At 40.6% G+C, this 115,343-nt stretch carries 99 protein-coding genes and 3 pseudogenes; 23 read left to right on the plus strand and 79 right to left on the minus strand.

Going from position 1 to position 115,343, the window contains the following annotated elements; translation table 11 throughout:
- Positions 1–482: 482 nt before the first annotated feature.
- From G7Y32_RS04705 to argF, 8 genes are all read right to left on the minus strand, one after another.
- Positions 483–641: a FeoB-associated Cys-rich membrane protein gene (locus G7Y32_RS04705; protein ID WP_165211339.1), complete on the minus strand. Its 159-nt coding sequence runs from the start codon at positions 639–641 to the stop codon at positions 483–485.
- A gap of 17 nt (positions 642–658) precedes the next feature.
- On the minus strand, positions 659–2,812 hold the full coding sequence (feoB, locus tag G7Y32_RS04710) for a ferrous iron transport protein B (RefSeq protein WP_165211342.1): 2,154 nt from the start codon (positions 2,810–2,812) through the stop codon (positions 659–661).
- Positions 2,809–3,291: a ferrous iron transport protein A gene (locus tag G7Y32_RS04715; protein ID WP_165211345.1), complete on the minus strand. Its 483-nt coding sequence runs from the start codon at positions 3,289–3,291 to the stop codon at positions 2,809–2,811. The genes feoB and G7Y32_RS04715 overlap by 4 nt, the downstream gene beginning before the upstream one ends.
- Positions 3,292–3,480: 189 nt before the next feature.
- The gene (locus G7Y32_RS04720) at positions 3,481–4,215 is read right to left on the minus strand and encodes an amino acid ABC transporter ATP-binding protein (protein WP_165211348.1); all 735 of its coding nucleotides are present in this window, start codon (positions 4,213–4,215) and stop codon (positions 3,481–3,483) included.
- A complete protein-coding gene (locus G7Y32_RS04725; protein WP_165211351.1) occupies positions 4,212–4,904 on the minus strand; it encodes an amino acid ABC transporter permease in 693 nt (230 codons plus the stop codon). Before G7Y32_RS04725 ends, G7Y32_RS04720 begins: the two co-directional genes overlap by 4 nt.
- Positions 4,905–5,511: 607 nt before the next feature.
- On the minus strand, positions 5,512–6,534 hold the full coding sequence (gene adhP / locus G7Y32_RS04730; RefSeq protein ID WP_165211354.1) for an alcohol dehydrogenase AdhP: 1,023 nt from the start codon (positions 6,532–6,534) through the stop codon (positions 5,512–5,514).
- Positions 6,535–7,430: 896 nt separating this feature from the next.
- Positions 7,431–7,661, minus strand: a complete 231-nt coding sequence (locus G7Y32_RS04735) for a DUF1797 family protein (RefSeq protein WP_004228013.1) — start codon at positions 7,659–7,661, stop codon at positions 7,431–7,433.
- 253 nt (positions 7,662–7,914) lie between these two features.
- On the minus strand, positions 7,915–8,880 hold the full coding sequence (gene argF, locus G7Y32_RS04740) for an ornithine carbamoyltransferase (RefSeq protein WP_165211357.1): 966 nt from the start codon (positions 8,878–8,880) through the stop codon (positions 7,915–7,917).
- A gap of 219 nt (positions 8,881–9,099) precedes the next feature.
- Here argF and G7Y32_RS04745 point away from each other — a divergent pair, with 219 nt between their 5' ends.
- From G7Y32_RS04745 to G7Y32_RS04755, 3 genes are all read left to right on the plus strand, one after another.
- A complete protein-coding gene (locus G7Y32_RS04745; protein WP_165211360.1) occupies positions 9,100–11,388 on the plus strand; it encodes an ATP-dependent Clp protease ATP-binding subunit in 2,289 nt (762 codons plus the stop codon).
- Positions 11,389–11,869: 481 nt separating this feature from the next.
- Positions 11,870–12,322: an NUDIX hydrolase gene (locus tag G7Y32_RS04750; RefSeq protein WP_165211363.1), complete on the plus strand. Its 453-nt coding sequence runs from the start codon at positions 11,870–11,872 to the stop codon at positions 12,320–12,322.
- A gap of 66 nt (positions 12,323–12,388) precedes the next feature.
- Positions 12,389–12,691, plus strand: coding sequence for a DUF1827 family protein (locus tag G7Y32_RS04755; RefSeq protein ID WP_165211366.1), 303 nt, complete (start codon positions 12,389–12,391; stop codon positions 12,689–12,691).
- A 104-nt stretch (positions 12,692–12,795) separates the two neighbouring features.
- Here G7Y32_RS04755 and ileS read toward each other — a convergent pair whose 3' ends face one another.
- The 29 genes from ileS to G7Y32_RS04900 form a co-directional block, all read right to left on the minus strand.
- Positions 12,796–15,591, minus strand: coding sequence for an isoleucine--tRNA ligase (gene ileS, locus G7Y32_RS04760; RefSeq protein ID WP_165211369.1), 2,796 nt, complete (start codon positions 15,589–15,591; stop codon positions 12,796–12,798).
- 292 nt (positions 15,592–15,883) lie between these two features.
- Positions 15,884–16,747 (minus strand): DivIVA domain-containing protein, encoded by an 864-nt coding sequence (locus tag G7Y32_RS04765; protein ID WP_165211372.1) that lies wholly within the window; start codon positions 16,745–16,747, stop codon positions 15,884–15,886.
- Positions 16,748–17,011: 264 nt separating this feature from the next.
- Complete coding sequence (locus G7Y32_RS04770) at positions 17,012–17,797, minus strand: YlmH family RNA-binding protein (RefSeq protein WP_165211375.1); 786 nt, start codon at positions 17,795–17,797, stop codon at positions 17,012–17,014.
- Positions 17,797–18,051, minus strand: a complete 255-nt coding sequence (locus tag G7Y32_RS04775) for a YggT family protein (RefSeq protein WP_165211378.1) — start codon at positions 18,049–18,051, stop codon at positions 17,797–17,799. Before G7Y32_RS04775 ends, G7Y32_RS04770 begins: the two co-directional genes overlap by 1 nt.
- Before the next feature lie 2 nt (positions 18,052–18,053).
- Entirely contained in the window at positions 18,054–18,656 is a 603-nt protein-coding gene (locus G7Y32_RS04780) for a cell division protein SepF (RefSeq protein ID WP_165211381.1), read from the minus strand.
- Positions 18,657–18,665: 9 nt separating this feature from the next.
- Positions 18,666–19,340: a YggS family pyridoxal phosphate-dependent enzyme gene (locus G7Y32_RS04785; protein WP_165211384.1), complete on the minus strand. Its 675-nt coding sequence runs from the start codon at positions 19,338–19,340 to the stop codon at positions 18,666–18,668.
- Positions 19,341–19,342: 2 nt separating this feature from the next.
- Positions 19,343–20,644, minus strand: coding sequence for a cell division protein FtsZ (ftsZ, locus tag G7Y32_RS04790; protein WP_165211387.1), 1,302 nt, complete (start codon positions 20,642–20,644; stop codon positions 19,343–19,345).
- A gap of 19 nt (positions 20,645–20,663) precedes the next feature.
- Positions 20,664–22,049 (minus strand): cell division protein FtsA, encoded by a 1,386-nt coding sequence (ftsA, locus tag G7Y32_RS04795; protein ID WP_165211390.1) that lies wholly within the window; start codon positions 22,047–22,049, stop codon positions 20,664–20,666.
- 231 nt (positions 22,050–22,280) lie between these two features.
- The gene (locus G7Y32_RS04800) at positions 22,281–22,970 is read right to left on the minus strand and encodes a 5'-methylthioadenosine/adenosylhomocysteine nucleosidase (protein WP_165211393.1); all 690 of its coding nucleotides are present in this window, start codon (positions 22,968–22,970) and stop codon (positions 22,281–22,283) included.
- A 13-nt stretch (positions 22,971–22,983) separates the two neighbouring features.
- Complete coding sequence (gene macP / locus G7Y32_RS04805; protein WP_165211396.1) at positions 22,984–23,280, minus strand: cell wall synthase accessory phosphoprotein MacP; 297 nt, start codon at positions 23,278–23,280, stop codon at positions 22,984–22,986.
- Between the two features lie 16 nt (positions 23,281–23,296).
- Complete coding sequence (locus G7Y32_RS04810; RefSeq protein ID WP_165211399.1) at positions 23,297–23,845, minus strand: NUDIX domain-containing protein; 549 nt, start codon at positions 23,843–23,845, stop codon at positions 23,297–23,299.
- Positions 23,846–23,871: 26 nt separating this feature from the next.
- A complete protein-coding gene (gene glmU, locus G7Y32_RS04815) occupies positions 23,872–25,251 on the minus strand; it encodes a bifunctional UDP-N-acetylglucosamine diphosphorylase/glucosamine-1-phosphate N-acetyltransferase GlmU (RefSeq protein ID WP_165211402.1) in 1,380 nt (459 codons plus the stop codon).
- A gap of 242 nt (positions 25,252–25,493) precedes the next feature.
- Positions 25,494–26,459, minus strand: coding sequence for a Gfo/Idh/MocA family protein (locus G7Y32_RS04820; RefSeq protein ID WP_165211405.1), 966 nt, complete (start codon positions 26,457–26,459; stop codon positions 25,494–25,496).
- 11 nt (positions 26,460–26,470) lie between these two features.
- Complete coding sequence (locus tag G7Y32_RS04825) at positions 26,471–27,106, minus strand: SAP domain-containing protein (protein ID WP_165211408.1); 636 nt, start codon at positions 27,104–27,106, stop codon at positions 26,471–26,473.
- A gap of 553 nt (positions 27,107–27,659) precedes the next feature.
- On the minus strand, positions 27,660–28,076 hold the full coding sequence (locus G7Y32_RS04830) for a hypothetical protein (RefSeq protein WP_241154206.1): 417 nt from the start codon (positions 28,074–28,076) through the stop codon (positions 27,660–27,662).
- 654 nt (positions 28,077–28,730) lie between these two features.
- A complete protein-coding gene (locus G7Y32_RS04835) occupies positions 28,731–29,486 on the minus strand; it encodes an amino acid ABC transporter ATP-binding protein (protein ID WP_165211420.1) in 756 nt (251 codons plus the stop codon).
- Positions 29,487–29,495: 9 nt separating this feature from the next.
- Positions 29,496–30,170 (minus strand): amino acid ABC transporter permease, encoded by a 675-nt coding sequence (locus G7Y32_RS04840; RefSeq protein ID WP_165211423.1) that lies wholly within the window; start codon positions 30,168–30,170, stop codon positions 29,496–29,498.
- A 10-nt stretch (positions 30,171–30,180) separates the two neighbouring features.
- Entirely contained in the window at positions 30,181–30,873 is a 693-nt protein-coding gene (locus G7Y32_RS04845; RefSeq protein WP_165211426.1) for an amino acid ABC transporter permease, read from the minus strand.
- A gap of 10 nt (positions 30,874–30,883) precedes the next feature.
- The gene (locus tag G7Y32_RS04850; RefSeq protein ID WP_165211429.1) at positions 30,884–31,741 is read right to left on the minus strand and encodes a transporter substrate-binding domain-containing protein; all 858 of its coding nucleotides are present in this window, start codon (positions 31,739–31,741) and stop codon (positions 30,884–30,886) included.
- Between the two features lie 21 nt (positions 31,742–31,762).
- Positions 31,763–32,770: a uroporphyrinogen decarboxylase family protein gene (locus G7Y32_RS04855; protein ID WP_165211432.1), complete on the minus strand. Its 1,008-nt coding sequence runs from the start codon at positions 32,768–32,770 to the stop codon at positions 31,763–31,765.
- Between the two features lie 967 nt (positions 32,771–33,737).
- Positions 33,738–34,709: an ROK family glucokinase gene (locus G7Y32_RS04860; protein WP_165211435.1), complete on the minus strand. Its 972-nt coding sequence runs from the start codon at positions 34,707–34,709 to the stop codon at positions 33,738–33,740.
- A 24-nt stretch (positions 34,710–34,733) separates the two neighbouring features.
- Positions 34,734–35,540 carry a Cof-type HAD-IIB family hydrolase gene (locus G7Y32_RS04865; RefSeq protein ID WP_165211437.1) on the minus strand — a complete coding sequence of 269 codons (807 nt, stop codon included), beginning with the start codon at positions 35,538–35,540 and terminating at the stop codon, positions 34,734–34,736.
- A 55-nt stretch (positions 35,541–35,595) separates the two neighbouring features.
- Positions 35,596–35,988, minus strand: a complete 393-nt coding sequence (locus G7Y32_RS04870) for a C-glycoside deglycosidase beta subunit domain-containing protein (protein ID WP_165211440.1) — start codon at positions 35,986–35,988, stop codon at positions 35,596–35,598.
- Between the two features lie 10 nt (positions 35,989–35,998).
- Complete coding sequence (locus G7Y32_RS04875; protein ID WP_206221354.1) at positions 35,999–37,003, minus strand: sugar phosphate isomerase/epimerase family protein; 1,005 nt, start codon at positions 37,001–37,003, stop codon at positions 35,999–36,001.
- Positions 37,004–37,016: 13 nt separating this feature from the next.
- Positions 37,017–37,931, minus strand: a complete 915-nt coding sequence (locus G7Y32_RS04880; RefSeq protein ID WP_165211443.1) for a sugar phosphate isomerase/epimerase family protein — start codon at positions 37,929–37,931, stop codon at positions 37,017–37,019.
- A gap of 59 nt (positions 37,932–37,990) precedes the next feature.
- Positions 37,991–39,061 carry a Gfo/Idh/MocA family protein gene (locus G7Y32_RS04885; RefSeq protein ID WP_165211446.1) on the minus strand — a complete coding sequence of 357 codons (1,071 nt, stop codon included), beginning with the start codon at positions 39,059–39,061 and terminating at the stop codon, positions 37,991–37,993.
- Between the two features lie 29 nt (positions 39,062–39,090).
- The gene (locus tag G7Y32_RS04890; RefSeq protein WP_165211449.1) at positions 39,091–40,191 is read right to left on the minus strand and encodes a Gfo/Idh/MocA family protein; all 1,101 of its coding nucleotides are present in this window, start codon (positions 40,189–40,191) and stop codon (positions 39,091–39,093) included.
- A gap of 376 nt (positions 40,192–40,567) precedes the next feature.
- Complete coding sequence (locus G7Y32_RS04895; RefSeq protein ID WP_165211452.1) at positions 40,568–42,418, minus strand: glycoside-pentoside-hexuronide (GPH):cation symporter; 1,851 nt, start codon at positions 42,416–42,418, stop codon at positions 40,568–40,570.
- A gap of 169 nt (positions 42,419–42,587) precedes the next feature.
- Positions 42,588–45,017 (minus strand): GH39 family glycosyl hydrolase, encoded by a 2,430-nt coding sequence (locus G7Y32_RS04900; RefSeq protein WP_165211455.1) that lies wholly within the window; start codon positions 45,015–45,017, stop codon positions 42,588–42,590.
- A gap of 1,080 nt (positions 45,018–46,097) precedes the next feature.
- Here G7Y32_RS04900 and G7Y32_RS04905 point away from each other — a divergent pair.
- The 4 genes from G7Y32_RS04905 (at position 46,098) to lrgB (ending at position 49,913) form a co-directional block, all read left to right on the plus strand.
- Complete coding sequence (locus G7Y32_RS04905) at positions 46,098–47,849, plus strand: LytS/YhcK type 5TM receptor domain-containing protein (RefSeq protein ID WP_165211458.1); 1,752 nt, start codon at positions 46,098–46,100, stop codon at positions 47,847–47,849.
- The gene (locus G7Y32_RS04910) at positions 47,830–48,564 is read left to right on the plus strand and encodes a LytR/AlgR family response regulator transcription factor (RefSeq protein ID WP_004225806.1); all 735 of its coding nucleotides are present in this window, start codon (positions 47,830–47,832) and stop codon (positions 48,562–48,564) included. The genes G7Y32_RS04905 and G7Y32_RS04910 overlap by 20 nt, the downstream gene beginning before the upstream one ends.
- A gap of 157 nt (positions 48,565–48,721) precedes the next feature.
- Positions 48,722–49,186 (plus strand): CidA/LrgA family protein, encoded by a 465-nt coding sequence (locus tag G7Y32_RS04915; protein WP_004229776.1) that lies wholly within the window; start codon positions 48,722–48,724, stop codon positions 49,184–49,186.
- A gap of 1 nt (position 49,187) precedes the next feature.
- Entirely contained in the window at positions 49,188–49,913 is a 726-nt protein-coding gene (gene lrgB / locus G7Y32_RS04920; RefSeq protein ID WP_004227909.1) for an antiholin-like protein LrgB, read from the plus strand.
- Positions 49,914–50,577: 664 nt separating this feature from the next.
- On the opposite strand, the gene metG is transcribed toward lrgB, so the two are convergent.
- The 3 genes from metG to G7Y32_RS04935 form a co-directional block, all read right to left on the minus strand.
- Positions 50,578–52,584 carry a methionine--tRNA ligase gene (metG, locus tag G7Y32_RS04925; protein ID WP_165211461.1) on the minus strand — a complete coding sequence of 669 codons (2,007 nt, stop codon included), beginning with the start codon at positions 52,582–52,584 and terminating at the stop codon, positions 50,578–50,580.
- A gap of 208 nt (positions 52,585–52,792) precedes the next feature.
- Complete coding sequence (locus tag G7Y32_RS04930) at positions 52,793–53,803, minus strand: hypothetical protein (RefSeq protein ID WP_165211464.1); 1,011 nt, start codon at positions 53,801–53,803, stop codon at positions 52,793–52,795.
- Between the two features lie 251 nt (positions 53,804–54,054).
- Positions 54,055–55,236, minus strand: a complete 1,182-nt coding sequence (locus G7Y32_RS04935) for a hypothetical protein (protein ID WP_165211467.1) — start codon at positions 55,234–55,236, stop codon at positions 54,055–54,057.
- Positions 55,237–55,832: 596 nt separating this feature from the next.
- Here G7Y32_RS04935 and G7Y32_RS10455 point away from each other — a divergent pair.
- Genes G7Y32_RS10455 through G7Y32_RS04945 form a run of 3 tightly spaced genes read left to right on the plus strand, consistent with a single transcriptional unit; the run spans position 55,833 to position 57,683 of the window.
- Positions 55,833–55,961, plus strand: coding sequence for an SPJ_0845 family protein (locus G7Y32_RS10455; RefSeq protein ID WP_004226523.1), 129 nt, complete (start codon positions 55,833–55,835; stop codon positions 55,959–55,961).
- Between the two features lie 5 nt (positions 55,962–55,966).
- Positions 55,967–56,869 (plus strand): permease, encoded by a 903-nt coding sequence (locus G7Y32_RS04940; RefSeq protein WP_003048814.1) that lies wholly within the window; start codon positions 55,967–55,969, stop codon positions 56,867–56,869.
- 1 nt (position 56,870) lies between these two features.
- Positions 56,871–57,683 carry a TIGR03943 family putative permease subunit gene (locus G7Y32_RS04945; RefSeq protein ID WP_165211470.1) on the plus strand — a complete coding sequence of 271 codons (813 nt, stop codon included), beginning with the start codon at positions 56,871–56,873 and terminating at the stop codon, positions 57,681–57,683.
- A 546-nt stretch (positions 57,684–58,229) separates the two neighbouring features.
- Here the strand turns inward: G7Y32_RS04945 and ftsY are convergent.
- The 8 genes from ftsY to G7Y32_RS04985 form a co-directional block, all read right to left on the minus strand.
- Positions 58,230–59,912, minus strand: a complete 1,683-nt coding sequence (gene ftsY / locus G7Y32_RS04950) for a signal recognition particle-docking protein FtsY (protein ID WP_165211473.1) — start codon at positions 59,910–59,912, stop codon at positions 58,230–58,232.
- 62 nt (positions 59,913–59,974) lie between these two features.
- Complete coding sequence (locus G7Y32_RS04955; RefSeq protein WP_165211476.1) at positions 59,975–60,796, minus strand: Cof-type HAD-IIB family hydrolase; 822 nt, start codon at positions 60,794–60,796, stop codon at positions 59,975–59,977.
- Positions 60,797–61,594, minus strand: coding sequence for a Cof-type HAD-IIB family hydrolase (locus G7Y32_RS04960; protein ID WP_165211479.1), 798 nt, complete (start codon positions 61,592–61,594; stop codon positions 60,797–60,799).
- Positions 61,595–62,494: 900 nt separating this feature from the next.
- On the minus strand, positions 62,495–63,562 hold the full coding sequence (locus G7Y32_RS04965; RefSeq protein ID WP_165211482.1) for a zinc-binding dehydrogenase: 1,068 nt from the start codon (positions 63,560–63,562) through the stop codon (positions 62,495–62,497).
- Positions 63,563–63,630: 68 nt separating this feature from the next.
- On the minus strand, positions 63,631–64,902 hold the full coding sequence (locus G7Y32_RS04970; protein WP_165211485.1) for a PTS galactitol transporter subunit IIC: 1,272 nt from the start codon (positions 64,900–64,902) through the stop codon (positions 63,631–63,633).
- 39 nt (positions 64,903–64,941) lie between these two features.
- Complete coding sequence (locus G7Y32_RS04975; RefSeq protein ID WP_165211488.1) at positions 64,942–65,241, minus strand: PTS sugar transporter subunit IIB; 300 nt, start codon at positions 65,239–65,241, stop codon at positions 64,942–64,944.
- 15 nt (positions 65,242–65,256) lie between these two features.
- The gene (locus G7Y32_RS04980) at positions 65,257–65,733 is read right to left on the minus strand and encodes a PTS sugar transporter subunit IIA (RefSeq protein WP_165211491.1); all 477 of its coding nucleotides are present in this window, start codon (positions 65,731–65,733) and stop codon (positions 65,257–65,259) included.
- Positions 65,734–65,761: 28 nt separating this feature from the next.
- Positions 65,762–67,711, minus strand: coding sequence for a BglG family transcription antiterminator (locus G7Y32_RS04985; protein WP_165211494.1), 1,950 nt, complete (start codon positions 67,709–67,711; stop codon positions 65,762–65,764).
- Between the two features lie 249 nt (positions 67,712–67,960).
- On the opposite strand from G7Y32_RS04985, the gene G7Y32_RS04990 reads away from it, so the two are divergent.
- Entirely contained in the window at positions 67,961–70,345 is a 2,385-nt protein-coding gene (locus G7Y32_RS04990) for a phosphoketolase family protein (protein WP_165211497.1), read from the plus strand.
- 897 nt (positions 70,346–71,242) lie between these two features.
- On the opposite strand, the gene G7Y32_RS04995 is transcribed toward G7Y32_RS04990, so the two are convergent.
- The 11 genes from G7Y32_RS04995 to ulaA form a co-directional block, all read right to left on the minus strand.
- Positions 71,243–72,616 carry an MATE family efflux transporter gene (locus tag G7Y32_RS04995; RefSeq protein ID WP_241154207.1) on the minus strand — a complete coding sequence of 458 codons (1,374 nt, stop codon included), beginning with the start codon at positions 72,614–72,616 and terminating at the stop codon, positions 71,243–71,245.
- Positions 72,617–72,633: 17 nt separating this feature from the next.
- Positions 72,634–73,047 carry a MarR family winged helix-turn-helix transcriptional regulator gene (locus tag G7Y32_RS05000; RefSeq protein WP_165211503.1) on the minus strand — a complete coding sequence of 138 codons (414 nt, stop codon included), beginning with the start codon at positions 73,045–73,047 and terminating at the stop codon, positions 72,634–72,636.
- Between the two features lie 539 nt (positions 73,048–73,586).
- Entirely contained in the window at positions 73,587–75,950 is a 2,364-nt protein-coding gene (locus G7Y32_RS05005) for a phosphoketolase family protein (RefSeq protein WP_165211506.1), read from the minus strand.
- Between the two features lie 159 nt (positions 75,951–76,109).
- Positions 76,110–77,201 (minus strand): L-ascorbate 6-phosphate lactonase, encoded by a 1,092-nt coding sequence (gene ulaG / locus G7Y32_RS05010; protein WP_165211509.1) that lies wholly within the window; start codon positions 77,199–77,201, stop codon positions 76,110–76,112.
- A 194-nt stretch (positions 77,202–77,395) separates the two neighbouring features.
- Entirely contained in the window at positions 77,396–79,075 is a 1,680-nt protein-coding gene (locus G7Y32_RS05015; protein ID WP_165211512.1) for a BglG family transcription antiterminator, read from the minus strand.
- A gap of 146 nt (positions 79,076–79,221) precedes the next feature.
- Complete coding sequence (locus G7Y32_RS05020; RefSeq protein ID WP_165211515.1) at positions 79,222–79,932, minus strand: L-ribulose-5-phosphate 4-epimerase; 711 nt, start codon at positions 79,930–79,932, stop codon at positions 79,222–79,224.
- Positions 79,933–80,796, minus strand: coding sequence for an L-ribulose-5-phosphate 3-epimerase (locus G7Y32_RS05025; RefSeq protein ID WP_165211518.1), 864 nt, complete (start codon positions 80,794–80,796; stop codon positions 79,933–79,935). It lies immediately after the preceding gene.
- Positions 80,797–80,799: 3 nt separating this feature from the next.
- Positions 80,800–81,465, minus strand: coding sequence for a 3-keto-L-gulonate-6-phosphate decarboxylase UlaD (locus G7Y32_RS05030; protein ID WP_165211521.1), 666 nt, complete (start codon positions 81,463–81,465; stop codon positions 80,800–80,802).
- 413 nt (positions 81,466–81,878) lie between these two features.
- Entirely contained in the window at positions 81,879–82,364 is a 486-nt protein-coding gene (locus G7Y32_RS05035) for a PTS sugar transporter subunit IIA (RefSeq protein WP_165211524.1), read from the minus strand.
- Between the two features lie 64 nt (positions 82,365–82,428).
- Entirely contained in the window at positions 82,429–82,707 is a 279-nt protein-coding gene (locus G7Y32_RS05040; RefSeq protein WP_004230108.1) for a PTS sugar transporter subunit IIB, read from the minus strand.
- Between the two features lie 51 nt (positions 82,708–82,758).
- A complete protein-coding gene (gene ulaA, locus G7Y32_RS05045; RefSeq protein ID WP_165211527.1) occupies positions 82,759–84,219 on the minus strand; it encodes a PTS ascorbate transporter subunit IIC in 1,461 nt (486 codons plus the stop codon).
- Between the two features lie 388 nt (positions 84,220–84,607).
- Between ulaA and G7Y32_RS10370 the strand changes: the two are divergent.
- Positions 84,608–84,823, plus strand: a pseudogene (locus G7Y32_RS10370) (IS3 family transposase); the annotation flags it as partial.
- A 111-nt stretch (positions 84,824–84,934) separates the two neighbouring features.
- Here G7Y32_RS10370 and G7Y32_RS05050 read toward each other — a convergent pair.
- The 5 genes and pseudogenes from G7Y32_RS05050 to G7Y32_RS05070 all read right to left on the minus strand — a co-directional run bounded on the left by G7Y32_RS05050 (position 84,935) and on the right by G7Y32_RS05070 (position 90,109).
- Positions 84,935–86,332, minus strand: a complete 1,398-nt coding sequence (locus G7Y32_RS05050; protein ID WP_165211530.1) for a fructose-specific PTS transporter subunit EIIC — start codon at positions 86,330–86,332, stop codon at positions 84,935–84,937.
- Positions 86,332–86,778: a PTS sugar transporter subunit IIA gene (locus G7Y32_RS05055; RefSeq protein ID WP_165211533.1), complete on the minus strand. Its 447-nt coding sequence runs from the start codon at positions 86,776–86,778 to the stop codon at positions 86,332–86,334. Before G7Y32_RS05055 ends, G7Y32_RS05050 begins: the two co-directional genes overlap by 1 nt.
- Positions 86,779–86,866: 88 nt before the next feature.
- The gene (locus G7Y32_RS05060) at positions 86,867–88,750 is read right to left on the minus strand and encodes a BglG family transcription antiterminator (RefSeq protein WP_165211536.1); all 1,884 of its coding nucleotides are present in this window, start codon (positions 88,748–88,750) and stop codon (positions 86,867–86,869) included.
- A 391-nt stretch (positions 88,751–89,141) separates the two neighbouring features.
- Positions 89,142–89,462, minus strand: a pseudogene (locus G7Y32_RS10550) (transposase); the annotation flags it as partial.
- Between the two features lie 188 nt (positions 89,463–89,650).
- Entirely contained in the window at positions 89,651–90,109 is a 459-nt protein-coding gene (locus tag G7Y32_RS05070; protein ID WP_165211539.1) for a MarR family winged helix-turn-helix transcriptional regulator, read from the minus strand.
- 157 nt (positions 90,110–90,266) lie between these two features.
- Between G7Y32_RS05070 and G7Y32_RS05075 the strand changes: the two genes are divergently transcribed.
- The gene (locus tag G7Y32_RS05075; RefSeq protein ID WP_165211542.1) at positions 90,267–91,235 is read left to right on the plus strand and encodes an aldo/keto reductase; all 969 of its coding nucleotides are present in this window, start codon (positions 90,267–90,269) and stop codon (positions 91,233–91,235) included.
- 224 nt (positions 91,236–91,459) lie between these two features.
- Here the strand turns inward: G7Y32_RS05075 and G7Y32_RS05080 are convergent, their stop codons facing one another.
- Positions 91,460–91,846 (minus strand): DUF4430 domain-containing protein, encoded by a 387-nt coding sequence (locus G7Y32_RS05080; protein WP_165211545.1) that lies wholly within the window; start codon positions 91,844–91,846, stop codon positions 91,460–91,462.
- Positions 91,827–92,339, minus strand: coding sequence for an ECF transporter S component (locus tag G7Y32_RS05085; RefSeq protein ID WP_165211548.1), 513 nt, complete (start codon positions 92,337–92,339; stop codon positions 91,827–91,829). Before G7Y32_RS05085 ends, G7Y32_RS05080 begins: the two co-directional genes overlap by 20 nt.
- A 157-nt stretch (positions 92,340–92,496) precedes the next feature.
- Here G7Y32_RS05085 and G7Y32_RS05090 point away from each other — a divergent pair, with 157 nt between their 5' ends.
- Both G7Y32_RS05090 and G7Y32_RS05095 read left to right on the plus strand, forming a co-directional pair.
- A complete protein-coding gene (locus G7Y32_RS05090) occupies positions 92,497–93,354 on the plus strand; it encodes an alpha/beta hydrolase (RefSeq protein WP_165211551.1) in 858 nt (285 codons plus the stop codon).
- Positions 93,355–93,489: 135 nt separating this feature from the next.
- Positions 93,490–94,353 carry an alpha/beta hydrolase gene (locus G7Y32_RS05095; RefSeq protein ID WP_165211554.1) on the plus strand — a complete coding sequence of 288 codons (864 nt, stop codon included), beginning with the start codon at positions 93,490–93,492 and terminating at the stop codon, positions 94,351–94,353.
- A gap of 478 nt (positions 94,354–94,831) precedes the next feature.
- On the opposite strand, the gene G7Y32_RS05100 is transcribed toward G7Y32_RS05095, so the two are convergent.
- Positions 94,832–95,944 carry a vitamin B12 independent methionine synthase gene (locus G7Y32_RS05100; protein ID WP_165211557.1) on the minus strand — a complete coding sequence of 371 codons (1,113 nt, stop codon included), beginning with the start codon at positions 95,942–95,944 and terminating at the stop codon, positions 94,832–94,834.
- Positions 95,945–96,417: 473 nt separating this feature from the next.
- Here G7Y32_RS05100 and G7Y32_RS05105 point away from each other — a divergent pair, with 473 nt between their 5' ends.
- The 3 genes from G7Y32_RS05105 to G7Y32_RS05115 all read left to right on the plus strand — a co-directional run bounded on the left by G7Y32_RS05105 (position 96,418) and on the right by G7Y32_RS05115 (position 98,657).
- A complete protein-coding gene (locus G7Y32_RS05105; RefSeq protein WP_165211560.1) occupies positions 96,418–97,278 on the plus strand; it encodes a glycoside hydrolase family 25 protein in 861 nt (286 codons plus the stop codon).
- Between the two features lie 155 nt (positions 97,279–97,433).
- Positions 97,434–97,907 carry an aminoacyl-tRNA deacylase gene (locus G7Y32_RS05110; protein ID WP_165211563.1) on the plus strand — a complete coding sequence of 158 codons (474 nt, stop codon included), beginning with the start codon at positions 97,434–97,436 and terminating at the stop codon, positions 97,905–97,907.
- Positions 97,908–98,018: 111 nt separating this feature from the next.
- Positions 98,019–98,657, plus strand: coding sequence for a histidine phosphatase family protein (locus tag G7Y32_RS05115; protein WP_165211566.1), 639 nt, complete (start codon positions 98,019–98,021; stop codon positions 98,655–98,657).
- 513 nt (positions 98,658–99,170) lie between these two features.
- Here the strand turns inward: G7Y32_RS05115 and G7Y32_RS05120 are convergent.
- Together G7Y32_RS05120 and G7Y32_RS05125 are read right to left on the minus strand one after the other, a co-directional pair.
- Positions 99,171–100,076, minus strand: a complete 906-nt coding sequence (locus G7Y32_RS05120; RefSeq protein WP_165211570.1) for a cation diffusion facilitator family transporter — start codon at positions 100,074–100,076, stop codon at positions 99,171–99,173.
- Positions 100,077–100,474: 398 nt separating this feature from the next.
- On the minus strand, positions 100,475–100,948 hold the full coding sequence (locus G7Y32_RS05125) for an RrF2 family transcriptional regulator (protein ID WP_165211573.1): 474 nt from the start codon (positions 100,946–100,948) through the stop codon (positions 100,475–100,477).
- 129 nt (positions 100,949–101,077) lie between these two features.
- Here G7Y32_RS05125 and G7Y32_RS05130 point away from each other — a divergent pair, with 129 nt between their 5' ends.
- The 5 genes from G7Y32_RS05130 to G7Y32_RS05150 are packed head-to-tail and all read left to right on the plus strand — an operon-like array spanning position 101,078 to position 104,919.
- Positions 101,078–101,989 carry a DMT family transporter gene (locus G7Y32_RS05130; protein WP_165211576.1) on the plus strand — a complete coding sequence of 304 codons (912 nt, stop codon included), beginning with the start codon at positions 101,078–101,080 and terminating at the stop codon, positions 101,987–101,989.
- Between the two features lie 5 nt (positions 101,990–101,994).
- Entirely contained in the window at positions 101,995–102,471 is a 477-nt protein-coding gene (locus G7Y32_RS05135) for an S-ribosylhomocysteine lyase (RefSeq protein ID WP_165211579.1), read from the plus strand.
- A 26-nt stretch (positions 102,472–102,497) separates the two neighbouring features.
- Positions 102,498–103,511: a type I glyceraldehyde-3-phosphate dehydrogenase gene (gene gap / locus G7Y32_RS05140; protein WP_165211582.1), complete on the plus strand. Its 1,014-nt coding sequence runs from the start codon at positions 102,498–102,500 to the stop codon at positions 103,509–103,511.
- Between the two features lie 15 nt (positions 103,512–103,526).
- Positions 103,527–104,234, plus strand: a complete 708-nt coding sequence (locus tag G7Y32_RS05145; protein ID WP_165211585.1) for a methyltransferase domain-containing protein — start codon at positions 103,527–103,529, stop codon at positions 104,232–104,234.
- Positions 104,209–104,919, plus strand: coding sequence for a class I SAM-dependent methyltransferase (locus G7Y32_RS05150; RefSeq protein ID WP_165211588.1), 711 nt, complete (start codon positions 104,209–104,211; stop codon positions 104,917–104,919). Before G7Y32_RS05145 ends, G7Y32_RS05150 begins: the two co-directional genes overlap by 26 nt.
- Before the next feature lie 79 nt (positions 104,920–104,998).
- On the opposite strand, the gene G7Y32_RS05155 is transcribed toward G7Y32_RS05150, so the two are convergent.
- From G7Y32_RS05155 to G7Y32_RS05200, 10 genes and pseudogenes are all read right to left on the minus strand, one after another.
- A complete protein-coding gene (locus tag G7Y32_RS05155) occupies positions 104,999–105,751 on the minus strand; it encodes a class I SAM-dependent methyltransferase (protein ID WP_165211591.1) in 753 nt (250 codons plus the stop codon).
- Positions 105,752–105,825: 74 nt separating this feature from the next.
- Positions 105,826–106,419 (minus strand): PepSY domain-containing protein, encoded by a 594-nt coding sequence (locus G7Y32_RS05160; RefSeq protein ID WP_165211594.1) that lies wholly within the window; start codon positions 106,417–106,419, stop codon positions 105,826–105,828.
- Between the two features lie 327 nt (positions 106,420–106,746).
- Complete coding sequence (locus G7Y32_RS05165; RefSeq protein ID WP_165211597.1) at positions 106,747–107,730, minus strand: aldo/keto reductase; 984 nt, start codon at positions 107,728–107,730, stop codon at positions 106,747–106,749.
- A gap of 286 nt (positions 107,731–108,016) precedes the next feature.
- A complete protein-coding gene (locus G7Y32_RS05170) occupies positions 108,017–108,466 on the minus strand; it encodes a hypothetical protein (RefSeq protein WP_165211600.1) in 450 nt (149 codons plus the stop codon).
- Entirely contained in the window at positions 108,463–108,876 is a 414-nt protein-coding gene (locus tag G7Y32_RS05175) for a helix-turn-helix domain-containing protein (RefSeq protein ID WP_165211603.1), read from the minus strand. Before G7Y32_RS05175 ends, G7Y32_RS05170 begins: the two co-directional genes overlap by 4 nt.
- Positions 108,877–109,410: 534 nt before the next feature.
- Positions 109,411–111,366, minus strand: a complete 1,956-nt coding sequence (gene thrS, locus G7Y32_RS05180; protein ID WP_165211606.1) for a threonine--tRNA ligase — start codon at positions 111,364–111,366, stop codon at positions 109,411–109,413.
- 52 nt (positions 111,367–111,418) lie between these two features.
- On the minus strand, positions 111,419–111,805 hold the full coding sequence (locus G7Y32_RS05185) for a hypothetical protein (protein ID WP_165211609.1): 387 nt from the start codon (positions 111,803–111,805) through the stop codon (positions 111,419–111,421).
- Positions 111,806–111,866: 61 nt separating this feature from the next.
- Positions 111,867–112,187: pseudogene (locus G7Y32_RS05190) on the minus strand (nucleoside triphosphate pyrophosphohydrolase family protein).
- Positions 112,188–112,533: 346 nt separating this feature from the next.
- Positions 112,534–113,868 (minus strand): glycosyltransferase family 4 protein, encoded by a 1,335-nt coding sequence (locus G7Y32_RS05195; RefSeq protein WP_165211612.1) that lies wholly within the window; start codon positions 113,866–113,868, stop codon positions 112,534–112,536.
- 1 nt (position 113,869) lies between these two features.
- On the minus strand, positions 113,870–114,871 hold the full coding sequence (locus G7Y32_RS05200; protein ID WP_165211615.1) for an LTA glycolipid anchor biosynthesis glycosyltransferase, IagA/BgsA family: 1,002 nt from the start codon (positions 114,869–114,871) through the stop codon (positions 113,870–113,872).
- Positions 114,872–115,343 lie beyond the last annotated feature (472 nt).

Genomic DNA, 115,343 nt, shown 5'->3' on the forward strand with positions numbered 1-115,343 from the left:
AGAGAGCTTATCTACCGAATTTTAGTCGTATTTTTATACTCATGCTTATCGCATATTTTGGGGTGCTCGTCAGTAGAGTGGATCAGTTTTGCCCTCGATTACTAGAATCATTAACTCGTCAACCACAAAGCCCTCACTAAGATTATACACCTAGTGAGGGCTGTGTGTCCGTTTTCATTATTCTGTGGGTGAGGGCGGAGCCATCATGGATGTCTTGCCCAACCTCATGGACTTATTGGCTTAAGGAGCGTTTGGCAGTCTGGAGATAAGCTGTCAAAACTTGCTGCCGTAAAACAAGAGAACAGTAGAAGTTAGAACCTTAAAATGGGAGAGCTAGGAAAATCGCAATCGCCATTTTATGAAGATTTACCAATCTTTTGTAACTCTTCAGAGGTTACAATACTTCATAGGTGAGAGCTAAATCATCATGGCTGTCTATCCTCGTTCGTGTTGATAGGCTAACCCTGCTAGGACCCTTCTGATTAAGAAATCTTCTGGTTGATTTTTTTAACCTTATGCATTTCATCTTTAATAGGACAGGCACAATCGCAGTCGCCACAGGATCCTTTTTGTTTAATATAATGACGCAGACCAGCTAGAACAGCTAGGGCAATCAAGCTTGCAATAATAAAGGTTGACATAAATTAAACCTCCACATTTATAGTTTATCTGCTAAAGGAAGATTTTCCAAGGTAATGACTTTTTCCTTGACCTGACTCGGTTTCCTCAAGATAAAATAAACCATGCCCCCAACAATCAATAGAGCTAGACCTGTCCAAACAGTGAAAGTCCTACCATAAAGCAAGACCAAACCTAATTGATAGATAACTAGACTGACTAAATAGGCTAGACCAGTTTGGAAACCAATGGCCAGCAAGGTCCATCTGAGGTTGCCCATTTCCCGGCGAATAGCTCCGATGGCCGCAAAGCATGGAGCACAGAGGAGATTAAAGGTCAGGAAGGAATAGGCAGCTAGAGCTGTATAATCTCCTTGAAGGCTGGACCAAAGAGCATGACTGGTCTCGGTCGCATCTGGATTGTGGTAGAGAATCCCAAAGGTCGCTACCACTGTTTCCTTGGCTGCTAGACCAGTAATGGCTGCAACTGTCGCTTTCCAGTTTCCAAATCCCAGCGGTGTGAAAATCCAAGCTAAGAGACGACCGAGACTGGCCAAGATACTTTGGTCAGTTTCAACCGCTTGGAAAGCAAAATTATAGGAAGACATAAACCAAATCAGGACAGTCAAGCTAAAGATGATAGTCCCAGCTCGTTTGACAAAGCTCATAGCCTTCCCCAAGGCATAACGCAACACGGCTCTAGTCTTAGGCAGGTGATAGCTAGGCAATTCCATAATAAAGGGACTGGTATAACCACCCAAGAAGGAGGTTTTCTTAAGGGCGATCCCTGAAAAAATGATAGCCAGCATCCCCATAAAATAGGTACTTGGAGCAACCCAAGGGCTGTTGGGAAAGAAAGCTCCTGCAATCAGGGCAATTATGGACAGTTTAGCTGAGCAAGGCATAAAGGTTGCTGTCATAATAGTAATACGACGATCCCGCTCATTTTCAATAGTTCGGCTGGCCATAATTCCCGGTACACCACAACCTGTTGAAATCAGCATCGGAATGAAGGACTTTCCTGACAAACCAAAACGTCGGAAAATTCGATCCATGACGAAAGCAATCCGACTCATATACCCAATGTCTTCCAGAATGCCTAGACAGACAAAAAGAACAAAAATTTGGGGCAAAAACCCCAGTACAGTCCCAATCCCAGCAACAATCCCATCCACAATTAAGGACTGGAGCCAGTCGGCCACCCGTAAATCCTGTAAAATGTTGGTGACTAAATCAGGAATATAGCTACCGAAGAGGACATCATTGACCCAATCTGTTCCAAAGGTGCCCACCGTCTGAATAGAGAGGTAATAAACCATGAACATAGCCATAGCAAAAATCGGCAAGGCTAAAATCCGATTGGTCACAATCTTATCAATACGGTCAGAAAGAGTCATCTTAAAGTCGTCATCCTGACTCTGAGCCATCTGACAGACACGTTCAATAAAAGCGTAACGCTGGTTAACAACAATCGTTTCTGAATCTTCGGTAAAGACTTCTTCAGTAATCTTGATAATGTCATCAATCTCTTTCTTTTGGAAAGGGGAGAGGTTGACTTCTGCCTGAACCAGTTGATCCCTCTCAAAGAGTTTGATGGCATAAAAGCGGCTGGACCTCTGAGGTACTGTTTGACCAAGCACTTGAATAATTTGGGCCAAAGCTGCCTCAAATTTATCATCATAGGCTGGATACTGGATGGTCTCCACACTAGCCTTGGTAGTCTGACTGGCTTTTTTAATGGCCTTGTCAACACCAGTATTCTTCAGGGCACTGGTTGCGATGACTGGTAAGCCTAATTGATAGGATAGTTTTTCAGCATTAATAGCCTTCCCTTGACTCTTGAGCACATCACTCATATTGAGAGCAAGGGTAACTGGAATGCCTGTCTCAATCAATTGGGTCGTCAGATAGAGATTTCGTTCCAAATTAGTTGTATCAACCACATTTAAAATAGCATCCGAATGGTTGCTAAGGAGATAATCGCGGGCAATCTTTTCTTCTGGGCTATAAGGAGAAAGCGAATAGATGCCTGGCAAATCCTGAACAGTTACACTTGATAATTTTTTAACCTGACCGCTTTTTCTCTCAACGGTAACACCAGGCCAATTCCCCACTTGCTGGTTGGTTCCCGTCAGCAGATTAAACAGGCTGGTTTTACCACTATTGGGATTCCCAATAAGAGCAATTTCTGTCATTCCCTGTCTCCTTCCTCATCCTTGATTCTAATAACACTAACCATTTGAGCTTCTGATTTCCGCAAGGTCAATTCGTAACCTCGCAGACTGATTTCGATAGGATCCCCAAGCGGTGCTACTTTACGCAAATAAATCTTAGTATGTTTGGTCAAGCCCATATCCATTAAGCGGCGCTTGGCCTCATTGAGAGCATATATATTTTCAACATACGCAGACTGACCGACTTTCAATTCCGATAAGGGGAGAATTTCTTCCTCCTCAGCTAAATCAGCTACATCAATATTAGCTAATATTGATGTGTCAAAAGCCAAACGATTAGCTTTTAAGAGGATAATGGCACTGGACTTGGTCTTAGACAGGACTTTTAAGGTCGTATCTACCCTGAGGCCCAGATTAGAGAGGTGACGCAGGCTATCTTCTGGCAGATTAATACTGACAACTTGATAGGACTTATTTAAGTCTGCCTCTTGTAAAATCATCAGGACCTCCTTTGCTGACAAGAAAAAATTTTACTGTTACTATTATACCATAGAAAAGCCCATTAGATAGGCGTTTAAAGAAGATTGGAATCATTTCAAAAAGGAGCGAAAAATTATAATCTTTCGCTCCTTTTTCCGATTATTATCCAAACTAGACCAAAAACTAGATCACTCTAATCTCTAGGCTGCTTATAAGACCTTCCCGAGGAAGTCCTTAGTCCGCTCTTCCTTAGTATTTTCAAATACTTCTTGAGGACTGCCCTCTTCGACAATGATACCGCCGTCCATGAAAATAACACGATCAGCGACCTCACGGGCAAACCCCATTTCATGAGTGACGATGACCATGGTCATACCAGACATGGCCAAATCTTGAATAACCGCCAAAACTTCTCCGACCATTTCAGGGTCTAAGGCAGAAGTGGGTTCGTCAAAGAGAAGAACATCTGGATCCATAGCTAAACCACGGGCAATAGCAATCCGCTGCTGCTGACCACCCGAAAGTGAAGTCGGATTAGCCTTAGCCTTGTCCTTGAGTCCGACTTTCTCCAATAGCTCATAGGCTTTCTTTTCAGCCTGATTTTTGGATTGACCCTTGATTTTAGTTGGCGCCAAGATGATATTTTCCAGTACATTCATATTTGGGAAGAGGTTAAACTGCTGGAAAACCATCCCCATTTTTTCGCGCATTTTGAAAACATCGTTTTTCTTGTCAGTGATATCAACACCTTCAAAACTGACAGTCCCTTTGGTAGGAACTTCTAACAGATTCATGGTCCTAAGAAAGGTTGATTTACCAGATCCTGACGGACCAATAATAGCGACAACTTCGCCTCTTTTAATATCTAAATCAATCCCATTAAGAACTTCATTTTGTCCAAAATACTTATGCAGATTTTTAATGCTAATCAAGGTATCTGTCATGCTTTTTGTCCTTTCCCGAGACGATTTTCAAGCCACTTCTGACCAGCCGTTAAGATGGTTGTCAGCATGAGGTAGTAGAAGGCTGCAAACAAGAGGGGCTCCAAAGGAACGTAAGTCGTTGCCAAAACAGTTTGGGCACCATTCCACAATTCCATAATTCCAATGGTTTGCAAGAGCGAACTATCCTTAATGATGGTGATAAATTCATTACCCAAGGCCGGCAGGATATTTTTAAAGGCCTGTGGTAAGACCACATAGCGCATAGCCTTTCCAGGCTTAATTCCCAAAGAATAGGCAGCTTCAGTTTGTCCCTTAGGCACGGCTTCAATCCCTGCCCGAACAATTTCAGAGATATAAGCCCCGCTGTTAAGCGAGAGGATAATGATACCTGGAATTAGGCGTGAAAAGTCTAGTTCGACTGTTCCAAATCCAATAGAAGGTGCGTTTTTAAAGTCCATCCACAAGAAGGCAATCATGATTTGCACCACCATAGGAGTCCCGCGAAAGACCCAGACATAAAAGCTCACCAACCAGTTCAAAACTTTGATAGACGAACGCTTAGCAAGAGCTACCAGTACACCAAGAATGGTCCCAAAGAAAACCACACAGATAGAAATCATAATGGTGACAAGAACACCATAGTTAAAATAACCCCAATACTTGGGTAAAAAAGAAAAATCGAAATGCACAGATTTACTCCTATTTTTAAATAGCCAATCGGCTGTTTCCTAATGACGGGCAACTGACTTAAAAGAAGACGCCTCATCAATAAATTTGTAAATCATTCTACCATAAAATGTATAATAATACAATGTTATTTTATAATTTTCGAAATTCCTCAAAATTCCTGCATATTTTTCTGGAAAAAATAACTAGAAGGTAAATAAAAAGCCATTGGGAATTTTTCTGAGCTGGCGCAAAGAAAATCATCAATTGCCTTTGTAGTATTTTATTGTTAACTTAGATGGATTTAGAAGACAAAGTGTCCCTCTGCCTTTATTGGATCTGCGATTCTTTCTTCATTTTCTCCCTCTTTGTCAGCAGCCGTGTTTTCCTATGCATGGCTATATTTCCATTTCTTGTCGTTGCATCTACAACAAGAAACCTTTTAATATTCTTTGACAATCGTAAAAAAAAACGCTCCACTATGGACTGTATCCTCACTGTTAGATTATAGTTTAGTCCAACTTTAAGGATAAATACCTAGAGCGTTTTTCAGTGATACGGAATGGGTAAGTGCTGCTCACCAGTATTAATCGTGGATTACCACAAATTACTAGGCAGTCTGGTTAATGCTTAAGCTAATTTAGTGAAATCAAGAACCTTGCGACCCTGAATTTTGCCTGCTTCCATTTCATCAAAGACATCAGGTGCTGTATCCACATCAACTGTTTCAACAATCGGTACAACCAATCCTTGCGCACCAAAATCAAAGGCTTCTTCCAAATCTTTTCGTGTTCCTACGAGCGAACCAACAACACGAATGCCATCAAGAACAGTTTTTACAATAGAAAGTTCCATATATTCTGATGGAAGGCCAACAGCCACTACTGTACCGCCCGCACGGACACTATCAATAGCTTGGTTAAAGGCAACTTTTGAAACTGCGGTTACCACTACCCCGTGACAACCACCTGTTTTCTCTTGAATATAGGCAGCAACATCGTCAACTTCTTTGCCATTGACAATAATATCTGCGCCAGATTCTTTAGCCAGATTGAGCTTATCTTGGTTGATATCTACAGCGACAACTTGCGCATTGAAAACTTTTTTAGCATATTGAACCGCTAAGTTGCCAAGACCACCAGCCCCAAAGATACAAATCCATTTACCAGGAGCTGCTCCTGCTTCTTTAATAGCTTTGTAAGTAGTTACACCTGCACAGGTAATCGATGAGGCTTGAGCAGGATCTAAAGCTTCAGGCACTTTGACAGCGTAGTCAGCAGTAACAACTGCATATTCACTCATACCGCCATCCACGTTATAGCCAGCATTTTTAACAGAACGACAGAGGGTTTCGCGACCTGTTGTACAGTATTCACAATGGCCGCATCCTTCGAAGAACCATGCAATAGAGACACGATCACCGACTCTTAACGATTCAACACCTTCGCCAATTTCTTGGACGATACCAATACCTTCGTGACCAAGAATACGTCCAGGCACTTGACCAAAATCTCCATGAGCAACATGCAAGTCGGTATGACAAACACCACAGTACTCAACTTTCACAAGTGCCTCTCCATATTCAACCGTCGGTAAAGCATGATCCACTACCTCAACACCATTTGATGCTTGGTTTACAACAACTGCTTTCATATCACTTCCTCCTATATATAATTATTTTTTGTAATCGATTACAGGAATATTGTACATTATTTCACAATACTGTCAAGTATTTTCTGTAAATCAGCAGAGGAACAGAATCATACTGCTCCAAATTTCATCTAAAACAAGAGATCTAGGTACTAAAATTTCTCGTAAAGATTGGTTTTTCTTGTATCATTAATCATACAAAACAGCCATTGCTAAAACTTCAAATCTACCATTAGCTAAGATACCTCCAAGTCCACAATAGTTTTAGATAAGGATAACCACTTAAATTTGCCTGTTATTATTTCTTGATGAACATCTAATTATGATTCTCCTTTAAATAGGCGGTTTATTTGCGTCTGGGGCAAAAGTCCAGACTCGTTAACATTGTTCTAGATTTACCAGATCGATGCAGTTGTTGGGAGTAGGACTTGTTGGATACGCCAAGAAGTCTCATCTCTGCACAGTTCAAGTTCATGAGGTGCTTTAGCACCAATGAACCACTGCTGATTGGCTTTCTGTAACTGGTTTAAGTACTGTGCAAGTGATAGGTCAAACAGTCTGGGAGACTGTTTGAGAAAACCAAGATCAACTGTACCTAGGTGGGATTGAAATACTCCAGTGGACTTTGGTAGTCTGGGGATAGACTGCCAAAGCCTGCCACCTAAAAACAAGAATGTGGCAGAGATCTGAGCCCTAAAATAGAGAACGGGGAAAATCAAAATCGCGATATTATCACAATTTACTGATTGAGCCCCACTCTCGGACTAAAAATAAATGGAAACTAAAAGCCTTATCTGCCACCAGCCTAGCTGGTGGTTTTCTTGTTTTTCTCTCTGAGAAAAACTGGCTGGAAGCCATAAAAAAATCGGACTAAAAAGCCCGATTTTTCTATGATTATCTTAATAAAGCAGGTCATAGATTTCCATAGCGATTAGGTCAATGCTATCGAAGGTGTAAGTCTCACGTGCCTTGACATCACGCAACGTGAAAACAGGACCATTTTCAGGATCGTTCGCAAAAGAAACTTCCGCAACAACAACACCGTCACGTTCAAAATTTCGTTTCAGATTACTCCCATCTGTCGTCATCAAATTGAGACGATCAATGATTCTCACCAAATGTGATTCCATGTAAATTCTCCTTAGCTAAGATACAAGGAGCTTGGAAATCTAAATATCTCCAGCTACTACTTTTGCTCCTTGCTCCATTAATCTTTTAATCAATTTCATTTTACCATAAACTAGGAGAATGGGATAGGTGGAAACCCTAAAATAGCCAAATTTGCCCTGTTTTGCCAGTATTATCCTTTATATTAAACTGAAATTCACTTATTCTCTGTAAAGCAGAACCATACACAAGGTTTTAAGGATCAATTCTTTCCTATTAATAAGATTGGTAGATAATGGCCTTGATGGCATGCAGGCGGTTCTCAGCCTCTTGGAAAATGATTGGGCTAAATTTTTGAAAAATCTGGTCGGTGATTTCTAACTCGCTGTAACCATATTTATCGTAGACTTCCTGACCAATGCTTGTATTGAGATCATGAAAGGCAGGTAGGCAGTGCATGACGATGGTTTCTGGATTTTGCGTCATATCTAGGAGTTTCTGATTAACTTGGTAGGGCAGAAGCAAATCGATTCTATCCTTAAAATCTATATCTTCTCCCATAGAAACCCAAACATCAGTGTAAATCATATCTACACCCTTAACAGCTGCTGGATCGTCAGTTATCAGCAGTTTGGCTCCAGTATTGTGCTGTTTGGCCAGATCGACAATCGCTTGATCCGGCTGCAGACTCTCAGGAGCAATAATGGTGCAGTTAACACCAAGGATGGCAGAGGTGACTAGGAGAGAATTAGCCATATTGTTGCGGCCATCTCCGATATAAGCGATACTCAGACCTTCCAAGCTTCCAAAATGCTCCTTAAGGGTTAGAAAGTCTGCAATCATCTGGGTTGGATGCCAGGTATCAGTCAAGCCATTCCAAACAGGTACGCCAGAATATTTAGCCAAGGTTTCGACATCATCCTGTTTAAAGCCCCGATATTCGATACCGTCAAACATGGAGCCCAAGACCTTGGCCGTATCAGTCACCGACTCTTTCTTGCCTAACTGGGTTTCACCTGCTCCTAAATAGGTTACATTCATTCCTAAATCTTGACCGGCTACTGTGAAGGCGGAACGTGTCCGGGTTGACGTTTTCTCAAAGATTAGGGCGATGTTGAGTCCTTCCAAGTATCTGTGAACCTGCTTTTGTTTCTTAAGCTTCTTAAATTTAGCAGCTGATTCAATCAGTTCCAGCAGCTCTTCTTTAGTAAAATCTATCTCTTTTAAAAATGATTTAGCCATATATTTTCTCTTTCTTGTATTTTTATACAATAATTTTACAATAATTCAGCTATTTGTCAAGGAATATCTGTATTTTATTCATTTAGCTTTTGTTTTTAGCACTCTTGAGATTTGTCTGCTAAAATTCAATCTTTTTGCTTGCTTTCTATAGTTTGAATGTTATAATAACAGCATAGACTTTGACCAATATTGACTATAGGTCAAGATCGGAGGTTTACTATGTTATGTCAAAATTGTAAGCTCAACGATGCGAGCATACATCTCTATGCAAACGTTAATGGTCAGCAAAAGCAGATTGATCTCTGTCAAAACTGCTACCGAATTATGAAAGCTGATCCAGAAAATATTCTCAACAGTAATTTAACTAGCCAAAATCCACAGAATCAATCCATGGATTCTTTCTTTGATGATTTCTTTGGCGATTTAAACAACTTCAGGGCTTTTAACCCAGACTTGCCTAATTCCCCACAAACACAGGCAGGACGCGATGGTGGTAACCGTGGAGGCAATAATGGTGGAGCTAATAGGGGACGTCGTTCTCAGGCTCAGCCTCAGCAACCCGAAGGTATCTTGGAGGAGTTTGGTATCAATATTACTGATATGGCCCGTCGTGGCGATATCGATCCTGTCATCGGCCGCGATCAGGAAATTGTCCGCGTCATTGAAATCCTCAACCGGCGGACCAAGAATAATCCTGTCCTAATTGGTGAACCTGGTGTTGGTAAAACCGCTGTTGTTGAAGGCCTAGCGCAAAAGATCGTTGATGGTAATGTGCCACAAAAATTGCAGAGCAAGCAGGTTATCCGCTTGGATGTGGTCAGCTTGGTTCAAGGAACTGGTATCCGAGGTCAATTTGAAGAGCGCATGCAAAAGCTAATGGAAGAAATTCGCCAGCGGCAAGATGTTATTCTTTTCATTGACGAAATCCATGAAATCGTAGGTGCTGGTGGTACAACAGATGGCAGCATGGATGCTGGTAATATCTTAAAGCCAGCCCTAGCTCGCGGTGATCTGCAACTGGTTGGAGCAACTACCCTCAATGAATATCGTATCATCGAAAAAGATGCCGCTCTGGAACGACGAATGCAGCCTGTCAAGGTAGATGAGCCTTCTGTGGAAGAAACTATCACTATTTTGCGTGGTATTCAGCCAAAATATCAAGACTATCACCATGTTAAATACACCGATGACGCTATTGAAGCTGCTGCCGTCCTCTCTAACCGTTATATCCAAGACCGTTTCTTGCCGGATAAAGCTATCGATCTTTTGGATGAAGCTGGCTCAAAGATGAACTTGACTCTTAATTTTGTTGATCCTAAAGAAATTGACAAAAGGTTGGTGGAAGCTGAGAATCTCAAGGCCCAAGCCACTCGTGAAGAAGATTTTGAAAAAGCAGCTTACTTCCGCGATCAAATCGCTAAATATAAGGAAATGCAGTCCCAACAGCTGGATGAGCAAGATATTCCTGTCATCACCGAAAAACATATTGAAGCCATTGTTGAAGAAAAAACCAATATTCCAGTAGGTAATCTCAAAGAAAAAGAGCAGTCTCAACTGGTTAATCTAGCTAGTGACCTCAAGGCTCACGTTATCGGTCAAGACGATGCTGTTGATAAGATTGCTAAGGCCATCCGTCGAAATCGTGTTGGTTTGGGTGCTCCCAATCGGCCAATCGGTAGCTTCCTCTTTGTCGGACCTACCGGTGTTGGTAAGACAGAACTGTCTAAACAATTGGCTATTGAGCTCTTCGGTTCAGCCGACAGCATGATTCGCTTTGATATGTCGGAATACATGGAAAAACACGCTGTGTCCAAATTGGTCGGTGCCCCTCCAGGATATGTTGGCTATGAAGAAGCTGGGCAATTAACCGAAAAGGTTCGTCGCAATCCTTACTCCCTCATCCTCCTAGATGAAGTTGAAAAGGCTCATCCTGATGTTATGCACATGTTCCTGCAAGTCTTGGATGATGGTCGTCTGACAGATGGTCAAGGCCGGACTGTTAGCTTCAAGGATACCATTATTATCATGACCTCTAATGCTGGTACTGGTAAAGCAGAAGCTTCTGTTGGTTTTGGAGCGGCCCGTGAAGGTCGGACCAACTCTGTCCTTGGCGAACTCAGTAACTTCTTCAGTCCAGAATTCATGAACCGTTTTGATGGTATTATTGAATTCAAGGCCTTGAGTAAGGAAAATCTGCTTCATATCGTTGACCTGATGCTAGACGATGTCAATCAGCGTCTGTCCAGCAATGATCTCCACCTTGATGTAACGGATAAAGTTAAAGAAAAATTAGTTGATCTGGGTTATGATCCTAAGATGGGAGCAAGGCCTTTGCGTCGAACGATTCAAGAGTATATTGAAGATGCGATCACTGACTTTTATTTGGAAAATCCAAGTGAAAAGAACTTTAAAGCTGTCATGGCCTCAAATGGTAAGATTAGCATTAAGGCTGCTAAAAAAGCTGAGGCAAACATCGCCAGTAAGGAAGAAAGTTCTTCTACAGACTAAGTAAAATACCTTAGAGGGCTGGGCAAAAAACAGCCAACTGTATAGGGTGAGGCTGAGACAAAAGTTCTCAGCCTTATTTTTATTGTCTAGGTGCAGTGGTGAGAGTAAGACTTGTTGGCCATGCCAACCTAGTCTTACCCAGTTTCTGAGGTACTTTAGCAGCAATGAACCACTGTAACTGATTTTTCCGTTTTGGCCTTGTGCCAAAACGGAAAACCTAGTCAACTTGCGGGGTGGGAATACAATCCAAAATTTTCAATTTTTGGATTGATCCCATTCCTTTTTATTTATTATTCATTCTATTTATGTAGTATTAAATGGTTGCCACAGCAGTTATTGAACATCCTTATCTTGAGAATAAGAGAGCAGTTCTGCATCTCTTATAAGGACTCCTTTTAACAAGTTTTTCGGCAAATATGAGCAAGCATCTGACTCTCTTATGTTATAATAAACTCAGAAAATCTAAAGATGAGGAATTCCCATGTCCACTCCTACTTTTGGCCAAAAAGAGGCTGGAAAAAACTATGTTGCCCGCTATGGGGTCTATGCTGTCATCCCCAATCAGAATCAGACAGAAATCATCCTGGTCCAAGCCCCCAATGGAGCCTGGTTCCTGCCGGGCGGTGAGATTGAGTCTGATGAAGACAAGCTAACTGCCTTGGGACGAGAATTGATTGAAGAGCTGGGCTTTACGGCACAGGTTGGGCAGTACTATGGCCAGGCTGATGAATATTTCTATTCCAGTCACCGCGATACCTACTTTTACAATCCTGCTTATATCTATGAAGTTACTGGCTATACAACTGTTGGCAAGCCCTTAGAAGACTTCAACCATCTGGCTTGGTTCCCAGTCGAAGAAGCTATTAGCAAGCTCAAACGAGGCAGTCATAAATGGGGCATTGAAGAGTGGAAAAAATCTCATAGAACCTTATAAGCGAGCCGCTATTTTCAAAAAATCGTGCTATAATGTTACTATGCAAAGTCGATAAGGAGGTCTTCGATGAGACTAATCAATACCACGAGCAGCCACCCGTCACTTGTTCGTAATCAGCTGCGTAATACTGATGCTGAATTAGTTGAAGTTTATTCTGCTGGCAACAGCGATGTTGTTTTTTCCAAAGCACCCGGTCACTATGAACTCCTGATTTCTAACCGCCATCGGGCTATCAAAGATGAAGAAATTGAGAAAATTCGTGAGTTTTTCTTCAAGCGCAAAATTAATCCGGATATCATTATTCCCGATCAAATCAAATCGAGTCATACAGAAAAGTTGATTGAAATTTCAATTCCAACCACAAACTAAAAGTCACTTAAATGAGTGGCTTTTTTACTCTAAATATTAGATATAAAAAGGCTTTACAACCTAGTAAGATTGTAAAACCTTTTTTAATAGTCTATAGTGGCCTTTTATTTTGCTTTCACTTCAAAACCTTGGGCGACAGCTTCTGGGAAATTGCTTTCGACAATTTCTGCACAGTGGTCACAGATGGTTACGCCATAAGAACGTTCCTTAGTGGTTTCATCTGTGCGGCGGCAACGATCACAAACTGCTCCAGCTGCATGTTCAACACTAAAGGCTATACCGTCAAAGCTGACAGCATCAGCTGGTGCTGCTTGGTCAGTCACTGTTAATTGTGAGACAATTAGAAGTTGAGCGATATCACTTTGAAGGCTATCCAAGAACTCTCTGGTTTCTTGATCTGCATAAATTATGAGATGAGCTTCTAAGGACTTACCAATTAACTTGTCATTGCGCGCTTCTTCCAGAGCTTTTTGTGCTTGGGTACGAAGGGCCATAAAGGCTTCCCATCTTTCAAGAACTTGCTCTTGATCTACGAAGGTTTGAGCTTCTGGCATCTCAGCTAATTGAACAAAGTCCTCAGCTTCTTGATCAAGATAAGACCAAATTTCTTCAGATGTATGAGGAAGAATAGGAGTCAGAAGCTTAGTAATCTTAACGAGAATATCATAGAAGACAGTTTGCATCTGGTGGCGAACATGACTGTCCGCTGCCTCAATATAGACAACATCTTTAGCAAAATCTAAGTAGAAAGCTGATAAGTCAACTGTCAAGAAATTATTGACAGCCTTATAGACACTCATAAAGTCATAATTATTATAAGCTTCGAGGATAGTTGCTACCAATCGGTTGAACTTAATCATCATATATTGGTCAACCGGGCGAAGTTCCTCATAAGCGACTGCATCAGCTTTATTAAAGTCAGATGTGTTAGCTACCAAGAAGCGAAGCGTATTGCGGATCTTACGATAGCTTTCTGAGGTTTGTTTCAAGATATCCATTGAAATACGGACATCATTGCTTGTATCAACAGAGGCAACCCAAAGGCGCAGGATTTCAGCACCAAATTGCTTTTCAACATCACTTGGAAGGATAGTATTGCCAAGTGACTTAGACATTTTTTCACCTTTACCGTCAAGGACGAAACCTTGTGATAAGATAGCTTTGTATGGTGCGTGCCCGTTAACAGCAACAGAGGTAATCAAAGACGAGTTAAACCAACCACGATACTGGTCAGATCCTTCCAAATAAAGATCAGCCGGATAACCTAGGCCTTCTCGTTGATTCATGACACCGTTCCATGATGAGCCTGAATCGAACCAGACATCCATAATATCCGTTTCTTTGGTAAATTCACCATTTGGTGAACCTGGATGAGTGTAACCCTCTGGAAGAAGATCTTTAGTATCCCATTCCCACCAAATGACTGATCCGTGTTCAGTAAAAAGGTCAGCTACATGGTCTGTCACATCCTTGGTCATAATCGCTGTACCGTCTTCCGCATAGAAGATTGGAAGCGGTACACCCCAAGCTCGTTGACGAGAGATGACCCAATCACCACGGTCGCGAATCATATTATAGAGACGTGTCTTCCCCCATGATGGGTAGAAAGCTGTTTTATCAATTTCATCCAATATGTCTTGGCGGAAATTGGAAACAGAGGCAAACCATTGGGGAACAGCCCGCCAGATGATTGGCTTCTTAGTCCGCCAGTCAAATGGGTAGGAGTGGGTGATCTCTTCTTGAGCTAGGAGTAAATCCCCTAATTTCTCAAGAACGGTTGGCAGGACTTTGTCATAAAATTGACCTTGGAAATCTGGTCCAGCTTCTTGCGTCATGATACCGCGACTGTCAACTGTTACAGAAACTTCTAGTCCATATTTGATACCAACATTATAGTCATCTTCACCAAAGCCAGGAGCTGTATGGACAATTCCTGTACCAGAGTCAAGGGTAACATGGTCACCGACCATGACCAATTCTTCAACCTCACTGTCCCACGGGTGTTCGGTGGTAATCATTTCCAACTCAGCACCAGTATGACGCTCCAATACATGGAAATCGGACCAACCAAAACGCTCAGCCAAATCATCCAAAAGTTCCTCGGCTACGACATATTTACGGTCTTGACCAGCCACTTGAACAGTCACATAGCTAAAGTCTGCCCCCACAGTCAGCCCACGTGAAGCCGTAATGGTGAATGGGGTAGTCGTCCAGACAACAATATAAGTATCATTGTCCAGCACTCCTTTACCATCCTTAACCTTATTAGCATAGTAAAGAGAAGTCGAAACCAAGTCATGGTATTCAATTTCAGCTTCAGCTAAGGCAGATTCTGATGACCAAGACCAATAGACTGGCTTGGCTCCGCGATAAATATAACCCTTATCAGCCATGGCACCAAAGACACGAATCTGAGCAGCTTCATAGTCAGGCGTCAAGGTCACATAAGGATTTTCCCAATCGGCTGAAACCCCTAGACGTTTAAAATCTTCACGCTGTTTATCCACTTGGGAAAGGGCATAATCACGACACATTTTAAGATATTCTGCACGGTCTAACTCCTTGCGTTTTACGCCCTTCTTAGCTAAAACTTGCTCGATAGGGAGGCCATGCGTATCCCAACCAGGATTATAAGGAGCGCGATAGCCCATCATAGATTTAGAACGGATGATAATGTCCTTTGAAATCTTATTAAGAGCATGGCCAACATGGATATTTCCATTCGCATAGGGAGGCCCATCATGCAAAAAGAAAGCCGGCTTATCAGCATTTAATTCTTGACGCTTGCGATACAGTTCTGCCCGATCCCAGTCGGCCTGCCACTGAGGTTCTTTATTGGGCAGACCAGCCCGCATTGGAAATGCTGTTTTTCCAAGATTCAAAGTCTCTTTTAATTTCATAAATACACCTTCCATTTTGATAAGATTTTCTAATGACTTAGAAAAATATAAAAAGCCTTCGTCTGCATAAGGACGAAGGCTCGTGGTACCACCTTAATTCAGAAAAACTAGATTTAACTAATTTTTCTCTCTTGCGACTATAAGGGAGTCACCCTCCTAACCTAATATCAATTCAGTTAGAACAACTAGGAAATGATAAACTTTTCCTAAGAGATTGCAGATCTTCCACCATCACCTGCTCGCTGGAAATATTAGAAATTGCTCGCGTTTTCCTTTAGACTAGGGATATTCCTTAGTCTTGAATATTCAATTTAAAGGTTTGGGCTTCGCCGCCAGCCAATTCTGTGGCTGACATTTCAGAAGTATCTTGAATAGTTGGAGCCTGATTAGCTTGAGGAGTATTGTCGGCTGCATCAATCGCGGCAGAAATTTCACCCAAATCAAGTTTTTGTGTTTCTTCAAGAATACGGTTGCTTTCTTCGACACGGCGTTGCAGTTCAGCCATTTCAGATTCAGTGAATTGGCGAGTTGCATCATCAGTAGATTCTGATTCTGCAATCGGTGTTGTTGTACCAGCACTCGTAAGGGTTTGGTTATCATCCAAAACTTTTTCAACAACTTCTTTAAAGGCCTCATCTGAATTTTGCAGATAAACGGCAGTTGGTTGCAAGAGTTCACTCCACTCTTGTGAATTAATCATGTTCAACTGACCTTCAATGGTGCTCAACAAGCGTTGATGGAAGACGCGGCTTTGACGTTTGAGGGCTTCAGTTTCGATGGCAACTGCCTTGGCTTCATCTGTTGCATCACGTAAAATCTTGTTAGCCCGTGTCTTGGCTTCATCAATCAGCTGGTTAGCATCATAGTTGGCCTTGCTAAGCAAGTTAGTAGCTTGTGTGTTAGCTGAGAATTTAACTTTTTCAGCAGTTTCTTGAGCTAAGATAACTGATTGACTTAATGATTCTTTCATTTCATCAAAGTAAACCAGTTTTTCTTCAAGATTTTTAATCTTTGCTTCAAGATCACGATTTTTACGTGTTAGATCTTCAAAATCATCTACAAGGTCATCGAGAAAAGCGTCAACCTCCCGTTCATTGTAGCCGCGGAATTTTGTGTGAAAAGTTTTGTCTTTAATATCGAGTGCTGTTATTGCCATGTCACCCTCCTTATTTATTTTTAATATTCATTTATCTGTTGATAAATCATCCTAATAAACTTTGTAGTGTTCACACCATCTAAGAAGCTCTACAATCTCCCAATTGTCATTCATCTTCAGATCGTGTTAACACTACTGCATCGGCCTATCAGTTTTAATTGGCGTTCAAGCGTTCAACTGATTGGCCTTCTTTTTCGTAGTCTCAACTCAAGTTTAAGTCTAACTTCATCATGTGTTTGACTTCGTGAGACTAGGGGAATCTCTTTATTTATTAGCGTATTTTTTTAGTGTTAACTTATGCTTTTTATTTTTAGATAAGCCATTATCTCGGTAAATCTGAAAACGACCATAACCCCGCACACTTACCAAATCTCCCAACTCTAGTAATTCAGCAGGTCTGGTCAGTAGGCCATAGTTGAGTTTAACCTTCTCTTGCTCTACCAATTTACTGGCTAGTGACCTTGATAATTTAAAAGCTGATGCAATAACCTTATCAAGCCTCAAACTTGAAACTAGAATATCAAGCTCTTTAGCCCTATTGGTAGGCGATAAAAGCTGTGAAAGATCAACTTCTTTAATCTTAACAGCTGCACGGCCAATCTTTTCGACCGTTGAAAAATAGCTAACAAGAGGTTGCGTCACAATAATTTGAGCCCGAGATTCCGCTAAGATAATATCACCAAAAACATTACGCTGAATACCTAACTTGTTAATGAAACTTCCCATGATTTGGGCATGTGTCAAATGATTGAATTTGGAATTATAGCTAATTTCTAAGAGAGCTATTTCAAAATCTTGCAGTTCCAATTCATAATAATCCGGCGCTGCAATTACTCTAGCATATTCAGTTTTCAAATAGGCTGTAGATAAGTAATACTTTATCCCCATTTGTCCGAAGACGCTCTCGGCAATTTTTACCTGTCTTGGATCTAAAAAATCCGTCAGCTGATAAGTATATGTATCCTCAACCCGTTCAGCTAAGTCCCTCATCTTATCAATAAAGGTTCTTTCCTCCTTGCGGAAGTGCTGATAAATATCATTTTCAACCATCAAAACAATAAAATTGGTAACAGTCTCGCGAGCATTTGCAGGATAAAAATCGCCACAATTATGGTAAAATCCAAACCTGCAATTTGCAGAGGTAGACGTCGTAAAGGCTTGAGCAAAGGTTCTAAGAACTCTTCCAAAGCCTGACCTAGCCAAGACTCTCTAGCTCCTGGAAACCAGGATAATAGAGCATAGACAACCAGAAGAAGTGTCAGTATCCTGACTAAATAACTAAAAGCAACTAGAAAAAATACCATAACTAACGGCGTTTCATGTCATAGTCAAAAGGAACTTCTTGACTAGCGTTTGACAGGTGCATTTCTTCTACATCTACAACAACATCCTTTGGTGTTAAAAGATACATAGACGAACCGACCTTCTGTAAACTACCGTAGAGAACTCGGCTAGCTCCATCAATAAAGTCCAAACAACGACGAGCTTGCGCTTCCAACATATATTGGAAGTCAATCAAGACACATTCATGTTTGATAAGTAGGTCAACAATCTCTTGAGCATCCTCATATTTACGAGGAAACTTAAGAGCGATGGTTGTTCCCCCTGCTCCAGCCGGAATTGATACATCTGCAGGGCGAGAGCTTGGGCGGACAGCTTCTTCTTGAGCGGGTCGAGCCTGAGGCCGATTTTGAGCCGCTTGCGGCCTTTGTTGGGGTCGAACTTGCGGTTGTTGCTGTGATGAGGCTACTTGTGGTTGACGCTGCGGACGTTGCTGAGCCTGCTGCGGCTCCGGTTGACGTAAAGGACGCGGACCTTGTGGCTCAGTCTCCTGTGTTTCTTCTACTTCGCTAGCATCATCCGTATCAAAGTAGGAAACGATTTTTTCAAATCTATCTTTTATAGCCATGATTCTCTCCTATTCTTTAAAGAATGATGTTCCGATTCGGACAAATGTTGAGCCATTTGAGATAGCAATTGGAAAATCTCTGCTCATCCCCATGCTCAAATCATCGAAAGGCATATTCTTTATGTTTCTCTCTTTGAGACGCTGTCTCAAATCATTTGTCTGTTTAAAAATTTCATCCAATTCCTGATCGCTGGCATCAATCGGAGCCATAGTCATGAGCCCGACAATTTCAAGTTTGTCAAAAGCCGCTAATTCTTCGAGTATACTATCTACTTCTGCTGGGTCAAAGCCATGCTTACTTTCCTCACCAGAAATATTAACTTGAAGGAAGCACTTGATGGTATGGTCTGCTCTCTTTTGAATTTCAGCAGCTAGTTTGAGTGAATCAAGGGCATGGAAGTAATCCAGTAAATTGATAACATCCTTGACCTTACGTCTCTGTAAGGTTCCAATCAGGTGCCAAGTGACATCTCTATCCTTGAGTGCCTGATATTTATCAAGGAATTTATCAACGCGATTTTCACCGATGTGTTTCACACCTAGATCAACTAGTTGCTCAGCGACTTGACGGTTAACATACTTAGTAACAGCAATAATAGAAATATCAGAAGGCTGGCGCTCTGCTTCAGCAGCCGCAGCTGCTACTTGTTCATAGACGAAATTTTTATTCTTTTCTAAATCCATGATTAACGATTCTTAAAGAATGGTGGTGTTTCGAGTTCATCATCACCAGTATCAACATCAGAAGCTGAGAAAGAAGAAACATCTAATTGGCTATCCAATTGGTTTTCGGTTGGACGGCTGATGTTATCACGGCGCAGGTCCCAGTCACCAAAAGCCGAACTTGGTTGAGCTGGCTGTGTATGACGCGGTGTTGCTTGTGGCATTTCGCGATGTTCAGCCATATCAAATTCAAAGTTGTTTGGACGACGTTCAAAGCTACCATTATTTGGAACCGCTTGTTCATTAGTAGACCCAGTTTGTTTGAAGACTCGTGGCTGTGAGCTGACACCAGATACCCGTTCAAACTTATCTGGACGAACACCAGTTGCTACAACAGTAACACGAATTTCATCCTTCATGCTATCGTCAATTGCTGTACCAAGCCAGATATTAACGCCTTGACCAGCCGCTTGGCCAACAATTTCAGAAGCTTCTTCAGCTTCAGTCAAGGTCATATCAAGACCTCCGGTAACGTTGACAATAACATCTTCGGCACCATCAATAGTTGTCTCCAAAAGAGGTGAGTAGATTGCTTTACGGGCAGCTTCGATGATTCGTTCTTCACCTGAGCCGATACCAATACCCATCAGAGCGTTACCTTTGTTAGCCATAACAGTCTTAACATCGGCAAAGTCGAGGTTAATCAGACCTGGGCTGGTAATCAAATCGGTAATCCCTTGAACCCCTTGACGGAGGACATTATCCGCTTCACTGAGAGCTTCCAAGAGAGGAGTCTTCTTATCAACAATTTCCAAAAGATTGTTATTCGAAATAATCAAGAGGGTGTCAACTTGTTCCCGAAGTTCATTAATCCCTTCGATAGCAAAGTTGCCGCGTTTGTTTCCTTCAAAGCCAAATGGACGGGTTACAACCGCTACAGTAAGAGCACCAAGTCCCTTAGCCACACGAGCAATAACTGGAGCAGCACCTGTACCAGATCCACCGCCCATACCAGCAGTAATGAAGACCATATCAGCTCCTTGAAGAGCTTCGTTCAAATCTTCTTCACTTTCTTCAGCAGCTTTACGACCAACCTCCGGCTGACCTCCGGCACCAAGACCACGAGTCAATTTAGGGCCAAGCTGAATAACAGTCTCAGCTTTTGATGAACTTAGGGCTTGGATATCCGTGTTTGCAGCAATAAATTCAACTCCTGCAACGCCTTCTTCAATCATGCGGTTGATGGCATTGCCTCCGCCACCACCGACACCGATAACTTTAATGACTGCACCCTGGACAGATGCAGCATCGAATGAAAATGCCATTTTATTTCCTCACTTTAAATTAATCAAACATACTTCCAAAAATACCGCGAACACGGTCAGTCATTTTGGTCTTTGGTTTACTTTCTCCCTGATTTGTTCCACCTTGAACTGGTTCTGGAACTGAGAAGTCACCAGCAGGAGCCTGCGGTTGTTGAGCCTGCATAGCTGGTGCAGCAGGCTGAGCTGGTTGAGGAGCAACCGATGGTGCCACTGGCACAATCGGTTTCCGACGAAGCATTTCTTCACCGAGAACAGCTCCTTGAGCAATAATATCAACCTCACTCATAATACCAACGTACTCAACTAGACTGATAACATTAGCAAACATCGGATTGCGGATACCAACTTGGTTTGGAATATGAAGTTTGACTTGAGTGCCAAAAATTTCTTGGGCCAGTTCCACAACACCTGGAAGCATGGCTGCTCCACCAACCAGAACAATGCCACCTGGTAGATCGAGCAGACGACCGCGTTCTAAATCTTGTTTAACACGGTCAAAAATATGACGAACCCGTGCTGTAATAATTTCTGCTAAATAACGTTCAGAAACATCAACAGGTTCATCACTGCCAACACATTCAACTTGGGCTGTCTCTCTATCACTAGCTTCAGCTAGATTGGCAGTCCCGAAATTAAACTTGAGGGCTTCAGCAGTTTGGATCGAGGTTTGCAGAACCTTGGAAATATCCTTGGTGACGAAGTCCCCACCTTCCGGATAAATGTTAGTGTATTGCAATTCTTGAGCCCGCATTGAAGCAACGGTTGTTTGACCACCGCCCATATCAATAACAGTGGCACCAAATTCACGTTCCCCTTCATTTAGAACTGACTTGGCTAGGGAAAGTGGGGTGATAATAATGGTTTCAACTTGAATACCAGCTCGTTCAACAGTTGTCCGAAGGTTGTGCAAAATCGTGCTTGGGCCTGTGTAAATCAGACCACGCATTTCCAAACGAACCCCCATCATCCCGCGTGGGTCACGAATACCTTGGAAGCCATCAACGATGAACTCTTCAGGCACTAAAGAAATCACTTCCCGCTCTGGGGTAATACTCTTAGTCAGGGCCGATTGGACAACGCGCTCAATGTCTTCATCTTTGATTTCTTTTGATTCTGTGATGACCGGAATCATGCCTTGAGTCGGTTCAATTTGCAAGAGATTCGCTGGCAGGCCAACATTGACCTTGTCAATACTGATTCCTGCTTTTTCTTCAGCCTGATCAATACCTTCTTTGATGGCATTGGCAGCCGCCTCAATATCAACAATAATTCCATCTTTTACACCCGAACTAGGTACATTGCTCACACCGATGACGTTCATCTGTCCATCAACCCATTCGGCAACCAATACTTTAATCGAGCTTGTTCCTATATCCAAACCTGTAAAAAAGCCATTTCTAGCCATTCACTCGACCTCTCTTACTTTACGATCTATTCTTATCTAATGACCCACCCTTTGGGCAGAGTTATACAGAAGGTATTATACCATAAAAAAACGGAAAAGGGGCTTATTTTCAATTTTTTGTCATATATTCTTAATCCTTTTAGTAGGCTAAAACTAAGGCAAAAAAGCAATGAGAAGTCTGTTTTCAAGAATCACCAAATTCCTGTTTTCAAACTTGTCATCGCTTTTTAACTATAATGTTTCCAAAAAGTCAATTAAGACTTGTGCTGACTGCTGGCCTGCCTGAATGATAAACTCATCAAAAGTGATATTAGCATCATGGGCTGCTGTATCACTCATGGCCCTAACAACAATAAAAGGACGACCTGCCGCCTGAGCCGCTTGAGCTACAGCTGCCCCTTCCATTTCAACCGCTAAAGTATCTGGAAAATGAACCTTAATTTGATCAATCTTATCTTGACCAGCGATAAAGCTATCGCTGGTTGTAATCAGTCCAATCTTACTGGGCCGGTCGTGCTTGACTAAAACAGATTGAAAGACTCGAACAAACTGAGGGTCACTCTCAAAATAGAGAGGCTGCATGGACATCTGGCCATAGTCGTAACCAAAGGCGGTCAGGTCCACATCGTGATAGGCCAAACGGTCGGCAACAACAACATCACCGATATTGAGGCCTGATGCTACTGCACCAGCTGAACCGGTATTGATAAGCGCTTCAACTCCAAAGTGGTCAACAAGGATGGCAACCGACATGGCTGACATTACCTTTCCCACACCCGACTGAACTAGAACCAAGTCATGTTTTCCCAAACGTCCAGAATAGTAGGTAGTCGAAAGAACTGTTTCTTCTTTTTTACTCGCAAGCTGGTCAACCAGCAATCGCAATTCCTGCTCCATGGCAGCAATAATTCCAATTTTCATGATTTTTCCTTAACTATAATTTGAAAATGGCGTAAATCAGAATTGCCAAGAGAATCAGAACGATAAGTAAAATTTTATTTAATTTTGCTTGAAAGGCTCCCCTTTTAGCATTCTCGATCCGACGGCTTTTATAGGTATATTGGGAGTCATCCTCCCAGTCTCCGTCATCATCATAATCCTCATAGCTATCGTAATTATCGCCGATGTCGGTAAAAATTTGTGTTTCCTGACCGTCTAAGTAGTCCCCGCTCAACTTCTCACCGCGATTGGCTCGGGCAATCATATCATCTGTTAACAAAGGTTTTCCCATAAGCATTCCTTCCTATTTAATAGCTATTCATTTTTAAAGCAAAATATTGAAGTGCAATAATAGTTTTAGCATCTTGGATTTTGCCCGATTTAACCAATTCCATACATTCCTCATAACTTAATTCGAGGAGTTCCAGAAATTCGTCTTCATCCTGAGGACGGGGATTGGGAACCCTTTGCAAATCCTTGGCTAGATAAAGTTTGATATGCTCATTACTAAAGCCGATAGCCGAATAAAATTCGTAAAGCAAGTCCAAATCAGCTATATAGCCCGTTTCTTCTTCTAATTCTCTGGCTGCCGCTTCCTTCTCATGACCAGCTTCTCCCAGCTCTAGTTTGCCAGCCGGAATTTCGTAAGAAACTGCTTCAATGGCCTTGCGATATTGCTTAACCAGAATAATTTTATTAGCTGGTGTAATCGCTAAAACAGCGACTGCACCATTGTGGAAAACTAGTTCCCGATAGGAAATCTGCCCATCTGGAAGTTGGACCCTATCCTTGGCAACAGTCATAATCTGACCTTCAAAGATGGTCTGGCGTTCCAAGGTTTTTTCTTCAAATTCCATAGAAACCTTCTTTCTATAGTTTGTGCTTATTGTTGCGAAGGATGATGGGGCATCCGAGTGGCATAACCTTCTTTATTGACCTGACGTTCCCTAGCGATGGCAATACTATCTGCTGGCACATCCTTAGAAATGACAGAACCTGCTGCAGACAGAGCATTATCGCCAATTTCAACTGGTGAAATCAGGGTTGAGTTGCTGCCGATAAAGACATGATTGCCAATTTTACTGGTGTACTTGTGCTTGCCATCATAATTGGCAATAATGGTGCCTGCACCGAAGTTGACATCTTGACCGACCTGAGCATTACCTATATAGGTCAGGTGGCCCGCCTTGGTTTTTTTATCAAGGGTGGATGATTTCACCTCGACAAAGTTCCCAACATGCACGCCTTCCTTAAGGGTAGAATCTGGACGCAAATGGGCATAAGGACCTACTGTCACGCCAGCTTCCACAACTGACTGCTCAATCATGGAGTCAGTAATGACTGCATTTTTGCCGATTGTTGAATCAACAATATAAGTACCATTAGTTAAATATCCACCGCTTGCGATCTTTGTCTGACCCTTGAGGGTAACATTTGCTTCAATAGTCACGTCAGGCTCAATAGCAACATCCACGTCAATATAAGTGCTATCTGGATTTTGGAAGGTTACGCCATTGACCATGTGCTGATTATTGATACGACGACGCATAACAGACTCCGCCTTAGCCAGAGCCAAGCGATCATTGACACCCAGACTTTCATCGAAATCACGCAAGGTAAAGGCACCGACCTTTTCACCAGCTTCCCGAAAAATTGAGATAACATCGGTCAAATAGTATTCGCCTTGGGCATTATCTGTATTGATACTTTTGAGAGCTTGGAAGAGCCGCTTGTTATCAAATACATAGGTTCCTGTATTGATTTCCTTGACCTCTTGCTCAAACTTGGTAGCATCTTTTTGCTCAACAATCTTCGTGACTTCGCCATTTTGATTGCGGATAATGCGACCGTAACCAAAAGGATTTTCAGCTGTTGCTGTTAAAATAGTCGCCACATTTTTGTGGTTAATATGAAAATCAATCAAATCTTGCAAACTTTGGCCGGTGATCAAAGGCGTATCGCCAGCAATAACTAAGGTCTGGCCTTCTAGGCCAGCCAGTTCTTCTTCTGCCATCATAACAGCATGGCCGGTCCCCAGTTGCTCTGTTTGCAGAACAAATTGAGATCGATCAGCTAGGACTTCTTTGACCAACTCTGCCTTATGGCCGATAACGGTTACATTTTTAGTTGGTTGAATGGCAGAAACACTGCGGAAAACATGTTCCAGCATAGAAATACCAGAAACCTTATGGAGGACCTTGGGCAAGTCAGACTTCATTCGGGTCCCTTTCCCTGCCGCTAGAATAATCGCATAATTTGCCATAGTTTTTTCCTTTCATGGTTGGTAAAAACTTAGCCAACCACTTTATTAATTTCAGTATTTTCCTCTATTAGGATACCATATTTTGACTAATTTTCCCAGATTAGTTCCAAGGGGAAAATCAGTCCTAGTATTCTATTTGGACTCACTTCCTCTCCTATCAGCCTTGTTAACACCTATCATCATTAACTCACTGCAAAAAGAGTTCAACCATCTTGGTAGAACTCCTTTCCTATAACTATTCTTCAGGACATAGATTTGACTGCCTCTTCCAGAACTTCCATGACAGCTTGGCTATGCTCTAAGGCCTTCTGACTGCTGACCAAATCTTGTTCCGCAATAATTTTTTCAAAGGCAACGAATTCATCATACATCCGGTGATGAGGATTAGTCTGACTGATATCTATTGGTTCTTGCCCATTGAGAGTTAAAACAATCTGGGGCAGGCTGTTAGTTGGGCCCAGAATCGTCAGCGAGCCCTTATCCCCTTGAAATGTTGAACGAATCTCTGCAGAGCAGTCCTTGGCTCCAATACTAACGGCCTTAAAAGCACCATAGTCCATAGCTAAGATACCTGAGGTATCTACACCTCTTTCTATATTGGCTAAATAGTCAACCTTCTCAGGCTGACCCAAGAGACCAACCAAGAGGTGGATGTTATAGATATTGAGATCTCGCAGAGCACCTCCTCCCATAGCAGGATTAAAAGCAGGGGCAATGTCTCCTCTCTTAAAAGCATCATAACGGGAGGAATACTGGGAATAATTAACGTTGGCAATTTTAAGGTCCCCGATTTTAGCTAAATTGTCCTTTAAGACTTGGAAATTTGCCAGATACTGATTGGTGATGGCTTCAAGGAGAATAAGTCCCCGCTTATCTGCTTCTTGGCACAAGTCTTCCAGCTGACCTGCTTCCATAGTAAAAGGTTTCTCACAGATGACATGCTTGCCCGCCTTAAGCGCTTTTTTAGCATAATCATAGTGAGTATGGTTGGGGGTCCCAATATAGATCGTGTCAACAACCTCATTGGCTAGGATTTCTGAAAAATCACTGCTTGCTTGGCTTATGCCGTAGTCTTTAGCCAGAGCTTGCGCCTTGTCCAAGGAGCGTGGAGTAGACATAATGGCTGACAGTTCAATGCCATCAATAGTTTGTAAAACAGGTAGGACTTCTTTGACAATCATTCCAGTCCCTAAAAGTGCTAAATGCATAAGCTGCCTCCTTATTTCAAATACTTGACCAGCTCAGACCTATAATCGACCAAAAGCTGACTTGTATAAACTTTTTCATCTTGAGAATTTTTAACCTTTTGCCAAAGAAGGGATGCAACCTTCATTGGCTCCTGATAGTCTTGCGACATGGGGTCCTGATGAAAATCCTTGACAAAACGGTTCCACTGGTAGGACTTTTCCTCTGGTGTCTCCTGTGAAACCATCTGGGGATTTTCTAAGACAGCTATCAAATCTGCAACGGTTGCTTCCTTATCTCCCAGCCGCTCTACCTCTCTTAACTTAATGGCCATGACTTTTTTAAAGGTGAATTTTTCTAGGCCATAGTAGTCGGTAAAAAATTGACGGGCTGCCTTATCCAGCTTAAAACCACTGTCCAAGAGTTTGGTTTCTGGGCTAATCTGATCAGCCTTCAGACTGGAGCTAGATTTGGCTCGTCTTACCCGCTTAATCTGACTAGCTGGTTTACCCTCTAAGAACTGCTCGATATAAGCGGCCAATTCGGCTTTGGTCCCGTAGCTGGGTAATTGGTAATCCCGGCAAATGGCTTCTAGCTCTGTCTTATACCAGTAATAGGAAAGAAAATCCTCGGCACTCAAGTCAGGGGTAAATTCAGGCCTCTGCACCATAATTAACACCTCCGATTCATCACCTTCATTATAACAAAAGGGAATGGAATCAACCCAAAAATTAAAAATTTTAGTTCCCACCACGTTCTGGTTTTAAAGTGGTGACTTTTATAAAAAGGTCTCTCCCAGACCTTGTGAGGTTTGAAATAATATGGACGATGTTTATCATCACATTTGCTTAAGTTTTCCGCTTTGGCCTTGTGGCAAAAGGAAAACCAGCCAGCATTGGTTCATTAAGGCTGGGAAAAGTATCCCAGCCTTCTATTTTTTTGCAGTAATAGCAGTTTGACGCAGTGGTTGGGAGTCTTTATCTTGGGGTGCCGTCCCATTTTCAAGCACCCCCTTAAACAGTCCACTGGACTGTTTAACTACTCCGCAATTGTTAGCGGCCATCCTAATCAACTGTGCGGAGGTGGGACGACGAAGTCAATTGATTTATATAAAAATTGACTTCTTATACGTAATCTTCAGAGATTACAATGCTTTGTGGGTGAGGGCGGAGCCATCATGGATGTCTTGCCCAGTCTCTTGCGAACAACATCTAAAAATTTCTTTACTTATCAATGCCTTTCATATATTTTTTGGCATAGTCTTCATAATCAGGCTTTTTGGTTTTATTCATCACCATGACTAATTCCCCTTTCAGCTTATCATCATTATCAGTAGGCTGAATCATGAGAGCCGTCTTCTTATCCTTTTCAGGGAAAAAGATTGTATAGTCTTCACCTTTGACCGTAATACTCAGATAACGATTACCGTTAACTGTTCCCTTACCAGCATATTTATAGGTAATGCTATCGCCATCCACTTTCAAAGACTTGCTTGTGACTGTCATCGTCATATTATTACCAGCAGAGTCTTGAACTTGCCACTCTCCTTGTAAATCTGATTTACTGATGCCACAACCAGCCAAGATTAAAAGGGCAGTGGTTAAGAGGCTTACTAATAGTGCAGTTCTTTTTTTCATCATAAACTCCTTTCAAGTAGACACTATTTTTCTAACAGCACTATTATAACATAATTTAAGGATTTTTAAAGCTTTTTCTTTGAGATAACTTCCGTATCTTGCTAAGACGATAGCAGGTACACAAAAATTCAAGGAAGGAAAAACTAAAATCTAACGTTCGATTTCGAAATGGAGAATTTTTCAGCTCAAGAGACTAACTACTCTTCAGAAATTTTAGCCCTCCGCCATTCTAACAGCTATCAGTATTGTACTACTAACCCACTTCTCTCATTTCTTTCTGACTTAGTGTAAGGCTAAAAAGTCCAATAGCTCTTAAGTTAGAAATTGAGTTGGTATAATCAGTTCCTCCAAAAAAATACACAAAAGACACCAAGCCGCTTAAATACTGCAGTAATTGCACAGTCATTCATATCCAAAGGCACAAAAGAACAAAAAATAGACGCTCCTGCAACTCAACTGGAACGTCTAAAAATATACAGTCAGGAAAATAAGAGTAGCTTTCTTAAACATAAGTCCCTCTACCTCGTATGCCGGCTGAAGCCTGTTTTTTATAATGGCTGGCTGCTGTGATCGCAGTAAAAGATTCAAATAGCCTTAGACTTATCGACTTTTACATTTAGGTATTACATTACAGCAAGTCTTAACAGGAAACAATTGTCACTCAACAGCATACCTAGCGTCTGATAAAATACGAGCCAGAAAACGACGCGTTCGCTCTTCTTTAGGCGAAGAGAAAAACTCTCTGGGAGCTGCTGATTCAATGATATGGCCGCCATCCATAAAGACAACATGATTAGCGACATCCCTAGCAAAACTCATTTCGTGTGTCACTACAATCATGGTAATTCCTTCCTCAGCCAACTGCTTCATAACATCTAAAACATCACCAATCAGCTCCGGATCCAGAGCAGACGTCGGTTCATCAAAAAAGATAACATCAGGCTTGACAGCAATAGCACGCGCAATGCCAATACGCTGCTGCTGACCGCCGGACAGCTGACTGGGATAATAATCCTTATGGCTCAGTAAACCTACCTTCTCCAAAGCTCCCAGAGCTATGGTTTCCGCCTGTTCCTTGGGGATCCTTCTTGCAACGACGAGACCTTCTAAAATATTTTCTAAAGCTGTCTTATTGGCGAAGAGATTGTAATGCTGGAAAACAAAAGCGGTTTTTTGCCGGATAGTCAGGATATCCTTACGATTTACATTTTCTAAATTATAGGACTGCTTATCTAGGGTGAGAACCCCTTGGTCAGCCTTTTCCAGATGGTTGAGGCAACGCAAGAAAGTTGTCTTTCCTGAACCGCTGGGGCCCAAGATAACAACAACATCTCCCTTATTGACCTTCAAGCTGACATTGTCAAGGACAGTCTTATCTCCAAATTGCTTTGATAAATTTTTAATATCTAACATAGTATCTCCTTAAGCAAACCGCTTTTCTAAGGCTGAAAAGCCCCACTGAATCACCCCACAGATGATAAGATAAATGAAAAAAATAACCAGATAAGACTCGAAATACTGGTAGCCATGGGCTGCTTCCACCTTAGCAATCGCTGTGATATCCTTAACCGTCATAACAAAGACCAAAGATGTTCCCTTAACAATATTGATCACTAAATTACAGAGATTGGGGAGAGCATTTCGTAGGGCCTGAGGAAAAACAATTCTGATATAACTCTGACTTGTTGTCAAGCCGATAGACTGGGCAGCCTCTAGCTGTCCCTTATCAACCGTTAAAATGGCAGAACGTAAGATCTCTGATAAGGTCCCCGTCGTCATCAGACTAAAGATAATAAAGGCATAGTAAATAGGGTTAAGTTTAAAAATATCAAGCCCACTTGATTTTAAAATCGTATTTAAGACACTAGGCAAGAGACTGTAGAAAAATAAGATTAACAATATCGGCGGTGTTGCTCGAATAAAGGCTAGGTAAACAACAGAAAAAGCGGTTACCCCTTTGATCCTATAAATCCTCCCCAAGGCCAAAAAGAGAGCTGGAAAAAAACTCAATAAAATGGAAACAGCCATAATCGCCAAGGTAACCGGAACACCCCTTAAAGCGAGTAAAAATGTATGAACAATATAATTAAAATCCATAATCCCTCCTCTAAGCATTTCCCTTGTCAAGACGATGTTCCATCATATTAGAGACCACTGATAATACCAAGGCAATTGCCCAATAAATAAGGGCCACGGCTGTATAAGTTTCTAGCGAATAGTTTCCCAAATTACGACTAATCAGTAAGTTTCCTGCTCCCATAATATCCACTAAACCGATCGTATAGGCCAGAGCCGCATCCTTCATCAAATTCAGAACAGCTGTTGTCATATTAGGAAGCGCAATTCTAAAAATCTGCGGTAACAAGATGCGACGGAAAGTCTGATAACCTGTTAAACCGATACTTAACCCAGCTTCCAGCTGTCCCTTAGGGACTGCTAAATAGGCTGCCTTAAAAACTTCCGATATTGAAGCAGCAAAGAGTAAAACCATAGTCACCACGACAAAAATGGTTCGTGACCAGCCATCAACATCCAAATGAAGCCACCATGCCAACAATTCAGGCAGACCATAAAAAACTAGAAAGAGTAAGACAATGGGTGGCGTACAGCGCAGTGTGAATACATATCCTCTAGCAAAACGTGCCAGTCCCATGTCAGGTACGACCTGGGCCCAAGTCAAACCGGCTCCCAGAAGCGTCCCCAATAATACGGTCAGGACAATGACCCACACAGTCAGAGGTAAAGCAGACAAAATCGTTGGCAGAAACTTAAAAATATAAGACGGCGTATAAGAAACCATAGCTTTCCCCCTATTTTGTCACGTAATTAAAGACATTTTCTCCAAAATATTTCTTCGACAATTTAGCCAAAGTGCCGTCCTTTTTCAGTTCTTTGATAGCTTTGGCATACTCTTTAACAAATTTTTTGTTGGACTTATTGCGATGAACTAAGGGGTAGGTTTCAATCCCTTTGTACGGAACCCAAGTCAATTGATCAGCATATTTATGGTAGGCACCGTCTTTATCCTTAACGGCTTGCTCAAAGGATAATTTTATATCAAAATAAGCATCGTAGCGTCCTTCCAGTACCCAAGCATAGGCATCTGCCATGGTGAAACTTTCAGCGGCTTTAAGATCTATGGGATGGTCCTCATGGCTCTTGTTATAGTCCTCAATGACATTCCACTGAGCATTTTGAGGGGAAATAGGAACTAATTTACCACTGGATTGGGCAAAAGAATCAATATCTTTAAATTTTTCTTTATCTTCCTTGCGAATCGTAAAACCAATGACACTGGCACCAATCGCATCCTTAGGGATAATAAACTTTTCAGCCCGCTCTTTTGTATACCAAGCTCCCTTAGTTCCGATATCGTACTTTCCAGATTCTAAGCCAATTAACAAATCTTCATCGCTCGTCCCAGTGTATTTAAACTTATACTGGGGCAGTTTCTTATCAATGGCTTTTAAAACGTCAACTTCATAGCCTGTATGCTTGCCCTTGTCATCAACATAATCATAGGGCGCATAATTCTGGGTGTGGGCAACCTTTAATGTCGTTACCTTGTCACTAGCAGCTCCGTCCCCTGCAAGCTGACGGCCAATAAGGGTACCTCCAATCAGTAAAACAAGGATTCCCCCAATCACAAACCATTTTTTCTGTACCATCCATTTACCTCCACTTTATCTTTACTGCGCAGCGGCTTCTCTTACCCAAGCGATACGCTCAGCAGCAATATCACTGGGGATTGTGCAGTCCGCACCAATGACAGTAGCCCTTGTACCTGCTTCTTGCAGCAGGTCTCTCACGTGTGCTTGCACTTCCTCTTTACTGCCACGATAGAGCAGGCCTTCTTTAGTATTGACAAAGCCGCCTAAAACCGTTTTCCCACCAAAGAGTTCACGTCCCTGAGACAGACTAACTCCTTCTGGACCTACTGCCCAGTTGTAAACCTGCGCCGGGTAATCCTTAAAGGACCGAATATCGTTACTGGCCCCTTCATAGCCACAGATATGAAGAACACTTAAGCCATCAGCCTGACGGGCTGCCTCAAGAATCCTCAAATCGCTAGGAGCTATATAGTTCCGATAGTCCTCAGCAGAGACCCTGTCATCCTGAATAGACTGTACACTGAGATAAATCCCTTCAATATTAGCTTCGGTAATGATTTTTCTGACGAGAATAGCAATATCTTCGGCAATGGTATCCAGTACTTTTTTCAAGGTTGATGCATCTTCTTGCAGCAAATTCGCAATAATGGTATCTCCGCTTGCTATCTGACCAGACAACTGCCATTTAAGGTAAGTCACAGGAGCAAAAATATTATAAATCGCAACAATATCCTCTGTGAAACTATTCTTAATCGCTTTAACTAACTCCACCTGCTGTTCAAACCAAGGATGATCCTCGCCTATAGAATGGATATCAGCTAATTCTTGGACAGAAGAGACGTCCGTAGTAATCAGGGGGTTAGGGTAAGTGAAAAAACCATCACTCATAATTTTGATAAAATCAGGATTAACGTCCTTGATAAATTGACGGTGCCCTTCAAGATTCTTATTAAAAAGAGCACGACTATTAAGTCCTCGTCCTAATTCTTCTTCTGGCAAAAAATGGTACCAAAAACCAACTGGTACTCTATCTACAGGTTCTCCATGAAAGGCCTTTAAGACCCACTCTTTTTTACGATTAACCATAAACTTATCTCCTTTACTAAGATACTAAGGGACGATTCGCTTTAGCGAAAATTACTGACAAAGAAATCGCGAGTAAGACAGAAATCGGTATTGTGGAACAATCGCTCTCACCGTTTTGCCTCCGCAAGGATGATGATTAGGATGGACGCTATCGCGTAGACATAAGTACAGCCAATCACCCACTGCATCAAACCAGCCGGTAATGAAGGTATCAACTATCATTGCTCCCAAGGATCAGTCCTGGGTTCCATTAACAAGATACGGCAGAGGCTGGTTATCTAAGTGCTTCGTACTTGATAGCAAATACCAATCACTAGGGTGACTTGACTATCCTTCTCACTAACTCCGTTTGGTTAATTGATTTTACTAACCAAACGTCGTGTCACAAAGCCTCTGAACAATGCTATGAATGTTAGGCTACTTGCTACAAAAGCACCAAAAGGCCTAGAAAAGTAAGTTTGAATCCACAACATCATAGACAGGCTCAATACCTATCAAATTTGCTTTAATTTTATCATCTCTTCAAACATCTGCCCAATCTATATTTATTATCATCCACGATAAATTTTCCTTATGGATAAAGGCCAAACTGTTAAACATCTTCATAAAAATCTCACATTGGCGCAATCTCCCTCGTTATATCTCTCTAAGAACTACAATCCTGATTAAGCCATTTATCTCTTATTTTGACGATATAGCGTTGCATTTTTTAAGTAAACTCTGTTTTATCTATTTTTTCATCTAAAGCTGTATAACAGTTTCCTATAATAAGTGACTACACTGCTAAAAATCAAAAAGAAGACCATTTGGGGTCTTCTCAGCAGCGACAAAACTAAATATAGTTATTCTAAGTTATAGTCCTTTTTACAACACTAGACTAGTTCAGAAAATTGTATCATTAAAAATTGATTATGTTACAAATTATTTTTACTCGTAATCCAAATTATTTTTGAATCTATGCTTTTCATTAATTATTCTTGACTCCCAGTAATACTAATTTTGATGCACCAATAACACCTGCATCATTACCCAGTTCAGCGAGAGAAATTTGGCATCTATCTCGGATTTGTGGAAAGATATTTTCGTAAGTTTTTTCAGCAATCTTTTGGCGCAAGAATTCACCTGCTGCGGAGACTCCTCCGCCAATTACAATATGACTTGGACTTAAAGTATTGGCCACATGAGATAACGCCAGCCCGAGATAGCCAGCAAATTGATCTACGATCGTATTAGCAAGTACATCACCTTTTTGGGCTGAATTAAAAATCTCTTTAGAGGTAATATCATTTCCATCGTCAACTGCCTTCTTTATACTTGAAACATCCTCGTATTCTTTTGAAAAATAGCGAGCTAAGTTTACAATTCCTGTTGCAGAGGCGACTGTTTCTAAGCATCCTTTTCCCCCGCATGTACAAGTAAACCTCTGTTCGGTATCCACTTTTAAGTGCCCAATCTCTCCTGCAGCCCCTCCGAAACCCGTGACTAGTTGGCCATTTGCAACAATTCCTCCTCCAACTCCTGTTCCCAAAGTAAACATAACCACATCACGTTCCCCTTTCCCTGCACCTCTCCATTGCTCTCCCAGCGCAGCGACATTGGCATCATTTCCAATAAAAAATGGAAGAGGAAATATGTTTTCGAATACCTTTCCAATCTGCTGTAAACGTGACCATCCAAGATTATAAGCCCCAACAACTGTTTTTTCAACTGGATTTACCTTCCCTGGTGATCCCATTCCAATACCTAGAAAATCTTTTTCAGACAATTGTAGCAACTCAAAATGTTCCTGAATTGAGTGAATAATATCAAAGACAATGTTATTTCCATTATCTAATCCATTTGTCGGAATGCTCCATTTTTCTAAAATGTCCCCACTTGGAGAGATAATAGCTATTTTTACACTTGTACCGCCTAAATCAATACCAATAATTTTTTTCATGTTTACACTTCCTTATATTCTGATTTATATATCATAACGCTCTAAAAATAGAGCTACACCATCATGATCATTACTTTCCGTTAAAAAATTACTAACCTTCTTTAGTTCAGGGACTGCATTTTCTACAGCAACACCTACTTCGGCCAGACGAATCATTTCTAAATCATTCTGATTATTCCCAAATGCCATAAGCTGTTCCGGTGATAACCCAAGTCTTTCCATGAGAATTTGTAAGGCTTTAGCTTTATTATCTCCTTTTTGCATGATTTCCAAGTAGAAATCTTCACTTTTATTGAAAGAGAAGCGATCAGCAAATTCCTTTGGTAATTGTGCCATAGCCTGATCAATTCGCTGACCGTCTCCCACGGCCATCAGCTTTATAATTGGTTTTTGAACAATTATGTTAGTCCGTAAAACTGTAAGGGGAAGCTTACCTAAGTATGACTCTCGAATAGTCAATGGATGAACTTCCTGATTATAGCTATACATCCTATCCATCGTCATCGCATGTAAACCTAATCCAAATTTTGTAAAAAGCTCATTCAATTTTTGAAAATCATAAGGAGATAGTTTCGCATAATGAAGGACTTCGCGTCCATCAGCTGTTTGGATCAAAGATCCGTTATAAGAAATTGTATAATCCGCCCCATCAAGGCCAATTTTAGTTAATAAATGTTTCACTCCATTAAAAGGGCGACCTGAACACAGGACTACATGGATACCTTTTTTCTTTAACTGATGTAGTGCAATACAATTCCTATCTGAAAGTAGTAATTGATTGTTTAAAAGGGTACCATCTAAGTCCGTTGCTACGATTTTTATTTTACTCATCCGCAATTCCTTCCAAAAGAAAATCCTGCACAACCACAGCGCAGGATTTTAGAATTTATGCAATCACAACTTTTCTAGTATTGACACCTTTAATTGGGATTGGAATATACGCTGTACGAGTAACAACAGTTAACTCAACATCATGTTCACCCGAAGATAACCCTTCTTCCTGAGTCACTCGAATTTTCAAAGGGACATCGTATTCCCACTTATAAGTGGTAACCGTTGTCATCTCATCAAGTGTGAACCAATCTTCTCCTTCTGCGCTGCAGCGGATAGCATCACGCGGTACCTCAGTACCATCAACTTTAACTCGAATATCATTAACCATTGACAAAGGAATAGCACGATAGTAAGTAATGAACGTTTCCAACTCAAAACCGACAGTTTTGCCGTCTACTACTGTATTTTTACAAGAATCCTTTTTAAAGACATTATTATCAAACATTTGTCTCCTCCTATCCTTCAATCTCAGCAATCAGGTCACGCAAGAGTTTTTGATGAGCAGCTACCTGTTCTTTTTCTACCATTGGATTGCCCGGCAAAATCCAGCGATTACCTTCATATTCGGTTGCGACATAACCATCGTAATGTTGATCGTGGAGATACTGCAAAATCTTCTTATAATCGATAGAATATTCGATACCTTCTTCTGTCATTTCCCACAGTTTAAAATGAAAGTGCTTAATATAAGGCATCAATTCATCAAGTGCAGACAATGGTGTGTTTTCATAGCCATCTGCCAGCATAATGTAAGGCATGTTTTTAGGAGTAGCAAACTTTTCAAGTTCTGGCACCATCTTACGATTGCGATCGATTAGATGAGTCCCGTCTAGTCCTTTATCAAATTGTGCATTGAACAAATCAATCACTCCGCGATCAACACCTAAGACTTTTTCATTAAAGTTATTGAAGACGCGTGGAATAGCATGGCAGAAAATACCTGTATCAACGACAATACCGCAGTAAGGAGAATTGACACGTTTCATTTCTTCAATGAATTTCGCTGTAGCAGGTTCATTAAAGCTCATACCAGCATGAATTTCTAGAGCAAAAGCTACATCATATTTTTCTGCGTATGGGAGCAGTGGTTCTATTACAAAGCTTGGAACCATTGATACCAATCGAATCAATTTGAAGCCAAGGCGGTGAGCCAGCTTGATTTCATCAATCAGCAAATCAACACATTCTTTTTCGGTCAGTGTCCGGTTATTGTAAAGATTAGTGTTCAAAAAGACATCGGCACAAACTGGTTTGGACTTCGTTTTAGCAAGAATACGATCCCATTCCGTTAAAGTCCCCTCGGTGGGATGAGGTGTTCCATGTAACATTTGATCTGGTAAAATTTCAAATCCTTGCACTTGATTTTCATCAAGATAGGCCATGATATCTTCCAAAGACATCCGACCATTCATAAATTCATCTTGTAAGCTATATAAACTTACAGCGGTTTTGATACTCATGATATCCCTCTTTCTAAATGACAAATTGACGAAGATAACGTGTGCTTAGCGCAATTGAGTTTAGAACAGCTTGATCGTCCTTTTCAAAAGATTTATCCTCTACTTCTATGCAGGTATAGCCATCAAAGCCGATATCAGTCAAAGCTGATACATATTTTCCCCAATCAACATCACCCAATCCCGGTAATTTAGGACTCATATATTGAAGAGGCGTCGCCATTACACCAACGTCTTTCAATTTATCCAATAAAAGTTTGATATCTTTATAATGGACATGGAAGATTTTATCCTTAAATTCATATAGTGGAGCAATATAATCAATTTGTTGCCATACAAAATGCGATGGATCATAATTGATCCCAAAATTATCATAAGGAAGAATTTTAAAAATTTGACGCCAAATAGCAGGTGTGGTCATCAAGTTTTGGCCCCCTGGCCACTCATCCTCTGTAAAAAGCATCGGACAATTTTCAATAGCAATTTTTACTCCTTTTTTGGCAGCATATTCGATAATTGGAGGCCACACTTTTTTAACTTCCTCTAAGTTTTCAGGAACAGCCTTACTAGGCATGCGTCCGATGAATGTTGTCACCATATTAACCCCCATCAACGCCGAGGCATCAATAACCTTGTACAAGTGAGCAATGACTTCTTGCCGTTTTTCCAAATTTTCATCTAATGGGTTGGGATAATAGGCTAATGACGATATTTCAACCCCCTTGTTTGCCGCGTAACTATTTAATTCTTCAGCCTTGTCAGCATCTAAATTAGCGACATCAATATGTGATACTCCTGCATAGCGACGACTTGCTTTTTCTTGTGGCCAACAAGCTACTTCGACACATTCCAAGCCATTTTCAGCACAAATATCAATTAATTCTTCAAATGAACTATGATCTAAAATTGCTGAGACTAATCCAAGTTTCATTTTTTCACACTTTCTATTAACAGAGAGTCCGCTCAATAGGCGAACTCCAAACTTATCACTTATTCGAAGGAAATACTGCGATGCTCTTTTGCAGATACACGAATGGCATCCACTAATTTCATTAGTCGTAAGATCTCTTCTGGCTTCACAACCAATTCTCCCTTACCTACCACATAGTCATAATAGCGATCAAAATACATCTTATGGCTAACGTTAACTTCTGGAAGGGATTCCGTCACAATACGGCCTTCAGGAGCTGGACCAAACGAACGAGTGGGACCGGCTGCTGTCATGGTAATTTGTCCAGGAACATTATGAAGCAAATCTGTTGTTCGAGTTATGTGTCCTTCTGGGTGAAAGCCATCGATTTTGGCACTTCCTTTGTTACCACCAAGGAACCAGTGCCGCTCAAACCAGCCATCTGAATTATCTAAGAAATAAGTACCAAGTTCGACTTGCCCTGTTACACCATTTTTGAATTGGAGTTGAATATTAAAATAATCATCAACATCCTTGTTAATCACATTCTTAACGGTTGCATAGACGGCTTCAACTTCACTATCAACCATGTAGAGCATTTGATCCAAGAGATGAACGCCCCAGTCATATAGCATACCACCACCAAATTCAGGATAAATATGCCAGTCATGCATATTCCCATTGAAGCCATACAAACTATTCTGAATGGTATAGGTTTTTCCGAGAGTACCACTTTGATACATTTCTTTAGCAATACAATAATCTTGATCCCAGCGGCGTTGATGATGAATTGTGAACCGTACCCCTGCATTCTCAACAGCAGCTTGCATTTCTTCAAATTCTTTTGCATTCAGAGCAGCAGGCTTTTCACAAATAATATCTTTTCCTGCTGCTGCCACCTTTTTTACCATATCTAAATGAAGGTGATTAGGAATTGCAATAATCACTGTATCAATAACATCATTTTGCAGCAATTCATCCGCAGTTAAATAGGTTTCATAACCGTCCTTAGCATTTTCTAATTGCATTTTATTGATGTCACAAACGGCAACTAATTCTGCATACTCTAAATCTTCCGTAATCATTTTGGCATGAGTTTGCCCCATAAAGCCAAAACCGATAATACCAAAATGTAATTTCTTTTCTGTCATGTTCTTAACCTCATGCCAATTCATCTCACTTAGTCATCAAAAACAACGACTTGACCAGTTTCAGCTGATTTGTAAATAGCTTCAAGAATACGTGTTACAACTATTGCTTGTTCAGGTTTAACCATTGGTTCTTTATCGTTAATGATGGCATCAAGCCATTGTTGAGCCTCCGCATCACGTTGTTCGAGACTTGCACCTGCAAATCCAAAAACACCACCCGCTTCAGAAGGTTTTGTTTCTTCCAATTGACCATGTGCGGCTTTATTGAAAACAACATAACCTTTATCCATGAAAGCTGCGCCAAACATTTCAGCACCACCTTTATCTCCACAAAGGGTTACTTGGGCTTCTTTAGGGTTAATCATATTGAGTGCCCAAGCAGCTTCAAGGAAGATAGTTGCTCCGTTTTTCATCTTAATAAGACCAAAGGCTGAATCTTCTGTTTCAAACGTTTCTGGATCCCAAGGGCCAAACATATTTCCCATTGGATTATCTTTCAATTTTTGGTAGGTTGAGCCAAGTACCATAGCTGGTTCGTAGTTGTCCATGTACCACAAAGTCAAGTCAAGGGCGTGAGTGCCGATATCAATAAGCGGTCCGCCGCCTTGTTTAGATTTGTCTGGAAAGACACCCCAAGTTGGAACACCTTTACGACGAACAGCATGAGCTTTTGCAAAGTAAATATCGCCCAGTTCACCATTTTCACAAGCATCCTTAGTAGCTAGCGAATCGGCACGGAAACGATTTTGGTAACCGATAGTCAACTTCTTACCAGTACGTTTAGCAGCATCAAGCATGGCTTTTGCTTCTTCATAGTTGATAGCCATTGGTTTTTCGCACATAACATGCTTACCGCCTTCAAGTGAAGCAACAGTAATTTCTGAGTGAGATACATTTGGTGTCAAGACATGGATAACATCAATATCAGGATGGTTAGCAATGTCATGATAGTCAGTTGTGACAAGAGCACCTTCCACACCATATTCTTTAGCAGCTTTTTGAGCACGTTCCTCAATAATGTCACAGAAAGCTACAATTTCGAGTTTATCAGACAATTTAGCAAGTGCAGGAAAATGCTTGCTATTAGCAATACCACCACAACCGATGATACCGAATCTTAATTTATTCATGATAACTTCCTCCATATTCTATTATCATTTACGCCTATTATTATAAGACCAAATTCACCATAAAACTTCTCATTTTTAAACTTCCTTGTTCTCCTGATTTTGTGGTATTTATTCTCTATTCTTATATAAATGCAAAAAAGTATCATTTTTAATGATATTATTTAAACATAAACGACTTATCTATATAAATGCTGATGGTAGAAGAACTAACCTCAGTAATTCAATATCAGCTTGTATAAAACTATAAGGGAACGCCCATTATCAATTCCCTTTTCTCTTAAAGAATATCGGATGTTCTATCTCTAAGAACTTTTGGGTGTAAGAATTGGTAACAAAAATGAGGATAAGACTTTGTTTCCCATCCTCATTATTAAAGTTATTTCTTAACTTGTAGTAAGGCATCCTCAACTGATACCTGACCATCTTGAACCAGACTTGTGATAGAGCTGTAATCTAAAGTATTTGTGACAAGGACTAATACAATATCATCTAAGCCTGCGCCTTCAATAACATCTCTATCAAATGCGCCTAATTGTTGCCCAACCTGAACTTTATCGCCCACTTTAACAGTCTTAGCAAATCCCTTGCCATCTAGTGCAACGGTTCCCAAGCCCAAGTGAATCAAGAGTTCGGCACCATTTGTAGTTCTCAATGTATAAACATGTCCTGTTGAATAAACACTTGTAACGATACCATTTGCTGGTGACACAAGAATGCTGGAGTCCGGCTTAATTGCAAATCCTTGTCCAAGTGCACCACTTGCAAATACATTATCGTCTACATTTTCCAGAGAAATGAATTTACCTGAAACGGGGGCATATATTCTCTCGTCACTTACCACAATTTCTTCTGATACTTCATCAACATTGGCACGAATTTCACGTTTATCCATTAATTGGAGATGAATTTCATCCATTCGTTCTGCTGAAAGGTCCCACATAAAGTAAGCTATAGCTGCACCAATAATGAATAGAATTGCAGGAACCAAATTTACAATTAAGTTAATTCCTGCTTGAGTACTAGGTGTTTGTTGAACATTTGGTCTGTACCCCATGTAGGACAAGGCCAAGACACCTACTGCACCACCCACAGCATTACCGACTTTTGTTGCTAATCCATAAGTTGCATAAGCAGTACCGTCTGTACGAACACCAGTTTGTAGCTCTTGGTAATCAACCGAATCAGCAACCATCGTTAAGGTGATTGGGTAACCCATATTAAAGATACCAAAAATGATGTGCCCAATGATAATCAATATAATATTCGAAAAATCAGAAAAGTAAACAATTATTAAGCCAATACCTTGAATCATCATAGATCCTGCCAGAACTGTTCGTTTCCCAAACTTTTTAATCAAAGGAACGATAAATAAAGAACAGATTACACCTCCAATAGAAGGAATAGTCATTAATAGTGAAATTAATGCAAAACTACCTAAACAGTAAATAACGTAGTATGATGTTATGGCAATCCTCCCCATATAGGCAGTCATTTGAAGAATCATGATCCCAAATACAATCATTAAGTATTTATTACCCACAATATTTTTTAAAGTAACACTTAATGGAACTTTTTCTGAACGAATGGGTTTTACAACTTCTCTCGCTGTTTTAAAGACTCCGTAGAAAATTGGTAATGATACAATCGCATAGATCAGAGCGGTCATCAAATATCCTGAACTAGTTGCAGTTTTTGAGCCTTTTGAAAAGAATAGCATAATTGGAACAGATAATGAATTTACAATAATCATACCTGCATTCATCCCAATTGATCGATAAGCATTCAGCGTATTGCGTTCTTGATCGTCCGTGGTCATGACGGCAGCCATAGCTCCATAAGGTATTGTAACTAAAGTATAAAGTAAGCCAGCAATGATATATGTGAATGCTGCCCAAGCAACTCCTGATGTTCCGTTTCCAAAGGGACCTGTAAATGTTAAGACACTAAATACAACTAAAAATGGTGAACCAAATATAATGTAGGGTCTAAATCTACCCCATTTTGATTCTGTTCTTTCAGCAATAACCCCCATCACAGGATCATTAAAGGCGTCAAAAATACGAGCAATGAACATAATTGCTGAAACTGCTGCAGGAGCTAACCCAACAATATCCGTATAATAGACGGTTAGGTATGTCCCAACAAATGTCCAAACAAATTGACTAGCCAAATCACCCATACCATACATAATCATAGTAAGATTACTGAGCTTTTTTTGTTCCTCCATTTTAAAGAACCTCCAAATATAATTTTTGCATTGTACAATACTCGGCATCTTTATTTTGCCAAAAATGTAATCGCTTCACTTATCGCTTTTAAATATTTAAGCAATACATTTTTGTCTAAAAAAAAACAACGATCTCTTTTGTTTAAAAAAAGACCATTGTTTTTACATATTATTTTTCGATTTCCACTAGAACCATATCATGTGGCTCTAACTCAACCTGATATTTTAGCTCTCCATTTAAATTCGTTTTACTTTTTTCCCTTGATAATTCAGGTATACATCTAAGTTTGAGATAATTTACCTCTTCTTGACTAAAGTGATCATCCAAGCTCAAGCCATTTAATTGCGTCAAGAAAGCACCGTGATTAACTCCCATGTATCTTGACTTAATCTTATATACGCTATTAGGTTTTAGTTGTCCGATTTCAAATTGGTAAACTGTTTTTCCATCATCATCAAAAATAGTTCCTATTGTCAATTTGGTTAAATTTCTATTTTCTTCAAAATAGTACAAATTATTCAGATGACAATAATGATAGAGTAATAATGAAATTTTGTTTTGATTTTTTATAACTACAACACCCTCAGATTGATAAAGTAATTTCCCTTCTAAATTATTTAAAAAGTCAAAAGCAAAAAAACTTGGTTTCGGAATCCCATTTTTAGAAATTAAACCACTACCCCCAAAAATTTCTTGCTTATTAACATCTATAGTTGAAAAGGATTGATCAGAAGCCAACCAATAGCCAACAATTTCACAAATTCCCCAAATATCAATTAAGTTCTTAAGGATATATGGACCTTTAAATGCTGTATCGTTAATCAGATCTCTGGAACTAATGGTAACATTGAATTCTGACACGATTATCGTTGAGCATAATTTAGATTCATCTAGACATTCCTTTATATTTTGTAGAAGTTCTTTAAAAAGATGGGTGTTTGCTGAAATAACTGCTGATGACCGCTTACTATGTGGCCTGTGTTTTAGTCCATCAAACGAAAACATGCTAACCGTTAAAAAGTCAGGTTTTATTTCTTCATTCGACCACTCCTCAATAAAAGATTGATAATCCTGCCTTTCTAAATCTAAACTAAGACCACTGCCCCCAACTGCTATTTCGGGAATAATACTTTGTATTAGAGTCTTCACTTGACTGAAAAAATAAAAATAGCCACTATTCTTTGATATATCAAGAATAGTATCTTCAAGCACCAACTTTTTTAATCCTTCAGTTTCTAAAGTTTCTAAGACGTAATGATTGGGCTTCCAAATTTCAATTTTCCATCGTCGGACATTTTCATAACCGAATTGTTCTACAATATGTTCCATGAATACTCGATAACGCTCTAGTATATCTGAAAATTGATTATTAGGAAGTTCAAAGTTTTCTTGATTCACAACTTTAGAAATCGATTCGTGAATTTGTTTACCCTTAAATCCTAAATCTAAGAACGGAATTAGTTTCAAATCTAATATATTTTGTAAGATCTCATCTACTTTGGTAAAATCAAATCTATCATCTCTCTGGTGTAAAATTGAATCACTTAAGATTCCCCAAGTCCGACCGTAGTCAAATGACGTAAAATTATTCAGGGAAGCTAACTCTTTGACCAACGAACCGTATATTAAATCGCCAGCGTATCCCAAATTAATCATCATTTGCTGCTTTTCAACTGACCAACTTGGATCTACTTCTGTATTAATGCTAATTCTTTCTTTTTCAGTAGTATATGAGCTATCTACTAAATATTCTTTAGCCTCCTCAAAGTCCACTATTTTTTCTTCTTCTGAAGTTTTTTCTATTTTTAAATTTTTCTTTATCTCAAAACGGTATTCACTGGGTGTTACACCTTGGTACTTTTTAAAAAGACGATTAAAAGAATTGATATTCGAAAATCCAGACGAATAAGCAATATCAGTAATACTATCATCAGTTTCTAGCAATAGCTGCCTAACTTTTGCCAAACGGCATTTTATGAGGTACTCTGAAATTCCAATTCCATTTTGTTCCTTGAAAATTCGAGACAAATATTGTTCTGTTACATACAGTTGCTCTGCTAGGTCCGACAATCGAATTTCTTTCTCAAAATTATTATCAATATAGAACTTTATATCTTCTATCTGACTTTTAATATTTTTATCAGTTCGTTGTCTCAGTTCAACACGATAGTACTCTTCTAGGAGAACCAAAAGAGAAAAATACTTTTGAAGAATAGCAGTCTGTGTGTTAGAACTAGGAGCAATTTTTGAAAGCAAAATTTGTTTAAGGTAATAAATTAAATTAGAGTCCGTAGGCTTACTTTGGTCAATATTATTCCCCCTAAAGGCATAAGAATAGTTCTCCTTATCATTTTTTGAAAAGTAGTCTAGAACATATAGAAAACCTTTCCCTGTTTTCAGGGTGGCTTCTACAGCTACTGCTTTAGGAATAATATAAAAATTATCCTTCTTAAGGATGATCGTTTTATTATCTATCTTTACTTCGACTTCTCCATCTAAAACAAATAATATATGGATTCTAGAATCAAAAAAATTAAAATTATCCTTTCTTTGTAACGAGTATATTTTAATATGATCCCAAGGATTCAAAAAATTCATACTTATCCTCCTCGTAAAATAAGTTTATGGAGGCTGGGAAAAAGTATTCCAGCTCTCTATTTTTTTGCAGTAATAATAGTTTAACGCAGTGGTTGGGAAGGTCCTTATCTTGGGGTGCAGTCCCCATTTAAGGCACCCCCTTAAACAGTCCACTGGACTGTTTAACTACTCCGCAATTGTTAGCGGCCATCCTAATCAACTGTACAGAGGGGGAACGGCGAAGTTGATTTATATAAAAAATTGACTTCTGTCCCATTCTCAAGTGTTATGCATGTTTAGTCGCTTGACTATTGCAAGGTTTTCCACAACAACAGAGGCATGGAATGGACTCATAGTTGTTTCGTATCCTCATTGTTTATCTTGATCTTTACAGTTAACTTCATTATAACACTCTGGATTTTTTATTTCACTTCTGACTAAACGCCCCTACCAACTAGCGCAAATACTTAATGAGACAAGGGCTTATTGCTTTTTAGCCTTTTTATTTACGCCTATTTAAAAAGTATGGGAACCATTTACCAGTTGAAAATGTAAAAGAGAACGTTTACAATAGAGGCACAAGATCGGGGAGGAAGCCGATTAAAAATCCACTTTTTTGATAGGAATGTCGGTATTGTGGACTCAGAATACACTTTTCTGCCGGCCCAAGCACAGATATGGCGAAACGAAAATTGATACAGAAGGAAAGCTACCACTAGCGATGCAGAGAGACTACCTTTACAGTAAAGTGGTCAAAGGTAGCGCCAAAGAGTTTTATCTGCTCAAGTCAGTCTCCGTTTAGATTGCAGACATGAAGGGTAGGCTGCAATGATAGGGCGCGTGTGTCCCATCAAAAGTGGACAGCAGCCAATCACAGCCATGATTATTATCTAGCTATCGCATCTTCTTCCTCGAATGTATTTAGTATCCGTTTAACGAAGCTAGTTCTAGCAAATTCTTTCGTCAATTCAATTATTCAAGATGTCAGTGCCATTAGTATGATTATCATGGATTAAGATATCTACACTGACTAGATTTCTCTAATAGTAAAATGGAGACTAGACACAGCCGTACAACAGGCAGCTAAGGGAGGCTCTCACTATGTTAATGATTCTGCTTTTCCAAAGGCTGGGAATTATTATGATCCTAGCCTTCTTACTTGTCAATAACAGTTACTTTCGACAGCTGATTGTTGAGCGGTCCAAACGTGAAAAAATTGCTTTAATGATCATCTTTGGCATTTTTGTCATTATCTCTAATATGACAGGAATCGAAATCAGAGGAGACCGAAGCTTGGTTGAAAGACCAATTCTCACCTCTATTTCTCACTCAGATTCACTGGCCAATACTAGGACACTCGTTATTACAACCGCCAGTCTAGTAGGCGGCCCACTGGTTGGTACGGTGGTAGGCTTTATCGGCGGGATTCATCGCTTCCTCCAAGGAAATTTTTCCGGCGCCTTTTACATTATCAGTTCTTCTCTGGTCGGCTACCTCAGTGGCCGTATCGGCGATTATCTAAGGGGGAAAAGGCTCTATCCATCTACGGCCCAAGTGATTTTTATCAGTTTGTTGGCAGAGTCTATTCAGATGCTTTTCGTTGGCATCTTTACAGGCTGGGATTTGGTCAAACTGATTGTTATTCCTATGATGCTGCTCAACTGTCTAGGATCAACCCTGTTTCTGGCTATTCTTAAGACCTATCTTTCCAATGAGCAACAACTGCGCGCCGTCCAGACACGTGATGTCTTAGATTTAACACGCCAAACCCTGCCTTACCTTCGACAGGGGCTGAGTCAGCAATCGGCAGCCAAAGTCTGTACTATTATCAAAGCTCATACCAACTTTGATGCCGTAGGGCTGACTGATCGTACTAATGTTCTGGCCCATATCGGGATAGGACAAGATCATCATATTTCTGGGCAGCCTGTCAAAACTGATCTCTCCAAGAGTGTTATCTTAAGCGGAGAATCTCAAATCGCCTTGGATAAGTCATCTATCTCTTGTCCCGATAAAAACTGTCTTCTCAATTCTGCTATTGTCGTTCCCCTCAAGATTAACGCCAAAACTGTAGGTGCCTTAAAAATGTATTTCGCTGGTGATAAGCAAATAACAGAGGTAGAAGAAAATTTAGCTCTAGGCTTAGCACAAATCTTCTCAGGTCAACTGGCCATAGGCATTGCCGAGGAGCAGAATAAACTCGCTAGTATTGCTGAAATTAAGGCCCTTCAAGCCCAAATCAACCCCCACTTTTTCTTCAATGCTATCAATACCATTAGTGCCCTAATCCGCATCGATGCCAGCAAGGCGCGCTACGCTCTCATGCAGCTGAGTACCTTTTTTAGAACTAGCCTGCAGGGCGGTCAAGACCGCGAGGTCACTTTAGAGCAAGAAAAATCCCATGTGGACGCTTATATGAATATTGAAAAACTCCGCTTCCCCGACAAATATCAGCTGGACTATGACATTACAGTTCCTGAATCTATAACTTTACCGCCCTTTGGACTTCAGGTTTTAGTTGAAAACGCTGTTCGCCACGCTTTTAAAGATCGTAAGACTGACAATCGTATTCTTATCACCATCACAGATGAACAAAATAGCTACAAAATAGCTGTCAAGGATAATGGAACAGGGATTTCTTCTGCTATCATTGATAAATTGGGACAGGAAATCGTCGCAGAAAGTACAGGATCAGGAACAGCCTTAGTTAATCTCAACAATCGCCTTACCCTCCTTTACGGCAGTATTAGCCGTCTGCATTTTGACAGTGGCCCTGAGGGAACCATTGTCTGGTACACTATCCCTAAGCACACCACTATCGGAGATGATAAACATGAAAATTCTGATTCTTGATGATGAACAGCTAGCTCGGCAGGAATTAAGCTTCCTCATCCAAAACAGCTCCCAGATTGCTCAACCGGAGATTTTCGAGGCAGAAGATATTAGCTCAGCGGAAAAAATTCTCTTTCGTCAGGCTATTGATTTGATTTTTCTGGATATCTCCCTCAGTGAGGAAAACGGCTTTACTCTGGCTAATCAATTAGAGCAACTGGCCCAGCCCCCTCTGGTTGTTTTTGCTACTGCCTACGACGACTACGCTGTTCAGGCTTTTGACAGTAATGCTGTAGATTATGTTCTAAAACCCTTTGAGCAAGAACGCATTGATAAAGCACTCGCTAAAGCGCAAAAGATACAACAGTTAAACATAACTGAAACAGCTGCTGTTAAGCCTCAAAAAAGTGTCGAATTATTGACCTTGACACTAGCCGATCGCAGCGTTGTCTTAAAGCTACCCGATATCGTTGCAGCCAGTGTTGAAGATGGAGAGCTAACCGTCAGCACTAAAGATAGCAGTTATACTGTCAAAAAGCCCCTCAATTGGTTTAAAAAGCGGGCGGTATCTCCCAACTTTTTACAGATTCACCGCAATACCATTGTCAATCTTGAAATGATTAAAGAAATCCAGCCTTGGTTTAACCACACTCTTTTACTAGTCATGACTAATGGGGAAAAATTCCCTGTTGGACGCTCCTATTTAAAAGCATTAAACAACCACCTTACCTTGTAAAATGATTCACCATAAGCTCAAAAATTTATCTTGCCGTTGAGAAGTTGAAAATTGCATTTCAGCTTCTTTTTTTCGCAATCGGGCTCCAAATTGAAAACGTTTACTAAAAAATCTTTTATAATAAAGTCGTTCAACAAAGGAAGGAGATATCTGCATCATGAAAAAAACGACTGAAACCCGCCAAAGAAAATCAGCACCTATGTTTATCCAAATGTCTATCTATACAGCCATTCTTTTGGTTTCCCAAATCATCTCTGAGCTGCTGCCAAAAGCCTTGCCAATTCCTGCTACTGTTATCGGACTCCTTTTAATGTATGGCTTGCTCAGCAGTCATCTTATCAAGGTAGAATGGGTAGACTCTTTAGGCTCCCTCCTTATTAGCATGATTGGCTTTATGTTCGTTCCATCAGGCATTTCCATCGCTGCCAATCTCAATATCCTTCAGGCAGAAGGGCTACAGTTAGTGCTGGTCATCGGACTATCAACAGTTGGTATGCTGATTATCGTTACCTATGTTACCCGTGCCATTCTATCTCTAAGGAAAGTCAGTTTAACGGACCTAGCAGAAAAATTTCATTTTCGTCCATCGAAAAAATTTGCCAAGGAAGTAGAGGGTAAATAAAATGGAACTATTGAAAACACCTATTTTCGGTATTTGCTTCTCATTGATTCTCTATACAATCGGTCAATATCTCTTCAAAAAGAGCAAGGGGTTCTTTCTCTTGCAACCTCTTTTCTTTGCCATGGTTGCCGGCATTATCCTCTTGATTTTACTGGCTAAGGGATTAGGAACCGATGTTAAAACCCTCTACACGCAAGCTTATAAGCCTGGTGGTGATTTGATTTTCTGGTTCCTCAATCCAGCCACTATCGCTTTTGCTGTCCCCCTTTATAAGAAGAATGCCACCATTAAAAAATACTGGTTGGAAATTCTTACCAGCCTAACGCTAGGCATGGTCATTTCCTTAATCCTTATCGTCAGCATTTCCAAAATGATTGGACTCAGCCATGTCAGCACTGCTTCTATGCTGCCACAGGCTGCAACAACTGCCATCGCTCTACCCATCGCTAGCGCCATTGGAGGTAATTCAGCCGTTACCGCTATGGCTTGCATTCTCAATGCTGTGATTATCTATGCCCTAGGTAAAAAACTCGTTAAATTCTTCCGACTTGATAAAAGTGAAATCGGCGTCGGTCTAGGGCTGGGGACTTCCGGTCATACAGTTGGAGCCGCATTTGCTCTAGAGTTAGGAGAATTGGAAGGCGCCATGGCGGCTATTGCTGTTGTCATTATCGGCTTAGTTGTTGATTTCGTTATCCCTATTTTTAGCTATCTAACCGGCCTGTAAATAGCTAGGTAAAACAACAGCGCTTACCACCTTATGCTTTGTTGCCATCGAAAATCAATGGATAATTGGATGGGTAACTGATAATAAAACAGATTAATATCATTAGAGGTTAATAGATTATTAGGAGATTATGAAAACTAACTCGGAATGATAAAGCAGGAGTAATTTTTACTCTTAAATAAGTATTACCAGTTAACAAAATAGCCTGTAAAAAAGAGGAAGGCAGGTCATAACATTCTTGCTAGAAAATCTAAGATAATTTACTAGAGCGATTAGTTAAAGTCATACTCAAAAAAAATCAAAAATAGACAAGGAAAGGACTTCCAACCGGCGGTGTTCATTGGTGCTAAAGCCCCTAATGACCTGTGCAGAGAGTAAGACTTCTTGGCGTAACTAACAAGTCTTACTCCCAACCACTGTGGCAAACTACTCTATCTAAAATAGCCAATAGGATGCAAGACCTTTTATACGCAATCTTCAGAGATTACAATATTTTGTGGGTAGGGCGAAACCATTATGGCTGTTTGTCCCACTCTCAAAAGTTCGGCAAATTGGTACCACTGACATCTCATGTTGACTTTCAAAGTATCATTAATGAGTAACATAAAAAAGATCAGGATAGGCAAAAATCCTGACCTTTTTATTATTTTAACGCATAGGTCCTCTAACCAATAACAGAGCCATTTGGCACGCTAGGATCAACGGTTAGCAGGGTCAATTGGCCCTCATGTTCAGCCGAGAGAATCATTCCTTGACTGATATATTTTTTCATCATCTTACGAGGTTTAAGGTTGGCAACGATTTGGAGTTTTTTGCCGACCAATTCTTGCTCGTTCGGATAGTATTGGGCAATGCCTGATAAAATTTGACGGTCTTCACCATCGCCTGCATCCAAACGGAAACAAAGCAACTTGTCTGATCCTTCTACCTTAGAGACTTCTTTAACTTCTGCAACACGGATTTCAATCTTATCAAAATCATCAAATTTGATCTGGCTCTTGCTGGATTTAAGCTCAACTTCTTCAGGTTTCCATTCTTCTTCGGACTGAGGCTTGTCGGCTGTCATTTGTTCTTTGATATAGGCAATTTCTTCGTCCATATCCCGACGCGGGAAAATAGGCCTTCCTTTTTGAATCACTTTGATGTCCGATGGCAGATCAGCCAAACTAAGATTTTCTAAATCAAAGTCTTTACCCAAGCCCAGCTGTTCCATAATGGCATTGGATGTTTCCATCATGAACGGTTGGATGAGGTGAGCGATAACACGTAGGCTAGCGGCTAAGTGAGCCAGAACAGCTGCCAATTGAGCTTTCTGATCTTCATTCTTAGCCAGCAGCCAAGGCGCTGTTTCATCAATATACTTATTCGTGCGCGAAATGATGGTCCAAACTGCTTCTAGGGCCTTAGGAAAATCAATAGCTCCCATCTGTTGGTGATATTCTGAAATATTATCCGCTACAACTGCCGCCAAGTCTGCATCAAATTCAGTGGCTGTGGCAAAGGCAGGAACATAACCATCAAAATATTTATTAATCATAGCAACCGTCCGATTGAGGAGGTTGCCCAAGTCGTTGGCTAATTCATAATTAATCCGACCGACATAGTCCTCTGGCGTAAAGGTCCCATCTGAACCAACGGGCAGGCTACGCATAAGGTAGTAACGAAGAGGGTCCAGTCCGAAGCGTTCGACCAGCATTTCTGGATAAACAACATTACCTTTTGATTTGGACATCTTGCCGTCTTGCATGACGAACCAACCATGCGCTACTAAACGTGTTGGCAATGGTAAATCAAGAGCCATCAGCATAATAGGCCAGTAGATGGAGTGAAAACGCAGGATGTCTTTTCCAATCATGTGAAGAACTTCATGGTTAGCATCATTGTGCCAGAATTTATCAAAGTCAGCCTGATTTTCCTGTCCATAGCCAAGCGCGGTAATATAGTTCATCAGGGCATCAATCCAAACATAGATAACATGTTTGGGATTTGATGGCACCTTAATCCCCCAAGTGTAGGTCGTACGCGAAACGGCCAAATCTTCTAAGCCTGGTTCGATAAAGTTCTTGAGCATTTCGTTCATACGGCCGTCAGGCTGAATGAACTCTGGGTGCTCCTTATAATAGGCAATCAAGCGATCGGCGTACTTACTCATACGGAAGAAATAAGATTCTTCTGAGACCTTTTCAACCTCATGGCCAGATGGCGCTACACCGCCAATCATATTACCATTTTCATCGCGATAGACCTCAGCCAATTGGCTTTCCGTGAAGAATTCTTCATCAGAGACAGAATACCAACCTGTGTACTCACCCAGATAAATATCGCCCTGCGCTAGCAATTTTTCGAAAATCTTAGCAACCACTTCTTCGTGGAAATCATCTGTGGTGCGGATAAATTGGTCATAAGAAATATCTAGGAGTTTCCACAACTCTTTAACTTCCTTAGCCATACCGTCAACATATTCTTGAGGAGTGATGCCAGCTTCTTGGGCTTTTTGCTGCATTTTTTGACCATGTTCGTCAAGCCCAGTCAAATAACGCACATCATAGTTCATCATGCGTTTATAACGGGCCAGAACGTCACAGGCAATGGTCGTATAGGCAGATCCAATGTGCAGCTTGCCTGATGGGTAGTAGATTGGAGTCGTCACATAAAATGTTTTATTAGACATGGTTTATCGTCTTCCTTTATCTAAGTTGATAGACGGCCATCTGGTTTTCTTGAAAATCACGGGCTGTCTTTATGGTTTATTTTTTACTGGCCGCCGAGAGGCTCTCTTGGCTGGCAATTGGCTGAAACCACTGGCTTCACGACAATTTATTATATCACAAAATTAGGTATGAAAAAAGACGAGAACCCTCGTCTACATGTTTTGTATTTTAATGAATATTGTAGTTATCTTCAAATTTAGCTTTGACATTGTTGAAAATTTTCCTTAACTCGCTGGCCTTGATGGATGATAAGCGCTTATAGCTAGTTTTTTGGATAATTTTCCCACTCTTATTTTTGGTAACAACTTCCAATCGATCACCATCTACCGTGTAGCTAATAGTATTATCGTAAGTTCCAATAATATTTTCCAAATCGTCATCCAGACTGTTCTCATTAGTATAACGGTAATAATCTTTGAATTTTTTCCTTAAGGTCTTCTTGACCTTTCCGCGTAAATCTGACTTGGATAGGCTAACGGTAATCCTTTTATTCCATTTATCAACATGGTAGTAATTCTTGAGGTAGGTCTGAACGGAAATGATTGGATAATTTTCTAAATCGTTGTCGTAGTAATAAGTGTACTCATTGAGATTATTCTGTCTATCAATCGTTACAAAGCTAGAAAAAGTATAATCGTGGTCTTTGTATTCCTTGAGTGCATCCACCCACTCACCATCATTATAATATTGTTGACTGGTCATCTGCCAAGTTCCTTCAATATTACCAGATGCCATTCGCCACCAGGCATAGCCGCTAAAGACCAAACCGACTAAAATCAGAAGGCCAACAAGGGTCCCTAAAATCACCCAAGGCCACTTGGACTTTTTCTTAGGATGGGTGACTGGCATGGTTGGAGCTGAAATGCTAGTAAACTGAGGTTGAACCTGATTGACGTTCGAACCAAACTCAGCCTCGTTCTGAGGATTGGACGGCCAGAAAGTTGTGGAGCTAGGCTGAATATTATTGGCTGCTGATTGAGATTGAGCTGAAAAGCCTTGATTTAATCCCTCTGTTGCTGACTGAGAAAGGGCTGACTGAAGTTCGGCAGAGCTAAGGCGCTCAGAAGCCTTGCCCATCGGTGACACTACACCAGCTTCTATTGCTGCTTCTATTTCATCTTGGCTGGGTTGACGATGATTAACATTTTCAAAAAATCTTTTCCATTCCTGTATTTCCATCTCTTAACCCTCTTGCCGTTTCATTTTTATTCTTTTCTTTTTAACAAAATAAGGCTGAGAGTAGAATAAAAATTTGTAAATCGTCTTGAAATGGCGATCCCAATCTTCTTCGCTCCTCTATTTAAGACTCAGACCTTTGCAACTCTTCTATCTTAAGGCGGCAGGCCGGGATAGACTGCCAAACTATACTAAATCAAGCTAGCATATCTCTGAATAGTTAGAACAAAGCAGGGGGGTGTCTCAGCCTTCTTTTATTTGATATGATAATTCTTTTCAAACTTAGCCTGCATGCGCTTAAAGTTTTTCTTCATATCTTTGGCCTTCGTTGCGGATAGGCGTTTGTAGACAGCCTTGGAGATGGTCCGACCAGATTTATCCTTAGTGGTAATCGTTAATTCATCATCTTGAACCGAGTACATCCTAGAGTAGCTGTAGCCGGCAATAATACTGGAAATGTCCTTATTGACATTGGTGCCTTTATTATTTTTGTAGTACCCCTTAAGGTCCTGCTTTAAAATCTTGGTTACTTGAGTTTTGTAGTTGCTTTCAGAAGGAGCAATGATAATCTCCTTGTTCCACTGGTCTACCTGATAGATATTATCGAGATAGCTGGCCAGAGAAACATTAGGATAAGACTTGTAGTCATTGCTGAAATAGAAGGAGTCCTCCTGAAAATGTTTTTGACCATCGACCGTTACAAAGTCTGTATAGCTGTAGTCATTTTTTTCATACTGGTTGAGGGCATCAATCCATTTGCCGCTCTTTTGATTATAGTAGTGCCAATTGGTTAGTTCCCAAGTTCCTTCGATATTTCCTGAATCGTTACGCCACCAAGCATAGCCACCAGCACCAGCTAGGGCCAAGAAGAAGAGAGCAACCAGAGTGGCTAAGACTTTTGGCCACTTAGCCTTTTGCTTTTGAACTGGCTGGACTGGAGGCTGATTGGTTTGATTAAAACCTCGCTGTGTCTGGCGGCCACTAGTGGTAGCTTCTGGTTCCTGATTCATTTGCCGTGCCGGCTCAGCAACTTGCTGTGAGGCTGATGTTACCGAAGCCTGTGGGGCCTGATGGACCCCACCAAAGCTGGCACGTCTGACAGTCTGACCTGTCGAGCTGGCTGAGCTAACCTGTTTGGGCTTGGGTTCTGCTTCCTTAGTTGATTGCGTTTGGGTTGGCTTTGGCCGCTCAGCTTGAGAAAGTTTGGACGAGCTAATCTTTCGTCCGAATTCATCTCTTTCAGGAGCTGGGCGTGAAAAGACCGGGCGTTCCGTTTGAGCTACTGAGGTCTTCTGTTTCACTTCTTCTTTAGCCTTGGATTTACCATGCTTAGAAGTGGGGATGACACCAGCTTTGGCAGCAGCTACTAATTCATCAGGCGTTGGCTTTCGGCCATTTACCGATTCAAACAAAGCTATCCATTCTTGTTGATTCATCTTTATCAATAATCCTTATATCCTTTTAATCTTTTTCTATTATATCATAGATAAAGAAAGCGTCGTGAAAATCTTAATTTTTTCTTTAGGCCTTTACTGGCTTTTACCGCATCAAATTCCAGTTTGAAGCCTCTTTAGTAATCACTTGTAAGAGAAAAATAATAATAATTTAAAGTAACACGGACAATAGTTCTCAGTCTCATATATTTTTGTCGCTTTACTGGCAAGACGCAGTGACTGAGAACAAGAATGGAGAGTGGGACAGAACAGCCATAAAGGCTTCGCCTTGCACAATTCATTGGGGGCTACTGCTGGTGGGAATTTTCGCTGGCCATTTTCTAGGCACAAACCTCCAGCAGCCTATCAAGACTACCAGAGGATTCCTTACTGCACAGATGATTGCCGCAAAACATGCCCTGAATCTGTTGAAGCTTCAAGAATAAAGCAGAACTTCAAAAGTATGTCAAGCTGGAATCAATGATGTATGATTTTGCATTTCAAAGGGATGAGTTTCATCCACTTAGCATTTCAAAGCTGTTCCACTTGCTTTTTTATAGTATAATAAGGTCAGACACTAATGATTGGAGATTATTATTATGGCTATTCAATATAAGAAAACAGACGAGCTTGAAAAAATGCTGGAAGGTTTTGCCAGCTTCCCTGATTTTGAGGGTGGGAATGATCCCAAGTCTAAAAAGGATGAAAAAAAATCTGAAAAGAACTAAATACTATGGCAATTTTTCAAAACTTACCAGACAGCGTCCTCCAATGGTTGGCCATCTTCCTGTCCATCATCATTGAGGCGCTGCCTTTTGTACTTTTAGGCTCCATTTTATCAGGTTTTATCGAAGTCTATCTGACTCCTGATATTGTCAATAAATACCTGCCGAAACAGAAATTTTTGCGCATTCTCTTTGGTACTTTCGTTGGCTTTATTTTTCCATCCTGTGAATGTGGTATTGTGCCTATCATCACTCGTTTTTTGGAAAAGAAGGTGCCCAGCTATACGGCTGTGCCCTTTTTGACTACAGCACCGATTATTAATCCTATCGTGCTTTTTGCGACCTACTCAGCCTTCGGAAATTCCTTCTATGTTTTGACCTTACGCTTAATCGGCGCTATTATTGTTGCTGTTAGTCTGGGGATTTTGTTGGGGTTCTTCGTCAACGATAATATCTTAAGGGATAACTATGTCAGTCACGAACATGGAGATTACAGCCAGATAAGTTGGGGAAAGAAGGCCTTTCACGCTCTGGCTCATGCTGTTGACGAATTCTTTGATACCGGTCGTTATCTGATTTTTGGTAGTCTAGTAGCCTCAGCCATGCAGATTTATATTCCAACTCAGATATTACGAACAGTTGGGCATACACCTCTATTAGCCATTCTAGTCATGATGCTGATGGCCTTCATTCTCTCACTCTGTAGCGAAGCCGATGCCTTTATCGGAGCCAGTCTCTTATCAACTTTTGGCATTGGCCCAGTAACGGCTTTCCTCTTGATTGGGCCAATGGTTGACATTAAGAACCTACTGATGATGCTCAAGTCCTTCAAGGTCCGATTTATTGGACAATTTGTTGGGGTCTCTAGCACGGTCATTATCATCTATTGTCTACTTGTGGGGGTGCTATAAAATGATTCGATTTCTGATTTTAGCGGGTTATTTTGAGTTGACTATGTATCTACAGTTATCAGGTAAGCTCAACCAGTATATCAATATTCATTACTCCTACCTAGCCTATATTTCTATGATCCTCTCCTTTCTTTTGGCCGTTGTCCAGCTGACTATCTGGATGAGAAAGATGAAGACCCACAGTCACCTGACTGGACGCTGGGCCAAATTATTCAGCCCTTTTATTCTAGTTTTTCCGGTCTTGGTAGGACTTTTAGTACCAACAGTCACCCTTAATTCAACAACTGTTTCGGCCAAAGGCTACAGTTTCCCTCTAGCAGAGGGATCATCTGGCGGAACCAGTGCTGATGGAACAACCGTCCAATACCTCAAGCCAGATACCTCAGCCTACTTCACCTCGGCTGCTTACAAGACTGAAATGCAAAAGGAAATGAAACCTTATTTAAACGAGGATAGGATTGAGATTACCACTGAAAACTATATGGAAGTAATGGAGCTGATTTATCTCTATCCAGACCGCTTTGTTGGTAAAACCATTACCTATACAGGTTTTGTTTACAATGATCCGAAACAAAAGGACCATCAATTCCTCTTTCGCTTTGGGATTATCCACTGCATAGCTGACTCCGGTGTTTATGGCTTGTCAACTACTGGCAATAGTCAGCATTATTCTAATAACACCTGGGTTCAGGCTACCGGCACTGTCCATATTGAGTATAATCAGACTCTAAAGCAGAGCCTGCCTGTCCTGAAAATATCCAAGTGCCAAGCCGTCAGCCAGCCTGATAACCCTTATGTTTATCGCGTCTTTTAAACCACGACTATTAAGAAAGTCTTAAAATCTAGTATAGCAATACTATTGTTTGACATTTCAAGACAAAAAAATATCATTCTAGGATTTTCCTATCGCCTTCTTTTAGTATTGAGCTATACTAGTCTTAGGTGTAAGATTTATAAATTATATTCTAGATTGCTTTTATTCTTTTTCCAATGTAATCATTCTTTCCTAATTTGACCTGTAAGAGTGATCTGATACGTAAATATTACATCCTAACTACTACTTCTTTAACTACCTTATCTTTGCGATTAGGTAGCCAAAAAAGCCTGCCCTTCTGCGGCAGGCTTTTTCATTGGCTCTATACTGCAGTGAGGAAAATTCTCATCAGAAGTTATAGAGCCATAAAAACTAGAGGGTGGGATAGGAGCCAATTTTTTATATAAATTGACTTCGTCGTCCCACCCTCTTCACTTTATTCAAAACTTATGAATTAATTCAATACTGATCTCTCAGAAAACATTGGCGAATATCCGTGTAGAAAATTCCATGCAAAGCTTATGGCCAGCTCCTTTCCAAATTTACTTAAATCAGGCCTTCTAACAGACCCTTCATAAATTCTTCGGAATGAAATTCACCGATATCATCAATCTTTTCACCAAAACCAATGAACTTAACAGGAATGTCCAACTCTTGACGAATTGCTAGGACAACACCGCCCTTGGCCGTTCCATCAATCTTGGTTAGAACGAGACCGGTCAAAGGGGTAATCTTTGAAAATTCTTTGGCCTGACTGAGAGCATTTTGACCGGTTGAAGCATCCAAAGCCAGAAGGGTTTCGTGAGGAGCGTCAGGCACAACTCGCTTGACAATCCGGCTGATTTTCCCCAGCTCAGCCATGAGGTTCTCTTTATTTTGCAGGCGACCAGCTGTATCAATCATTAGGACATCAACACCTTCAGCTACTGCCTTTTCCATACCATCAAAAACAACACTAGCAGGATCAGCCTTTTCGGGACCCGTAACCACTGGCACGCCGACCCGATTGCCCCATTCGACCAATTGGGCAACAGCTCCAGCTCGGAAGGTGTCTGCTGCAACCAGCATAACCTTCTTACCTTGATTCTTGTACTTGTAAGCCAGCTTACCAATCGAGGTTGTTTTCCCAACACCGTTGACACCGACAAAAAGCATAACAGTCAGATCATCTTGAAAATTAATTTTTTCGTTAAAGTGACCATCCTTTTCGTAGATATCCACTAGTTTTTCAATGACTACTCGGCGGACATCCTCGGTCTTCTTGGCATTTTCTAATTTAACTTCATAACGCAAATCCTCGGTCAAATTAGTTGCCACCTGCACACCAACATCAGAGAGAATCAACATTTCTTCTAGGTCTTCAAAGAAATCCTCATCAACCCGACGGAAATTCGCAAAGAAGGCATTGAGGCGAGCTCCAAGTCCCGTCCGTGTCTTTTTCAAACTACGGTTATACTTCTCCTGCTCCGTTTCTTGAGTCGATAAGCTGGCTGAATCAACCGTCAAATCAGATTGGGGTACTTGAGAATCGTTGGCTGAATCTTGATCCAATTGATTTTCCTGCTCCTGACTTGGAACAGCTGACGCTCCCTGAACTGGGTCGGCTATAGATACAGATGACTGAGCTGTCTCTGAAACATCCGCTGCTTGGGCAGCTTCTCCCGCTTGAGGGACTGGTTCTGCTTCTTTATCTTCAGCGGCTTGGTAGGTTTGAGACGACTGTGATGTCAACGAAGCTTCTGAAGAAACTACTTGAGGCTGGTAGTCAGTCGTTAAAGAGGTCGTCTCTGGTGACTTTAGCGCATCGGCAGGCTCCTCATGTTCAAACTTTTTTGCAGTCTCAGCGACCTCCGAAGAAATTTCTTGGCTGGCAGTGTCCTCTGAACTCCTAACCGCTTCTGAAAGAATATCATTATCCTCAGCTAAGGAAGATTTGAGGGCATTGTAGTCTGCCATAAAATTTTCAGAGTCAAGAACATCTTTGACCCAAGAAGGGTCTGGAGCTTCCGGTATAACTTCTGTCTTATCTTGAGACTGCACAAGGTCCTCTGATACTGAATGATTCGTTGTATCGTTGTGCTCCTGAACCGCATCCGATGGCTGTTCTTCAACGGTTAGCTCTTCTGAAACTTGGACACTGTCTTCCAGAACCTCAGAGCTTGCTAAATTTTGCTCTGTTTCTTCTTGCTTCTCTTTTTTTCTGCCAAATAGGCGGTCAAATAATCCCATAAAGATCTCCTTATTCTCTCTACTTTTATTTAATCATGACAAGTTTTTTTATCAGAAGCTTGTCATAACTTTTCTAAAATATAGCGGTCAACAGCTTCTGCCACACCCGATTCTTCATTGGTACGTCTCGTTACTACATCAGCCGTTTCCTTGACTAAAGCGACACCATTAGCCATGGCAACGCCTAATCCTGCCCATTTCAGCATTGTTAGGTCATTTTCTTCATCACCGACTGCCATAACCTGGTTGGCTTCTACACCTAAGCGGTCGCAAAGCAGCTGCAGGCCAACTGCCTTATGAACGCCCTTGGGCATGAGTTCCAGAATGATTTCCCGTGATTTAAAGACCTCATAGTCCTGCCGCAAACTATCTGGAAGTTGAGCAATTCTTTGGTCGAGATAGTCTTCCGGACAGACGGTGACAATCTTATTATAAACAATATCCCTAGGCAATTGAGTTAGACTAGGAATTTCGACAAAAGTCAGAAGAGGATTGGCCAGATGATAGAGTGACTTCTGACCCCGACTGGGAACACTGTAAACAATTCCTTCTGAGAGGACATCGACCGGCAGGCCGAGCGGTTCCAAGACAGCATGAATCTTCTCAACATCTTCAAAGGTCAAGGCGTGCTTGGCTAAAATTTGGCCAGTATTGCGTTGAACTAGACCTCCATTAAAGGTGATACTGTAGTCTTCTGAACTGACTAAATCCAGATCTGCCAAGAGATTCCCAATAGCAGCAAGGGGTCTGCCTGTTGTAATCACAACCTTGATTCCCTTATCGTGGGCTTCCTTTAAGGCACGACGGTTCTCCAAGCTTATTTCCTTCTTGCTATTAAAAAGAGTGCCATCTAAATCTAGAGCTAATAGTTTAATACCCGACATCTATTCTACAAGTCCTTCCATGTAAGATATAACAGATTCCTCGTTACAATGACCGATAACCTGATTAGAAATCGCCTTTACTTCTTGTCTGGCATTAGCTGTTGCGACTGCTTGACCTGCAAATTCCAGCATCTGATAATCATTCATATTATCACCGAAAGCCAGCACTTGATCTGGAGCTAGTCCAAGCTTTTGGCACATAGCGGCTAGCCCTATTGATTTATCAACATTGGATAGGACAATGTCCAGAGACTCAAAACCAGTTGTCATAGCTGTTGCACCATCTAGATGCTGATTTAGCCAAGCCTCCCGCTGATGAATGGTCTCTTGAGTGAAATTGACCGTAATCTTAAAAATATCATCAGAAACATCAGCCAGACTAGAAACCCGCTGGACATTTTCATAATAATCCTTAGCAAAATTAATATACTCATCAGAAACAGTGTCCAAGGCATAGGCCCCCCGGCGGCCAGACAGCATATAACCCGTTAAATCAGGCAGGCTATCTAGTAAATCGGTAATTTTTAAATAAAAATCCGACTCCATCTTAGCTTCAAAAAGGACCCGATCATTATAAAGGACAAAAGAACCGTTTTCTGCAACGAAGGCCAGATCCTGCTCGAAACCAGCAAAAACCTTTTCCAAAGCAATCATAGCTCGACCGCTAGCTACTGTAAACAGGATGTCCTGCTCTTTCAGCTTGGGTAGAAGCCGGCTAAAACGCTCCCTATCATAGCTGCCGTCTCCCTTGAGGAAGGTTCCATCCATATCTGTTGCAATTAATTTTATTTTTGACACAGTCTTCTCCCAACTAAACTAGCAACTGGTTAGAAACCAGTCCTAGCGGGCTTAAAAATCACTTACAATTATTGTAACAGAATTTCCCGTTTTTTTCTGCCCTTTGAGAAATCTGTGAGAAACTTATCATTATTGTCAGATATTTGTTATCTTTTTGTTACCAACTAATACATATTTTGATCAAATAATTTTTGCTTTTCTGGCAGCCATCAATGACTGGTTGAGTGCTGTTCAAACAGCCTTGAGTTAAATGAAGGAAAGCAAGAAAATATGAAGAAAATCTATCGTCTAGGTGCCTGTTTTTGGGGTGCAGAAGACTTTTTACCCAAAGTAAGGACGTTTAAAAGCGCAGGTTTTATAAGTTAAAGTAACGAGGAATTTGTCGGAGTGACTAGTTATTTTGAAACAGTCTATAGTAAATTTCATTCGGACATCATCAGCTCTGCAATAACACCTGCTGTATTATTTTCGTGTAATTGTTCCTCTGATTATTAATCTAATCTGTAGGGCAATAATGATAACGCCAGTATCGAACAGAGGTTTACTAGGTGATTGAGGGCCAGGATAGAGGAACAGTCGAGTCAATCATGGAACAAATCAGTCAGGAATTGGATGACCTTTGCGCTGGGACATTTGAAGCTTTTTTTTGATGCGGAAGGGTATCATCAGGGTTATTTAAACACCTTAAAACCACCAGTGTATGGATAAACTGGTGGTTGTTATTGGTTTAGTATCTGCGGAACAAAACTGACTAAACTCACTAGTAAAAGAGTTTGAGATCCCTTTATACGTAAGCTTCAGAGATTACACTATTTTGTAGGTGGGGCGAGGCTATCATGGCTGCCTGTCCCAAACTTATCATTAATAACCTTAAATCCTAATAATACGGTATTATCAAAGCTAGGAAAGTTCTTCTGGGTTAGAAGCAATCAAAACTTTTAATTCTTTTCCTGCCATCATGGCTTCGAAAGCATCTCGCCAATGCTCTAAATCATAAACAGCCGTCACCATTTTTTCAGTATTAATAGCTCCCTTGCTTTCTAGATGGATTGCAATATCCCAATCAAAAGGATTTTGGGAACGTGAACCAATATAATTAACCTCATGCTGAATAATTGTCCGTTGGTCCATCTCATTTAAATCTTTTGCAAACAGTCCGACCTGTTGGAGAGTGCCTCCCTTTTTCAGCAACGGAAAGGCAGCGTTAACAGCTTGTATAGCACCTGAACAATCGTATACGATATCTAGCCCGACGCCATTGGTAGCTTTCTTAACGATTGACTCTAAATCTTCTTTTTGCGTATTTACAACAATATCTGCTCCTAGCTCCTTCGCAATTTGTAGGCGATCTTCATCCTTTGTCGTACCTGATACAATTGTAAAAGCGCCAATCTCCTTCGCAATCTGTAAGGAAAGAAGTCCCATTGGTCCAGGGCCAATAATCAAGATACTATTATGCAAGGTTAGTGGAGTCTTTTGATACATCGCATGAACACAGGAAGCTAATGGTTCTGACATGGCAGCCAATTGATAACTCACATTATCTGGCAAAATATGAACACTTTCTTCCCTCGTTAGTACATAATTAGCCATGCTACCAAAAGCTTTCGTCCCTATACCTGATCTATTTTCACAGAGATTATACTCTTTATTTCGGCAATAGATACACTTACCACATGTGTCAAAAGTCGTTTCACTTGTTACTCGATCTCCAACTTTCACTGTTGTAACATCTTCCCCTACAGCAACAACCTGACCGGAAAATTCGTGACCTAGAACTAGGGGTGTCACAGCATTTTTATATTCTCCTTTAAAAGTATGAATATCTGTACCACAAATACCAGTGTAAGCCACTTTCATTAAGACACGATCCCCGTAAACTTCCGGAACATCTATTTCTTCAAGTGACATGTGATCATAACCTGGTTCTGATTTTAATACAGCTTTCATTTTTTTAGCAATACTCATTTTGATTCCTCCATAATTTAAACAATATTTCTCAACTTAACTAGCAGCTTCTAATAAAGATTAAGCTATCAGCCAACTAGTGACTTTAGTAATTGTGACAATTTCAAGAAAATCCAATTTAAAACATTACCACCTGTATCAAAGTTAGAAACTTGAGCAGCGCCTTTAGGGAACTTAACAATACCTTCGGACATGTGGGTTAGCGCCGGAGCAAAATCTGTTGCCATCCACAGAGCCAGAGTAATAACCACTGTCAAAGAAATAACCGAATGAAGAATGTTACCCTTGCGTGTTGGTACAACTAAGGCTGCAAAAAATGGAATGGTTGCTAAATCGGCAAATGGGAGTACCCGATTCCCTGGTAAAATGATTGCGATGAACAAGGTGATAGGCACCATTAAGAGACCTGTAGACAGGGCAGCTGGTGAGCCCGTTGCCAAAGCGGCATCCATTCCCAAGAAAATTTCACGGCCTTCATAACGTTTTTGCAACATGGCTTGCGCAGCTTCCTGAATAGGAATCAATCCTTCCATCAAGATTTTTACCATCCGTGGCAGGATAAACATGACAGCTCCCATGGCCATCCCTGTTTGCAGGGTCTTCGTAATATCGTAGCCCCCCAGCAAGGATAGGACGATACCAATAATTATCCCCATAATCATTGGTTCTCCAAAGATACCAAATCTCTTTTGAATAGCTTCAGGTTCTACATGCCAATTTTTGATACCTGGAATCTTACTGACTAGCCAAGCAACTGGAATACCAATCAAGCCATATCCCTGTGCAGAACCGGTGGTAAAGGCTACCCCTTCTAATCCATAATATTCTTGAACATAAGGGGCGGTTTTATCAGCGACAATTTGAACAATAATGGTATAGGCAACACCACAAAGGATTCCCCAGAAGAAATTACCTGTAACGACATAACCCGTTGCGGCCGCAGCACTCATATGCCAATAGTTCCAAATATCAATATTTAATGTCTTTGTCCACTTGAAGGCTAACATTACCAAGTTAACAATTAAGATAACCGGAATCATCACTGCGGCAATTGGCTGAGCCCATGTCGCAGCTGATACTGCGGGCCAGCCGGCATCAACAACCGTTAAATTAAGACCCATCCGTTCGACCATTGCCTGAGCCGCTGGCCCAACATTGTCAGATAACAATCCCAATACAAGATTGATCCCTAACATCCCAATACCTACGGTTAAGCCTGAGGTAATAGCCTTTTTCACAGGTACTCTAAAGACCATTGCCAATATGAAAATAATAATGGGAAGGACTACACTGGATCCCATATTTAGAATACCTTGAACTATATTTGTTAATGTACTCATAATTTTCCTCCTCTTAGGATTTTAAAGATACAATCGCATTTAGCTCCCTGCTTGAATTTGTTTAACTGTACTCAAAATTTCTTCTTCTGCTTTTGCCTGATTAATTCCTGTTAAGAAGGACATTGCCTTGATAGCAGGAATATCGTACGTTGTCGGAAGCATGGTCGTAGTGATTAACATGTCATAATCATTTTGAAGTGAGGATGCTTCGGCGATTTTTATTTGTCGAAATTCTGCATCAATCTGATGATTTGCAAAAAGATCTTCAATTTTTTTCATGACTACTGTTGAAGTTGCAATTCCAGCTCCACAAGCCACCAATACTTTTACCTTTGCCATAGTTGTTAACTCCTTTTATAAATTATTAGTTTTTACAATTTTTAGTATTTCTTCTGCAGAAGTTGCTGCTACTATTTGAAATAATAACTTTTCATTTTGCAGTAATCCCATTAATGATTGAAGCATTTCCAGTTGCTTATGCGGCTGATTCAGCCCTAAAACAAATACAATACTTGCTGGAACGGACTGAGAAGGATCTTCCATACTCTTAAAAATAGTTGGGCTTTGATTGACCACTACTGCGACAAACTCGTTGAGAATGCATTCAGCATCTGTGTGGGGAATAGCAACACCAATATTTTCCAATTGGATTCCTGTAGGAAAATTTGCTTCTCTATCCATAACACGAGGAAGAAAGTCTTCCCTAACATTTCCCAGCTTCAGCGCTACGTTAGAAATAGTTTCAAATAAATCCGTACTCGCCTTAAATGATTGACCAGTAAAAATCAAACGCTCATCTAGATAATCTAATAATTTTATATTTTCAGACATTGATAACCTCCTTTAATGATTAACGCTTTTATTCAAAGAGTCGTTTAGCAAACTCTTCCTTACTCTTACTAGACTTTAATTTGTCAATATATTGAACATTACTAATTCTCGAATACAAACTAATCAAAGCATTTTTATACACCTGTTCATCATCCTCTGAAATAGCTATAAGGATAATAACACTGACTAAATTTTGTCCCCATTTCATGGGCTTGTCTAATGTCATTGTCACCAGATGTGAATTTTTTACAACACTAGGATCGGCATGGGGAAGAGCGACACCAGTATATACGCTCGTACTCCCTAATTTTTCACGTGACAAAACTGATTTGAGAATAGACCTAGCCGCTTGCTTTTGGGGAAAAGCTAAATGAATCATCTTCTTAATAGCTTCTTCTACCGTTTTGCAAGACTGCTGGATAATCACATTATTGTTGAGCAAATCTAAAATAATTTTTTTAGACACATCTTCCCTGTTTTGTACAGATAAGTATGACGCTAAAGATGATCGATTCGTCTCAGTCAGTTTGTTATAAGCTTTTTGAATTTCTTCTCGCTCAATATCGGTTACAATAGGACTGACGAGGATATAGGGCTTGGGCGTTTCTCCCAATTCAACTGAACTGATAATCAAGTCAGCATCTTCAATAGCTGATTGCTTTAATTTTCTCCAATCAACACTAATCAATCTGTCAAATCCCGACACTAGCTTTTTAACTGAATTGATGATTAATTCTGAAGTGGCTAAGCCATGGGGACAGATAATGTAAATATTGAGGGGTTTACTAATTTTCTCAACCGCAATCTCAAAATAGATGGTTAAAAAGGCAATCTCAGCGTCAATAATTTTAATGGCATACTGCTTAGAGATGATTCTGGAAGCCAGCCAAACAATATTATAAAGAGCGCTGTATTTTGACTTTATCTCCTCTGTAATTTGATTTTTTATATTAATGTCATTTCGCAACCTAAAAATCATCGGCTGAATATGATTTTCTAAGGTCCTTAAAAGATGCTCATCCTTGGTAAAATCAACGCCAGATAATTGGCTAACCTTATCAATAAATTGCTTAACAGTTTCTGAGACTTCCATATAGGACTGCGGTTTAGCTTCATAGCCCACTGACAGTATGGTTAAACAGATACTGCGTATTTCAGAAGACTCTAACATCTGTATCGGTATGTCTGTTACCTTGCTAAGCAGGTCACCAGCAATGATATAAACTTCATATTGGCATAAGTTTTTTATCAAGAATTTAGGCTCCTCTTGGAGCATGTGATGTCCACTTTTATAGCGACAACTACTGATTAGGAGATCCAGTATCAGGTAAACCCGATAAGAGTCATTAATCATAAATTGATATTTTGATTCTGAATCATTAATATAATGGTCGATATTCTCCACTAACTCACTATCAAAGAACCGTTCTAGACAACTAAGTCTACTCTCCCTATTTTCTAGGTCGAAATGCTGAATCAAATAGTTTCTTAGAAATTTCCTGACATCTTCTTCATTTACATACTTTAACGAAATCTCTCCGTTTCTTTTCACAAAACCTAGGTTATATTTTGCAATCTTTTTTTCCAGTTTCTCTATATCCCTGCGAGTCGAGGCTTCACTAACAAAATGGCTGATCGACCAGTCTGCAATTTCTACCTTTTCAGAATAGAGAATCACCTTCTTTAAAAAATCGCATTCTCTTTGGAATTGGCTAGCTTCTTCCGACTGAGTCAAACGGCTGGATTCAATATAGTGGGCAAGCAGTTCCATCTTTTTAGGCTCGACTACTAATCGAATCCCTCTTCTGGGTCTTTTTTCAATTTCAATTCCAAAAGGAGATAGTTCATCATTGATTACAGCAATATCCGTGTAAATCGTTTTCGTTGAGATCCCATACCTAGCAGACAAGTCGCTAGCCGTGATATAGTCCTCAATAGACAGCAAGTATCTGAGTGTTTCGACCTGCCTGATGTTCATTTTCACACCTCCTTTTCACAACGACATTATAATATAAGCGCTTTCATAATCAAAATCAACTTCCTTCCATATTAATGTGGAAGTCGTGCTATTTATCTACTGTGATTTTGGGTCAAACCATTGATAATACTGGTTTTTACCGCTGCTGCATCCGTGTGATTGATTCATGAAAGCGCTTTTGACTTCTCCTATTGTTAGTGATATATTCTACCTGTGAAAAATAAAACAATTAACTCTAGGAGGTTTATTATGAATACAAATTTTGATTCTAGTGACTATCTTAATAAGGTAGATGCTTGGTGGCGGGCTGCCAACTATATTTCTGCAGCGCAAATGTACCTTAAAGATAATCCACTTCTGAGGCGAGAGGTTGCTGCAGAAGACTTGAAATCACACCCAATTGGACACTGGGGAACCGTGCCTGGACAGAACTTTATCTATGCCCATTTACTTCGTTCAATCAACAAGTATGATTTGGATATGTTCTACATTGAAGGTCCTGGTCACGGCGGTCAGGTTATGGTATCCAACTCCTATCTCGATGGGAGCTACACCGAATTAAATCCTCAGATTTCACAGACTGAGGAAGGCTTGAAGCAGCTGTGCAAGATCTTTTCCTTCCCTGGCGGAATTGCTTCACATGCAGCTCCTGAAACACCAGGCTCTATTCATGAGGGTGGTGAATTGGGTTATGCTCTGTCCCACGCTACGGGTGCTGTTTTGGATAATCCCAATGTCATTGCAGCAACTGTTATTGGTGATGGCGAAAGTGAAACGGGACCGCTCATGGCAGGATGGTTGTCAAACACCTTTATCAATCCTGTCAATGATGGTGCGGTACTCCCTATCCATTTCTTGAATGGCGGTAAAATTCATAATCCAACCATTTTTGAACGCAAATCTGATGATGAATTGAAGGCTTTCTTTACCGGACTTGGCTGGAAGCCAATTTTTGCTGATGTTACGGCATTTGCTAACGACCATGCAGCCGCTCACAAATTATTTGCTGCAAAATTAGATGAAGCTATTGAAGAAATTAAAAATATCCAAACTCAAGCTCGTAAAGGTTCAGCTGATGAAGCTACAATGCCTGCTTGGCCAGTCATTGTAGCGCGCATTCCTAAGGGCTGGACTGGTCCTAAATCTTGGAACGGTGCCCCAATTGAAGGCGGCTGGCGAGCTCACCAAGTTCCAATTCCAGTAGACTCTCATCACATGGAACATGTCGATGCCCTGCTTGACTGGCTGAAATCCTACCAACCAGAAGAACTCTTTGATGCTCAAGGCCGTCTAAGGTCAGAGATTGCAGCTCTTTCTCCAAAGGGCAATCGCCGTATGTCCATGAATCCCATTACAAATGCCGGTGTCATCAAGCCACTGGATACAGCTGATTGGAAAAAACGGGCATTTGATATACAGACGCCGGGAGAAATCGTTGCACAAGACATGATTGAATTTGGTAAGTATGCGGCTGACTTAGTTGAAGCTAATTCTGATAATTTCCGTATTTTTGGTCCAGATGAATCCAAATCCAACCGTCTTAATGAAGTATTTACGAAAACCAACCGTCAGTGGATGGGACGTCGCGATCCATCCTATGATGAATGGCTCTCTCCTGCTGGTCGGGTTATTGATTCTCAACTTTCTGAACACCAAGCAGAAGGTTTCCTAGAAGGCTACGTCTTAACAGGTCGTCATGGATTCTTTGCCTCTTATGAGTCCTTCTTGCGTGTTGTCGATACCATGATTACCCAACACTTCAAATGGCTCCGTAAGTCAAAAACTCACACGACTTGGCGGAAAAATTATCCATCCCTCAACTTGATTGCTACATCAACTGTCTTCCAACAAGACCATAATGGTTATACCCACCAAGATCCAGGTGTTTTGACACACTTGTCTGAAAAGACACCTGAATACATCCGCGAATATCTACCTGCTGATACCAATAGCCTATTGGCTGTTATGGATAAAGCCTTCAAGGACGAAGATAAAATTAATTTGATTGTCACGTCAAAACATCCGCGTCCACAATTCTATTCTGTAGAAGAGGCCAGTGAACTAGTAGATAAAGGCTATAAAGTTATTGATTGGGCATCGACCGTTTCAGCAAATGAAGAACCTGATGTTGTCTTTGCAGCTGCAGGAACTGAACCAAACTTAGAAGCTTTGGCAGCAATCTCTATCCTGCACAAGACATTCCCAAGCCTTAAGATTCGCTTTGTGAATGTAGTGGATATTCTCAAGCTTCGTCACCCAGATGTTGATTCACGTGGTCTGTCCGATGAAGAATTTGATAAGGTGTTTACCACAGATAAGCCTGTCATTTTTGCCTTCCATGCCTATGAAGGAATGATTCGCGATCTTTTCTTCCAACGTCATAACCATAACCTCCATGTCCATGGTTATCGTGAAAATGGAGATATTACAACACCATTTGATATGCGAGTTATGTCTGAACTTGATCGCTTCCATCTGGCGCAAGATGCAGCTCTCACCACTTTAGGTGAGAAAGCACAAGAGTTTTCTGCTAAAATGGATGAAACTGTTGCTTACCATAAGGATTACATTCGTGAACATGGCGATGATATTCCGGAAGTTCAAAACTGGCAATGGGAAAATCTTGACAAGTAGAAGTTCTTGTATTGGATAGGACAGGTCCCAGTAACACACTGGTCAGTACCCTATCATCAAGAAAAACTTCTATTAACTCTGGTCCTTTCTCAGTAAACGCTGCTTAATGGATAGCGTTTAAAGTGGAAGCTTGAAGCCTTGTTAGCCACCAGCTTAGAGCTGGTGGTTTTCTTGTTTTTCTCTTTGAAAAAACTGGTTTGAAGCCCTAACAGAAGAGGCTGGACCAAAACTCGTCTAGTATCCTTCTTTTGGAATAAACCCTCGGAGCAATGGTTGGAAGCAAAACTTGTTGGCTACGCCAAGAAATCTTATCTTTACACAGTTTATTAGGTACTTTAGTACCAATCAACTGTGCGGAGGTGGGCTAAAAAGCTCTGGGAGAGCTTTTTAATCGAGAAATAAAGCTTGCAAAGCAAGTGTCAAAATGCTCCAGTGGACTTTGACAGACCGCCAAAGCCTGCCACCTAAAAATAAGAAAGTGGCAGAGACCTGAGCATTAAAATGGGCGAGCGAAGAAAATCAAAATCATGATTTTATCACGATTTACTGATTTTTTATACGTAATCTTCAGAGATTACAATATTTTGTGGGTGTGGGCTAAGCTATCATGGCTGTTTGTCCCACTCTCTACTGATTGAGTCCCACTCTCGGTTCCGCCCCATTCTCTTTTTTGCAGCTTTGTCCACCCTGATGCTTGCACTGTAGCAGGAGCTACTGAACTTTTTTGACTACTAAAAAAACTCGGTCTAGTTAAAACCGAGTTTTGATAATAGCCATAAGTCCGTACAGAAGATTGATAGTTTCTCTTAAAAACAGCTCTCAGGACTTATCCAGACTAAATATGAATTGCCGTTGAGGAGATAAAGAAGATTAACATTAACGATAACGTCTCTCCTACTATCCAGAGACTATCTCTGTTTCAAATGGACGGTCCTCTTTGGGCATGGATTGGAATTCACGATAGATAAAATAGACAGCAACAACTGCGGATAAGAAATCAGCAATCGGATTGGCGATCATAATATTAGCGACACCAAAGACCACCGTCATCAAGACCAGTAAGGGTAAGATCAGCACAATCTGCTTAGTCAATACCAATACAGCACTCTTCTTAGCCTTACCGATGGCAGAAAAGAAGAGGCCTGTTGCAATTTGGAAACCATTGACAAAAAGAACAGCTGCAAAGATATGCAGATAGCGAGTAGCATAATCCATATAAGCCTGACTTGAAGTTCCAAAAAGGCTGATAATTGGCTCTGTAAAGCATTGAAAAATTAAGAAGAAACTAATCGAAATCAGAGTAACCAATTTTACTGTCAAGCTATAAATTTCTCGAACACGGCCGTAAGCTCTGGCACCATAGTTAAACCCTTGAATTGGCTGAGCTCCCTGGCTGATTCCCATGACAATAGCAATATAAATCTGATTAAGCTTAGTAACAACACCTACAACTGCAATAGGAATTGAGGAACCAATCGTCTCTTGTGCACCATAGATACGCAATAAATTATTAGTCGTAATTTGAATAATCGTTACAGAAAATTGATTAAACATAGGACCCAATCCCAAGGCACAGATAGGCTTTAATAATGTTACATTTGGAATGAGATCTCTAGCCGTAAGGCTAATATTCTTAAATTTAGGAATATAAGCCAAAAAAATTAAGCCAGATACGGTCTGACTGATGACTGTCGCCCAAGCTGATCCAGCAATCCCCCAGTGTAGATGAAAAATAAAAATAGGATTGAGAATCATATTCAGAATAGCTCCTGTTACCATTCCCATCATAGAGTAGTTGGCACTGCCATCAGCCCGGACAATAGCATTACAAGCAATGGAGATAAAGAAAAAAGGTAAACTCAAGGCTGTGATACGCACGAAGGTGCTGGCATAGTGAAGGATATCACCTGTTGCTCCAAAAGTAATGATGATTGGTTCGGTGAAAAGCAAAAGAATAAGTGTAAAAATTAGACCGATAATCAGCAAAAGTCCGTAAGTCGTTCCAACCATCTTTTTTACTTTTTCGGGGTTTCCTCGTCCCATTTCAAGATTGAAGTTAGAAGCTGCTCCAATTCCCAGCATCAGAGCAATGGCTAAGGAAATCGTTGTAATCGGAAAGGCAATGTTAGTGGCTGCATTACCAAGATAACCAACTCCCTGTCCAATAAAAATCTGATCAACAATATTATAAAGGGCACTAATGAGGTTAGCAATAACCGCCGGAATAGCGAATCTTTTCAAAAGTTTCGGAATCCTCTCAGTTCGCATCATAGGCATCTTGTTCCTTTCTAGTGTGGTTTTAATTTTGTCAATAAAGCCATTAGAGCATGACGCTCGTGTACCGTTAAGGGAGCAAGCAAATCCTCTTCCATATCCATAAAGAGTTGGTTGAATTCTTGCTCTTTTGCCAGTGACTGTTCTGTCAAAATCAGCAGTTTACTTCTACTGTCAGTCGGATCTGGCTGACGTCTCAGCCAGCCCTTTTTTTCCAAGTTCTGCACAATCCCAGTTACAGTTGGATTAGACATTGAAAAATAGCGCTCAACATTGCCTTGATTGATAGGAGGGTGCTGATGGCGATAGAGATACTTGATAATTTTAAACTGCGAATGGGTTAGTTGATAGGCTTGTAAACGCCTATTGGATAGATTTTCAAAATCCTGCACGATTTTTTTTAACTGAATCGCGATACTACCTGACATACTGCTTCCTCCAAAACATCTGGCTGCCGATTTATAATAACATAGGGAGCTATGTATTTTCAAGAAAGGTGCTTACCATCTAATTAAATTGAATGCCATACGTGTAAACATATTTGTCAAATAGCTGAGCTTTGGATAATTGGAACCGATGAAAATGACCAGCCGTTAATGTTAGTATTCGAAAACAGCTGCTTTTTCTCGAGGCACCTAGACTTTTAAACTTGAGTTTTTAAAAATGTGTTCACCGATTGTCAAATTAAATTGGAAAATTAATTAGTGCTAAATTATGTTCCACATGCACCTTTTACATGCCAAACTTTTTTAAAACCAGAAGAAACAGCTCCCCTGAGTAATATATATTTGTTGACATGACAAAAAAGCTTTCTTAATCCTATCCAAAAATTAATTACGATTTCCGAACATTTCCTAGATTTAGATGTTCATGCACACTCACATAGTGGCCGTTTATCATTTGTACCTTGGATGTAAAATGGATTATAAAAAAGCAGGATCATATTTTAATCCTGCTTCTGCTAATATTAGTTAATATTTTCCCACTGCCAGTTTTGAACTTCTGGAATGTCATCGCCATGTTCACGGATATAAGCGGTATGATAGGCCAATTTGTCTGCCATCTCTTGAGCAAAATTTTGAGCTTTATTCCCAAGGACTGCTTGAGCTGCTTCTTTAGCGATATGGAAGCGATCCATCTCAGACATGACTCGCATATCAAATGGTGTTGTAATATCCCCGTTTTCACGGTAGCCATGGATATAAACATGATGATTATCGCGGTTAAAGAAGAGGTCGCGAATTTGCCCTTCATAACCGTGATAAGCAAAGATGATCGGCTTATCTGTGGTGAAGAGCTTATTAAAGACTTCATCAGACAGCCCACGCGGGTCAACCTTAGGTGAACGAAGTTTTAAGATATCTACAATATTGATAAAGCGAATTTTCACTTCTGGAAAGGCCTTATGGAGAAGTGAAATCCCAGCTAGCACTTCTAAGTTCGGTTCAGTTCCTGCAGCCGCAAAGACAATGTCAGGTTCTCCGTCGTGGTCATTAGAGGCCCAATCAATGACCTTGTACCCTTCCTTGACTAACTCTTGCGCTTCCCCAACAGAGTAAAACTGCGGACGCGGATGCTTAGAAGTGACAATCACATTGACCTTATCTTCATCGGCTAAGGCGTATTCCATGACCGCAAAGAGAGAGTTAGAATCGGCTGGTAGGTATTCACGAACATATTCAGGCGTCTTCTCAGCCAAATGAGTCAGCAGTCCCGGATCTTGATGGGTATAGCCATTGTGGTCTTGTTGAAAGACGGTCGATGTGGCAATCAAGTTGAGGGAAGGATAATTTTTGCGCCAGTCCGTATGGGTCTTGGATTTACGAAGCCATTTGAAGTGCTGCGTAATCATAGAATCAACCACTCGCAGGAAGGATTCATAAGAAGCAAAGAAACCATGGCGGCCGGTCAAGACATAACCTTCTAAGAAACCTTCTGCCTGATGCTCAGAGAGCTGGGAATCAATAACCCGGCCCACGGGTGAAATCCATTCATCATAGGAGTTGTCACGAGGGGCCAGCCATTGGCGATTAGTCGCTGTAAAGACATTATTTAGGCGGTTGGACTTGGTTTCATCCGGTCCGAAAATACGGAAATTATCAGGATTAGCTTCAACCAAATCAGCCGCATACTTACCAAATTCAATCATATCCTGCTTCATGACACTGCCAGGTTTTGACGTATCAATAGCATGCTTACGCCAATCTGCCAAATTCAGCTTTTTGACAACCCCTGCATTAGTGATAGGATTCATAGACATCCGCTTGTCTCCCTTTGGAGCGAGGCTGCGGATCTCCTCTTTTACATAACCTTTTTCGTCAAAAAGTTCCTCTGGACGATAGGATTTGAGCCAATCTGTCAGGGCATCGACATGTTCCATGTGTCCAGCTTCTACCGGAATGGGAACTTGGTGAGCTCGGAAGCCTCCTTCAATCGGTTCACCGTTCCATTCTTTAGGACCAGTCCAGCCTTTAGGTGTTCGTACAATAAGAACAGGCCATTGGGCTTGCTGAGCTTCCTCGGCTGGTTTTTGGCGGGCCTGAGTTTGGATGGCCTTGATTTTCTCAATAACCTTATCCAAAGTTTCAGCCATTTGACTATGAATGACTTCAGGATCATTTCCTTCGACAAAATAGGGTTCCCAGCCTAGTCCTTTGAAAAGATGGGTTAATGCTTCGTCCGTCTTACGGGATAAAATAGTTGGATTATGAATTTTACCGCCATTAAGATAAAGAATCGGTAAAACAACCCCATCATTGACTGGGTTAATAAAGGTATTGGAGAACCAGCCAGCATTGAGCGGACCTGTCTCTGCTTCTCCATCACCGATGACTGTCGCTGCAATGACATCGGGATTATCCAAAACAGCCCCTGTCGCATGCGACAGGGCATAACCTAACTCACCACCTTCGTGGATAGAGCCCGGCGTTTCAGGTGCTGCATGGGAAGCAATGCCGCCAGGAAATGAGAAAATTTTACAAAGCTGTTTAAGGCCATCTTCATCCTGAGTAATATTGGGGTAGCGCTCGGTGTAGGAACCGTCAATATAAGAATTAGACACCATAACTTGGCCGCCATGGCCAGGACCCTCAATGTAAAACATGTTCAAATCATATTTATTGATAACACGATTGAGATGGGCATAGATAAAGTTCTGTCCAGCGATGGTCCCCCAATGGCCAATAGGATGAACCTTGACATCTTCTTTACTTACCTCACGGCGAAGCAGGGGATTATCTTTTAGGTACATCTGAGCCACGGAAATGTAGTTGGCTGCCCGCCACCAAGCATCTACTTTGGCGAGGTAGTCCTTGCTATCAAATTCTGTCATAGTATCACTTCTTTCTTTTTAGTAACCAGCTCATATAACTTGAGCTTAGCTCTTTATATTGGATTTTTTCTTACTAATAAAAGAGGAGCTGAGACTCTTGTCTCAGTCCCATCTAAAGTCAAGTTTTTCTCGATTATCTAGGATTTTCAAAGGGTCACATTAGAGCAGAGCCTTGAATTGAATATTAGAATCATGTTCGAAACAATCGTCAAAGCCACGTGGGTGATGATATTCGATTCTATCCTTATCCTGTGGATAAGTGTACTTGCCACCGACTTCCCAGATAAATGGATGGAATTGGTATTGCAGACGTTCTTTACGCATCTTCCAGAGGGCTAAGATTTCATCGGTAGATGCCATAAAGTTAGACCAGATATCGTAGTGAACTGGAATGATAACTTTAGCACGCAGATTTTCAGCCATCCGCAAAAGATCGATCGACGTCATCTTATCTTGGATCCCAACTGGATTGTCCCCATAGTTATTAATAGCAACATCGATGTTGAAATCCTTACCGTGTTTAGCAAAATAATTCGAGAAGTGCGAATCTGCACCGTGATAAATCGTTCCACCAGGAGTTTCAAAGACATAGTTGACAGCCTTACGAGCCATTTCTTCGTCTGTTACAGCCAGACCTTTTAATTCGCCATCTTGCTGGTCTGCTCCTTCAACCGGTAGGGTTACCAAGCAGGTCCGGTCAAAGGACTCGACGGCTGTTACTTTAATATCTTTAAATTCAAAGGATTCGCCCGGTTTGATAACAATAATACGATCTTCGGGAACGCCCCATTTCTTCCAAATTTCACCACATTCATAAGGACCGACAAATTTAACATGATCCAACTTAGGATTATTGACAATAGCTGCAGCTGTATTGATATCAATGTGATCACTATGGAAGTGAGAAACGAGATAGTAGTCTAATTCGTTGATAGCAAAAGGATCGATAACCATGGGCTGCACGCGCAGGTTAGACTGCAATTTGCGCACACCGGCCATATTAGCCATCTGGTGACCGCGTACCATATCCTTTACCTGTTTCGTATGTTTACCGCGGTTTGACCACAGATCCATGACAACATTGGCACCACCCGGTGTCTTGATCCAAACACCGCAGTTACCCAGCCACCACATGGCAAAGTTGCCTTCTGGAACCACTTCTTCTTCAATTTCTTCATTGAGCCAGGTTCCCCACTCTGGAAAAGTTGAAAGAATCCAAGACTCACGTGTAATATCTTTTACATTAGCCATTTTAATACCTCCAAAGTATTTTTTCTTATATGTTCAGTATAGTATCCACGCTTCTTGAAAAAAAGACCAAGTCTCACACTTTTTTGTGTTCAAAACTAGGCTGTCACTGGAGTTAGATCTGACAAAAAGTGACAGGAAGTGTTCTCCCTGCCACACTGTCTTTTTCCAATGTTAACGCTAGTATGCGTTACTTCCTAATAATAACCACTGACATCTTTCAACAGTTCTTGGTAGAAAACCTTCTCGATTTTTTTGAGTAAGATATAGGCTTCTTTGTCGCTTTTGACGTACTGGCGGATATAGTGCTCGATTTCCTCATCAAAGGCTTGATGGTCAGCACTTTCCCGTCTGATAAAACGCACCATTCTCACAATATCCTCATCGGTTAAAACAGCATTAACCTGAAGAACAGGTAATGAGCTCGTCAAAGTGTCTGGATCCGAGGTGGTGATGACAAAATCAGAAGTTAGTAAATCACTGATGCTATGAAATTGCTCCGAAGAAAAAACGGCCTCAATACGTGTATTAGGCAAAATTCGCCGACACTGTTGGAGGAAAAACTTTTGTACCCCGACACCGTCATCACACACTAAGGTCACTTCTACTTGATTGAAATGATTATTGTCTTTCTCTTCTTTTTCCAATTCACCGCCTAGATGAACCGCTAAATAGGCAATATCATCATCTGTCAGAGAAATAAACCAGGCCCGCTCCAAAATATCAGCACACGATTTAGTCTGTTCAAAAAGGGTTTGATAATTCTCCTTAATCTGATTGGTCAGAGGATTAATGGATGAAATCCCGTAGGTTTTCCGATAAAGCATGGATTTACAGTGGGCAACCAATTGGCTGAGCAGCAAATCGCGATGGACAAAGCTGCCATGATAAAGCGTTTCATACTTTTTCAAAAAGTGATCCAACTGCTGCCGCATATCATCATAGTCATGACTCTCTACATGCTCATCTCGGTCTTTCCGAAACGAAAGAATAAGCATAGCAACGATTGATTTTTCAAGTTCATCTAGTCGAATACCATAAGTCTGATAAACCCCATCAGCCAAATCCTGAACAAGACGGTATTCTTTACGCTCCCGCGCCATGCTAAATTCTCGGTGAACCGTCACTCTTTCTTCATTAGACAGGCTCATATTCCGATAGACGCTCAGTAAATAAGGCAGAGCTCTAGCCATAAACTGTCGGTCATAGCAGTTAATTTTCTTCCCTAATCTGTCTGTCAGCTGATTGACTTGTTCTGTAAAATAGCTGCGCATATTTTCAGAAAAATAGAGATTATCTGGTGAGAACTCCCGAATTTTTAGGTGGACAATCTCATTAAAACCTTCATTTCCTTCATAAACGATTGATTGAAGGAGTTTATAAAAGAATTGGATTTTTACAAGGGCTGGGCAGTCTAAATAATAGCCCCTTGCTTTATTGACTTGAAGCGTGATGCCAAAGATTCCTCGGTTCAACTGCTGACGCATTTCCTGCAAATCATTTAAAACCGTGTTGCGAGAGACATCGGTCAGCTGCATGAGTTTCTCAAGCGTAACTTTTTCTGCAGCTACACCAATATAAATCAGCATCAACTGCAGGCGTTCATCAACCTTCATAACATAGGTATAATCATCCAGCTCTGCCATCAAATCTTGGCAGACTTTCTTCTGCTCTTCAGTCAGAACGATGCCAATCCGGGGATAGGAAATGATTTTCCCAACCGTGTCAGGCAGGGCTTCATTTATCTTATCTAGGTGATAGTAGATCTTTCGACGCGATTGTCCTAAAGCTTTTGAAATCGCCATAATCGTCTCTGGCTCCTTCAGCTTTATCAAATAATCTAGGAGAGCGTAGCTCTTTTTATTTAAAATAATCACAGATTTTCTCCTTTGATAAAAGAAATTGTTCGTAAACTATTCTACTATTATTTGCAGCTAATCACCTGAAAGCATTATCACGCCGTATTGTCAGATTCACCCCTTTATAAAAACGCCATCAGTATTCTTTGGTCAAACACTTACTATCAGTGTTCCAATCCTTTTTGACCATAGTAGGCATTTTTTCCGTGTTTGCGGAGATAGTGCTTATCTTTGAGGGCCTGTGGCACTTCTTCTACTTGGGGATCAACAGCCTCTGTATAACGAGCCATGCGAGCTACTTCTTCTAATACGACCGCATTATAGACTGCTGCATTTTCATCTTTTCCCCAGGCAAAGGGACCGTGATTGCGGACAGTGACACCGGACACAGCCATAGGATCGAGATTGCGTTTAGTAAACTCTTCAATGATGACCTTGCCAGTTTCCTTTTCATACTCGCCATTAATTTCTTCTGAAGTCAGCGCACGCGCGCAAGGAATTGGTCCGTAGAAAGTGTCAGCATGAGTCGTTCCGTAACAAGGAATATCACGGCCAGCCTGAGCCCAAGCTACCCCTTCGGTCGAGTGTGTGTGGACAATACCTCCGATTTCAGGCCAAGCTTTATAGAGCTCAACATGGGTCGGCAGGTCAGATGATGGGTTGAGATCCCCTTCAACAATATTGCCATCAAGGTCAGTCACGACCATGTTTTCAGGTGACAGTTTCTCATAATCAACCCCTGATGGTTTAATAGCAATATAGCCCTGTTCACGGTCAATAGCCGAGACATTACCCCAGGTAAATTTGACTAAACCATGAACGGGTAGCTTCATATTGGCATCATAGACATGTTGTCTTAATTCTGGTACTAACATTTATCGTAACCCCGCTTTCTCTATTAGTGGATAAAGGAAATCCTGTGCTTCCTTTATAGCTGCTCGTGTTTCTTCAACGGTCTTACAGTTTTCTGACCACATTTCAATCAAAAATGGACCGTTATAATTTGTTTTCTTTAGCACATCAAACATGGCTTCCCAATCAACACAACCTTGGCCAAATGGCACGTCACGGAACTGACCCTTAGAATTTTCTGTCACCGCATAAGTATCCTTCAAGTGAAGAGCGGCAATTGAACGGTGTCCATTGTAAAATTCGCTCCAGAGATCATTATGCCAAGCCGAGACATTGCCTGTATCGGGATAGACAAAGAGGTAAGGAGAATCAATCTCTTTTTCAACAGCTAAATATTTCTCAATCGAGTTGATGAAGGGATCATCCATGATTTCAATGGAAAGGATGACCTGAGCCTCTTCTGCCCAAGTACAGGCTTGACGCAAATTTTTTATAAAGCGTGCCCGCGTTTGAGGTGATTTTTCTTCGTAATAAACATCATAACCTGCCAGCTGAATATTGCGAATGCCGATGTCTTGAGCAAAGATGATACACTTCTTCATCATGTCCATAGCACGCGCTTCTTTTTCAGGATCATTGGAACCCATCGGAAAACGGCGGTGACCACTGAAGGTGATGGTAGGAATCCGCACACCTGTTTCAAAAATGGCTTTCACTAAGTCTAAACGTTCTTCTTTTGACCATTCTAAACGCGCTAAACGTTCATCTGATTCATCAATAGATAATTCAACAAAATCAAAACCTAATTCCTTGGCAAAGTTTAAACGTTCTAACCAAGTGAATTGTTTAGGAGTTGCTTTTTCATAAATACCGATTGGACGTGCCATAACCTACCCCCAGATTCGCTTAATTTCATCCTTGAAGGCACGGGCTGCTGCTGCAGGATTTGCTGCTTCGGTGATACCGCGACCGGCGATAAAAGTAAAGACATCTACTCCTTCAAAGAGTTTTAAGGTATCGACATTGAGACCGCCGGTGACAGATACACGAAAGCCCATATCAATCAATTTTTTCACCTTATTAAGGTCTTTTTCTCCCCACGTTTCACCGGCAAGAAGTGCGTCGCGTGATTGGTGATAAATCGCTTGTGAAATACCGGCATCCAGCCATTGCTGTGCTTGTTCATAAGTCCAGTCACCGTAGAGTTCGATCTGAATTTCACCGCGGTCTCCGCGGACTTCTTCGATAGCCTTGCGGGCTGCTTCCATGGTTGGAATCGTTGCGCAACAGATACAGGTCATCCAGTCAGCACCACGAACAGCGTTATTTTTGGCGACTGTGCCGCCAGCATCGGCACATTTGGTATCAGCTACAATAATTTTATCGGGAAAAAGATTGCGGAGCACTTCAACCAATTCGCTACCGACTTGGAGAAGACAAACCGTCCCTGCTTCAATTACATCGACTTCTTGGCCAACTGAGACAGCGGCTGTGATAGCACCTTGTAAATCAGAATGATCAAGGGCTACTTGTAAATTTGGAAGTTGTTTTGTCATAATTATTTTCCTTTCATAAAAAATCTTTATCGCTCAATCTCATTTTTAGGCCATTACCATGGCCCTATTTTCTGTCTGGATTCTTTGTTGCTTTCCATCTTTCCACGCTTAAGGAAGAACCGCTATTAAAGCTACTCCTGCCTTTCTTACTAACTTCACAAGTAAACAATTATCGCGTTTACTTGTGAAGTGTCGCGGGTTAAATTAGTCCACAGGACACCTCGCTTTTCGATCTCTTGGCTTAACGAAGGGGCACGGAAGTCGCTATTAGGGCGAACTTCCTACCTTCCTTACTAACTTCACAAGTAAACGATTATCGCGTTTACTTGTGCCGTGTCGCGGGTTAAATTAGTCCACAGGACGCCTCGCTTTCCGGTTTCTTGGCTCGGGTTAAATTAGTCCACAGGACTAATTTAATTATCCAGGTCCATTCCTTCTAGGTAAGGGCTGTTCTTGGATTCTTCAACCATATCCAAGACTTCTTCTGCTGACTGGCAATCAAGAAGCCGCTGAATGGCATTGTCCAGTTCAAAGAGGGCAATAATTTGGGGGATAGCAACAGTTGTATGGATGGCTGCTGACTTAGCGGCCAAGGTCAAAAGAACAGATACTTCTTTACCATCTGAAAAAGTCACTGGTTTTGTTAATGTAATTAAGGAAAATGAATCCTTATTGACTCCAACACCAGCTTGGGCGTGAGGCATAGCCATACCAGGCATTAGGATATAGTAGGGGCCGTACTCTTCCGTTGATTGAATAATGGCATCGTAATAATCTTCTGTCACCGCTCCACTGTCAATCAAAGGCTCTACAGCCTTATGAACCGCTTCTTGCCAGGTTTCTGCTGTCAGTCCTAAGCGAATGGAGTTATTTTCCTTAAACGATTGTGCTAAATTCATAGAATAATCTCCTTCTTTTAAATAAGGGAGTGAGCATCGTCTGAATTTCACTCCCCCTTATCTACTACAAAACAGCTTCTAGTTTTGTCTTGATTTCGTTATCATCCATGAGGTTGTCAAGACCAATCAGATGTCCCTTAGTGCGCCCATCCAATTCATGGATCAGATGGTTAGAAGCAACGACAATATCATAGCCGGAAGCCAAGCCCTTAGCTTCACCAACTGAGCAGGAGGCCGATTCAATATCTGTAACACCGAGTTGGCGCAGAGCATTTTCCACTTTCATTTTAATGACCATTGAAGAACCCATACCGTTTCCGCATGCTGTAAGTACTTTTACCATAATATTTTCTCCTATTCTAATTTCTAAAAGGTTAAGTCATAATTATTGCGCTTAGTCTTCAACTGAAACATCACCGCGATAGTAGGCTTCTTTATCTTTAGCTTTGGTAAATTGAATTTGCGGGATAGCCAAGAGGAAGATAGCCACGATAGCATAGCCAATGATTCCAGCGTATTTGAAGAGGTAAGCAAAGGGTACCCAAGGAATAGCGAAGTCAATATTACCGTGGTAACCACCGAAGTTTGCTAGACCTAGAAGGGCAACGGCTAAAGCACCAACCGCTACTTGCAAAATACCAGAGATGAAGGACAAAATGACAGCTGCTTTCCAACCGCCCCGTTTATCTGCATAAACAGCGATGGCCGCATTATCGAAGAATACTGGAACGAAACCAGTGATGATAAGGACAGGATTCTTGAAGACAATTAAGAGAACAATCGTAATCAACTGACCAATCAAACCTGTTGCAAAACCGAAGAGGACGGCACTGGCTGAGCCAAATCCGAACGAAGCCGCAACATCAACCGCAGGGAAGGAACCAGGCAAGAGTTTATTGGAAATACCTTGGAAGGCATTCGTTAATTCACCAACGAACATCCGAACACCTTGCATCAAGACAAAGAGATAAACTGAGAAGGTGAAGGCTGTTTGAATCACATACATAAAGAAGGATTGCTTGGTTGGATCATAAAGCGTACCGGTGGTAATGACATCCTTGTTAGCCATGATATCTGGACCAAGAATAGCTAGAATCGCACCGAAAAAGATTAACATCAAAGTTGCAGAAGCAACTACTGTATCGTGGAAGATATTCAAGAAAGCTGGTAATTTGAGATTGTCCAAATTATCTTCTTTTTTACCAAGTTTTGGTGCAATCTTATCGGTAAACCAGATAGCAAATTGTTGTTGGTGACCGATAGCAAAGCCACCGCCACCAGTTAGACGTTGAGTCGGCTCAACCGTCATATTTGAACTGACCGCCCAATAAAGACCGCAGATAAGACCAACGGCTACAGTTCCCCAAACTTGATTTCGGAAGGCCGGAATCAAGAGGATAACCATCAAGGTTACGGTTGCTGCCTGTTGAACCATGATGTGACCGGTAATAAAGAGGGTCCTAATCTTGGTAATCTTACGAAAGGCCACCAAGAAAATATTGAAGAAGAAACCAATCAAGAGGGCTGTCGTTGCCGTCCCAATAAACTTTGGAAATTCTTGGGCAATTTTTTCATTGGCAGCTGTTAAGCCGAAATAAGGGTCAATGACAGCGGCACCAATCTTAAACTTATAGTTGAGGGCTGCCAGAATGGGCCGGAAGGTTGTAACCAGACCACCAGAACCAACGTCCAGAATCATGTAACCAACGGTTGCCTTGATGAAACCTGCAAATACATCGTGCAGAGGCTTTTTGAGTAGCCAGTAGCCAATCAGTACCAAAAGGCCCACAAAGAAGGCTGGTTTCTGCAAGATATTTTGCGAGAACCAATTCAGAATATAAAGTAGTATATCCATAATCCTACTCCTTTACTTAAAGATTTTTGTTTTCCTATGCCTTCATTCTAACAATGTAAGCGCTTTTACAAAAGACCAAGACTCACACACTTAAGTGTTCAAAAATGTGCCCAATACTTCTAAGCTACAGCCAGTTTGGCTAGTCAGTCCCCCTTTTTGAGGTTACAAATAAGACTATCTCCAACAGTCAGCTGTGGCCTTCCAATAAACCCTTGCGTCCAGCAAATGCTGTATTGCATAAAAAAGAGAGTGGGAGCAATCCAAAAATTGAAAATTTTGGTCCCTATTCCCACTCCCTTGTTCTGCGATTATAAGTCGCTATTGCCGACCAGAGCCAAAGACCCACTGAATCGGCTTCCTCTCACACCAGTTTCTTTTGTTTAACGTTTCTTATTATCAGACTTGTACAGAAAAAGGCATTACCCGCTCCATGTCCAGAAAAGGGACACCAGCTGATAATGCCTGTATTGAATGGTTCCATTCCGTCCTAAAGTCTGAAACCTTCTATCTCCATAACTGGAGAAACTTAACCAAAGATAGTATAACAGATATTGTCAAAACATACATCACATTTTATAATGAAACCAGAATTCAACAGAGATGAAACGACCAGTCTCCTGTAGATTACAGAAAACTGGTCGCCTAAAAAGTGTTTTTCTACCGTCCCATCATTGGGAGTCAGTACCGCTCGCCCTGTACTTTTTATACTTCAAAATTAGGTTTTGATAATTGGATTTCCCTCAGCATCTAAATTCGGTTTCCAAACATGCAAAATACCTGCAATAACCAAAGCTCCAATCAGCATATCTACAACATACCAAAGAGCACCTTTTGTTACACCGCCAATGGCAACAATACCACCGAAAGCAACGATAGATTCAACACCATGCAGCATACCAAGCACCCCTGCTACAGCTGTACCAATAACAATGGAGACGATAACACGTTTGAAATCTTTGGCAGCAAAAGGAATGGCGCCTTCTGTAATACCCGCACTTGAGAGAAACAGGGCAGAAATGCCGAATTGCTTTTCAGCTTCTGTGTACTTTTGTCTTGAAATAACCAAAGACGAGAGAGCCAAGCCTAATGGCGGAACAGCACAGCATAGCCTAAACGCTCCATTAGGCCCGTTGATTCCTTCTGCCATTAGAGCCAACGTAAAGGCTGTAGCTGCTTTACTGCAGGGACCGCCCATATCCAAAGCAGCTAAAACACCGATACCGATTCCAAGAGCTGCTGCACCAAAGCCATTTAAACTACTAAGTACACTAACCATAAGCTTGACAAAAGCATCTAGTGGATAAATCAAGATATAAACATATCCTATTCCGACAATCAAGGTTGCTATCAACGGTACAATCATCGTTGGCATAACAGCTTGAATCACTTGAGGTACCTTCCAAGTCTTAATCCATTTAACAAGATAGCCAATCACTACCCCAAGCAGCATAGCTCCCAAAAATCCGGTTGATAATTTATCAGCTCCTATGGGATTATTAGCCACATATCCTAGAATAAAACCTGGTGCCAAAGCCGGTTTTCCAGCAATAGCATAGGCAATATAGGCGCATAAGACTGGAACCATCATAGCAAAGCCTGCTTGCCCCATATCATAGAGTGTTTTAAAAAACTGATTGGACGGTGTAATTTGCCCGTGTTCAATTTTTCCGGTCATCAAGGTAAAAGAGAAAAGCATACCGCCAACTATGATAACCGGTAGAAAATAAGAAATCCCAGTATTAAACGCTTTAAACAAGGTATTTCCTAGATCTTTCAGCCCTTTACTTTGTTTGCTGGTCGTCAGTTTTTCTGCGTCATCAATAACACCCGTAATATTTTTAATGGCTTTTGAAGGATCAACCTCAATACATTTCCCCGCAGCTTTTTGCTTATCAAAACGCTCTTCTCCTTTAATACCAATAGCGATAGCTAAAACAACTGCATCTGCTTCATTAATCTCTTTTTCAGTTAATTCATTATCAATGCCCATTCCTCCTTGCGTTTCAACTTTACAGTCAATGCCTCGTTTGCGGCATTCTTGCTCAATAGCTTCTTGAGCCATATAGGTATGGGCAATACCTGCTGTACAGGCACATACTGCTACTAATTTCATCAGGACAACCTCTCTTCTATTTGCTGTAATAGGCGGTAGACGCTATCTTCATTTTCTGCATGAAGAAGCTGATTGCGATAATCCTCTCTCATCAAGCTCTTACTTAGTTCTGAAATGATTTTCAAATGCTGCTTGGAACCCTTATCTTTTGGAACACCAATCATGAAGATATGAGAAACCTCTTCACTATCCTCACTCCAAATCAAGGGCTCCTTTAATTTGCGGTAAATAACAAAAGGTTCCTTGACACCTTCTGATACGGCATGAGGAATAGCAATACCAAAACCAATATAAGTAGGTACAGCATCTTCTCTTTCCTTGACATCCTGAATATAGATATCTGCATTATCAATATGTTTATTAGGAAGATACCCTGTTGACTCAATTACCTGATACTTATTTTGATAAGTTTCTTGAGAAAAATTTACTAAATGCCTTTCAAACATAATATCTGCCTCCTTACTAGCAAATCCATTAAAACACGCTAAAGAAAAAATGAAAAGACAGTCTTTTTCAAGAAAAAAGCGGAAAATACTAACTCATGCTTTCTACAATTTTGATAATAAGTTCTTTAAAATCCGTAAACGTCCCAGCCTTAATAATTTGATTGACATAAGCTTTGCTGCTAATAATTCTGCTGAGAATCTTATATAGATCCTGCATATTTTCATCACCATTTTCCTTCATAGACAATAAAAATATGAGCTGAACATCTTCTTCGTCCCAAAGGATTTTTTTATCTAAAATGCCAACGGCAATAAAACTTTGCTGACCTATAGGGTTTATAGGGTGCGGTATAGCCACGCCGTTGCCAAAGGCAGTATGTCCAATGTTTTCTCTATCTAATACTGACTGATAAAAACCATCCGGCAGGGAAATTTGCCGATCTATAGTCTCGCATAAACGGCTTAAAACAGTTGTTTTTTGCTGACATGCTGAAATTTTAAAAAATAAATTTGGTTTAAAATAATGAATAAACTGATGTCCATGAACATTTTTTAACTTTTGACTAACTTGTTCAACTTCTTCTTCTGCCAATAAACTGTTAATCTCAATAATAGGAATCGGAATTTTTTGTGTGATCACCTCGGTACTTAAAACATAATCAATCTGTTTAAAACTGACCTTATCCAGCTGAAACAAATTGATGGTGCCGACAATAGTCAACTGATTTCCAAAATGTTTTTGAACCTGATAGACTAGTAATTCCGAATTAGCCCGGCCTTCTCCGCAAACAATTAGAACCTTCTCCTTTTTCTTAGTTCGTTTTTTCTCCAGAGCGACATTAAAGTGCAGAGCAATATAGGCAATTTCATCTAATGTTATTTTTTTATGGTACTTCTCTTCCAGCTTTTCACAGGCGATTGTTGCCATGTTATAAGCCAAAGTATAGTGATGCCTGATCTCATCCATCATAGGATTATATGACGATAAATCATGAAGTATCCTGACTTGAAAAGAAACTAGGTGAAGTGACAGCAAAGTAATTAATTCTAAATCATATCTAAAATCAATTTTAAAGACAAGATTAACCTGCTCAAGCATTGTTAATACCATTTTATAAATATCATCACTAACGACAGTATTAGCGGTCAGCGAGTCAAGGCTAATAATTTTTTTACTGGACAGATGTAAAAGCAGATAGTAGATCTCACTCTGTGGAAACTGGACATTATATACAGTCTCCAAATCATCAACAATGGCTAAGGCCATGTCAAGATCTGCACTTTGTGCAACTTCTTTTTTGGCACTGTCTATCAGTTCTATCACTCTTCCAGACTGAAGTCTCTTAAGAGCAATATAAATATGGATGGCTAAATTATTAATCGAAAAATCAGAAATCCCAAATCTATATTTATCGGCCTGTCTTTGAATAATTCTTTTAATTATTTCTAAACTATCATTTTGTTTGCCAAATTGAACAGAATCCTCCATTTTTGAACGTGCCAAACAAAGGCGCAGCTGTTGCTCATTGCCGATGACTTTCAATCCTTGATTGGCACGATAGTCAAGGTAAATACCATAATTCTGCAATCTTTTTCTGACTTTTTTTAAGTCATTTTTAACAGTGGAGCGGCTGACGAAAAAAATATCACACAAATCTTCTATTTTTACCGCATCTGCTGCCATTAACAAATATTCCAACAGCTGCTGTACTCGGTTATCTTCACTGACTAAATCTTGATTTTTTAACCTATTAAGGAAATAAGAATAGGCTTCTTCATCCATAATTTGCAGAATAAATCCCTTTCTTGACTTAGCAAGAATGACTGCTCCATATTTTTTTAAATCCTTATTCAGCCAGGCGATGTCGTTTCGAACAGTTCTACTGCTGACTCCTAACTTGGCAGCTAAACTTTCTGCTGTCGTAAACTCATCTTGGGATAATAATTGTAAAATAGTTTGCCATCGTTTCATACAGACCACCTCTGTCTTTATTTTAAAAGAAAAGTGGCGTTCTTAACAGTCAAATTTCTTCCACAATAATCTGTTAAAAGGTTGTTCATTTCTCATAAAAAGCAGGTGGATAGAGTTTCAATGTCATTTCAGTTAAGAGACTCTATTTCGTTTTAAGAATAGAATCCTTTTTTCTGTGCTAAACTGAGGTCAAAGGGGATGGTTATAATGTTAACTACAATCAAAAACAGCCTGTCGGACAGTATTCAAACCATTAGTGATCAACGCCATCAATTTGTCTCTTATCCTGAAAAGACCTTTACTCGCAACAGAGACTTAACTGAATGACATTGGACAAAAGTGCTCAGACCATCAAAAAAGCAGAGTTCCTTTTGATGAGGTGCTCTGCTTTTTACTTCTGAGTTCTTCTTGTGAGGTATTTTCGGAGGTTGTTGGCCATAAGGACCAATCCTATATCAATCGCCACCAGTCTTTTACCTCTCAGGTTACATCTCTTGTATCCCAAACAAGCCTTGATCTGACCAAAGACAGGTTCCACATCAACCTTGCGTTTGGAAAAGATGCGTAGGCCTTCTTTAGAAAAAAACACTTGACTTTCTTTTTGCTTTAAGGTTTGATACCACTCATTGATATAAAGGCCCTTTTGTGGATCTAAATCAGGTTGTTCTGCTTGATAAACCTTGATTTCCTGCTCAAAACCTGTCGCTGTTTTGCGGGTTGGAAAGCCAGCCAGCAATGGGGCATTGGGGCTAAAACACCTAATGAACTGTCTCATCCTCTTGCTCCCAAGCACTGATCCAAGAGTTTTGCCCAGTCCCATCATTGCTATTCTTATCCTATAAAATAGAAGAAAGGCTGGTCTAACTTTTGAGGGGCAGTGCACTTCTGTACGGTGGCTTTTTATTTTTCCTGCCAAAGGGAGCGCTTCTTGAGTTTTTTTTCATAAAAACTACCCTCAACAAAATTCTGTAAGGTCACCAGCAAGGTTTCCAAATCATAATCTTTTGCCAATAACTCAGTATCAAACTGAGCTTTTTTCTGTTTGATTGGTTCAATCAACGCCTTACCCTTATCAGTTAAAGAGAGAAGGCGGCTTCGTTTATCGGCCTGATTGGCTTGTGCAACCACTAGATCCTTTTTAATTAGAGACTGAACCAAGCGACTGGGACTCTTCTCTTCACAAATTAGTAAATCACCTAAATCCTTTAAGGATAAGGGAGCATGCTTGTCCAAAACTAGCAGAACTTCGCTCTGATTGAGGGTGATCCCCAAGGGAGCTAACAAATGGGTCATTCTGCGACTAGCTAAATTTTCAGCACTTCTAAATAAGGAACGAATTGTTTCACCATTTACAGTCATCTCAAAAACTCCTCGACAAGATTACTATCATCAGATAGCCTTTTTCTGGTTGACAATTAAATTTTGAACAGTTAAACTAATCATAACTAGATGATATATCATTAAATATTTCTGTTCTAAATCTCATAGCTACTATTATCCAGAAAGGTTGCCTATTATGCAAGAATTACGACTTCTCGGCCACTCAAATCTTTATTTATCCCCTCTGGGTTTAGGAACCTGGCAGTTTAGTAATAAGGATAAAGATAGAACCTGGTGGCATAAAATAGATGATCAAGCCGTCTACGATATCATTAAAGTGAGCCTTGAAGGAGGCATCAACTGGTTAGATACAGCGGAAGCTTACGGAAGAGGGAATTCTGAAAAATTTATTGGCCGAAATTTACAACGCTTAAAGTCTGAGGGGGCTTTATCAGAAACAGTCTATATTGCTGATAAGTGGTTCCCGCTCTTGCGCTCAGCCAAAACTATTTCTGAGACTATTGCAACTCGACTGGATTATTTGCAAAGGGATGCTATTGATCTTTATCAAATTCATCAGCCAACCTCCCTATCCAGCCTCTACCGCCAGCTGAAAGAATTGGCTAAACTTCATCATCAGGGCCTCATCAAAGCCATCGGAGTCAGCAACTTTACCGCCCGTCAGATGGAAAAAGCCGATGATATTTTAAAAAAATTTGACCTGCGTCTATCTTCCAATCAGGTTAAATTCAATCTTTTACACCGCAAACCTGAAAAAAATGGCGTGCTTGAGTTGGCCAAAGAACGGGGAATCTCTCTCATTGCCTACTCCCCCCTTCAACAGGGTGTCTTGACAGGGCGTTTTCACGATAATCCTGACAGTATTCAGACCCTATCAAAAGTTCGGCGGGTAAATTCTGGACTGAATCAGAAAAATCTCGTTAGAACACAGCCTTTGATTGATCTTCTCAAGCGACTGGGGCTAAAATATGGCAAGTCTCCCGCTCAAATTGCGCTTAACTGGCTGATTATGGCACACGGCGATACTGTTTTTGCCATCCCTGGAGCCAGCAGTCGTTTTCAAGCTAGAAGTAATCTGGAAGCTCAACATTTTCAACTTAGCCAAGAAGATCTTGACCAGTTAAGTCACTGGCAAGAGTTATAAAGTTATCAAACTCAGCCTGTGCTGTCCTGCTGCTCAACCGTTGAATTACATTAGACTAAAAAATACCAGCTAGATGACTGAGCCTCAATTTAGCTGGTATTTTTGTTGGGAAAAGGTAACTATTGTAGAGTAGAGGATTTTCATATTAATTTCGTTCAAAGGTAACTAGTCTATCTTCCAATCATCAAGTTGGTTGGAAGATTAGAATACTCCCATGACATTTTTTACTGATAGACATCCATGTAGAATTCAATTTTGTCACCATTTTTAACTTTGGTTTGATCAGCTCCTGTTTTGGACAAGTCGCCATTAACCTTGAAGAACCAGTACTTTTTAGCCGATTCGTCTTGTTTAACACCGTTTATGCTGGTAATCAGGCCAGCTTTCTCTTCAATTTTAGCCTTGCTTTTTAAAACATCTGCAACCGTAGCCCCCTTTTTAAAACTGACCGTTTCCTTGGTTGTTTTATTGTCAGTTTTGATCACTAAAGTAACGGTTTGCTTTTCAGTATCTGCTTTTTTGTCAGCCGTTTTTGAAGCTTGGCTATGGCCACAGGCAACCAACAGAAGCAAAGATAGGACTAAAGCGAGACTAGTCAATAATTTTTTCATGGGAAAATCTCCTAAAGATAGATAAAATTAAGGGATAAAAGAGAGCCGTAGAAGCTGCGTGAACTAGATCAAAAGATAGACCAGCTAAAATATAAGCCAAGGCTGGTGTTTTAAACATAATAGCAGAACTGGCATCTAAAAGAACCCCGTAAAGAATGGAAAGACCTGCTGCTGTAGCAATCTGCATGGTTAAAGAAAGGTTAGGAGTAAGCCTTTTAAAAAGCTTCCCAAGCCAGAACCAAAGCAGGCAAATCAGGGCAAAGGCAAGTACTTGGCGAAAGACTATTTCTCCGAAGCCCAACAGAAAGCCTGTCAGAAGCATGGTTAAACTCGAAAGGATTAGGCCATCCACCATGCCGTACTTCATCGTTACAACGAGAAAAATCGCCGTGATGGGCTGAACATTAGGGAGCCCTGAAAATGCTTCCCTTAAAACAATACAGAGGGCCGTCAACAAAGCCAGCCTTGTCAAACGTTTCAGACTTATTTCCATGCTTATAAGTCTATGCTAGAAAGGCAAGACTGTCAAGCCAGTCAAACTAAGGAAACATTAAAGAGAAACCAGCAGAACACTTTTTTTGCTTCTTAAGTAACTTTGGGCTAAGATAAAAACCTGAACGATCATTTAAAAGGAGAGCACATACGCATATATGAAGAAAAAAATGACTTTAGTCCTGCTGCTTCTGGGTATTTTGATTCTAAGTTTTTGGGGCTGGCAGGCTTGGCACAGACAAGAAGCTGATAAAAAATTTGTTCAAGAAGCTGTTCCGACACTCTTTTTCCACGGAGGCGGCTCTTCTTATCATGCTGAGAAACACATGGTCAGAGCTGTTAAGAGAGCTGGTGCTTCCAAAAAAGCTATCATTGCCTTTGTTGATAAGAAAGGGAAGGTACGTCTACAGGGAAAACTCAAGAAATCCGATAAAAATCCGCTGATCATGGTTAACTTTGACGACAGTACCAATGCTAACTTTAATGAGCGAGGGCGTTATGCTAGCAATGTTGTCAAGGCTTTACAAAAGGTTTATACCTTCAAAAAAGTCAACATGGTTGGTCACTCTGCTGGCAATATCGCTGTCGTTTATTATATGCTCCAAAACGGACAAGATAAGTCCATGCCCCAAGTTCAAAAATATGTAGCCATAGCCGGCCATTTCGCTGGTCTAAATTTCCAAGGGGTACCTGAAGCTATTAGGCAACCCAAGGGCTTAAAACTTGATAAAAACGGCAAGCCTAATAAGATGAATGCCAGTTATCAAGAAATGACCGAGTTAAGAGAGACCTATCCCCAAGGGCAAACTGCTATTATTAATCTGATCGGCGATATTGGTGGTCAGACTGATGGAACAGTGCCAAATGTCTCTTCTCTGTCGCTCAAGTATTTGGTCTCACCTTTTGCCAAATCCTATCAGGAACAGACCTTCACTGGTAAGCTGGCTCGCCACTCCAAACTTCACTCTAATCCTCGCGTTGATAAAGTGTTGATAGAATTTCTCTGGGGAAAATAGGAAACCCCCACTCTATAACCTAAAAATGTTCTTGAATTTCTAAAAATTCAAGTCTGCTAGTTGCTTCATGAAAGCCTTTTCGATAAGATAGATTTGTAAGCTTTACAATTTTATTAGAAAAGGGAGAGAAATTTTGTGAAGAAAAAAATTACTGTAATCAGTTTGGCTCTACTTGCCATAAGTTTGGGGATTTTTGGCTGGCGGATCTGGCAGAGACAGGAAGCCAGCAAGATGCTAGTCCATGAACCCATTCCAACCCTCTTTTTTCACGGGGGCTTTAGTTCCTATCATGCCGAGGAACACATGGTCAATGCCGCCAAGAATGCTGGCGTGACCGATAATGTTGCCATTGCTTTTGTTGACAAAAAAGGCAAGGTCACTCTCAAAGGAAGACTCAAAAAGAATGTAAAAAATCCCATTGTCATGGTCAACTTTGAAAAACATTTCAGCACTGTATTTGAAATGCGCGGGCAGTATGCGACTAATGTCGTTAAAAAACTGCAAAAGGTCTATCAGTTTAAGCAAGTCAATATGGTTGGTCATTCTTTTGGGAATATCGCCGTTCTCCACTATATGTTGCAAAATGGTCAAAACAAGGCTCTGCCGCGGGTCCATAAATATGTTGGAATTGCTGGGCATTATGCTGGACTCAGCTTTGATAATCGTCAGCTCCCAGATGCTATCAGGCTTCCCCAAGGGCTAACGGTTGATGCGCAGGGCAAGCCAAATAAAATAAATGCTAGCTATCGCGAATTGACCAAGTTAAGGGAGACTTATCCCAAGAGTCAGGTACAAATCCTTAATTTAATGGGAGATATCGGTGATCATTCAGATGGACGGGTCCCAAATGCAGCGACTCAATCGCTCAGATATCTGGTTTCACCCTTTGCCAAATCTTATGAGGAAAGAACCTTTACAGGTCCAAAGGCCAGCCATTCTAAACTCCACAACAACCCAGAAGTTGATAAGGTCTTAATTGATTTTCTCTGGGGCGCATAAAGCTAACCAAACCGGTTAGGTTGCTAATAGTCAAATCTACGAAAAAGAAGAGTGGGAACAACCCGAAAAATTAAAAATTTTGGGTTGTTCCCACTTCTTAATTTATAGTTTCTCTTCCACTGTTTTTCGACTTCTTTTCAACATAGGAAAACTCCCCTTATCGTTTCTAGTGAATTTTGTTTTTTCACTGTCCACCATAAGGGAGTATATCATTTTCACCCAGCCTTTTCTTTTATGCAACCATACAAAATGGGACATCATTGACCACACCCTGCGGTACTTCTGCGATACATACTCAAATTCGGCTAAACGGTGCGAAGGTGGATGAAATGCTCCAGTGGAGTTTGGCAGCTTTTGGAATAGACTGCTCAAAGCTTACCGCCTTAAAATGGGAGAGTGAGAGCAAAGCCATCATGGCTGTCTGTCTTACTCTCAAACATTCTGTGGCTCTAGCTTGATTTTATTTAAGTATAAGCCATTAACCCCAGATCTTCTCAGTAATACTTGCAATCAATTGGAGTTTCTTCCATTGGTCAGCCTCTGTCAGCTTATTGCCTTCTTCTGTTGAGGCAAAGCCACATTGAGTTGAAAGTCCCAGATTTTCCAGCGGCACCAGTTGGGCAGCTTCTTTGATGCGATTAGTGACTTGGCCTACGTCTTCTAAAGCAGGATCTTTAGACGTTATCAATCCAAGTACAATTTCAACGCCTTTGCGATTATTCCAAATATCAGTAAGGGGAGCAAAGCTGCCACTTCTGGCATCATCATATTCTAGGAAAAAAATATCGTAATTGAGCTGACCCAGATAGCTGGCTACGGAGTCATAGCCACCCTCAAAGAGATAGGTCGATTTAAAATTCCCTCGGCAGATATGAGTTGCCAGAGTCAAATCATTCGGCAAGTCGGCTAAGGCTTTATTAATCGTGTAGACATCATCTTGAGCAATGGCTTGTAATCGGGCAGTTTCTTCTGGATTATCTTTATTGTCCTCGAACTGTTGAATCAGATAGCCCCAAGTTGTATCATCCAATTGAACGTAACGAGCCCCCAAATCATAGAAGTGCTGAATAGTGTCATGGTAAGCTTGAGCCAGATCATCCAAAAAGTCCTTCCAAGAGTCATAATACTCTAAAGCCAAGTCTGACCGATGGTCCCGATTGATAACCAAAGAAGGACTAGGAATAGTAATCTTAGGGATGACACCTTCAGGAGTAATAGAACTGAGGTAGCTGAAATCACGGTAGAAAGGATGGGCCTTGTTCTCAGCGATTTTTCCGACGATGCGGACATTGGTGGTCCGAGTCTTTGCCCCGTGGAATTTATAAGAATCTTCCTGCTGGTAAGACTCAAAGCCGGTTAGGTTCCAGAGGAAATCCAAGTGCCACCAAGAGCGACCAAATTCACCATCAGAAACGACCTTGAGACCGCTCTCTACTTGGTGTCTGACCAAATCTGCGACGAGTTTATCCTGAGTTTCTAATAAGGCCTCTCGATTAATGTTTCCAGCTGCATACTGCTCACGCGCTACCTTTAGTTCAGCTGGTCGCAAATAAGACCCGACATGGTCAAAATGATATTGAATCTTAGTCATAAGCTTATCCTCCGAAGTTCTTTTCTCAATATGCCTCTATTCTAGCACCAGTCCTTATAGCTGTAAAATATATATTTTCTATGCTTAACTATAATTGATAACTATATGAATAATATTCCTATTTTGCTTTATCCATTAATTAGAGAAACTCTTAACACTATCGTGAATACTATTATCACTAATTATTACAATTTAGTGATAATTTTCAGAGACTATCGTTTGAAGGTTAAAGATCTGTTATACTTAAAAGCAGTGGCGTGAAAAAGAAAGAGATTGCGATGGCTTATCCTTTACAAAAACTACTAAGGCTTTGCGTATTTAAAAAGGGAAACCTCATCGCTAAGCAGACTTAAAAAGGGAAGGCAAATAGGACAAAATTTTAGGTTAAATTTTCCTTTTTTCCTCTCGGAGAATGCCTTAGTTTAGGCTGTTCACTTTGATTTTTTTAGATATTTACGTTAAAATAAAGCATAATGAGAAAAAGAATAAAACCGATGGTCGTTTATGTCTTTTTGGGGTTGATTGGACTGCTGTTAAGCCTTGCTGCTGTAGTTGTTTCCAATGCTCGCAGCAGCAGTTTGCAGCTGGCTAAAAAAAATATCCCACAGACTACTGCTTATTCTAGCAGCTCCAAGACATCTACGTCATCTTCGACACAAGAAGATTTAAAATTAAATCCAATTGTCGATATCTCAGGTTGGCAACTGCCTAAGCAGATTGATTATGATACCTTATCCAAAAATATTTCTGGAGCTATCGTCCGTGTCTACGGAGGATCAAAAATTTCTAAGGATAGTAATGCTGCTCATTCCTCTGGTATTGATAAATCTTTTAAAACCCATATCAAAGAATTTCAAAAGCGAGACATTCCTGTCGCTGTTTACAGTTATGCACTCGGCTCTTCTGAAAAAGAGATGCGTGAAGAAGCCAGAACTTTCTACAAACATGCAGCTCCCTACAAACCAACTTACTATTGGATTGATGTAGAAGAAGATACTATGAAAAACATGAGTAAAGGTGTTGAAGCCTTTCGGGCTGAGTTAAAACGCTTAGGAGCTGAGCATGTCGGAATCTATATCGGTACCTACTTCATGACCGAGCAGGAAATCTCTGTTAAGAAGTTTGATGCTGTCTGGTTGCCAACCTATGGCTCTGACTCAGGTTATTATGAGGCTCAGCCTCAGACAGACGTTGATTATGATCTTCACCAATATACTTCCCGCGGTTCCCTGCCTGGTTTTGATGATATTTTAGATCTTAATCAGATTAATCCTAACAAGGATTCCGTTCAAGTCTTTAAAAAGCTTTTTGGACAAGAGCCTAAACAAAAATAAGAATAGCCACTAAAGTTTGGCGACTCAAGAGAGTCCCAAGCTTTTTTATTTGAACGTCTGTTCCTACTTAGTTATTTTGTCTTAGACAGAGTCTCTATTCTAATTTCTTCTAATATGCTATAATAATCCTTGAAAATACTGTTATAGAGGAAAAAATGGCTAAGAAAAAGAAGCTAAAAAAGACCTTGGTCGATCAAATCTTAGACAAGGCCAAAATTGCACATGATTCCCTGAATTTTAATGGTCTAGATGGACAATTGCCAGAAGGGATTGAACGGTCAGACATCTTTAAAACCCTAGCCTTAGTTGGCGATAAAACTGGACCAGTGATCGGAATTGTGCCGATTACCGAGCACCTTTCGGAAAAGAAACTCGCTAAAGTCTCCGGTAACAAAAAGGTTTCTATGATCCCCCAAAAGGACTTGGAGAAGACAACCGGTTATATCCATGGAGCCAATAATCCTGTCGGTATCCGGCAAAAGCATAAATTCCCTATTTATATAGACCAAGTTGCCCTAGAGATGGGCCAGATGATTGTCTCTGCCGGTGAGCTTAAACGCTCCATTCGGATTGACAGCCAGACTCTGGCCGACTTTGTCGCTGCCGAATTTGCAGATATCAAAGAATAACTCTATCATTACCGAGGGATTTAATTGATTGCTTCGGATGCTTGCCCCGCTCCCATTAGCTTTTCCCCTCTGTTTTCATTGTAAAAAGCTATTAAGATAGGAAGTGCTAATATGCGTTTATATTTTGTTAGACATGGTAAAACCCAGTGGAATCTGGAAGGACGCTTTCAAGGATCTCGTGGGGATTCTCCCTTACTTGAGCAATCTATTCAAGATTTAAGAGAATTGGGCCGTTACCTATCTACTATTCATTTCGATAAGTTTTATTCAAGCGATCTCAGGCGGGCTCGCGAGACGGCTAGGATTATTAATAATGAAAATCAGAAGCCAACTGAAATTATCCCTAGCCAAGCGTTGCGAGAATGGAATTTGGGACGCTTGGAAGGTCAGAAAATTTCAACCATTGCAGCTATCTATCCTAAACAGATGGCTGCTTTCCGCCATAATTTAGCTAAATTTGATAATACCTTTTTTGAAGCAGAATCAGTCTATCAAGCTACCCGACGGGTTGCCAGTTTTATCGCAAAGCTTGACTATCAGCATGACCGAAATGTCCTCCTCGTCGGTCATGGTGCCTGCTTTACCGCAGCCATCAATTACCTATTAGGTTTTGAGTCGGGTCAGTTACGCGAACATGGGGGACTCGACAACGGCAGCGTGACTATCCTTGACAGCGATGATGGCAAGCGTTTTAACCTCATTCGCTGGAATGATACTTCCTACTTGAATGGCCAGCAAAAATTGTCTTAGGGATATAGATAAATAAGGTTGGGGCTTTTGCCTCAGCCTTATCTATTTGAAAGGCGTAAAAGGTCAAAATGACTGCTAAGCAAGTAATCATGAATGATTTTATGCCTCGATTGTCTTCCTAGTTATTTTTCGACTAGTGGAATAGCAAAAGAGTTTTAACCTTGATTGCCAATACTTTTTGGAAGAACTTTTTAATCCCTCAGACTTTCTTAAGCCTATGGCTCAGGTTATAGAGCCGTTCAGCAGGAAAGCATTTTTCTCTTATTTTCGCTGAATAAATCAATGTTTTATTGGTATCGTAAATCATTCTTTGTATATTTATCACAAAATGCTATCATACTTAATAAAAATAGTTAAATCTCTTGGCTAGGACTATCGTCTTCACAACGATTGGCCCCAGAATTAAAAAGCAACAGATTATTTTTTTACAAATAACTGCTGCCTTTTTAAAACTTTTAATCACTTCTACAGCCACTATTGGAAAAACGCAGATCTGAACAGGAATCAGCATTTTCAGCCATTTGCATAAGGACTGTGATGCAGGTGCTGGAAGGTCGAATGATCGCATTCAACAGCCGATTCCACAATATGATAAGACTGAAAAAGGTGATGAACTTGGTCTTTTAATAGTTGCTCATTACAATCAGGCGCAACCAACAAATGAATCATGGCGATATTTTTTCGACCATCTAAAGACCACAGATTAAATTGATTGATAGCTTGAACCCACTCTAAAGCTAAAATTTCTTTTTCTAACTGCTGAATATCACAGTTAGCAGGAGTGTGTTCTAAGAACACTGATAGATTTCTAATAAACTTAGGCAGAGCTCGACTTAAAATAAAGAGAGCAATAGCCACAGATAGCAGTGGATCAAGAATATACCAATTGGCAACCCTCAAAATCAAGGAAACGACAATGACTGCCAACCAGCCCAAGATATCTTCAAGAAAATGCAAGCTTAAAATGGACTCATGCTCAGATTCTTCCCCATTTAAAACACGACTGGCCAGAATATTGACAGCAATAGCAATCAGACCGAGGATTAGCATCCCATTGTAGTTAACCGGCTCAGGATGCATTACCTTTTGAACATTTTCAAATAAAACCAAGGTAGAGCCAATAATAAGAATAACGGCAGTCATCAATGCTCCAAGAAGACTAAAACGCCAATAACCTAGTGTGTATCGATAGTCACTCCTTCGCTTGGATAATTGCTCAAAATAATAAGATAAACCAATAGCCAAAGCATCTCCAAAATCATGAACAGAGTCCGCTAAAATAGCACTGGAATTGAAAATACTGCCAAAAATCATTTCAACAATTGCAAAAATAAAATTGGACATGAAAGCAATAAAAATTCGACTCGTAGACTGCTTAGTCACATTATGGTCATGATGGTGGTGTTTATGCACTTTCACAGTACCTCCTTTCGAGTTATTAAGCTGTATTGACGACTAAAGCCGCTAAGCCAAAGGCAAGCAGTCACTAAATGGGACAATAGCGTAAATACCGCAAAGTCATGATGGGCTTGTCTTCCATACTTAGTCTGCATTGCCCATCCCCCTTTCTTCTGCTGACCTTGGTAGACTGTATTATGTTACTCAAGCATCAAATAGAATGTTGTTTTTGGGACATCATTAACTATTTCAAATTTTATGAATTAAGTTTTAAGGCTTTTTTGTATACGATTTTCATGAGTTTAGTATCCCACTTTTTGTTACCAAACAAGCCTTGTTAATGTTTAAGATCTAAATCTAAAAAATTTATAGTTATCACTTCAGCTATAGTAAAGTCACAAAACTGAAACTTTATAATTCTAGACATTATCCTCTACCCACTGATGGAGCTCTTTTAAGTCATAATGTGATTGTATTTGACTATACACTTGGCCAAGAGTTATAGAAGTTAAGGTGGACACTAAAGTATTTTCAATACTTTCTAAAGAATCTGTAACAGCACACTTTTGTGCGTTCTGTCCTTCTTCTTCTCCTAGAAACTTTTTCAGCAGTTGTTGGCTCGCAAAAATTTTTCCCCTACCTTCCACAGCTACAAAAACATCATAAAATGTTATCTCTTCCAATGACTTAGCTAATGAAAAGCCGCCATATTTTCCTGGTACAGAAATAATCAATCCTTCATTAACAAGACATTTTATGATCTTCTTTAAGTAAGAATGCGATACATCAAGACGCTCACTCAAAGCTATCGAATTCATGCTTTTATTTTGTGGTAGCTGGGCCAGAATTAATAAAACATAAACTGATTGTTCCCATCCGGATGATAATTTCATGTTGACATTCTCCAATCAAAGTTTTATAATCCATATTAGAGACAAAAGATATCTCCAATATGGTTTTACTATTTAAATTATATCCCATTCTACGCATAATGTAAAGGTCTCTGAAAGGAAGGTTATTATATGACCAATAAATCTGAACCTAAGCAGTTGTTTATTACTAGTATTGTTTTAACAACTATATTTATGGGATCATCTTTTCCTACTGGTAAATACCTCATTTCAAGTGATTTAGCTCCACCATTCTTTATAGGTGGCTGGCGTTTTATAATAGCTGGCGTACTCATGCTTGCATGGACATTCTTGTTACAGGATTGGCGCTCTATTATTCCAACAAGTAAAGGAAATACCATGAAAGGTAGCATTCTTGTTACTGCTATTGGCTTGTTACAAACAACTGGGACTATGGGATTTTTAAATCTTGCCATGGCAAAGGGACTATCGTCTTCCGTGTCTTCTATCATCTTGTTTACAAATCCTTTATGGTTAGCTGTTCTTGCACATTTTTTATTGCATGAAAAGCTTACTCGTTGGAAAATATTTTCTCTTATTTTGGGTCTCATGGGGGTAATAATTTGTTTAGGAATTGATAAATCCGCCACAGGTATAGGAGCATGGATTGCTTTACTTGGCTCATTTTGCTGGGCTGTCAATACCGTTATTACTAAGCTCGTACCATTTGATCAAGGACCGTGGGTATTTACGGGATGGCAACTTCTAATTGGCGGCTTAGGGATGCTTATTATTTCATTTTTGAGACATGAGACTTATCATTTAACGCAATTAAGCTTTGTGGGATGGCTATGTTTTATTTGGCTTATACTTCCTGCTTCTGTTGGTTCATTTGGCCTTTGGTTTTTCAGCTTAAAAAGAGGAAAAGCAACTATTGCCAGCAGTTTTCTATTCTTAGTTCCTGTTTTTTCGACATTTTTTTCAATAGTAGGCTTACATGATAAATTTACTCTTGATTTAATCATTGGAGGACTTTTCGTCGTAATCTCTCTTGTCCTAATAAATAAAAATGATTGGAGGTGACCATCATGTCAAAAGTAGAAAGTTTTACTTTAGATCACACTAAGGTTCTAGCACCTTACGTTAGAAAGATTGATACCCAGCATGGAGATAATGGTGATGCCATTACTAATTTTGATATACGTTTTGTCCAGCCTAATAAAGGAGCCATTCCTACTGGAGGAATCCATACTATCGAGCACTCGCTAGCAAGTCTTATTCGCGATAGGATTGATGGCGTTATTGACTTTTCTCCTTTTGGTTGTCGAACAGGATTTCATTTGATTATATGGCATGAGCATTCTTCAGATGAAATTGCTAGAGTCATAAAAGACTCGTTAAAAGAGTTAGTTCGTGATGATTTTAGTTGGGAAAATGTCCCTGGTATTTCTGATAAGGAATGCGGAAATTATAAAGATCATTCATTATTTTCAGCGAAGGAATGGGCAAAGCAAATATTATCGCAAGGAATTTCGTCAGAACCCTTTATTCGTAAAATTGTTTAATAAAAATAATCTGGAGGTTAAATAAAATGGTTGTAAAAGTTGGTATTAATGGTTTTGGGCGTATTGGACGTTTAGCACTACGACGGGCTCAAAACATCGAAAATGTTAAAGTTGTTCACATCAATGATTTAACTGATCCAGCAATGCTAGCACACCTATTGAAATATGATAGTACACAAGGGCGGTTTGAAGGATCCGTTGACGTGGAAAAAGACGGTTTACTCGTTAACAAAGAATTTATAAAAGTTACACAAGAGCCTGATCCCGAAAAGATTGACTGGGCCTCATCTGGTGTTGATATTGTTCTCGAAGCGACTGGTTTCTTTACTACACGTGAAAAGGCCGAGAAGCATCTCCACGCTAATGGAGGAGCTAAAAAAGTCATCATTACTGCTCCAGGTGGTAATGATGTTAAGACAATTGTTTACAATGTTAATCACGAAACGTTGACTGGTGAGGAAACTGTCATCTCCCCCGGATCCTGTACAACAAACTGTTTGGCACCAATGGCAGATACCTTGAATAAAGCATTCGGTATTATTGTTGGTACCATGACAACAATACATAGTTATACGGGGGATCAAATGACCTTAGACGGTCCTCATCGTAAAGGTGATTTGCGCCGTGCACGTGCTGCTGCAATTAACACTGTCCCTACCTCTTCAGGAGCTGCAAAAGCTATCGGACTGGTTATCCCTGAACTGGATGGGCGATTAAAAGGGCATGCCCAACGAGTAGCAACACCGACAGGATCTCTGACTGAACTTATCAGTGTTGTCAAATGTCCAGTCACAGTTGATGAGGTTAATGCTGCTATGAAGGCTGCAGAAACTGAAAGTTTTTCTTATAATGATGAACAAATTGTATCTACAGATATTATTGGAGATACTCATGGTTCCATTTTTGATGCTACACAGACTGAAGTTACTACTGATGGCAATACTTACCTAGTTAAAACGGTAGCATGGTACGATAATGAAATGAGCTTTACCGCTCAACTTATACGGACCTTGGAATATTTCGCAAAGCTTGCAAAATAAGGTTAGGAGTTTTTAATGGATGTTGGTAATAACATTAAAATTATAGCTGGACAACAATGGAATTTTAATAACGGAGTGGCCAAACATTTTGATAAGCATGTTAAACTGTCAGTTCCTCTGTACGAAGAGGGACATGAATTAATTTGCTACTTAAGCGATTTTTTCTTAAAAGATAATGCTATTTGTTATGAAATTGGAAGTTCGACAGGGACACTGATAAATAAGCTCTACATGCGACATCATCCTAAACACAATATACGTTTTATTGGTATTGAACCAGTTCAAGAAATGGTTGATTTAGCTAAGGAGAAAAATAATAATATTGAATTTTTAGTTGAAAATATTGAAGATACTAAGTTAGAGCCTTCAAATTTAATTATTGGATATTATTTCTTACAATTTATTCCTATTATCGAACGTGGTGCGGTTATTCAAAAAATTTATGATTCATTATTACCTGGTGGAGGATTTATAATTTTTGAAAAAGAATTATCAATTGATCCTAAAATTAATAAACTAATCTCCTCATGCTATATGAAATTTAAAGCAGCACATGGTTTTTCAGCAGAGGAAATTCTTTCAAAACAGTTGAGTTTAGAAGGAATGATGGTGACGAATACTCATTCTGAAAATACTAGACTATTGTCACATGCAGGCTTTTCACACATTGCTACTATTATGAGATATGGAGAATTTAATGGCTACCTATGTTTCAAATATTGATAAATGGGAAAATTTACATCAAAAATCAGCAAATAAGTTCACAAGAACTCAACCTAATGATACTATTAAGAAAATTCTCTCTCTAAAAAATAAGGTCAGAACTTACAGTGACTACACTCGTACCCTTGAAATAGGTTGTGGATTTGGTAGAAATTTATCCTATCTTATAAATCATAAATTTTCTTCTTATTATTCAGGAATTGATTTAACAAAAGTAGCTATCCAAAAGAGTTCCGAAACATTGTCGACAGCAGTAAAAAATGGCATAGTAGATTTAAAACTAGGAAATGTTGGACATCAAATTAATTATCCTGATAATTATTTCGACTACGTTTTTGATATCATGTCAGCTATTACTTTTATTGTAGATGAAAAAGAGCGTAAGCAATACTTTTCAGAAATCACTAGAGTTTTGAAACCTGGTGGAGCTTACTTTTTCTTAGCTGCAAGAAAAGAAGGTAAATTTATGGATGCTTACCCAGATGAAGCGCTATTAGAAGAAGGATATATTAGACGAAAAATAGATTCTATGTTAGAGCGCGTCTACACTTCGGAAGAGCTTGCCACTCTTTTAAGTCCTTTAAAAAAAATACATCTAGAAATATCGTCTGAACATACCCGAGCTTTTGGTGATGAAAAATTTATCCGTGACGAAGGATTTTGGTTTGGTTATTTTAAAAAATAGCTTATAGATCTATTAGCTGTAAAAAAATAAGAGTCAGAGCCATCAAAAATTGTTGCACTGACTCTTTATTTTTTTACAGTTATAGAAGAGATTTAATTCCATAATGGAATTTTTGGTTGGGTCTAATCTGACGTTCGAAGCCAAAGTGCTCTAAACTATTGTCGCGAAAATGGGCCTTAGCGATGATAGCGTGACGGGCTACTCGCTGGGCTTCCTGCATGAAGGACTCTGATAAGCCCCTAAAATCTGCTAGGGGAGCGAGACCTCTAAGGTTGCTTGACTCTGTAATCCTGTGTGAAAACATGGGGTCTGTATAGACAGTGTCTACACTCTTATTGGGCAGCTGTCTCATGTAAGCAAGAGCTTCCTGATTGAGTGTTTTTATTGAACGCATAGCCTTATCTATCTGTCCATTGCCAGTTTCAAATGTTTGTAAACCACGACTGATGATTAGATGGATCAGAGGATTGACTTCTAGCGCTGTGACCTGATGACCTGCTGCAGCCATCACGATGCTGTCGCTGGCTAAACCCATTGTCGTATCCAAGACAGTTTTAGAGTCAGATGGAAGCAAGTCTACAAGAGGATCGTGAGTTGCTTTGATTCTCAGCACGGCCGTATCGGGATGAAAGTAGAGCTGTTTGCCATCTGGATACGTCAAAATAAGTTTGTCTTGATAAACCACTAAAGCAGGGACCTCTCCCTGAGTGAGTCTCTTTAGTGATTGTTTTCGCCTTTCCAGATAGATCAGCGCATATTGTTGGGCCAAAGCTTGAGCCTCTTGAACCAGAAGGGGATTCTGCCCCAGACTAGTTGTGACAATGATTTTCATAACACTATTATAGCAAAAAAAGCGGGGTATAAGCCGCTGTTCATAGAAACGTGTGCACCTTGCTCCCGCTCTTTTTAGTCATTAATTGGTTCAGAACCGCCTTCAATAATAGCGCCGGTTTCAGCATTGATCGTGTAATCGTAGTCAAGACCAGCAGTTGAATCACTAAAATCTACTTCATAAACTGTCACGCCATCTTCTACTTCCTTATGAACAACCAGTCCTGAAACAGCTGATTCTTTTAACCCCGCATCTTTGAGGGCAATTGATTTTGCTTCGTCGGCAGAAATTAGTTGAGACGAAGTCGATGATGAGTCGGCAGTACTAGAATCTGATTTAGCAGCACCCGAAGGGGAGGTTACAGAGTTTTCCCGCATTTCTGTATCTTTTTCTAAAATATGACCGGACGAAGCATCAACAGTATAGTCATAATCTGCTTTATCAGTGTGAAATTCAATTTCATAGGTTGCCCGCCAATCGTCACGCTCTTTTTTTGTGCGCCTAAAAGTGACTTGATCAGCTGACACATTAGCATTTTTAAGAGCAATACGTCTGGCTTGCGCAGCTGAAATCTTATACCCCGATTGAAGGTAGGCAATGACGGCACCACCGACCAAAAGCAGACAAGCTAATAGGGAAAGGATGATAACTAATGGTTTACGTTTCATAAACAGACCTCTTTTTATTTTTATCGTTTTATATTCTTTGCAAATCCAAAGATAGACTAAGCCATCGATGTCGCTAACAGCTAGTAAGGTGGCTAGACGACCTTCCCATAGTAACTGTCCTTAGTTAGTGGGGGCTTTCCTCTTAACGTACCTGTCTGATTTTGACTCTCTTTGACTGTAACTAGAAGTTTTGGCTCATAACTCAGCTGTAAAAGGCAGCAACTCTATCTTATCATATTGACGGTTAAATACTCTTCCAATTGACTTTTGCCCTATTCTTTATAAAAAAGAGGTCGCTAAGACCTCATCATTGTGTCGATAGCTTTTCTAGTAGGCGCCGCGAATATAATCATGCACAGAGGACCAATAAAAATCTGATATTTTCTTAAGTTCATCTGCAGAAAAAGGTTTGGTGTCAGCAGCTTGAAGATTAGTATCAATTTGTTGAATGGATTTAAATCCGGGAATAACACTGGTAACGCCAGACTGCTGCAAAATCCATTTCAAGGCTGCATCAGCTAAGCTACCGCGACCATCAGCGATCCATTTAAGAGCATCAACAAGTTCAATAGCTTTATCAAAAGGTAAACCACCAAAAGTCTCACCGACATTGAATGCCGCCCCATCGCGATTAAAATTACGATGGTCATTTTCAGGGAAGTGGCTAGTTTTGCTATATTTACCAGTTAAAAGTCCACTAGCCAGAGGAACACGCGCCAAAATACCAACGTTCTTGTCTGCTGCATGCGCAATCATATTCGTCAAGGGCTTTTGACGCAGTATATTGAAAATCACCTGCAAACTGCTAGCTGATGTATGGTCCAGTACAAAATTCCCTTGATCATCTGTTTCAACACTGACACCATAATAACGGATTTTACCTTCTTTTTTCAAATCCTCTAGAACAGCGAAAACTCCCATGTTTTCCAGAACCTCAGTACTGGGACAATGTATTTGATAGAGATCAATGCTATCGGTTCCCAAATGGCGTAGGCTATCCTCACAATAGGCTTTAACCTTATCATAAGTATAGTTAGACAAGTCAGCAAAATTATCACGACGGCCGAACTTAGTTGCAACATAGATTGTTTCCGAACGTTCTTTTAAGAGACGTCCCAGTAAACGCTCACTACGGCCGCTCCCATAGACGTCAGCAGTGTCAAAAAAATTGACCCCAGAATCCACAGCATGATGGAGGGCTTTGAGGGATGTCTTTTCGTCAACATTACCCCAATCTCCTCCAAGAGCCCAAGTTCCTAGGCTAACTTCACTAATCTTCATATCAGTATTTCCAAGCTGATTGTATTTCATGATTACTTACCTCCCTAAATACTTATCATACTCAAACAATCAATATCGGATCGAGTGAGGTCAACAACAAATCAAGAACTCTTCAACGAGTATGAATACATTTTCACACTCATATTATAACATGGAGCTAGGGTAAAAGACTAGCAAGACCTATGTCTGTAGTATCAAGTTAGGCTTTTTATATAAAATTCTCGAGGTATTGAAGATTGGCCTACCGATAGATCCTATCAGTTTCAGAGATAGGTGATTTTGTAGATAAGATTTGTCAAGAGTAACTCAGCAAATTTTATCGGCGCTTCTGCGTGTGGGCTATTCCCCTGTCAGTCTTGTCGTTGGAATATTGGCGTAAGTATAGGAAATAAAGGGCAAATAATACTAAAATGACCAAATCAGAGATAAATTGCCAACCAAAAACCTGAATACGATTTCTAAAAAGACTGGTCAATAGCATCAGAAGGGCATCTCCCCAGAAAGCAAGGCCAGCTAAAGTAAGCGCTGAGTTTCTTTTGAAAAGATAGAAAATTGGACTCAAGATACCAGCTAACAAATGACTGAACCACACAATCACAAAGACAATAGGATAGTTAGTAAAGTAACCTTCAACGGCTGAGTTATAATGTTCTGTAAAATAGGTCTGATTGCGCGTCATTACCATGACAAAATCATAGCAACCTATCAGACTCAAGAAAAACATGAACACAGCAAAACTAAGGCCAAATCCAGTTAATTTTCTCATTTCCTTAACCCCATTTCTTCAAAAGCTTGGGTAAAAAAATCGCTATTCAACAAGGCCAAGCCTTGATTGATATCCCCTAAAACCATAAGACTGTCACCTTTTTGGATGTTAAACAGTTTTCTTGCTCGTGCAGGAATGACGATTTGCCCCTTTTCACCAACAGTCACTGTCCCAAAGATATACTTACCCTCTTTGACTTTTCCTGCAAAAGAAGAGACATCACCATTGACCAGCTCATCTAAGCTGATGTCAAAGATTTCTGCCAAACGGCTTGAAGAAACAATATCCGGTAAACTGTCACCCAATTCCCACTTACTGAGGGTTTGACGAGACACGCCCACTTTTTCAGCTAATTTTTCTTGAGAATAACCTGCCTTTTTCCTGAGCAGAACAATTGTTTCACCAATCATACTTTTCCTACCTCTTTTTTAAACCCATTATAGAGCCTTCTTATCCGACTTTCAAGCACGTTTTCTTGGCAAAACGAGAGGAGTTTTGTTAAAAATTCTAGCAAAAAAGCTTGGGACAAAAATCCTAAGCTTGATTTTTTTGTGCAGCACTAAATAATTGACGTAGTGGTTGGGAGCCCTTATCTTGGAGCATAGTTCCATCTTCAGATGCCCCTAAATGGTCCACTGAACTGTTTAACTACCCCTGCAAACGGATAGGCCAAACAGTCTGAGAGACCATTTGAAAAAACCAAAATCAACTGTGCAGAGGTGGAATAGAATTCCGCCAGTGGACTTTGGCAGTCTGGGAATAGACTGCCAAAGCCTGTCACCTAAAAATAGGAAAGTGGCAGAGGCCTGAACCTTAAAATAAGAAAGCGAGGAAAATCAATTTCTTCAAATGATTGATTTCTTATACGTAATCTTCAGAGATTACAATGCTTTGTGGGTGAGGGCTAAGCCATCATGGCTGTTTGTCCCACTCTCTTCTTTATCTTATTTTGCTTCTTCTTCGACTGGCCGAGATTTGCGGGCAATATCCGCTAAGATGTTTTCAACAAATTCATCCAAAGCTTCGGTATGGGTCTGCTTGCTGCCGTAGCGACGAACATTGACAGATTTGTCTGCCATTTCCTTGTCACCAACAATTAATTGATAAGGAACTTTTTGGGTTTGGCTTTGGCGAATTTTGTATTGCATCTTTTCATTGCGCTCGTCAACTTCAACCCGGATACCGCGGTCACGCAAAGCATGAGCAACTTCCCAAGCATAGTCTACATGAACATCATTAGAAACAGGAATAACGGTAACTTGTTGCGGTGCTAACCAGGTTGGGAAAGCGCCCTTATAAGTTTCAATCAGGATAGCTGTGAAGCGTTCCATAGTTGAGATGACTCCACGGTGAATCATGACTGGACGGTGTTCCTCACCATCGGCTCCGATATATTTAAGATCGAAGCGTTCAGGAAGCAGGAAGTCCAATTGGATGGTTGACAGGGTTTCTTCATTACCAAGGGCGGTCTTAACTTGGATATCCAATTTTGGACCGTAGAAGGCAGCTTCCCCTTCAGCTTCGAAATAATCCACGCCCATATCATCCATGGCACCCTTGAGCATGCGTTGCGCATTTTCCCACATTTCATCATCATCAAAGTACTTGTGAGTATCCTTAGGATCGCGGTAGGACAGACGGAAGCGATAATCAGACAGGTTGAAGTCTTCATAGACATCAATAATCAACTTAAGAATTTTCTTGAATTCTTCTTGAATTTGTTCAGGAGCGACGAAAGTATGACCATCGTTGAGAGTCATTTCCCGCACTCGCTGTAACCCAGTCAAGGCACCAGATTTTTCATAGCGGTGCATCATGCCAAGTTCAGCAATACGAATTGGCAGTTCTCGGTATGAGTGGACATGGTTCTTATAGACTTGGATATGGTGAGGACAGTTCATGGGACGCAAAACGAATTCTTCGCCATCCCCCATATCCATGGTTGGAAACATATCTTCACGATAGTGTTCCCAGTGACCAGACGTTTTGTAGAGATCTACTGAAGCAATTGGTGGAGTGTAAACGTGTTGGTAGCCATCAGCAATTTCCTTATCGACGATGTAACGTTCCAAAATCCGGCGGATGGTAGCTCCATTTGGTAGCCAGAAAGGCAGACCTTGACCAACTTCTTGAGAAATCATAAAGAGATCGAGTTCTTTACCAAGTTTACGGTGGTCACGTTCTTTAGCTTCTTCCAGACGCTTGAGGTAGGCTTTGAGATCCTTCTTATCAAACCAGGCAGTCCCATAAACCCGTTGCATCATAGCATTGTCACTGTTACCGCGCCAGTAGGCGCCAGCCACATTGAGCAAATGGAAAACTTGAATACGACCAGTTGATGGCACATGTGGGCCACGGCAAAGATCAACGTATTCCCCTTGACGATAGATGGTCAATCCGCCATCATCTTCAGAATGCTCTTCAATCAACTCCAGCTTGTAAGGGTCGTTTTTGAAAATCTCACGCGCCTCATCTTTTGTCACTTCTTCACGGATGGATGGGAAGTTTTCTTTGACAATCTTCTTCATTTCTTCTTCGATACGTGGAAGGTCTTCGTTCGAAATTTGACCAGCTTCGTTATCGGTATCGTAGTAGAAACCATCTTGAATGGCAGGGCCGACCCCCAGATGGATATCTGGGAAAAGACGGCGAGCTGCTTGGGCGAAGAGATGGGCAGCTGAGTGACGCAGGATCCCCAAAGCATCTTCGTGGTCGGGGGTAACAATTTCTAGACTGCCATCTTGGGTAATTGCACGTGTCGTATCAATCAGTTTATCGTTGAGTTTACCAGCTAAAGCTTTTTTAGCCAAAGAATTTGAAATTGATTGCGCAATTTCAAAGGTTGTAATGCCAGATTCGTACTCACGAACGGCACCGTCAGGGAATGTAATTTTAATCATAATTTTCTCCTTTATTTCTCTTTTTAATGTCTTTTGGCTTTACCAAATTACTTTAAGTAAATTTCACATAAGCAAAGTTATCACCTTGAATAGATTCAAAGTTTTCCTTGTGCCATTTGGTACCTACCATAGCCTTGTTAACATGAAGAGTAGATTTACTTTCCTTGGTCTCAATCGTTAATTGATAGCCCATTAGTAGTTTTTTCTTAAAGTCACATCGTTCCATATCTGCTACTTCAATAACTTCTAAAACTTCTTCAGGTTTCCCCATTGCAGAAACACCTATCACTATAATTCTATCACTTGAAAAAATAAGTAAGAAATAAGCATTTGTACTACTTCTGCCTATTCTTTTTGTAGCCCAGATAACTTTGCTATCTTCCGAATAAATTTCCTTTTCTTTTAAAAACTCAATCACTTCTTCATATTTTAAAAACATACTCTTCTCCCTTTCCAAGATATTTATAAAAAGCTTGCTGCTCTTATTAGGCTCACCTTCTTCACTCCATTTTATTTTGCAGATTTAAGTGCTTCTCCTTATCAATAAGAAGGTTTCCATCTCTGCTAGGTATTCATCGAGACGTTGAGACAGCTCTAAGAGCCACCAAATCGTCTCTGCTAGCTTTTGCTCGAGTTGATAGAGTTTCATCATAGTAACCACCTTGTTTGGTCATCACTAAACGATTTAAATTGACAATATCATTTCCAAGCGCTAGCAATTCCTCTGCGATAGACCAAGCCTAGCCATGGTGCTTTTCTCCCAGCTGATGGTAGGCCTTTCGAATGGCGACACTTCTACTAATCCAATCGTCTGAACACATTTGCTGACTCCTTTTAAACCTCATTATAAAAAGCTCGACTGTCTGGCACTTACAAAAAAAGCGCCGCCCTAAAAAGGACGTCGCAACGTGGTTCCACCTCAATTTATCTACAGCAAAAAGCAAATGATTGCTGCAGACCTCCAGTGGTGATAAGGGAACCACCCTTTTATGTTTGCATAAAATCGAGGAAGGAGTATTCCTTGATAGGTCTGCGCTTTTTCACCAACCAAGCACTCGCTAGAAGACCAAACACAAGAAACTTGTCTTCGTTACATATTATAGCAGGAATTGATTTATTTTCAAGATAAGTAATGCATTTATTAACACTAAAATATGAATGAAAAGTTTAACCCAAAAAATCCCTAATGGATTTCACCATCCTGACGGGAGCTTTAACGACTTTACGAGAGGTTTTAACAGTGGTCCGGACGGCTTTTTGGGGCAGGCGGACTGCCGATTTAACGAGACGAACAGAGCGGTCTGTTGGGCTGCCTTCAACCGTCAGTGAGAACTTTTCCGCTTTTCTGGTCGAGTAAGAAATCAAAATATCCAAATAAAACTCATAGACTGCTTGACCGAAAGTCTCAGCAGAAACTTCATGCCGCTTTCTTTCCAGCTGTTCTTGGGTGAGGTCGGGTGTCAGGGCAATAGCATCTAAAATGGTATCAGCTAAGTCTTTCTCATTGTAAAAAAGGCTGCCAAACATTCGATTGGTAATCAAGTCATCTAGATAAGGATTACCGTGAGCGATGATGGGGGTCCCCATAGCTAGACTTTCGATATAAGTCAGTCCCTGAGTCTCACTAGTCGAAGCAGAAACAAAGAAATCTGCTGCCTTGTAATAGACCGAAATCTGGTCGTGGGGTACCATACCAGTAAAGATAACAGCAGAACCCAATTGTAATTGCTCTGCTTGTTTCTTGAGATCGTCCAAATAAGGACCATCACCGACAATCACTAATTTGACACGATCATTTTCCTGCAAAACTTGAGGTAAAGCAGCCAATACCGCTTGGATATTCTTTTCCGAAGAAATCCGAGACAGGCTGAGCAGCATGGTTTGATCAGGCTCAAGGCCTACTTTAACACGCAGGGCAGCTACATCATCATCGGTCACCTGGTCACAGACAAAATCCTCTAAGGGAATACCTGTCGGGATTACTCGTTTAGGAATTTTAACGCCATAGCCATCCAAGAGATTTAGGGCAATCCGGCTGGGGCAGATAACCCCATCTAAGTCTTTGAGGTAACCTCGCATGATATATTTAACCATATTAGGTCGAATCAACTTGCCTTTAGCAATGTAATCCACATAATCCTCATACTGGGTATGATAGGTATGGACAACAGGAATGTGGAGAGCAGCTCCCACCCATTTTCCCAAGAGACCCAGACTGAATTCGGTCTGGGTATGGATAATATCTAGTTGGTATTCTTTGGCAATCTTATAAGCCGTAATAACTCCGCGATAAACAACCCGACGATCGGTAAAAGAAACAAAAGGTACGCTAGGCAGACGGATAATAGTGGGATCTTCAAAACGTTTGACTCCCTTATCTGTTCCCGTAAAAATATAAACTTCGTGACCTTTTTTCTCTAGCTGATCCTTTAAAGTCTTGATACTGGTGGCCACGCCAGACACTTGCGGATAGTAAGTATCTGTAAATAATCCAATTCTCATCTTACAACTCCATAACCTTCTGATAGACGGCTGCTAACTGTTTAGAAACATTTTCAAGCGAGCGTGTTGTGGCCACTTGATAGCCAGCATCCCGCTTGTCAATTTCTTTATTGATCGTGCGATAAAGACTGGTTATAAATTCATCGTTATTGTGACAAAGCTCAGCTGAGCTTTCATCGATCCAGCCTTTATAGACAGGAATATCCCGTAGGACAACAGACTGATGGCTGGCTAATGCCTCTAAAACCACAATGCCTTCTGTTTCCTCATAGGACGGAAAGAAGAAGGCATCTGCCCCGCTCATAGCTCCTTCAAAAATATCTCCCTTAAAGTAGCCAGGAAAGAGAACGTTAGCGGGATGGTCCTTTTCAACCACCTTGCGGATATCGGCTGGAATCACCAGTTCATTAATTTTACCGAACCAGATGAAACGAACCTCTGGCATTTTTTCTGCTACCTTAACAAAATCAAAGATACCTTTGCGTTTAAAATAGAGACCTGCTGAGATCACTACCTTTTGTCCCTCTTTAATTTCAAAGTAATCACGAAAAGCTTTTTCTTTAGCAGAACTAGGCTGGTACTTGGGCAAATCAATACCGTTAGAAATTGCTGAAATCGGGGTAGTAACCCCATAATTTTGAATTAATGACTTGGAGTACTCGGAAGGGGTAATGATGTAGTCAGCTGCCTGATAAATCTTCTTGAGATAGGTTTTAAAGACTGGAGCAACTAAATTTGATCCGATAAAAGAATTACGAAAATCCTCCATGGTAGAATGCCCATGGACGATAACCTTCTTTCCCTGCTTTTTAGCAGAATTGAGCAGAGCTAAGCTCTTGGGACCGTAGGTATTAATATGGACAATATCATAATCATCCTCCTTGGAGTCGGTCGTATAAGGAATACCGGCCATTTCTAAAGCCTTCTGCTGGTGCTTGATGGCCCGACCAATCCCCGATTTCCCAATAAGATGTTCACCTTCCAAATAGAGTAATACTTTCATAATCTCTATTATAGCCTATTTCGATATAAAATTCATGACTTACCAAAAAGGAATGGAGAGCAATCCAAAAATTAGACATTTTGGTTCCTATTCCACCCCCGAACAGCTCAAAAAGTCCAGGAGACCCTTTAAGGTTGAAAATAAGAGTCTGGGCCTTTGTCCCAGACTCGTTAGCTTAGCATTATTCTAGATTTACTAGATGGCACTGTGGTCGATTGATGGCTCTTTGGGGCGCATTCTTATTTTCAGGCGCCCCTTAAACAGTCTGCTGAACTGTTTAACTACCACACAAGACATAGGTCAAACAGTCTGCGAGACAGTTTGAGAAAACCATATCAACTGTGCGGAGGTGGGATTGAAATGCTCCGGTTGGCTTTGGCAGTCTGGGGATAGACTGCTAAAGCCTACTACCTAAAAATAAGAAAGTGGCAGAGACCTGAGCCTTAAAATAGGAGAGCGAGGAAAATCAAAT

The sequence above is a fragment of the Streptococcus tangpeifui genome (genome assembly GCF_011038795.1).
GTDB lineage: Bacteria > Bacillota > Bacilli > Lactobacillales > Streptococcaceae > Streptococcus > Streptococcus tangpeifui.

Coding starts and splice junctions, on each gene's coding strand:
- G7Y32_RS04755 (WP_165211366.1), top strand. CDS start 12,389: ATGAGACTAATCAATACCACGAGCAGCCACCCGTCACTTGTTCGTAAT.
- G7Y32_RS05165 (WP_165211597.1), bottom strand. CDS start 107,730: ATGAAATACAATCAGCTTGGAAATACTGATATGAAGATTAGTGAAGTT.
- G7Y32_RS05125 (WP_165211573.1), bottom strand. CDS start 100,948: ATGAAATTATCATCCGGATGGGAACAATCAGTTTATGTTTTATTAATT.
- G7Y32_RS04910 (WP_004225806.1), top strand. CDS start 47,830: ATGAAAATTCTGATTCTTGATGATGAACAGCTAGCTCGGCAGGAATTA.
- G7Y32_RS04995 (WP_241154207.1), bottom strand. CDS start 72,616: ATGATGCGAACTGAGAGGATTCCGAAACTTTTGAAAAGATTCGCTATT.
- G7Y32_RS05195 (WP_165211612.1), bottom strand. CDS start 113,868: ATGAGAATTGGATTATTTACAGATACTTACTATCCGCAAGTGTCTGGC.
- G7Y32_RS05060 (WP_165211536.1), bottom strand. CDS start 88,750: ATGAAACGATGGCAAACTATTTTACAATTATTATCCCAAGATGAGTTT.
- G7Y32_RS04945 (WP_165211470.1), top strand. CDS start 56,871: ATGATTCGATTTCTGATTTTAGCGGGTTATTTTGAGTTGACTATGTAT.
- G7Y32_RS04990 (WP_165211497.1), top strand. CDS start 67,961: ATGAATACAAATTTTGATTCTAGTGACTATCTTAATAAGGTAGATGCT.
- ftsA (WP_165211390.1), bottom strand. CDS start 22,049: ATGGCTAGAAATGGCTTTTTTACAGGTTTGGATATAGGAACAAGCTCG.
- G7Y32_RS04835 (WP_165211420.1), bottom strand. CDS start 29,486: ATGTTAGATATTAAAAATTTATCAAAGCAATTTGGAGATAAGACTGTC.
- G7Y32_RS04855 (WP_165211432.1), bottom strand. CDS start 32,770: ATGGTTAATCGTAAAAAAGAGTGGGTCTTAAAGGCCTTTCATGGAGAA.
- G7Y32_RS04735 (WP_004228013.1), bottom strand. CDS start 7,661: ATGGAATCACATTTGGTGAGAATCATTGATCGTCTCAATTTGATGACG.
- G7Y32_RS04840 (WP_165211423.1), bottom strand. CDS start 30,170: ATGGATTTTAATTATATTGTTCATACATTTTTACTCGCTTTAAGGGGT.
- G7Y32_RS04860 (WP_165211435.1), bottom strand. CDS start 34,709: ATGAAAAAAATTATTGGTATTGATTTAGGCGGTACAAGTGTAAAAATA.
- G7Y32_RS04985 (WP_165211494.1), bottom strand. CDS start 67,711: ATGAACATCAGGCAGGTCGAAACACTCAGATACTTGCTGTCTATTGAG.
- G7Y32_RS05175 (WP_165211603.1), bottom strand. CDS start 108,876: ATGATTGGTGAAACAATTGTTCTGCTCAGGAAAAAGGCAGGTTATTCT.
- G7Y32_RS05000 (WP_165211503.1), bottom strand. CDS start 73,047: ATGTCAGGTAGTATCGCGATTCAGTTAAAAAAAATCGTGCAGGATTTT.
- ftsZ (WP_165211387.1), bottom strand. CDS start 20,644: ATGGCATTTTCATTCGATGCTGCATCTGTCCAGGGTGCAGTCATTAAA.
- G7Y32_RS05110 (WP_165211563.1), top strand. CDS start 97,434: ATGGCTAAGAAAAAGAAGCTAAAAAAGACCTTGGTCGATCAAATCTTA.
- G7Y32_RS05100 (WP_165211557.1), bottom strand. CDS start 95,944: ATGACTAAGATTCAATATCATTTTGACCATGTCGGGTCTTATTTGCGA.
- G7Y32_RS04810 (WP_165211399.1), bottom strand. CDS start 23,845: ATGGAATTTGAAGAAAAAACCTTGGAACGCCAGACCATCTTTGAAGGT.
- G7Y32_RS04885 (WP_165211446.1), bottom strand. CDS start 39,061: ATGACAGAAAAGAAATTACATTTTGGTATTATCGGTTTTGGCTTTATG.
- G7Y32_RS05200 (WP_165211615.1), bottom strand. CDS start 114,871: ATGAAAGTATTACTCTATTTGGAAGGTGAACATCTTATTGGGAAATCG.
- G7Y32_RS04705 (WP_165211339.1), bottom strand. CDS start 641: ATGTCAACCTTTATTATTGCAAGCTTGATTGCCCTAGCTGTTCTAGCT.
- G7Y32_RS04765 (WP_165211372.1), bottom strand. CDS start 16,747: ATGGCAATAACAGCACTCGATATTAAAGACAAAACTTTTCACACAAAA.
- G7Y32_RS04745 (WP_165211360.1), top strand. CDS start 9,100: ATGTTATGTCAAAATTGTAAGCTCAACGATGCGAGCATACATCTCTAT.
- G7Y32_RS04720 (WP_165211348.1), bottom strand. CDS start 4,215: ATGACAGATACCTTGATTAGCATTAAAAATCTGCATAAGTATTTTGGA.
- G7Y32_RS05075 (WP_165211542.1), top strand. CDS start 90,267: ATGCAAGAATTACGACTTCTCGGCCACTCAAATCTTTATTTATCCCCT.
- gap (WP_165211582.1), top strand. CDS start 102,498: ATGGTTGTAAAAGTTGGTATTAATGGTTTTGGGCGTATTGGACGTTTA.
- G7Y32_RS04905 (WP_165211458.1), top strand. CDS start 46,098: ATGTTAATGATTCTGCTTTTCCAAAGGCTGGGAATTATTATGATCCTA.
- G7Y32_RS10455 (WP_004226523.1), top strand. CDS start 55,833: ATGGCTATTCAATATAAGAAAACAGACGAGCTTGAAAAAATGCTGGAA.
- G7Y32_RS04865 (WP_165211437.1), bottom strand. CDS start 35,540: ATGAGTAAAATAAAAATCGTAGCAACGGACTTAGATGGTACCCTTTTA.
- G7Y32_RS04785 (WP_165211384.1), bottom strand. CDS start 19,340: ATGGATTTAGAAAAGAATAAAAATTTCGTCTATGAACAAGTAGCAGCT.
- G7Y32_RS04870 (WP_165211440.1), bottom strand. CDS start 35,988: ATGTTTGATAATAATGTCTTTAAAAAGGATTCTTGTAAAAATACAGTA.
- G7Y32_RS05150 (WP_165211588.1), top strand. CDS start 104,209: ATGGCTACCTATGTTTCAAATATTGATAAATGGGAAAATTTACATCAA.
- G7Y32_RS05050 (WP_165211530.1), bottom strand. CDS start 86,332: ATGAAATTAGTAGCAGTATGTGCCTGTACAGCAGGTATTGCCCATACC.
- G7Y32_RS05145 (WP_165211585.1), top strand. CDS start 103,527: ATGGATGTTGGTAATAACATTAAAATTATAGCTGGACAACAATGGAAT.
- G7Y32_RS04850 (WP_165211429.1), bottom strand. CDS start 31,741: ATGGTACAGAAAAAATGGTTTGTGATTGGGGGAATCCTTGTTTTACTG.
- G7Y32_RS04895 (WP_165211452.1), bottom strand. CDS start 42,418: ATGGAGGAACAAAAAAAGCTCAGTAATCTTACTATGATTATGTATGGT.
- G7Y32_RS04915 (WP_004229776.1), top strand. CDS start 48,722: ATGAAAAAAACGACTGAAACCCGCCAAAGAAAATCAGCACCTATGTTT.
- G7Y32_RS04970 (WP_165211485.1), bottom strand. CDS start 64,902: ATGAGTACATTAACAAATATAGTTCAAGGTATTCTAAATATGGGATCC.
- G7Y32_RS04820 (WP_165211405.1), bottom strand. CDS start 26,459: ATGCATTTAGCACTTTTAGGGACTGGAATGATTGTCAAAGAAGTCCTA.
- lrgB (WP_004227909.1), top strand. CDS start 49,188: ATGGAACTATTGAAAACACCTATTTTCGGTATTTGCTTCTCATTGATT.
- G7Y32_RS04880 (WP_165211443.1), bottom strand. CDS start 37,931: ATGAAACTTGGATTAGTCTCAGCAATTTTAGATCATAGTTCATTTGAA.
- G7Y32_RS04750 (WP_165211363.1), top strand. CDS start 11,870: ATGTCCACTCCTACTTTTGGCCAAAAAGAGGCTGGAAAAAACTATGTT.
- ulaA (WP_165211527.1), bottom strand. CDS start 84,219: ATGGATATACTACTTTATATTCTGAATTGGTTCTCGCAAAATATCTTG.
- G7Y32_RS05025 (WP_165211518.1), bottom strand. CDS start 80,796: ATGGCACGTCCAATCGGTATTTATGAAAAAGCAACTCCTAAACAATTC.
- G7Y32_RS05115 (WP_165211566.1), top strand. CDS start 98,019: ATGCGTTTATATTTTGTTAGACATGGTAAAACCCAGTGGAATCTGGAA.
- G7Y32_RS05035 (WP_165211524.1), bottom strand. CDS start 82,364: ATGAATTTAGCACAATCGTTTAAGGAAAATAACTCCATTCGCTTAGGA.
- G7Y32_RS04770 (WP_165211375.1), bottom strand. CDS start 17,797: ATGGTTGAAAATGATATTTATCAGCACTTCCGCAAGGAGGAAAGAACC.
- G7Y32_RS04900 (WP_165211455.1), bottom strand. CDS start 45,017: ATGAATTTTTTGAATCCTTGGGATCATATTAAAATATACTCGTTACAA.
- G7Y32_RS05020 (WP_165211515.1), bottom strand. CDS start 79,932: ATGTTAGTACCAGAATTAAGACAACATGTCTATGATGCCAATATGAAG.
- G7Y32_RS05085 (WP_165211548.1), bottom strand. CDS start 92,339: ATGGAAATAAGTCTGAAACGTTTGACAAGGCTGGCTTTGTTGACGGCC.
- G7Y32_RS05040 (WP_004230108.1), bottom strand. CDS start 82,707: ATGGTAAAAGTACTTACAGCATGCGGAAACGGTATGGGTTCTTCAATG.
- G7Y32_RS05185 (WP_165211609.1), bottom strand. CDS start 111,805: ATGTTTTTAAAATATGAAGAAGTGATTGAGTTTTTAAAAGAAAAGGAA.
- G7Y32_RS04780 (WP_165211381.1), bottom strand. CDS start 18,656: ATGGCTATAAAAGATAGATTTGAAAAAATCGTTTCCTACTTTGATACG.
- macP (WP_165211396.1), bottom strand. CDS start 23,280: ATGGGAAAACCTTTGTTAACAGATGATATGATTGCCCGAGCCAATCGC.
- ulaG (WP_165211509.1), bottom strand. CDS start 77,201: ATGGCTAATGTAAAAGATATTACACGTGAGTCTTGGATTCTTTCAACT.
- G7Y32_RS04775 (WP_165211378.1), bottom strand. CDS start 18,051: ATGGTATTTTTTCTAGTTGCTTTTAGTTATTTAGTCAGGATACTGACA.
- G7Y32_RS05130 (WP_165211576.1), top strand. CDS start 101,078: ATGACCAATAAATCTGAACCTAAGCAGTTGTTTATTACTAGTATTGTT.
- G7Y32_RS05160 (WP_165211594.1), bottom strand. CDS start 106,419: ATGAAACGTAAACCATTAGTTATCATCCTTTCCCTATTAGCTTGTCTG.
- thrS (WP_165211606.1), bottom strand. CDS start 111,366: ATGATTAAAATTACATTCCCTGACGGTGCCGTTCGTGAGTACGAATCT.
- G7Y32_RS05135 (WP_165211579.1), top strand. CDS start 101,995: ATGTCAAAAGTAGAAAGTTTTACTTTAGATCACACTAAGGTTCTAGCA.
- metG (WP_165211461.1), bottom strand. CDS start 52,584: ATGTCTAATAAAACATTTTATGTGACGACTCCAATCTACTACCCATCA.
- G7Y32_RS05170 (WP_165211600.1), bottom strand. CDS start 108,466: ATGAGAAAATTAACTGGATTTGGCCTTAGTTTTGCTGTGTTCATGTTT.
- ftsY (WP_165211473.1), bottom strand. CDS start 59,912: ATGGGATTATTTGACCGCCTATTTGGCAGAAAAAAAGAGAAGCAAGAA.
- G7Y32_RS04825 (WP_165211408.1), bottom strand. CDS start 27,106: ATGGTGCAGAGGCCTGAATTTACCCCTGACTTGAGTGCCGAGGATTTT.
- G7Y32_RS04980 (WP_165211491.1), bottom strand. CDS start 65,733: ATGTCTGAAAATATAAAATTATTAGATTATCTAGATGAGCGTTTGATT.
- argF (WP_165211357.1), bottom strand. CDS start 8,880: ATGGCTAAATCATTTTTAAAAGAGATAGATTTTACTAAAGAAGAGCTG.
- G7Y32_RS04975 (WP_165211488.1), bottom strand. CDS start 65,241: ATGGCAAAGGTAAAAGTATTGGTGGCTTGTGGAGCTGGAATTGCAACT.
- G7Y32_RS04955 (WP_165211476.1), bottom strand. CDS start 60,796: ATGTCGGGTATTAAACTATTAGCTCTAGATTTAGATGGCACTCTTTTT.
- G7Y32_RS05155 (WP_165211591.1), bottom strand. CDS start 105,751: ATGAAAATCATTGTCACAACTAGTCTGGGGCAGAATCCCCTTCTGGTT.
- G7Y32_RS05070 (WP_165211539.1), bottom strand. CDS start 90,109: ATGACTGTAAATGGTGAAACAATTCGTTCCTTATTTAGAAGTGCTGAA.
- G7Y32_RS05005 (WP_165211506.1), bottom strand. CDS start 75,950: ATGACAGAATTTGATAGCAAGGACTACCTCGCCAAAGTAGATGCTTGG.
- G7Y32_RS04845 (WP_165211426.1), bottom strand. CDS start 30,873: ATGGTTTCTTATACGCCGTCTTATATTTTTAAGTTTCTGCCAACGATT.
- G7Y32_RS04930 (WP_165211464.1), bottom strand. CDS start 53,803: ATGGAAATACAGGAATGGAAAAGATTTTTTGAAAATGTTAATCATCGT.
- G7Y32_RS04800 (WP_165211393.1), bottom strand. CDS start 22,970: ATGAAAATTGGAATTATTGCTGCCATGGAGCAGGAATTGCGATTGCTG.
- G7Y32_RS05090 (WP_165211551.1), top strand. CDS start 92,497: ATGAAGAAAAAAATGACTTTAGTCCTGCTGCTTCTGGGTATTTTGATT.
- G7Y32_RS04715 (WP_165211345.1), bottom strand. CDS start 3,291: ATGATTTTACAAGAGGCAGACTTAAATAAGTCCTATCAAGTTGTCAGT.
- G7Y32_RS05080 (WP_165211545.1), bottom strand. CDS start 91,846: ATGAAAAAATTATTGACTAGTCTCGCTTTAGTCCTATCTTTGCTTCTG.
- G7Y32_RS04875 (WP_206221354.1), bottom strand. CDS start 37,003: ATGAGTATCAAAACCGCTGTAAGTTTATATAGCTTACAAGATGAATTT.
- G7Y32_RS05055 (WP_165211533.1), bottom strand. CDS start 86,778: ATGTTTGAAAGGCATTTAGTAAATTTTTCTCAAGAAACTTATCAAAAT.
- G7Y32_RS04890 (WP_165211449.1), bottom strand. CDS start 40,191: ATGAATAAATTAAGATTCGGTATCATCGGTTGTGGTGGTATTGCTAAT.
- ileS (WP_165211369.1), bottom strand. CDS start 15,591: ATGAAATTAAAAGAGACTTTGAATCTTGGAAAAACAGCATTTCCAATG.
- G7Y32_RS04965 (WP_165211482.1), bottom strand. CDS start 63,562: ATGAGTATTGCTAAAAAAATGAAAGCTGTATTAAAATCAGAACCAGGT.
- adhP (WP_165211354.1), bottom strand. CDS start 6,534: ATGAAAGCAGTTGTTGTAAACCAAGCATCAAATGGTGTTGAGGTAGTG.
- G7Y32_RS04940 (WP_003048814.1), top strand. CDS start 55,967: ATGGCAATTTTTCAAAACTTACCAGACAGCGTCCTCCAATGGTTGGCC.
- glmU (WP_165211402.1), bottom strand. CDS start 25,251: ATGGCAAATTATGCGATTATTCTAGCGGCAGGGAAAGGGACCCGAATG.
- feoB (WP_165211342.1), bottom strand. CDS start 2,812: ATGACAGAAATTGCTCTTATTGGGAATCCCAATAGTGGTAAAACCAGC.
- G7Y32_RS04830 (WP_241154206.1), bottom strand. CDS start 28,076: ATGATGAAAAAAAGAACTGCACTATTAGTAAGCCTCTTAACCACTGCC.
- G7Y32_RS05030 (WP_165211521.1), bottom strand. CDS start 81,465: ATGACAAAACAACTTCCAAATTTACAAGTAGCCCTTGATCATTCTGAT.
- G7Y32_RS04935 (WP_165211467.1), bottom strand. CDS start 55,236: ATGAATCAACAAGAATGGATAGCTTTGTTTGAATCGGTAAATGGCCGA.
- G7Y32_RS05105 (WP_165211560.1), top strand. CDS start 96,418: ATGAGAAAAAGAATAAAACCGATGGTCGTTTATGTCTTTTTGGGGTTG.